Genomic DNA, 113,958 nt, shown 5'->3' with positions numbered 1-113,958 from the left:
ACCGGATCTGGTTGACCGCCGGATTCTCCTCCGTGGCCTGGATCAGCTCGTCGATGTCGGCGGTGCCGTAGTTGCTCACCCCGACCGCCCGGGTCAGGTTCTCGTCCCGGGCCGCGAGCAGCTCGCGCCAGACGGGGATGCTGTCGCCCGGCGCGGGCGGCGGCCAGTGGACCAGCCAGAGGTCGACGTGGTCGGTGCCGAGCGCGCGGAGGCTGGCCTCGATCGTCTCCCGCTCCCGGCCCACCCGGTCCGGCGGCAGCTTGGTGGTGATGAAGATGTCCTCCCGGCGCAGCCCGCTCTCCCGGACCGCCCGGCCCACCTCCTCCTCGTTGCCGTACATGGTGGCGGTGTCGATGTGCCGGTAACCGGCGTCGAGGGCGGCGAGCACCGCGTCGTACCCCGCCTGGCCGGTGGCCTGCCAGGTGCCGAAGCCGAGCAACGGCATCCGCACGTCGCCGGGGAGCAGGACGGTGGGCTGGTCGAGGCTGTCCATGACGGCTGTTCTACCCCCGATCCCGCCGGCCATGCCCACCGGGGCCCGCCCCGACGGGCGGCGGCGGGCGGCCGACGACGGGCGGCAACGGACGGCCAGGGCCACCGGGCCGCCCGGGGAACCGACGACGGCGCGGCGGCGGGCTGCGGGGCGGGCCGGCACGGCGGAGAATGCGGGGATGGCCGACCGCCTGGACGAGTACCGCCGCCGGCGGGACGCGAAGCGGACCCCGGAGCCGGTGCCCGAGCGGCCCCCGCGCCGGGGCGGCGGCGGGCGGCGGGCCCGGTTCGTGATCCAGCAGCACCACGCCCGCCGGCTGCACTGGGACCTGCGGCTGGAGCACGAGGGGGTGCTCGCCTCCTGGGCGGTGCCGCGCGGCCTGCCCCGGGAGCCGGGCCGCAACCACCTGGCCGTGCACACCGAGGACCACCCGATGGAGTACCTGGACTTCCACGGCGAGATCCCGGCCGGCGAGTACGGCGGCGGCAAGATGATCATCCACGACACCGGGACGTACCGGTGCGAGAAGTGGCGCGCCGACGAGGTGGTCGTGGTGCTCGACGGAAAGCGGACCGCCGGGCGGTACGTGCTGTTCGCCACCGGCGGCCGGGACTGGATGGTCCGCCGCACCGACCCGGCCCCGCCGGGCTGGACCAGCATGCCCGAGCTGGTCGCGCCGATGCGCCCGACCCGGGCCGCGCGGCTGCCCAGGGACGCCGCCGAGTGGGGGTACGAGCCGCGCTGGGACGGCGTGCGGGCGGTGGCGTACGTCTCCGGCGGCCGGCTGCGGCTGCTCGCCGGCTCCGGCGAGGACGTCACCGGGGCGTACCCGTGGCTGCGGGAGCTGGCCGAGGAGCTGGCGCCGGCGGAGGCGGTCCTGGACGGCGCGCTGGTCGACATCGACCGGCGCGGGCGGGTCCGCCCGGCCCGGCCGGCGGGCGGCAGGCGGTCCGACCCGGCCGGGCAGTACCTGCTGTTCGACCTGCTCTGGCTGGAGGGCGCGCCGAGCACCGACCTGCCGTACGCGCGGCGCCGGGAGCTGCTCGACGGCCTGGCTCTGGCCGGCGCGCACTGGCAGACCCCGCCGTGGTTCCCCGGCGTCGGCGCGGACGCCCTGCGGGCCGCCGGTGAGCAGGGGCTGCCCGGCGTGGTGGCGAAGCGGCTGGACTCGCCGTACGAACCGGGGCGGCGCAGCCGGCGCTGGCTGAGCATCGACGTGGACTGAGACCGCGAGCCGACACCGGGAGGCGGGACGGGTAGGCGGGACCGCGAGCCGGGGCCGAGCTGGAAGCCGAGACGCGAGGAGCATCGTGTACCTGACCCACCTTGAGTGCCCGCGCTGCGGGCGGGCGTACCCGGCGAGCGAGTTGCAGAACCTGTGCGAGTGCGGCTCGCCCCTGCTGGCCCGGTACGACCTCGCGGCGGTGGCCGACGCGGTCACCCCGGAACGGTTCACGCTGCGCCCGGCCGACCTGTGGCGCTACCGCGAGCTGCTCCCGGTGGCCGACCCCCGGCACGTCACCACGCTGGGCGAGGGCTGGACGCCCCTGCTGCGCGTCCCGTCGTACGGCGCCCGGATCGGCATCCCGGACCTGGTCGTCAAGGACGAGGGGCTGATCCCGACGGGGTCGTTCAAGGCGCGGGGGGCGGCGGTCGGGGTGAGCCGGGCCCGGGAGCTGGGCGTCACCCGGATCGCCATGCCGACCAACGGCAACGCGGGCGCGGCCTGGGCCACGTACGCCGCCCGGGCCGGGCTCGGCGCGACCATCGCCATGCCGCTGGACGCGCCGACCATCTGCCGGCGCGAGGTGCTGGCCGCCGGGGGCGACCTGCGCCTGGTCGACGGGCTGATCGGCGACGCCGGCCGGCACGTGGCCAAACTGGTGGCCGAGTCCGGCGGCGCGGTCTTCGACGCCGGCACGCTGCGCGAGCCCTACCGGCTGGAGGGCAAGAAGACCATGGGATACGAGATCGTCGAGCAGCTCGGCTGGCAGGTGCCCGACGTGATCGTCTACCCGACCGGCGGCGGGGTGGGGCTGATCGGCATCCACAAGGCGATGCACGAGCTGCGCGAGCTGGGCTGGATCGACGACAAGCTGCCCCGGCTGGTCGCGGTGCAGTCGACCGGCTGCGCGCCGATCGTCCGGGCCTTCGCCGCCGGGGCCGCCCGGGCCGAGCCGTGGGCGGACGCGCGCACCGTGGCGTTCGGCATCACCGTGCCGGCCCCGCTCGGCGACGAGCTGATCCTGGCCGCGCTGCGGTCCAGCGCCGGGACCGCGATCGCGGTCGACGACGCGGAAATCCTGGCCGACCTGCGGGACTTCGGCACCGACGAGGGACTGCTGCTGTGCCCGGAGGGGGCGGCCTGCCTGACCGCCGCCCGGCACCTGCGGGCCGGCGGGTGGATCCGGGCCGGCGAGCGGGTGGTGGTGCTCAACACCGGCGCCGGCCTGAAGTACCCGGAGACGGTGGACGTCTCGGCGGTGCCGGTGGTGGCCTGACCGACCCCAGGACGACGGACCGGCCCGTGCCGGCCCGGTCCGGCGCCGGGGGCTCAGGCCGTCGCAGGGTCGGTGAGCCGCCAGGCGGCGTTGATCAGCCCGATGTGCGACAGCGCCTGCGGGAAGTTGCCCTGCTGGGCCCCCGTGCGCGGGTCGATCTGCTCGGCGAACAGCCCCACGTCGTTGGCGTGCCCGAGGACCCGCTCGAACAGCCGCCGGGCCCGCTCCTGCTCGCCGGCCATCACCAGGCACTCCACCAGCCAGAACGAGCAGAGCAGGAAGCCGGCCGGGTCGCTGTTCCAGCGCCGCACCAGCCCGTCGTCGGTGCCCAGCTCGCGTTCGACCGTGGCGATGGTGGCGCGCATCCGCGGGTCGGACGCCTCCAGGAAGTGCACCACCGGCAGGAAGAGGGCCGAGGCGTCCAGCTCCGTCGAGCCGAAGGCCCCGGTGTACGCGCCGACCCGGTCGTTCCAGCCCTCGCGCAGCACGGTCGCGCGGATCTCGTCCCGGATCGCCGCCCAGCGGCGGGGATCGGCCCCGTCGCCGAGCTGCGGGGCCAGCATGACCGCCTGGTCCAGCGCCGCCCAGCAGAGCACCTTGGACGACAGGTAGTGCCGGTCGGTGTCCCGGGTCTCCCACATCCCCCGGTCGGGCAGCCGCCAGGTCGCGGCGACCTGCTCGGCGAGCCCCACCACCATCTCCCGCAGCTCTTCCGTGAACGTCTCGCCGAGCTGGTCGTGCAGCCGCCAGACCGCCGAGATGACCTCGCCCGGCACGTCGAGCTGGCGCTGCCGCCAGGCGTCGTTGCCGATCCGGACCGGCCGGCTGCCGGCGTACCCGCGCAGGTGGGCGCAGTCGTGCTCGGTGAGGTCCCGCTCCCCCTCCAGCCCGAACAGCACGGGCACCGGCGCGTCGCCGACCCGGCCGATCGAGCGGGCCGCCCAGTCGAAGAGCCGGGACGCCTCGGTCGGGCAGGCGGCCACCCAGAGGGCGCGCATGGTCATCGAGAAGTCGCGCAGCCAGGAGAAGCGGTAGTCGTAGTTGCGGTCGCCGCCGATCCGCTCCGGCAACGACGTGGTCAGGGCCGCGGCGACCGCGCCGCTGCGGGCGTACGTCAGGCCGGTGAGCACGGTCGCGCCGTGCCGCACCTGCGGGGCGTACCCGCCGTCGTAGCGGTGCGTGGCCCGGAACCCCTCCCAGGCCAGCACCGTCTCGGCGAGCGCGGCGACCGGGTCCAGCCGGGCCGGCCGGCCCCGGTAGACCGGCGCGTACGCCAGGTCGAAGCCGACGCGCTGGCCGGCGGCGACCTCGAACTCCTGCCGGACCCGGTCCCGGTCGGCGCGCAGGGCCGGTCCGGTGCCGCGCAGCGCCAGTGCGACCGGCCCGGCGGTGGCCAGCACGCCGCCGTCGTCCTGCTCGTGCAGGTACGGGGTGAGCAGGCCGTACTCGGGGCGCGGAACGAACTCCAGGCCCATCCGGACCCGGCCGGTGAGCCCCTCGACCACCCGCAGCAGCACGGCCGGGGAGTTCATCCCCATCTCGTGGCCGCGCACGCCGAGCTCGGCGGAGAGGGCGTCGGTGACCGCGACGCTGCCGGAGGGCGTGTGGTGGACCGTGCGCAGCACCAGCGTGTCCGGCCGGTACGCCCGCTCCACCCGGGCCGGCGCGAGCGGCGCAAGCCGCCAGTACCCGCCCCGCGGGTCCAGCAGCCGGGCGAAGACCGAGGCGCCGTCGAACCGGTCCGGGCACCACCAGTCCACCGAGCCGTCCCGGCTGACCAGCGCGCCGGAGCGGCAGTCGGAGAGGAACCCGTAGTCGGAGATCGGCGGCTGGTCCACCCGCCCCGGGTACCCGTGCCCGCCCGGATCAGGCCGGCGGGGGCGCCGCGCAGCCCCGCGCCGGCCGGGCCGGTCAGGAGGTCGGTGGCTCGTCCTCGCCGGCCGCCTCCGCCGCGTCGGCCTCCTCCTTGGTCCGGTGCACGGCCTGGTCGGCGTGCTCAGGGGGGCCGTAGACGGTGTAGAGGACCAGCGGATTGGGGCCGGTGTTGACGAAGTTGTGCTGCGTCCCGGCCGGCACGACCACCAGGTCGCCCTGGGCGACCTCCTTCTTCTCGCCGGCGACCCGGGCCTCGCCGGTGCCGCTGACGAAGGTCAGGATCTGGTCGGTGCCCTCGTGGACCTCCTCGCCGATCTCGCCACCCGGCGGAATGGTCATGATCACCAACTGGGTGTGCTCGCCGGTCCACAGCACCCGCCGGAAGTCCGGGCTCTTCTCGGCGACGGTCGCGATAGTGAAATGCTCCATGCCGGCCACATACCCGGTGACGGCCCCCGTCACGCCGGGAACGGCAGATGGTGGAAATCCCCACTGATCCGAGGTTTGGACCCGCCCGCACCGGGCATCGAGAGCATCGGCCGGCGCAACCGGGCCGGTCGAGCCAGGTCCCCGCCGACGTACCGCCGTACGGCTGCGGTGGTGGGAGACGGCCGGAGCGCGGCGACGTTACGATCCCCGGGTCGCGGCGGCGCCGTGCGCCCGTGTCCGGACTCCGCGACACCCGACCGGTCCCCGGGCGCCGCCACCGGGACGGGTCAGCCGTCGCGGTGCAGCCAGGCGAGCAGGTCCGGCGGGGCAAGGGCGGCGGTCCGGGCCTGGTACCGGGCCAGCGTCGCCGCGTCCAGCAGCTCCCGGCCCTGCCCGGAACGGCCGCGCCGGAAGAAGGCCGACCGGTCCCGCAACACGCCCGCCGGGTCGGGGACGAGTCGGTCGGCCCGCTGGCGCATCCGGTCGAAGGTGGCGGCCTCGACCAGTTCCGGCCAGCGCGGCGCGGGCACCTCGATGCCGAACCGGCCGGCCAGCGCACGCATCTGCCCGTCCAGGTCGGCCATCAGGTCGTCGTAGTGCACCAGGGTCACGTTGGGCCGGTGCCGGCGGGCCCAGGCGTCGCCGAGGTGCCACAGCACCCCCTGGAGGGAGTCCATCTCCTCGCGCGGGTCGACCTCCCGGTCCACCCAGCGCCCCAGCGCCTCCACCAGCGGGGTACGCGGGGCGGGTGGGCCCTGCGGCGCCGGTTGCCCGGTCAGCTCGGCCAGCCGCTCCCGGTCGAGGTTGCCGCTCTGGTGCCAGAGGGAGACCGCCATGTCCAGCGGGTGCCGGGCCACCACGACGTAGTGCGCCCGGTCGTCCAGCGGGATCCCGTCGAGCGGGGTGTGGGTCTTGACGAACCGGCGGTGCGGCTGGGCGGCGAGCCGGGCGTACACCTCGTCGCGGGGCTCCACCAGCCAGTCCAGCCAGGGCGACAGCTCCGGCAGCGGCGCCGGCAGGTCGGGCGTGCCGAACACCAGCAGGGCACAGATCATCTGCATCCAGGTGGTGCCGCTCTTGGACCGGGTGCTGATGACGATGTCGCCGTCGCGAAAGGGGAAACCGCGCCACCGGGCGCTGTCCTCGTCCGGCGAGCGGTAGCGGATGGGGGTGCCGGGCATCCGAGGATGGTAGCGATCGGCGCGTCCGCGCGCCGGCATTTGCCGGAGACCCTGTGACGGGCGCCGATGTGTCGCTACATTGAACTATGGTGCCCGCCCACCGGGGCCGGGCGGCGAAGCCGGTCTACCGCCCCGTCCTCACCGGTCGACGGGGCACGCTGGAGGCGCTCCGACACCTCGACGGTGCCACGGCCGCCCTGCTCGCCCCGGTGCTCGACGTGTCCACGATGGACCATTCCCTTCCGGACAGCCTCACCCGGCTGCCGCCGGGGCTGCTGCCAGCGGTCGACGTGTCCGCGCTGCCCGACGGGGTGGGCGGCGAGCTGGTCCGGTGGGGCGTACCGCTGGTGCCGGTGGCCGGGCTCGCGGAGAGCGACGCGCGACTGGCGGCGCACGGCGTGGCTGCCCGCGCGTACGCCGGGCGGCTGGTGGTGCGGCTGCGGGCCGGCCTCGACCGGTCGGGCCCGGACGCGACGACGGCCGCGGTGGAGCGGATCTGGCGGCTCGCCCGGCTGGTCCCGGAGCAGTGCGAACTCCTCGTCGACGCCGGGGACGTCTGCTGTCCGGCCGACGTCCGGTCGACGGAGCCGCGGGTCCGCCGGCTGGTGGACTGGGCGCGGCGGCACGCCTGGCAGACGGTGACCGTGGTGGCCGGCGGGGTGCCGCCGACGCTGTCCCGGCTCCCCACCGACGAGCCGGTCCGCCTGGACCGCTGGGACTGGCTGCTCTGGCGGCGGCTGGCCGACCTCGGCGTCGGGTACGGCGACTACGGGGTCGACTGCGCGGTGCCCGGGGCGGACGCCGCCGGGGACCGGCTGCCCACCGTCCGCTACACGACCGACGGCGCGTGGTGGGTGTACCGCTGGTCGCGCCGGGGCGGCCGGGGCGACGAGCGGGTGGCGGACCTGTGCCGGACGCTGGTGTCGGCGCAGCACTGGCCGGCGGACGGGGCGACCTTCTCCTGGGGCGACCACGAGATCCTGCGCCGGTCCCGGGGCATGGCCGGGGCCGGGTCCACGACGAACTGGGCGGCCTGGAGCACCTCGCACCACCTCGCGCGGGTGCTGTTCGACCTGGGCCGCTCCGACGGGGCGCGGCCGGCGGACGACTGGCGACCCGGGGCGCGACCCGGCGGGGAGGACCGCGCGTGGTCGGGCGGCGGGTGGCGCGGCGGGCCGGAGCGGGGCCGCCCCGCCCGACCGCGCCGGAACGGCGAGGCCGGACGGGCCGGCTGAGCCGCCGCAGCCACTCCTCCACGGCGAACGCCGACCGGCTACCCCCTGTCGGTGAAAGCCGACCGGCTACCCCTTGTCGGTGAAGCCGAACTGGACGATCCCCTCGTCGTCGACGCTGGCGTCGACCGAGGTGTCGCTGAGCAGCTCGGCGGCGTCGGAGTCGAGGAAGATCCGGGCCCCCTGGTTGTCCACCACCTGGTCGCCCTGCGCCGGCTCGGGCACCAGCTCGATGGTGAGCGAGCCGGCGTCGGCGTCTGCGGCGATGCGCAGGCCGCCGTCCTGGGCGACGTCCTCCTGCACGGTGAGGTCGCGGATCACGAGCACGGCGTTGTCGGTCATGGTCAGCATGGTCAACTCCTCGTGGGTGCTTTCGGATCGCGGTCGGCACAGACCGGACTCAGCCCGCGGACGAGCACGCGGGGGAGCTGGGCGACGAAAGGCCCGTCGCCGCACGAAACGGGGCAGGTCACCCGCCCCTCTCTGCCTACGGTGCCTCCTGACGGGGCATCCGTCAAATAGAACGACATCGACCGACCGGCGCATCCAAACCGCCTCCGAGCTGCCCAGATGTCGCCTAGGCTGACCCATCGACGACGCTAGGCGGTACGCGGCACGAGTTCATCGGCACCCTGCTGCTGGTCTTCTCCGGCGTGGCGCTGACCGTGCGCCGCGACCCGCGCCACCGGGCCGAGCCGGAGAAAACGACCGGTTCCACGCCCGGAGATGTCCGGCCGGCGAACCCCTGACCTCCCCCGATTCGGCAACAACCTTCGCCCGATGGGGTTTCCCGACAGAAACCTGCATGGCAGCATCAGCGCATGCGTCGTCGCCTCCTCCCCCGGGCACTCGCGCTGGCGGCGCTGGTCGCCGGCGCGGCCAGGGCCGGCGCCCCCACCGCCGAGGCACCCGCCCCCGCGGGGGCGGCGCGGCTGGCGCCGCCCGCCGCACCCGACCCGCCGCGGACCCCGGAGGGCCGGGAGTGCTCCCGGGTGAAGCCGATCACCTGTTGACCCGCCCGGGCCCCTTCCGGGTGCGGAGGAAGGGGCCCGGGCCACGGGGGCGTGGCGGCGAACCTGCCGCCACGCCCTCAGGCACCGGGACGGTCGGGCGGCCGGACCGTCACGGTGGGGTCGCCCCGCTCGATCAGCGCGTCGATCTCGGCGGACCGCAGGCCGCGCAGTGTGAGCACCCGCCGGCCCCAGCGGTGCAGCCGGCACGGGTGCGGGCTCGCGTCGTTGCGGCAGACCGTCCCGCCCGACCAGCGCCGGGGCGCGTGCACCACCACCGCCCGCACCGCGAACTGGGCATCTTCCCCCGTGACGTACGGCGGCAGCGGGATCTCCCGGAGCGTCTCCCCCGACTCCTCGGCGCCGAGGGGGATCGCGGGACGGACGGTACGGGTGGCGGTGCTGCTCATCGGTGAAGCCTCCACAGAGGATGGACGGACCGGGACAGCAGGAAACGTACGACCGCTGCGCGGCGGCGCGACGGACAAACTGTCCCCCGGGACCCCGGCCGGGCGGGCCGGCTGCCGGGCTGGGTGGGGCCGGGACCGCCTCAGGACCGACCGGGGTCAGCCGAGCTGGAAGCCGAGCGCCCGGGCCAGCACCAGCGCCTGCTCGGCGTCGATCAGCGCGTCGGCCCGCTCCACCACGGTCGGGTCGAGCGCGGACAGGTCGCTGCCGCGCAGGTCGGCGCGGGACAGGCGGGAGCCGTGCAGCTGGGCCCCGGACAGGTCGACGCCGGTGACCGTGGCTCCGGTCAGGTCGGCGCCGGTCAGGTCCACCTCGCGCATCCGCACGTCGGTCAGGCGCGCCCCGCGCAGGTCGGCCCCCGGCAGGGCCACGAACGACCAGTCCCCGCCGTCGACCCGCAGCGGACGCAGGTCGCACTCCTCGAAGCTGCTGCCGACCAGCTTGCAGCCGGTGAACTCGGCGTCGAAGAGGTTGCACCGTTTGAACACGCAGCGGGTGAAGGCCGAGTCGGTGTGCCGGGAGGCGTTGAACGCCACGTTGCCGAAGGTGCACCCGGTGAAGACGGCGCCCCGGCTGACCGCCTCGGTCAGGTCCACGTGGAAGAACTCGCAACGCACGAAGTGCCGGTCGACCAGTTCCTCGCCGTACCAGTCGTCGTGGCGGAAGGTGGCGTCCTCGGTCGGCTCCAGCACCTGGTCAGCCTAGTGGGCAAGCCGACGTCTTCCGCACTCCCCGTACCGGCTAGTAGGTTCGGCGGGTGAGCGTGGCACGCAGCACCGACCCCGACCGCCTCGGTTTCGATCCCGCCCGGCTGGCGCGGATCGACGAACACTTCGGCAGGTACGTCGACGACGGGCGACTCGCCGGTTGGCAGATCGTCGTGACCCGCCGGGGCGAGATCGCCCACTCCTCGACCTACGGCCTGCGCGACCGGGAGGCGGGCGCCCCGGTCGAGCCGGACACCCTCTGGCGCATCTACTCGATGACCAAGCCGATCACCTCCGTCGCGGCGATGATGCTGTGGGAGGAGGGCCGGTTCGAACTGACCGACCCGGTCAGCCGCTGGCTGCCGGAGTTCGCCGACGCCCGGGTCTACGACAAGGGCCCGGTGACCAGGCCGTACACGGTGCCGGCGGCCGAGCCGATCCGGATCTGGCACCTGCTCACCCACACCGCCGGGCTGACGTACGGCTTCGCCCAGGTCTCCGTGGTCGACGGCCTGTACCGGGCCGCCGGCTTCGACCTCACCGCGCCCGCCGGGGCCGACCTGACCGCCGCCACGCGGACGCTGGCCCGGCTGCCGCTGCTCTTCCAGCCGGGCACTAGCTGGAACTACGGGGTCTCCACCGACGTGCTCGGCCGGCTCGTCGAGGTGGTCTCCGGCCGGCGGCTGGACCACTTCCTCGCCGACCGGATCCTGCGCCCGCTCGGCATGACCGACACCCGCTGGTGGGTCGACGAGCCGGACGCCAAGCGGCTGGCCGCCCTGTACGCCCCGAACCCGGCGACCGGCCAGGCGTTCCGCGCCGACTCGATCGGCCGGGCCGCGCTGACCGAGCCGGCGTGGCTGTCCGGCGGCGGTGGGCTGGTCTCGACGGCCGCCGACTACCACCGGTTCACCCAGCTACTGCTGCGCGGCGGCGAGCTGGACGGCGTACGCCTGCTCGGGCCCCGGACGGTGCGCTTCATGACCCGCAACCACCTGCCCGGCGGCCGGGACCTGGCCTCGTTCGCCCCGTCCGGGTTCGCCGAGACGGTGCTGGAGGGCATCGGGTTCGGCCTCGGCTTCGCCGTGGTGCAGGACCCGGTTCCGGCCCGGGTGCCGAGCAGCGTCGGCGAGTACTACTGGGGCGGGATGGCCAGCACCGCGTTCTGGGTGGACCCGGTGGAGGAGGTCACCGCGCTGCTGTTCACCCAGCTCCTGCCGTCGAGCACCTACCCGCTGCGGTCGCAGCTGCGCCAGCTCGTCTACTCCGCCCTCGTCGACTGAGCCCGGTCGGGCCACCTGCGGCAGGCGGCCCGACCGGCCCGTCAGACCAGCCGCTGCGGGAGGGTGGACACCACCGTCGCGGTCCCGGTCGCGGACAACCCCGAGACGAGGTACGCCCGCGCTCGGCCGTCCGGCCGGACGGCCCACAGGTCCGGCACCCCGTCGGCGTTGACGTCGGCTGCCCAGAGGGTGCTTAGCGCGACGCCGGTGTTCCAGTTCGCGGCGACGTGGTACTGGGTGCGGCTCAGGGACCCGGTGCCGTCGCCGTTGTCGACCACGGTGACGCCGGTCCAGAGGTAGAGGGCACCGGTCGTGGCGTTGCGCAGGAAGATCGCCACCCCGGAGGACAGTTCGGTGCTGGCGATGCTCCAGTTCTGCCAGTCCGTCCCACCGGTCGGCGTGGTGTCGGGCAGTGCGACCTTGAACAGGTACCCGCCCGGCATCGGGATGGTGGGGTGGTAGATCAGCCGGTAGCCGTTGACGGCGTCGCCGGAGATGCCGATCAGGTCCGGGTACCCGTCGCCGGTGCCGACGGCGTCGTACGCGTTGGCGACCTGGAGAGGGCTGTTGCCGTACGCATCGACGAGCTGGGCCGAGTCGATGCTGAACTGGTTCCCGCTGAGGTTGGGGTTGAGCATGGTGCCGTCCCCGGCACCCCGGATGATGCCGGCCCCGCCGAGGTTGACGCCGCCCGGGTAGTAGACAAGGAAGTCCTGCTCGGTGCCGCCGGTGAAGCGGCCGGTGAGGACCTGGGCGCCGTCGAAGTCGGCCGGCGAATAGTTGCCGGTGACCCCGTTGCCCAGCAGGCCGATGTTGGTTGCCGGGGTGTGCACCCGGCCGGTGCCGACGCCGGTGCTCGCCGAGACGCGGCCCTTGGCGGACCAGACGCCGGAGCCGAGGCCGGCGGTGCCGCCGACGGTGACCAGGTCAGGAACGCCGTCGCCGTCGAGGTCCTTGTCCACCGGGCCGGTGGTGAGCGACGGGGCGGGGTCGCCGGCGGGATTGGCCTGGGCCGGCAGCGCCGGGGCGACCGCCGTCAGGGCGAGCACGGCGGGTGCCGTCAGGGCGAGCAGCCGACGGGCGGCGGGACGGAGAGCCATCTGTTCCCCCATGCGTGACGTGGACACTGGAGCGCTGACCATAGTCGATCTAGTGCCCCGTCATGCAGCCTTGAACGGGTAATCCGGGTGCCGGATCTTGGATTCGGTGGCGAATCCGGTGGTCAGTTCCGTGACGTGGCCGACCTCGACGAGAACAGCGCCACGATCGCCCACCGCAGCGCTTTACCGGATCCTTCTACTCACCGGCCACCGCCCCACACACACAGCCTTGCCTTCCGGTGCCTATGGAGCTGAGTCGAATACGACATCAGCCACACCCGCCGCCAGCCACGACCCGACGGGGCGGTGGGTAACCGCGAACGGTGGTGGCCCGACCGACGGTGATGACGTGAACGACTCAGCTCCATAGGCACCGCCGCCCACGTCATCGACCGCCGCCACCCACAGTTCCGCCTGGGTCACCGTTCCCCGCCGGCCGGGGACCGCACCCACGACCAGGCAATGGCCCCGCCCCGCGCCACCCTCCAGCCAGGCCACAGCATCGCGTACGCCCAGGTCAGATCAGACATGCCTCAATCGACTACGTAAAGACCCTGCCCCAGAACCGACGGATTACCCGATCAACGTTCAAAGACGCGGCACTAGGCAAGCTCGACCCCCGGTTTTACGGCGGCCGTCCGCCACCGGGATCGCGGGAACGGCACCGCCGGGGGCGCTCCGCTCCCTAGCCTGGGAACGGACGACGACGGCCGCGCCGACGGGTGCGGCGCGGGAGGCGGTCAGGCGATGAGCGACATCGTGGTGTTCGGGGCCGGCGGCACGGCGGGCTCGCGGATCACCGCCGAGGCGGTGAACCGGGGTCACCGGGTGACCGCGGCGGTGCGCCGGCCGGAGGCGACCAGCTACCTGCCGGCCGGGGTCAACCTGGTCACCGGCGACGCCACCTCGGCGCGCAGCGTACGCGGGCTGGCCCCGGGCGCGGACGCGTTCGTGGTGGCGGTCGGCGGCGGGGAGCGGGCGCTGTGGCGGGACGTGGCGGAGAACCTGATCACGGTGCTGCGGGACCTGCCGAACCCGCCCCGGGTGATCCACGTCGGCGGCGGGGCGACCCTGCGCACACCGAGGGGCGTCCCGTTCCTGGAGGAGCCGGACTTCCCCGAGGAGTACCGGGACTCCGCGCTGGGCCAGGCCGACGCCCTGGCCTGGTACCGGTCCTCGGCCGACGGGGTGACCTGGACGTACCTCTCCCCACCGCCGCTGGAGTTCCACCCCGGCGAGCGCACGGGCCACTACCGGACCGGCACGGACGAGCCGGTCACCGACGAGCGGGGCCGCGCGGTGCTGAGCTACGAGGACCTGGCCGTCGCCGTCGTGGACGAGATCGAGCACCCGCGCTTCGAGAACATGCGCTTCACCGCCGGGTACTGAGCCACCGGGTACCGAGCCGGCGGGTCAGTCGGCGAGGCGGGCCGGGAAGCCGCCGGTGGCGATGGGGCCCCAGCCGTCGACCGTGACCCGGATCAGCGACTTGCCCTGCCTGACCATCGCCGCGCGGTACTCGTCCCAGTCCGGGTGCTCGCCGGAGATGCTGCGGAAGTACTCCACCAGCGGCTCCAGCGCCTCGGGCAAGTCCAGCACCTCGGCCGTGCCGTCGACCTGCACCCAGGGGCCGTTCCAGTCGTCGGAGAGCACGCAGGCGCAGACGCGGGCGTCCCGCCGGATGTTCGCCACCTTCGCCCGCTCGGGGTAGGTGGAGATGACCAGGCGGCCCTCGGCGTCCACCCCGCCGGAGACCGGGGAGGACTGGGGCCGACCGTCGGACCGGGTGGTCATCAGCACGATCCGGTGCCGGGGACGGAGGAACTCGATCAGGGCGGCCCGGTCGACCCGGGTGTTGCTCGCGACGCTGCGTGCCATCACTCGTTTCTACCCGTACCCGCCGAGCGGGGCCGGGCGGTGGTCCGTCCCGTGGGCTGGGCCGGCACCCGGGGCCGTACGGTGGGTCGCCACGCCCGGCCGTTCGCGTAGATCACCCGGAAGCCCAGGTACGCCGCCAGGGGCGCCCAATGGGCGGAGCCCATCCGCAGCTCGGCGGCGTTGTGCCGGTGCCCGTTGGCGAGCACGTCGAGCAGCACGGTCTCGAACGCGGCCGACTCCACCCAGTCGACCTCGCGGGTGAAACCGCAGATCAACGCGGCGCCGGTGACGTCGAGGAAGTCGCGCAGCGCGGCGTCGGACGCCCGCAGCACCGAGCAGCTGCCGAAGTAGAGCCGCCGGCCGTCGCACCGGCCGGCGATCCGCTCGGCCACGTCGGCGAGGTCGACGGAGTCCCAGTCGGTGAGGCAGAGCCGGCTCGGCTCGCCGTGCATGGCGAAGAAGCCCACCCGGTAGTCGGCGTACTGCTTGAGCAGCCAGCGGTCGAGGAAGTAGAAGAGCTCGTCCCGGGTGGCCGCGTCCTTGTGGATGAACCGGAGCTTCCCGAGCCGTTCGAGCAGTTCGAGGGTCGGCAGGACCGATCCACGCTCGTTGAGGTCGCGGTGCCACTGCCCCTCGACACAGAACACGCCACCGCGCGCCACAGCCACCTCCCCCGACCCCGGTGACGTTACCGCCGGCCGTCCGCGCCCCGCCGGTCACCCTCCGTCGGATCCGAATCACGTTTCCGTCACGCCGCGCCCCGCGTACCGTTTCGGCCCTTCCATGCATCGTCGGCACGCAGTGGGGTGCCCGCAATTCGGCTCCTTCCTCAGCAGATCCTCCACCACGGGCCAAAGTGAGAACAATTCCGGTTATTTCCTGCCAGAAGGACGCCACGATGCGAGGGTGGAACGGACGGGACGTCCCGGTCGACGGACCCGGCTCACCCCATTCGCTCTCCTTACGGGAGGACTTCCGTGCGTGCCGAAACTCTGAAACGGGCCGTGGTCGCGTTCGCCCTGGCGTTGCCGGGCGTCGCGGTCGCCACGGTGGTGGCCGCCCCGGCGGCCCACGCCGACGGCTGCTACACCTGGAAACGCAACCTGTACCAGGGGCGCTCCGGCGACGACGTCCGCCAGCTCCAGATCCGGGTCGCCGGGTGGGCCGGCAACCGGGACATCGTGGAGAACGACGGCCGGTACGGCCCGAAGACCGCCGCCGCGGTCAAGCGCTTCCAGTCGGCGTACGGGCTGACGGCCGACGGGGTCGCCGGGCCGCAGACGTACACCAAGCTGTACGCGCTCCAGGACGACGACTGCACGCCGCGCCACTTCAGCTACAGCGAGCTGGACGACGGCTGCGGCCGGGGCGGCTGGAGCGGGGGCCCGCTGTCGGCGGCGAAGACCAAGGCCAACGCGCTGCGCACCATGTGGAAGCTGGAGGCGCTGCGGCGCGACCTGGGGGACAAGCCGGTGCGCGTCACCAGCGGCTTCCGCAGCAAGGAGTGCAACCAGCAGGTCGGTGGCGCGGCGGACAGCCAGCACCTCTACGGCACCGCCGCCGACCTCGTCCCCCGCGACTCGTCGTTGTGCGAGGCCGCCCGCGCGGCCCGCGACCACGGCTTCAGCGGCATCTACGGCCCCGGGTACCCGGACCACGACGACCACGTCCACGTGGACTCGCGTCGGGAGAACAACAGCGACCAGACGTCGAACACGACCGTCTGGTCCGCGCCGGACTGCGGGATCGGCGCCGGCAACGACTGACCGGGGCCCGCCAGGCGGGACACCGCCGGTCCGGCCGGAGTTCAATCCGGGTCTGACGAGTCTTGATCGACTCCGTGTCACGGATATCGCGGTGTCCCGGGTGGGTAAGGGGGCGTCGTCAATGACACGGGGTTGATCAAGCACTCGGCGAGGGCGCACGAGGGCCGGCGCGGGGGCAGTCAGACGAGGCCGGCGTCGTGGACCAGGATGGCGACCTGGACCCGGTTGTTCAGGTCGAGCTTGGCGAGCAGGCGGGAGACGTACGCCTTGACCGTCGCCACGCTCATGAACAGCTCGGCGGAGATCTCGGCGTTGGTACTGCCCTGACCGAGCGCGACCGCGACCTCCCGCTCCCGCTCGCTGAGCCCGGCCAGCAACCGCAGCGCCCGGTCCCGGCGGGGGTCGACGCCGGCCGGCCCGGACGCGGTGACGTGCCGGATCAGTTGCCGGGTGACCGTCGGGGAGAGGGTGGCCTCCCCACCGGCGACGCGGCGCACCGCCCGGACGATCTCGGCGGGCGGGGTGTCCTTGAGCAGGAACCCGGCCGCCCCGGCGCGCAGCGCCCGCAGCACCTGGTCGTCGGCGTCGAAGGTGGTCAGGACGAGGACCTCGGGCGGGCGGGGCAGGGCGCGCAGCGCCTCGGTGGCGGCGAGCCCGTCCACCCGGGGCATCCGGATGTCCATCAGCACCACGTCGGGCGAGCAGGCGGCGACGGCGGCCGGCACCTGGTCGCCGTCGGCGGCCTCGCCGACCACCCGCAGGTCCGGCACACCGCCGAAGATCATCGACAGGCCGGCCCGCACCAGGGCATCGTCGTCCACGATCAGCACCCGCACCGGCTCCCCCGCTGCGGCCCCGGCACCCGGCCCGTGCTCCTGCCCGGTCATGCCGGCCAGGGTAGCCAGGCGGTCAGCCGGAAGTCGCCGGACCCGTCCCGCCCGTGTTCCAGGCGCCCGCCGGCCAGGCTGACCCGCTCGGCGACGCCGACCAGACCGGTGCCGGTGCCGGGGATGACGGGCGCCGACCCGGCCCCCACCGGCCAGCGGTTGCGGACGTCGACGGTCAGCCCCTCGCCGGGCGCGCCGGACAGCCGGACGGTGACGGACGCGCCCGGCGCGTGCTTGCGGGCGTTGGTCAGCCCCTCCTGGACGATCCGGTACGCGCCGCGCCCGAGCGCGGTGGGCGCGGTCCCGGCCGCCTCGACGGTGTCGACCACCTCCACCCGCATCCCGGCGGCCCGGGACTCGGCGACCAGCTCCGGGACGTCGGCCAGGGTCGGCTGTGGCCGCTCCACCAGGGCCGGCTCCGGCGTCGACGCAGGACGGGCCGCCCCGGGGGACGCGGCTGCGGAGCGGACCACGGCGGAGCCCGGGCGGGCCGACCCGGCGGGCAGCGGACCGGGCGACGCCGGGCCGGGCGGGGGCGAGTCGTCGGCGCGGAGCACGCCGATCACCTCGCGCAGGTCCTGGAGGGCCGCGTGGGCGCTTCCCCGGATGACGCCGGCCGCCCGGGAGATCTCCTCCGGCGGGGCGTCCGGCCGGAATTCCAGCGCCCCGGCGTGCAGGCTGAGCAGCGAGATCCGGTGGGCCAGCACGTCGTGCATCTCCCGGGCGATCCGGGTGCGCTCCAACTGCCGGGCCTGCGCCACCCGCAGTTGCTGCTCCGCCTCGGCCCGCTCGGCCCGGTCGCGCAGGGACAGGACGAGCTGCCTGCGGGCCCGGACGAACATCCCCCAGGCCAGCACCGACCCGACGATGACGAACCCCCCGACCAGCTCGCCCCAGAAGCCCATTCCGGCGTCGGGGCGGATGGCGGCGTAGCAGACGGTGGTCAGCGTCTGCGCGCCGATCACCAGCGCGGCCTGCCGGAACGGCCGGTGCACCACGACCGTGAACATGATCACCAGCAGGGCGATCGCGGCGGTCACCGAGAACAGCCCGAGCGGCAGGGTGACCACCGCCAGGCCGAGCGGCCAGCGGCGGCGGAACCACAGCGCCCCGCAGGCCAGCACCCCGAGCACGGTGTCGGCGCCCTGCAACCACTCGTACGGCAGCGGCCCGGCCATCTGCGGGTCGGGCTGGGCGGCGTCCCAGGCGGCGACGACGGCCCAGCCGAGGGCGATCAGGAACCAGTGGGCGTCCACCAGCCAGTCGCGGGTGGTCCGCCGGGGCCGCGCCCCCGGCGACCCCGCGTCGGTCAGGGCGCCCGGCAGCAGCCAGGGGTAGTCCGATACGGCGGCGCTGGTCACCGTTCCATGCTAGGGAGGGTCGCGGCCCCGGCGACAGCTACCAAAGTCGACGCCGGTCCTGGCCGTAGGTCGACGGGGCTGTCGACCGCCGACCGCAGCGCCCGGCCGGGTGGCGCGGGCAGGCTCGACGCATGATCGAAGTCGAGCACCTGACGAAGCGGTACGGGGGACGCGCCGCCGTCGACGATGTCAGCTTCACCTGCGCGCCGGGCAGCGTCACCGGCTTCCTCGGCCCGAACGGCGCCGGCAAGTCCACCACGATGCGGATGATCTGCGGGCTGGCCCCGCCGACCGCGGGCAGCGCCACCGTCTGCGGGGTGCCGTACCGGCGGCTGGCGAATCCGGGCCGGGACGTCGGGGTGCTGCTGGACGCCTCCGCGCAGCACTCCGGGCGGACCGGACGGGAGGTGCTGGCGCTGGCCGCCGCGACCATGGGGGTGCCCCGCCGAGAGGTCGAGGTGAAGCTCGACCTGGTCGGGCTGGGGGTGGCCGCCGCGCGGCGCCGCGTCGGGGCGTACTCGTTGGGGATGCGGCAGCGGCTCGGCCTGGCGCACGCGCTGCTGGGCGATCCCCGGGTGCTGATCCTGGACGAGCCGGCCAACGGCCTGGACCCGGAGGGCATCTTCTGGATGCGCGGCCTGCTGCGCGACTTCGCCGACCGGGGCGGCACCGTGCTGCTCTCCTCCCACCTGCTCAGGGAGGTGGAGGCGGTGGCCGACCGACTGGTGGTGATCGGGGGTGGTCGGGTGGTCGCCGCCGGGGGCACGGACGAGTTGCTGGCCGACGCCGGAACGGTGGTCCGGGCCCGGGACGAGGCGGCCCTGCGGCGGGCGCTGGCCGTCGCGGGGCTCACGGCCACGGCCGGCCCGGCCGGCTCGCCCGGCGGCGGCCTGCTGGTCGCGGCCGAGCCCGGCGTGGTCGGGCAGGCCGCGGCGGACTCGGGAGTCGCCCTCACCGAGCTGCGCGCCGCCGGTGGCGGGGGCCTGGAGCAGCTCTTCCTCACCCTCACCGGAGGCACGTCGACGAAGGAGACCACGGCATGACCACCAGCACCGTCCCCACCGCACCCGCCGTCGTCCCGCCGCGGCATCCGGGGGTACGCGGACCGTCGCTGCTCCGGTTGACCGTCGTCGAGCTGCGCAAGCTCGCCGACACCCGGGCGGGCCGGTGGCTGCTGGTCGGCATCGGCCTGATCTCCGCGGCGATCGTCGTGGTGCAGCTCTGGGTGCTGGCCGACGACGAGCAGACGTTCACCGCCTTCTTCGTCCCGCAGCTCCTTCCCACCGGCCTGCTCCTGCCGGTGTTGGGCATCCTGTCGATCACCGGCGAGTGGTCCCAGCGCACCGCGCTGACCACGTACGCGCTGGTGCCCCGCCGGGAGCGGGTGATCGTCGCGAAGCTCGCCGCGGTGGTGTTGGCCGCGTTGGCGTCGGTGCTGGTCACCCTCGCCGTCGCCACGCTCGGCACGCTGGCCGCCCGGGCGACCGGCGGGTCGGGCGACTGGTCGTTCGAGGCCTCCCAGTTGCTGCACGCGGTGGTGCTCCAGGTGCTCGGCGTGCTGATGGGCGCGGCGTTCGGCCTGCTGCTGCTGAACACCCCGCTGGCCGTGGTCACCTACCTGCTGCTGCCGACGGTCTGGGCGGTGCTGGCCGGCATGATCGTCGCGCTGCGCGGCCCGGCCCGCTGGCTGGACACCAGCGTCACCATGGAGCCGCTGTTCGGCCCGGACGTGACGGCCGGCCAGTGGGGGCGGATGGCCGTGTCGGTGCTGGTCTGGGCGGTACTGCCGCTGGCGGCCGGGCTGGTCCGGACGCTGCGCCGGGAGGTGTCCTGACCGTGCGGGCCGGCGACGTGCCGACGCGGGTCGACGGCGGGGCCGGCGAGCTGGCGGTGATGTGGGGCGGCTTCCCGCTGCTCGGGGCCGGCGCCGGATGGCTGCTGACCGCCGTCGCCGGCCCGGTCGCGGGACTGCCGTGGGCGCCCGCGCAGGGCTGGTTCGAGCTGCTGGCCAGGCTGCCCGAGCCCCGGGCCACGATCGGGGCGCTGGCGCTCGGCGCGCTGGCCGGGCTGGTCGTGGCCGGGATCGGCACCCGGGAGCGGCTGCTGGTCGAGGTGTACGCGGACCGGGTCCGGCTGCGCCACGACGGACGGGAGCGGGAGGTGTCCCGCCGGGCCGTGCGGGTGGTGTTCGTCGACCGGCGGGACCTCGTCCTGCTCGGTGACGCGGAGGAGGAGTTGGCCCGGGAGCGCGGCGACCTGAGCGCCGGGCGGCTGGCCGCGGCCTTCCGGGCGCACGGTTGGCCGTGGGCAGACGCGGACCCGCACCGGGACGCGTACCGGCGGTGGGTGGACGGGCTGCCGGGGCTGCCGGTGGGTGCCGACGCCCTGCTGCGGGCGCGGCAGCGGGCGGTGGACCGGGGCCGGCGCGCCGAGGCCGACGACCTGCGGCGCGAGCTGGCCCGCCTCGGGGTGGTGGTGCGCGACGAGGAGAAGCGGCAGTACTGGCGGCCGACCCGCCGGGCGGACCCGGGGTGAGGCTACCGGCGCTCGGCGCTGGCCGAGCGGCGCTGGGGGCGGCCCACCGAGGCCAGCAGCTCGTCGAGCGCGTCGACCTCGGCCCAGCCGTTGACCGAGACCCGACCGGCGGCGTCGACGGTCACCTCGACCCGGTCCGGGGTGTGGGGCAGGTCGTCGAGCAGCCCCGGGAAGCGGTCGTCGAGCAGCACGAACTCCTGGTTGGTGGAGCCCACCCAGGGCCGGTCGGTGTCGACCAGGTCGGCCCGGAACGGGCCGGCGACCAGCAGGTCGGTCTCGGCCAGCAGGGCGGCCACGTCCTCGCGTCCGCTGTCGACGGCGCGGCGCAGGCCGTCGCGGGTGTAGCCGGTGAAGGTCATCACCGACCGGCCGGCCCGCCGGACCCCGGCGGCCACCTCGGCCAGCGCGCCGGCCTGGTCGAACGGCTCCCCGCCGAGCAGGGTCACCCCCTCGGTACCCGCGGCGAGGACCCGCTCGACCAGCTCGGCCGGCGCGACGAGTTCCCCGCCCCGGAAGCCCCAGAGCTGGGGGTTGAAGCAGCCCGGGCAGCGGATCGCGCAGCCCTGCACCCACAGCGCGGTCCGCTCGCCGGGCCCCTCGGCCCGGGTCGACGCGAGGAACCGGGCCAGCGCGACCCGGTCCGGACCGGTGGCGGAGCGCCGCACCGGGCCGGTCTCAGAAATCGAGTACGCGTCCACTGGGCGTCCCCGGTTGGGCGGGCGGGCCGGCGGGCGGCACGCAGATCAGCAGGTCGCGCAGGCGGGCGTACTCGTGCGGGGCCAGCTCGGCGGCGGCGGCGAACTCGGCGACGCTGCCGAACCCCCGGCGGGCCTCCCGGGCGGCGAGCACCCGCCCGGTACGGGCGGCGTCGAAGCCCGTCAGCGCGGCGAGCTGCTCCGCCCCGGCGGCGTTGACGTCCACCGGCGACGGCGCGGCGGCCGGCGCCCCCACCGCGACCGGATGGCTGGTGGGCGGGCCGAAGACCGGCGTGCCGAAGCCCAGCGGCGCGGCGGCCGGGTCGACCATGGGCAGCGGCGCAGCCGGCGCCGGGCCGGGCGGGACCGGGCCGGGCGAGACCGGAGTCGCGGCTGCGCCGGCGGCCCAGTACCCGCCCTGCTGCCCGACGACGGGCGGGCCGGAGACGGAGCGGCCGAACCCGCCGTCCACCGGCGGGCCGGGCGGCGGGGCGAGCATCCCCGGCGGGTACGCGGACCCGGCCCAGCCCGGCGCGGGCTGGGCATACCAGGGACGGTGGCCGGCCCGCCACTGCAACCAGGACACGTTGGCCACGAGGGCGTGCACGACGCAGGCGACCCAGGCCGCGAACCACACGCCGATGGACCAGTCGCTGGCGGCGCTCTCCTTGTCCGTGGCGCCGACCCCGATGAAGCCGCCCCAGCCGGCGAGCAGGTAGCCGATGCCGGAGATCCACCACGCCGGCCGACGGGCCCGGATGCCGACGTAGAGGAAGCCGAGCCCGCCGAGGCAGCTGAACCCGAGGATCGGCAACAGCACCCACCAGCTGTGCCGCAGCCGCCACCAGACGCTGACCCCGGGCGAGCGCACCGGCGGCGCGACCGCCCAGCCGGGCGGGCCGGGTGACGGCGGCCACCCCTTCGGGCCGGGCGGGGGCGGGTACCCGGGCGGGGTGGATGGCGGGTACGCCGCCGGGCCCGACGCGGGCGGCCAACCGTCAGGCGCGGTCGACATCGTGCTGCTCGTCGGCGACGACGGTGGCCACCCGGTCGCGGTCGGCCGTGTACGCGCTACGCACCGTCCGCGCGTCGAGCAGGTCCTCCAGCACGGCCACGTAGTCGAGGCAGCTCTCGCCGAGCAGGCCCTGGGTCTCGGCGCTGACCGAGCCGTCCGGGTTCACGGTGACGACGACGCGCCCGGTCACCGGTCGCGCTCCTGCACGGCGAAGACCAGTCGGACCGAGGCGTCCTCGGTGACCTGCTCCGACTCCAGGCGCAGCCCGGCGGCCGGAGCCTGGGCCCGCAGCCGCTCCAGCACCGCGCCCTGCACCTGCCGCCCGTACGCGGCGTCGACCGACCGGACGATCTCCACCGCCCGTTCCTCGTCGACCTCGCCGGTCAGGTGCGCGGTCCAGATGCCGTCCGGGCCGCGGCGGAAGCCGGCCCGTACCCCGGCCCAGTCGGCGGTGATCTCGTCGGTGGCGGCGGCCACCACCGCGCCGGTGTCCCGCAGCGCGGCGGCGAGCAGTGTCTCGTCGCGCATCCGGGTCTGGACCTGGCAGACCACCCGGCCCTCGCCGTCGCGGTCGGCGGTGGCGGCGTGCGCGGCGGCCACGGTGGCCACCGCAAGGGGTACGAGTATCAGCGAGATGCTCACCGGCGCTCTCCTGTCGTCGTGGTGGTGATGGCGGGGACGGGCATCAGAACTCCACCGCCCGGCCCCCGTGCCCGCCGCCCGGCAGCCCCGGGCCGCCCGCCGGACGGGGGTCGAGGTCCCAGTCCTCGGCGGCGGTCGCGGCGACCGCCCGGTGTTCCGCCCAGCTCCGCACGGCGGTGATCCGCTCGGCCTGGGTGACGCTCAACGGAACCATGTTGACCAGTGCGCGCAACAGGTCGTCGCGGCGCAGCGGCCGGCGCTCGGCGTACGCGTCGACGAGCCCGGCGACGACGGCCTGCTCGATCTCCGCGCCGGAGTAGCCGTCGCTGAGCCCGGCCAGCTCGGTCAGCAGTCCCGGGTCGACGGTCAGCTCCCCGGCCACGGCCGGGTGCCGCAGCCGGCGGGCGACGTGCAGGCTCCAGATCGAGGCGCGTTCGGCCCGGGTCGGCAGGTCGACGAAGAAGATCTCGTCGAAGCGTCCCTTGCGCAGCAGCTCCGGCGGCAGGGCGGCGAAGTCGTTGGCGGTGGCGATGACGAAGACCGGCCGGGTCTTCTCCTGCATCCAGGTCAGGAACGAGCCGAAGACCCGGGCGGAGGTGCCCGAGTCGCCGCCCGTGCCGCCGGCGAAGCCCTTCTCGATCTCGTCGAGCCAGAGCACGCAGGGCGCGGTCGCCTCGGCGACCCGGATCGCCTCGCGCATGTTCTGTTCGCTGGAGCCGACCAGCCCGGCGAAGACCTTGCCGATGTCCAACCGCAGCAGCGGCAGCCCCCAGGCGGCGGCGACCGCCTTCGCGGTCAGCGACTTGCCGCAGCCGGGGACGCCGGTGATCAGCACGCCACGCGGGGCGGGCAGCCCGTACGCGGCGGCCTCGGCGAGCCAGGCGCCGTCCCGCTTGGCCAGCCAGCGCTTGAGGTTCTCCAGCCCGCCGACGTCGGCGAGCGCCACCGGGTCGTCGAGGAACTCCAGCAGCCCGCTGCGCCGGACGACCTGCCGCTTCTCCTCGTGCACCAGCCGCAGGTCGCTGGCGTCGAGCACCCCGTCGTCCACCATGGCCCGGGCGAACGCGTTCTCCGCCTCGTGCAGGGTCAGCCCGAGGGCCGCCTTGGCGAGCCGTTCCCGGCCCCGCTCGTCCAGGTCGATGCGGATCCGGCCGGTCACCGTGTTGGCGGCGATGATCCCGTCCAGCACCGCGCGGACCTCCGGCTCGGTGGGCAGCGGGAAGTCGACGACCGTGACGTCCTTGGCCAGCTCGACCGGGAGGTCCGGCACCGGGGACAGCAGGACCAGGGTGCGCGGCACCGGGCCACTGCGGTAGGCCACGGCCAGCTCCCGCAGCCGGCGGACCACCCCCGGGTCGGCGGGCCGGTTGCCGGCGCCGAGCGCGGGGTGCAGGTCGGCGAGGACGACCAGGGCCGGCTCGTCGATCCGCCAGGCCGCGTCGAGGGCGGCGACCGGGTCGGTGGTGCCCTGCCGCCGGTTGCCGTCGGGCGACACCAGGCCACGGGTCGCCGACCAGGTCCAGACCCCGCGCGGGGTCCGGACCCGGGCGACGTCGTGGGCCACGGCGGCGATCTCGCCGAGCACCCGCTGCTCCTCGTACGAGCAGACCTGAAGCACCGGCACGCGGGCCTTGAGCAATTGGGACAGGGTGTCGCGGAAGGCCCCCACCATCGCCGATCCACCCCCGAAGCGTCGCTGAGCCGCGCAGACTCTAGCACCGGCCCGGCCGGCGGACGGGCCGGCGCCTGACCGGGCCGGAACCCGGAGTTCCTGTTCGGGCTGGTGCTGGCCGGCGGGGCGGTGGCCGTCGAGCCGGCGGCGACGGCCCTGCGCCCCTGGCCGGTGCTGTTTCGAACCCCGATCGGCGGATTCACCCCCGTAAAGTTCCCCGGTGCTCTCCCGGTGTCCACGCTACCGCCGTTAACATCGTTGACCATGAATACAAAGAGCATCACCCGCTCGCGATCCGGGCGGCTGATCACGGCGTTCGCACTGGCCGTGGCGCTGGTGACACCCGCCGTGGCGAGCACCTCCGCGTCGGCGGCGGCCTCGCTGACCGTGGCCCAGGCGCTGGCCGCCCAGGACGGCCGCACGGCCACCGTCACCGGGTACGTCATCGGCCAGCCGACCGCGACGTCCACGGTGATCACGTCCGGCTACACGGCGGACACGGCGATCGCCATCGCCGACACCGCCGCCGAGACCAGCACGAGCAGGATGCTCTACGTCCAGGTGACCGCCGCGTACCGGAGCAGCTTCGGGCTGCTGACCAACCCGGGCCTGCGGGGCAGGCAGGTCACCACGACCGGGGCGCTGACCGCGTACTTCAGCCACGGCGGGCTGAAGAGCCCGACCGCGATGAGCCTCGGCGGCGGCACCACCCCGAGCCCGACGCCGACCTCGTCGCCCGTCCCGACGCCCAGCCCGACCGGCGGCCCCGGCCCGTACGACCCGACCTACTACGCCAGCGCGGTCGGCAAGACCGGCACCGCGCTGCGCAACTCGCTGCACGCGATCATCAAGACGCAGACGAAGCTCAGCTACGACCAGGTGTGGGAGGCGTTGAAGGACACCGACCAGGACCCGGCGAACGCCAACAACGTGCTGCTGCTCTACACCGGCCGCTCACAGAGCAAGACCACCAACGGCGGCGGGGTCAACGACTGGAACCGGGAGCACGTCTGGGCCAAGTCGCACGGCGACTTCGGCACCGCCACCGGGCCCGGCACCGACGTGCACCACCTGCGCCCCGAGGACGTCTCGGTCAACTCGTCGCGCGGCAACAAGGACTTCGACAACGGCGGCAGCGCCGTGTCCGAGGCCCCCGGCTGCTACACCGACGCCGACTCGTTCGAGCCGCGCAACGCGGTCAAGGGCGACGTGGCCCGCATGATCATGTACATGGCCGTCCGGTACGAGGGCGACGACGGCTGGCCGAACCTGGAGATGAACAACTCCGTGTCCAACGGCAGCGCGCCGTACCTGGGCAAGCTGTCGGTGCTGCTCTCCTGGAACCAGCTCGACCCGCCGGACGCCTTCGAGAAGCGCCGCAACCAGGTCATCTACGACCGCTGGCAGGGCAACCGCAACCCGTTCGTCGACCACCCGGAGTGGGCCACCGCGATCTGGGGCTGACCGGCGCCGCCGGCGCGGGAGCACACCCGCGCCGGCGACCCGCCCACGCCACCGGCTCCGTCGCCCGGGTGACCAACTCCACCACGGTACGGCTGAGCCGCTGCTGGAACTCGTTGATCCGCACCTCCAGCGCCTGGACGAACTCGGTGACCAACGACAGCCGCTCCCGCCGGTCCCGCTCGTCGGGCGCGCCGGGCAGCACGGTGATCGAGTTCGCGTCCCGCGCCGCCACGTCGCGGACCAGTTCCAGCACCGCGATGGCGCCGACGAGCTGGCCGATCGCCGCCTCGTTGATCTCGCGCCTGATCCCCCCGGTCGGACTCTCACATTCCGGCGGATCGGGGTCGTTGGTAGCACCAGTGGACCAACCGGACGGCCCACATTCGGTGAACTCCGGACGACGACCGTCGCCCGGCGCGGATCACCCCCACGCGCGGTGACTAAGCGGCGGCGGGCGGGTACGTGGAGGCAATGGCGAACACGACTCCCGACATCTCACTCAATGACGGCAACACCATCCCGCAGCTCGGCTTCGGGGTGTTCCAGATCGAGCCGAAGGACACCGCCGAGGCGGTCGGCCGGGCCCTCAAGATCGGCTACCGGCACATCGACACCGCCGAGATGTACGGCAACGAGGCCGAAGTGGGCCAGGCGGTCCGCGCCTCCGGCCTCTCCCGCGGCGAGGTCTTCGTGACCAGCAAGCTGAACAACGGCTTCCACCGCCCCGACGACGCCCGCCGGGCGTTCGACTCCACGCTGGCGGCGCTGAGGATGGACTACCTCGACCTGTTCCTGATCCACTGGCCGCTGCCCACCCGCTACGACGGCGACTTCGTCTCCACCTGGAAGGTGCTGGAGGAGTTCCAGCGCGACGGCCGGGCCCGCTCCGTCGGGGTGTCGAACTTCCAGGTGCCGCACCTGGAGCGGCTCGCCGCCGAGGCGGACGTGGTGCCGGCGGTGAACCAGATCGAGGCGCACCCGTACTTCGCCAACGAGGAGGTGCGCGCGTACGGCAGGGCGCACAACATCCTCACCGAGGCGTGGTCGCCGATCGCGCAGGGCAAGGTGCTCGACGACCCGACCCTGATCGACATCGCCGGGCAGCTCGGGCGGACCGTGGCCCAGGTGGTGCTGCGCTGGCATGTGCAGCGCGGCGACATCGTCTTCCCCAAGTCGACCACCCCGAGCCGGATCGAGGAGAACTTCCGGATCTTCGACTTCGCGCTGGACGACGTGACGATGGACCGGATCGGCAGCCTGGACAGGGGCGAGGCCGGCCGGCAGGGCCCGAACCCCGACACCTTCGACTACGTCCCCGCCTGACCGGGCGGGCTCCGGCAGCGGCGCGTACGGCGTCCTGCCCCGGTAGCGGCACCGGACTGCGGCGTGGGAGCACCGCCGGCTGGAGCTGCGGCGCGGGCGGCCCGGAGGCGCGGACCGTCGGGGGGTGCCGGTACGGTCCCGGGCGTGACGGGACACGACTGGTCTGACGTACGACAGACGCTCGACCGGCTGGCCGCCGCGCCGGAGGCCGACGAGGTGTTCGGGGCAGGCGAGCACGGCTGGGAGTTGGAGCCGCCACTGACCCCGGCGGAGCTGGCCGAGTTGGAGGGCCAGTTCCGGGTGGAGCTGCCGGCGGAGTACCGGTCGTTCCTGCTCCAGGCCGGCCGGGGCGGCGCGGGCCCGGCGTACGGCCTGTTCCCGCCGCGCCGGGTCGACGGCCGGTGGGCATGGGAGGGCGACGGCGCGGACATGACGAGCCCGGACTCCCTGGTCCGGCCGTTCCCGCACACCGAGGCGTTCAACCAGGCGGACGAGCTGCCCGAGCATCCCGACGAGGACGACTTCGCCTCGGCGCAGGAGTACGACGCGGCCGAGGAGACCTGGTGGGAGCGGCACGACGCGATCATGTACAACGAGGCGCACTTCGCCGGCCTGCTGTACCTGTGCCACAAGGGTTGCGCCCTGCGGGACGCCCTGGTGGTCACCGGGCCGGCGCGGGGCACGATGTGGGCCGACGGCACCGCCGAGGAGAGCGGGCTGAGGCCGCTGCTCGCCGACGACGGCACGCCGCTGGGCTTCGCCGGGTGGTACCGCCGCTGGCTGGACCGGGCCACGGAGCGCGTCGCCGGGGCGGGCCGCCTCTGAACCCGGCGGCCGGTCGGCGGGCGGTCGCCCGCAGGCGGGCCGGCGCGCGGCGGTGGACCGGCCGCCGGTCAGCGGGCGTCGGTGACCACGTGGGAGCGCGAGTCCGCGACGCGGGTGCCGAGGCCACAGTGGTCACCCGTCCGGAGCGGGCACATCCGCTCCGGCGGGGCCGGCCGGTGGTGGGACTGGGTCACTTCTGGATCCAGAACCCGATGTCTCGGACCCCACCGAGGGCGGCGTCGCTGCTACCTTGCGCCGTACACGTCCCTCGCCGGATCATGCGACGATGGCCGGGGACCTGACGGGGGAGGACCTTTTGTACACATCTCTGCGCGCCCGCATCGCCGGCGCGACCGCGCTCGGTGTCGCGGCGGCGCTGGTACCGGTCACCGCCGCCTCCGCCGCCGGGCTGACCGTCCGGGTGTCGGTCGCCACCGACGGCACCGAAGCCGCCGGCGACTCGCACCAGCCGTCCATCAGCGGCGACGGCCGGTACGTCGCGTTCAGCTCGTCGGCCGACAACCTGGTGCCCGGCGACACCAACTACTCCAGGGACATCTTCCTGCACGACACGCTGACCGGCACCACGGAGCTGGTCAGCGCCGGGCCGGCCGGCGTGCCCGTGTCCGGGTCCTCGGAACTGGCCCGGATCAGTCGGGACGGCCGGTTCGTGGCCTTCAACTCCTCGGCCGCCCTGACCACCGATCCCGCCGACATCTTCAGCGGGCACGTGTTCGTCTGGGAGCGGGAGACGAAGAAGATCACCCGGATCTCCCAGGCCAGCTTCGGCTGGGACTCCCTCGACATCAGCGGCGACGGCCGGTACGTCACGTTCTCGGCGATCGCCAATGTGGTCCCGCAGGACACCAACATGAACACCGACGTGTACGTCCACGACCGCAGCACCGGCACCACCTCGCTGGTGTCCCGCACCCCGGCGGGCGTCGCGCCGTTCTCGGCCGACTCGATCAACCCGTCGATCAGCGACGACGGCCGCTGGATCAGCTACCAGTCCACCGCGAAGGACATCGTGGCGCAGCCGGTCGCCGAGGCGGGCAACGTCTTCCTGTACGACCGGCAGCTCGGCACGACCCGGCTGGTCTCCGCCCCGCAGGCCGGTGGCCCGGCGTCGGGCGGCTCCACCAGCGCCGAGGTCAGCGGCGACGGCAGGTACGTGTCGTTCACCTCGAACGCCACCAACCTCGTTCCCGGCGACGCCAACGACACCACCGACGTGTTCCTCTGGGAGGCGGCCAGCGGCGTCATCATCCCGGTGTCCGCGACGCCGGCCGGAGTGCCCGGCAACGGCACCGCTCTGTCTCCCCGGATCAACGCCGACGGCCGCTACGTCACCTTCTGGTCGAACGCGAAGAACCTCACCGGCTACGACACCCCGTGGCAGTTGCAGGTGTTCCGGTTCGACCGGCTGAGCCGGGCCAACATCCTCGTCGCGGTGCCCCGCCACGGCACCGACGGCGGCGGTGAGCACTCCGACATCTCGGCCGACGGCAGCTTCGTCGCGTACGACTCGCAGGGCACCGACCTGGTCTCCGGCGACACCAACGCCCGCTTCGACATCTTCCGCACGCAGCTCCTCCGCCCGGTCAAGCGCACCCGCTGAGCGGTCTCGCGCGGGAGCGGGGCCCCTGCGACGCGGCCGGGCAAGGCAGGGGCACCTGCCGACGCGGCCGGGCACGGCAGGGGCCCTGCTCACCGGCGGTCAGGGCTTGCGGGCGACCGCGCCGTAGATCGACGCCTCGGCCAGCGGCGGGCGTTCGGACTCGGGCACCTCGGCCCGCCACCGCGTCACCGGGACGATGCCCGGCTCGACCAGGTCCAGGCCGGCGAAGAACCGGGCGATCTCCGCCCGGGACCGGGGGACGGCGTCCTGTTCGATCCGGCCCGCCGCCAGCTCGACGTTCATCCGCGCGACGATCTCGGCGGGGATGAAGTCGACGGTGACGTGACTCAGCGCCAGGTAGCTGCCCGACGGCAGCGCCTCGACCAGCCGGGCCACCACGTCGTACGGCCGCTCGGCGTCGGTCAGGAAGTGCGCCACCGCGACCAGCACCAGCGCCACCGGCCGGGACAGGTCCAGCGTGCGGCGCAGCTCGTCGGCGGCCAGGATCCGGTCCGGGTCGCGCAGGTCGGCGTCGAGGTACGCCGTCGCGCCCGTGGGGGAACTGGTCAGCAACGCCCGGGCGTGGACCAGCACCATCGGGTCGTTGTCGACGTACAGGACCCGTGACTCGGGGGCCACGGCCTGGGCCACCTCGTGGGTGTTGTCGGCGCTCGGGATGCCGGTGCCGATGTCGAGGAACTGCCGGATCCCGGCCTCGGCGGCCAGGTACCGCACCGCCCGCTGGAGGAACGCCCGGTTCTCCCGGGCCAGGGTGCGGATCGCCGGGTACACGGCCGCTATCTGGTCACCGGATCGGCGGTCCACGGCGAAGTTGTCCTTACCGCCGAGCCAGTAGTTGTAGCGCCGGGCAGGGTGGGGCACGCTGGTGTCGAATCGGTCGGAGAGCCGAGCGGTGTGGTCGTCCTGAGGGGTTGCGGAACCCACGGGAATCCTCATCGTTCGTACGGCCAGGAAAGGCCCCGGTCAGCCGGAGGTTTCCCGATCGGCCGGCGCCCCCGCACAGCGTATGCGTCCGACCGCCGGGCCGCTGACCCGCCGGTCATCGCTGCGTGTCTCCCGCGGCGAGGGTGGGTGCGGTCAGCGCTCGCAGCCGTCGGGCAGGTGGATGTGGGCGGCGGGCACCCCGGCGGCGCGCAGCCGCAGCCGCGCGCCGGCCACCATCGCGGGCGGGCCGCAGGCGTAGACGTGCTGGCCGGGCCGGTGGTGCCGCAGGGCGACGGTGAGGGCGTCGCCCCGCTCGGCGGGCTCGGCGTGCGCGTCGTGGGAGAACGCGGGCACGACGGTCAGCCAGTCGTGGGCGACCTGGAGCTTGTCGAGGCTGACCGGGTCGTACAGGTCGGCGAAGGCACGGACGCCGCTGACCAGGGTCACCCGCCGGCCGGCCGGCGCGGCGGCGACCTGTTCGACCAGGGCGCGCAGCGGGGCGAGCCCGGTGCCGCCGGCGGCGAGAAGCAGGTCGGCGGACGAGTCGGGGGCGAGGGTGAGGCCGGCGCCCCGGGGCGGGCCGAGCCAGAGCCGCCCGCCGGGGCGTACCCGCTCGACGAGGACGCGGGAGACGGCACCGGCGGCGCGGACGTGCAGCTCGATGGTGCCGTCGGCGCGGGGCGCGTTGGCGGGCGAGTACCAGCGCCAGCGGCCGGGCAGACCGGGCACGCTGACCGGCACCGCCTGGCCGGGGCGGAACGGCAGCCGCCGCCAGGGACGTACGGTGAGGATGGCGACGCCCTCGGCAGGCCGGTCGTGGTCGAGCACCTCGACCGGCCACCAGGCATGGCCGTCGCCCACCCGTTCGGCGGCCTGCCGGACGGCGGTCAGCGCGCGGCGGGCGGCGCTGTCCCAGCCGGCGGCCAACGCTGACGTCCACCGTGGACGGGTATGCCGGGCGACGGTGGCGACCAGCGCGTCGCCGACCAGCGCCTGGTGGTGCGGGCCGAGGTGACAGTCGCGCCAGGCCCGACCGAGAACGGTCAGCAGCGCGGCCCGGCCGGCGCGGTCGTCGTCGCCGGTGGCGAGCCAGCCGAGGGCGGCGAGGAACAGGGGCGCGTCCCGCTCGGGCAGGAGGGTGGGCATCCGGTCGGCGAGCGTGCACCAGAAGTGGTCGGCGGCCCGGTCGATGCCGGCGACGGTGACCGCCCAGGTGGCGGCGAGGTCGACGCCCCTCACCGGCCGGCTCCGGTTGGATGTGCCTTCCCGGCGGCCCCGGTTGGGCGTGCCTCCCCGGCGAAGGCGGCGCGGGCGGCGGCGATCGCGGCCGGCGGCACGTCGAGAGCCCAGAGCACCCCGGCGAGGTAGTCGACCAGCCGCCGGTGCTGCTCTTCCCCCAGCCCGAGCCCCGGCCAGGCATCCGCCGCCGCGCGCCCGTCGAGCGCCGCGCCGAGGGTCGCCGCCAGGTGGTCGGCGAGCCGGCCCAGATCGACGCCGACCAGGTACGGCTCCAGCTCCGCGTCCGCCGCCACCAGCCGCAGCCACCGCCACACGGCCTCCCGCACGACCTCGTCCGAGTACGCCACGCTCACGCTCCCTGCTTTGGAAGGGCCCTCGTCGACGGGTTCGATAGAGGACGGGCCCGGTTGATGGGTGAAGTGGCACCGGGGCGGGCGGGGGCGGGGACACATCGGGGGAAGACGCATCCCCGGAGCCGGCACCCGCCCCGGGCCATGTGAAGCAGCCTGCCGGGCGTGGCCGGACGTGCCATGACGGCGATCAACTCACCGACATGTTCGGTGCGTATTCCCCTGACTACTCAGGAGCAGTGGCGCAAAGGTCCCTCACCGACGCGATGCCTGAGGAGGTCAGCAGCGGCACGATGCCAGCAAGGGCCCTCGCCGGTATGCGCGGTACGTATACCGGCCCTCCACGGAGCGGATTTGAATGGATAGGCTCGACGAGGCGCTACGGACGGAGCCACCCGCGAATGGCGAGGTTTCCCGTGACACACGCGAACTGCCCCAGGTGTGGCGGCCGGCTGGCCCGCGACAACGACAGTGGCCGGTGCACCCCGTGCCAGGCCGCCGAGCGCGACCGACTGAGCCGGCCACCGATTGTGCCGGCCAACTTCTGGGAACACGAGCCGGTACGGCGGGCGCTGGCGGAGCGGCACCTCGGGCGGGTGATCCGGGCATTCCGCTGCCACCCGTACCACGGGCGGAACCCACTGCCACAGAGCGCGGTCGCCGGCTGGCTGGGCATCACCCAGGCACAGCTCAGCCGGGTCGAGAACGGCTCTCCGATCGTCCACCTTGACCGCCTCACCCACTGGGCGCAGGTACTCCGCATCCCCGGCGAGCACCTGTGGTTCGCGCTTCCCGAGACGAACGGCAGGGTAAGTAGAGGTCTGCTGTCTGCGCCTGCTCAGGACCAGCCTTCCTCGGAGCCGCCCCACGGAGGCCGACGGGCGTTGCTGGCCGGTATCGCAGCCGTGGCTGCGGGGGCCGGGCTGATTGCGACGACGGGCGTCACCCAACCGCGTCGCATCGGCGCCAGGGATGTCGCTCGCCTCAACGCGGTTCTGGAGCTGTACCGGTCAGTGGACTACGAGAGCGGAGGCGGCCTGCTGTACCGGGAGGTGGCTCATTTCGCGGAGTCGGTGTACGGCATGCTCGACTGGTCGCACACGCAGGCGTTGACCTCCAGCCTCGTTGCGTCGGTGGCGGCAGCTCGGCAGTTGGCCGGTTGGACGGCTCTCGACGCGGGCAAGCACAGCGACGCCCACCGTCATTTCGTCGCAGCCGAACGAGCCGCACTCGCTGCGGACGATGCACCTCTGGCCGCGATGATCCGCTATTCCCAGGCCAAGCAGCTACAGCATCTCCGCCACAACCGGGACGCGCTCGCGACGTTGCAGCTTGCCCGCGCCCACGTCGGGGTGCAGGCCACACCAGCGGTCAAAGCTCTGCTCCTGGGCGCGGAGGCCGCGTCGCTCGCCGCGCTCGGTGCTCACCGGGAGGCGGTGACCACGCTCGGCAAGGCCAGCGACGAGTTCGACCGCATCGACGGTGGCCGCGAACCGGAGTGGATGAGTTTCTACGATCGTGGCGAGTTGCTCGCCCAGTACGGCCGCGTCTACCGAGACCTGGCGCGCCGGGACGAGACGCACGCCCCTGAGGCGGTGCGCTGGGTGGAAAGCGCCATTGCCGCATTCGGTCCGGCGAACGTTCGCAGCACGCTGCTCAACGAGGTCGGCCTGTGTAGCGCGCTGTTCCTCGCCGATCAGCCCGAGCAGGCGCTGACGGTCGGCACGCGCGTCCTGAACCAGGCCCGATCCATGAGTTCAAGGCGGGTGATCGACCGGGTCGGCAACCTGCGACGCGATCTGGCGCGGCATCGCAAGGTACCTGAGGTCGCTGAGTTCGAGCACAGCCTGAGCCTGGCGACGATCCACCCAACAGCAGGCTGAGCATGGCTGAAACAGGGCGGTTCACCGAGAAGGCAATGACAGCGGCCATGCACCAGGTTGCCGCCGGTCTGGGAGTGCCCACCAGGGATGCGCGACTGTTGCGCCTGACCAACAACGCTGTCTTCGCGCTGCCCAGCGCCGCGATCGTGATCCGTATCGCCCGCACCCACCAGCTCTATGAGCGGGTGAACAAGGTTGTCCGGCTGGCGCATTGGTTCGCTCACGTCGACGCGCCGGCCATCCGGCTGGCGGCGGATGTCGAGCAGCCAGTGCAGGTCGGCCGCCTGCTGGCCTCCGTCTGGAAGTACGTCCCGCCGACCTTGCCGGCACCGACAGCCGAAGACCTCGGTCGAGCCCTACGGGAGTTCCACATGCCTGGCGTTCCGCCGTTTCCTCTGCCCATGTGGGATCCAATTGGCGACGCGCGCCGGAGGCTGGACGATGCCGAAGGACTCGGCGATCACGCTCGCGACTTCCTGGTGGACTGGTGCAACCGCCTGGAACCTCGGCTGGCAGCGCTGCGCCGAGACACGGAGGGACAACTGATCCACGGGGACGCCCATGTCGGCAACCTGCTCCGCGAGCCGTCAGGCCGGGCTGTGCTGTGCGACTTCGATGCGACATGCGTAGGGCCTCGGCAGGTTGACCTGGTAGCAGTTGCTGTCGGCGAAGCCCGGTTCGGTGGGGTCGACTCCTATCAGTCGCTGGCGGACACCTATGGATACGACGTCACCACCGACCCGAGCTGGCCCCTGTTGCGGGAGGCCCGCGAGCTGAAGATGATCGTTGCGGCCGTTCCGCTGCTGGCGAGTTCCGCCAGCATCGTCCGGGAGTTCACCACCAGGCTTCGTTCCGTGATGGAGGGCAACCACCAGGCGCGCTGGACGCCGTTCGCCAACCTGATCTGCTGAGAAACAACCGTCATGGGCACGACCCCAGAGTCCAGCCAGTCTCGGACTTCGGGCTCAAGCTCCACACCACCCCAGGCCATAGCATCGATGCTATGGAACCCAAGGCATCCGACGCTTGAAGCTGACCTCGTGTGTCGCGGCGCCGAACTCAGCGACGAAAGTCCCCGGTCAGATCGGGCACATCGGGTCGGCCAGCCTGGCCAGCAGATGCTGGTGGGCCTGCCAGCCGTCGGGGAACTTGACCGGGACGTCGAGGTGCACCGGCTCGGACGACGGGTGGGCGTCCAGCAGCTCCGCGATCCCCGCCCGTGCCACCACGACGCACGCGTGCCGGTGCCGGGACGTGAGCACGCACAGCCGCCCCGACTCCAGGTGGAACGCCGTCGCGTCCCGCCGCCCGGACAGCGGGTGCAGCACGATCGTCACGTCGTACTCGCGGCCCTGGAGCCGGTTGGCGGTGTCCACCGTGATGCCCGCCCCGGCCGCGCCGAGGTGCGCGCGGATGGCCGCGACCTGGTCGCGGTGCGCGGCCCCGACGGCGATCCGGTCGGCGGTGACCGGTGCGCCGGCCGGCGCGTGCTCGGAGACGGCGACCGCTCCCCGCCGCAACACCCGCAGCGCGAGCGCGGCGCAGGCCGCGACCGCCTCGGCGTCGGTGCGCAGGGTGTGCCGTTCCGGCAACTCGTACAGTGCCCAGCCCGTCGCCGCCGCCAGCTCCACCGCCGCGTCGACGGCGTCCCCCGGCCCCGCCTCGGTCAACGCGAGCGCCCGGTCGTCGATGCCGGTGCCGGCACGGAACCCGGTGAACGGGTAGAACGCCGCCGCGACCACCGGCGCCGCCGACGCGGGCAGCCGCCAGGACACCGGCAGCCGGTGCACCGGCAGCTCCGGGTTGTGCCGCAGCAGCACCGCCACCGCGGACTGCATCGGATCCCAGGTCAGCCCCGTCCACCGCGCGGTCTCGACCGTCGAGAACGGGTCGAGCTGCCCGGGATCCCCCACGAACAGGGCCCGCTCGACCCTGCCGGCCACCCGCAACAGGGCGTCCGACCGCATCTGGTACGCCTCGTCCACGATCGCCCACGGCCAGGAGCCGTCGCTGACCATCGCCCACTTGGCGGCCGTACCGATGATGACGGCCGGCTCGCCGAGGTCGGCGACCTTCGCGGCGACCCGGACCGTGTCGTGGCCCTTCACCCGGTCGGTCGGCTTGTACTCGGTGGCCGAGAGCCGGCCGATCCGCAGCTCCGGGGCCTTGCGGGCGAGCCGGTCGACGAGGTCGTCGACCTGCTCGTTGGTCTGCGCGATGATGATCAACGGCTCACCGGCGGCGGCCAGCTCGGCGGCGGCCCGGACCACCAGGGTCGACTTGCCGGCCCCGGGCGGCGAGTCGACCACCACGCCCCGGTGGTCACCGGAGCGCAGGTCGGCCAGCACGGCCGTGATGACGCGCTCCGCCTCGACGGCGGGCGGCACCTCCAGCCCGAGCATCGATCTCCCCTCCCACCAGGTGCTGCGCACCCTACCCGCCGGCACCGACACGGCCGTACCCACGGCTCCGGTAGGGGCACGCGGCGTCCACAAGGGAGGAGGGCCGGCCCGGTGGAGACGGATCGTGCGGTAGGACGATTGCCAAAGGCAATCATTGCCAGTACGAACATGGATGTTATCCCGGTGGATTTCGACGGCGACCCCGTCAACCGGATTCACATCACCCAAAGGGGGGCCCATGGCACGCAGCCGCATCGCCGGTGCAGCAGCCATCACACTCGTTTTACCACTTATGGGCGTCCTTCCCGCGTCAGCCGCGACGGCCGCGCCCGAGCAGCCCGTGGCGAAGCAGGCTCAGCCCAGCGACACCCGGGAGCTCACCCGCAAGGACTTCACGCTGGACGGCCGCAAGGTCGAGACGCCGGCCCGGTACCAGCCGCGCACGCAGTCGCGTTCGAAGACCACGTCCGCCGCGGCGACGCCGCCGGTCGGTACGGTCCGGCAGTGGCTCGGCATGGACGACCTCCAGGGCCAGCTCTACCGCAAGGACTACACGCTGCGGGGCGTTGGCAACAACGTCGAGGTGTGGGTCGCCAACGACATCGCCTTCCCGGCCGGCGACTGCCGAACCCAGATCCCCTCGTCGACGCAGATCACCGACGAGCAGGTGGCGAGCTTCGTCCACGAGTTCGACACCAACATGTACCCGAAGGAGACGGCCGCGTTCAGCACGCCGCCGGACCGTGACGGCACCAACGCCCTGCTCGGACCGGACGCCAACGGCAACGGCGGCGACTACACCGGCGGCGGCAACAAGACGGTCACCCTGGTCGACAACGTCCGGGACGACAACTACTACGGGTTCCCGGCCAACCCGACCTACATCGCCGGCTTCTTCTCGGCCCAGTTCAACGAGCTGTTCGACCGCAACGTCATGACCGTCGACGCGTTCGACTGGGCCCACCGCACCGGCGCGAACCCGCCGAACGAGCCCACCAACGACCTGTGCACCAGCCGCCCGGCCCGTCCCTTCAGCTACGAGGGCACCTTCGCCCACGAGTGGCAGCACCTGGCGCACTACTACACCGACCCCTTCGAGGGGAACTGGATCAACGAGGGCCTGTCCGACTTCGCCCAGACGCTGACCGGCTACGTCGACACCACGACGACCGTCTTCGACCGGGGAGCCGACAGCCACCTCTACTGCTACCAGGGCTTCGGCACGGTGCAGACGCCGTACAACGTCAACCCACGGGACTGCGGCGGCCCGGAGAACTCGCTCACCCTCTGGGGCGAGAGCCCGAACCCGAACGCGGTGCTCGCCGACTACGGCAACGCGTACTCGTTCATGCAGTTCCTGTACGACCGGTACGGCACGGACATCATCTCCCGGCTGCACAACGACGGTGAGCGGCAGGGGCTGGCCAGCCTGGACGCGGCGCTGAAGGCCAAGGGCGTCAGCAAGATGTACCAGGTCATCCACGACTACCAGACGATGACGCTGGTCGACAAGATCGTCGGTGACTCGCAGCACGGGGTCATGCTCGGCGTACCGAAGAGCCGGGTGACCACGCCGAGCCTGCGCTCCACGGTCAACCTGGCCAACCCGGCCGCCAACGCCACCCCGGGGGCGGCGCCGAACGGGGCCGACTTCGTACCGTTGCAGAAGGCCGACGGGCAGCTCCTGCGCGGCCGTGACCTGCGTTCGCTGTCGTTCCAGGCCGCCAAGACGCTGCCGCCGCTGCCGCTGGCGTGGACCGTCGTGTCGAACGACCCAGACCGCTCCGGCAACCCGGTCCTGTGGTCCGGGAACGGCAACAACATCGACGCCGGGGCGGTCACGTCGGTCGCCGTGCCGACCGCCGACCCGACGCTGCGCTTCGCCGCCAAGTACGGCGCGGAGTTCGGCTTCGACTACGGTTACGTCACCGTCTCCACCGACGGCGGCGCGACCTACACCGCCATCCCGGGTGACAAGACGGTCGACGGGCCGTTCGGTCCGGCGCTCAACGGGACGACCGACGGGTTCGAGGCGCACTCGTTCGACCTGTCCGCGTACGCCGGCAAGACGATCCTGCTCGGCTTCCGCTACGTCAGCGACGGCGGCGTCAACGAGGGCGGTCTGCTGCTCGACGACATCACCGTCGGCGGCACGGCGGTCAGCGACGGCAGCAGCCTCACCCCGTTCGACTCGCCGACGGAGATCAAGCCGATCACCGTCAACAACTGGAACCTGCGCCTGATCGGCATCGACGAGCAGCACTCGATCGCCGCGCAGTTCGAGTTCGACGGCCGGTCGGGCCTGACGCTGAACCGGGCGCAGCTCGCCCTGCTCAGCCCGTTCCCGAAGGTCGTCGCCGTGGTCGCCTACGACGAGCCGACCGAGCAGGTCAACCAGTACGCGCCGTACACGCTGACGGTCAACGGAGTGGTCCAGCCGGGCGGCACCGCCTGACCTGACCCAGCACAACCCCCGGGCACCTGTCGCCGATCTGGTGGCAGGTGCCCGGGCACCCCTATCGGGGACCACCATCACAGCGCCCGCTCGAACCTTCCGGCGTCCGACCGCATGGTGAACCTGGCTGGTCAATAGAGGTACCAGCCGCCACACCGATTCGCTACCGCTCAGGTGTCAGCTTCACGGAAACCCGGTGGGCAAACCGGGTGACCCGGCATCCGGCCAGGCCGGCGAGAATGTCGTCGATGTCCAGTCTCGGCCGCCCACCCCTTCCGGTGGCCTCCGCTTGCTGCATGATGACCTCCGCAATCCGATCCGGGGCGGCGTCCAGCAGGGCGCAGAGGAAATCGTCGGGGTGCAGCGCTTCGATGGCATACGGCGCGAGCGCGTGGTCGGGAAAATCGCGGAGGTTGGCGGTGACGATCGCCTCCGGGAAGTGCTCACGCATGACCTCGATCCGACGTTCGGCTTTTGCGCCGCGAACCGAAGTCGGCAGGTTCCGACGCACCTCGTTGAGGATCGCCTCGGACCAGACCGGGCGATACAGATCCTGCTCGGCGCAACGGAGCAGGGTGTCGGCGAGGACACTGGGCACGAGAACGCACGCATCCAGCACGGCTACGATCATCGGCGGTCGTCACGCCCCGGCTGATCGTCCGACGGCTCGCGCCCACGCCGCATCGCCTCGTCGTAGACGCCCATGTCGATCGCGTCCCCGGTGAGCTCGTCCAGCGCCTCGCGCCGGGCCTTCGATCGCTGCTCCCTGTAGGCCAGCACGTCGTGCAGGGCAACCCGGCGACTGGAGTTGGGGCGGGTGTAGGGCAACAGGCCGTCGTTCATCAGCTTGACCACGGTCGGCCTCGTCACTCCGAGGATCGCGGCAGCCTCTCCGGTAGAGAGCTCGACGTTTTCCTGCATCACCCGCACCGGTCGCCCGCGGCCCAGGATCGAGACAACCTCAGCCAGCGCCTCGCCCACCACAGCCGGCACGTCCACCGGCTCCGACCCATCGATGATCAGCTGCAATCGCCGCCCTCGAAGGAATCGCCGGGCAAAACGCCTGAGTTCCTCGCCGTTGGGCTCCACGCCGCCTGCCGGCACCACGGTCACAACATCACCCTCCGGACGCCTCGAACCCACCCCACCATACCCGCCAAGACGAAAAAAACGATAGCGAGTAGGGAACCGGGCAGGTCAGGCGCTTCCGTCTCCTGCCAGCGGACCTCGCACCGCCCCAGCCAGCCAGCGATGTCGGCCGCCGACGCCGCGTTGCCCGGCCGGTCGAGGCGCCTACCTGTACGCGGGGCCGATGGCGTACCGGGAGCACACCGGGGACCGGCCGATGCGGATCGTCTGGGAGCTGACTCACCCGCTGCCGGCTGACGTCCACTCCGCCGCCCGGACGATCGCCGCCTGATCGTTCTTCCGCACCCCGGTCGAAACGGTTCGGGGAGGGGGGTTGCACTATCCGATAAGACGGACATTCATATTTTCCCATCTCCACAGCGTGTGTTAACCCTGGGCGATGACGACTTCACCGACAGTGGCATCGGCGGCCGGCAGGCCGGGGCCGTCTGAACAGCCCATCCTCGGCGTCGAGCCGGGCACGCCGCTCGACCTGCTGCTGGTCAACGCGCCGCTGCGCGACTACACGCTCCGTCCCCGGGTCAACGACTTCACGCTGCCGGTGCTCGGCATGGGCTACCTCGCCACCTACGCCACGGTGCAGGGCTTCAGCGTGGGCGTGCTCGACGGGGAGTCCCTCGGCCTCGGCATCGACCGGATCCAGAGCCTCGTCAACGAGGCCGCGCCCCGCTGGGTGGGATTCAACCTGCTGGCACCGACGTACGAGCTGAGCGCCCGGATCGCCGCCGGCCTCGACCCCGCGATCCAGGTCATGGTCGGTGGTCACCAGGCGAAGGCGATGCCGGAGGCGGTCATCGCGGACTCGCGGTTCGCCCGCCTGGAGGCGCTGATCGTCGGCGAGGCCGAGACCCGGGTCGCCGAGCTGCTGAACGACCACCGCCAGCGGGTGCGGCTTCCGGGCGTGCTGTGGCGGGACCCGATCCTGGGTACGCCGGTCACGGGCGGCGAGGCGGGGACAGGCTGGCACCTGGCGCCGGACATCAACTCGCTGCCGTTCGTCGACCGGCGGTTCTTCGCCGACGACCCGTACCGGCCGGACGAGGGGCCGTGGGAGGCGGCGATGGTGGGCGCCCGCGGCTCCCCGTACGACTGTTCGTTCTGCGGCGCGGCCGTCAGCGCCAACCCGGACGTCACCGTCCGCACCCGGGAGCCGGACAACATCATCGCCGAGATGGACGAACTCAACATCCAGTACGGCGTGCGGGCGTTCCGGTTCGTCGACGACTTCTTCCTCGGCCACGAGCGGTTCATCCGGCGCTGCATGGCCGCCTTCACCTCAGCCGACGTCGGCAGCCGGTACGCCTGGGACGCCACCGGCCGGATCAACATCCTCGCCCGCACCGACGACGCCCTGCTGGAGACGATCGCCGCGAACGGCTGCCGGGAGGTCGCCCTCGGCATCGAGTCCGGCAGCGAGCGGGTTCTCGGCCACATCGGGAAACGGATCAGGCCCGAGCTGACCCGGGACGTGGTCCGCCGGCTCACCCGCTGGGGCATCAACGTCAAGGGGTACTTCATCCTCGGCCTGCCCACCGAGACGCGCGCCGAGCTGGAGGAGACCGTCCGGTACGTACACGAGCTGTGGGATCTGACCGAGAACGCGCCCGGCTCCTTCCGGGCGAGCGTCTTCGAGTTCCGGCCCTACCCCGGCACGCCGGAGTGGCACCGGTTGCTGGCGACGGGCCGGTACGCCCCGGCGCGACTGCTGGACCACAGCGCCGTGGACCTCCAGTTCGGGGAGGTCGGGTTACCGCACGTGCGGCGCCGGCTGGTGGAGCTGGCCCGGGCCCAGCACGAGCGACTGTTCGGCCGGTGACCGCCAAGTGCGTCGGCTCGGCGGAGACGGAACTGTCGCAGCCCGGCCCTCGCCTCGCCTCGCCACGACACAAAGGACGCCGGCTCCGGCCGTCGGAACGGCCGGAGCCGGGCTGGACGCAGGAAACGGGCGGTCAGCGGACCGGGTCGTGGGTGCCCCGGGGCACGGCGGGCTTGCAGCGGCGCAACCGCTCGGCGGCCATCCGCCCGCCCACGGCCAGCCCGTACCGCTCGACGGCGGTCAGCCCGTACGCGCTGCACGTCGGGGTGTAGCGGCACTGGCCCGGCCAGCGGTGCGACAGCCAGCGCCGGTAGCCGAGGATGGCGGCCCGGCCGGCCCGGTCGACGACCGGCGCCCGGGTGGCCCCGGCGGCCACCGAGCCGAGGGTGAGCATGAACGAGAAGAGCCCGAAGTCGCAGCAGTCCGGACCGTCGCAGTCGCAGTCGGAGCAGGAGTTGTCGCCGCGCCGCTTCTTCTTACGGTGGTGGTCCCGCTTCAGATTGATCACGCCGCTGATGATGCGACACCCGCGCCACCCCCGCACCCCGCCGGCCCGGGACGGCGGGCTCAGGTCCAGACGGTGCGGCGCAGGCCGTCGTGGGTGGCGCACGCGTCGGCACGACCGCCGGTGAGGCTGAACGCGCCGTCGCGGCACTGCACCAGGTAACCCTTCCCGGCCCAGAAGTCCTGCCCGCAGTCGAAGTAGTCGCACACCCGCACGTCCGGCTTGCGGATGCGGGAGCCGCCGCAGTAGTCGTACCCGAACGGGTTGGCCGGGGCGCCGCAGAGCCCGTCGCGTTCCGGGGTGGGTGACCCGGTGCCGCGCCGGGGCTGTTCGAGGGCCGCCCGGCCGACGGCAGCGGCGCGGGAGGTCGGGCGCGCCGTCGGCGCCCGGGTCGGGGTCGGGGTGGGGGTGAGGGCGGCGGTCGCGGCGGCGGCGACATCCGAGCCGGGCCGCACCGGGGGGTCGGAGTCCAGGAGCACCGCGGGCACCAGCAGCACCGCGGCGGCGGCCACCGCGACGGTACGCCGGCCGCCCGGCAGCCGGGCGGTGAGCCGCGCCTGGCCGGGGGTGGCGATGGCCGGGCGGAACGGCCGGGTCTGGTCGTGCTCGGCGATCAGCTCGTCGAGCTGGGCGAGCACGGCCCCCCGCTGCTCGATGGCGTCGGCGAAGGCCAGGGTGAGGGTGAACCGGAACTCGGCGGCGGCCTCGGCGGGCAGCAGCAGCCCGGAGGTGCGCCGCCGGTCCAGGACCTGGATCAGCGTCACCGGCGCCGCCGGGTCGTGGGCCAGCCCGGTCATCCTCCCGTACGCCCAGTCGCGCCGGCCGCGCCCGCCGAGCAGGACCAGCCGGCGGTCGGTGACCACGGCGATCCCGGCGTCGGTGACCTTGACCCCGTCGGGGCGCCGCTGGTGCAGCGACGGCTGGTCCGGATCGACGCCGAGGTCGGGAGCGGGCAACACGGCGGTGTGCCGCAGCTCGACCAGTTGCGCGGCGGGCAGCGCCCAGTGGACCCGCTCGCCGGGGGCGAGTGCGAGGGGCAGGCCGGCGCCCGCCGTCGCGCGCCGGCCGAAGTCGACCGCCGCCGCGCGCAGCCGCCGCAGCTCCTCCGCGCGCCGCCGCCACGCCTGCTCGGCGTCGCGGTACGTCCGCCGTCGTCGTTCGTTCTGCCGGTACGCCCAGCGGTACCGCCACGTGGAACCCGTCGAATCAGTCTTCGCCACGCCGACTCCTTCGCCGCGCGAGCCACCAGCCGGGGTGTCATCCGGATCAACGGTGCCGACCGGCGGGACGGCCCCGTAGAAGCGGGCGAATCACCTGATCGGTGGACAAGAACCGACAAGAAGCGGATGACACCGCACCGATTCACGTTCCGCCGGTGGTGCTCGGCGGTGCCGTGTGGATCGGTGGGCCGCTGGGTAGATGGCAGCCCAGCCGGGTCGCGACGCCGCGCCGGCAGCACCGACGCGAGGGGGGACCCGTGACCGGCCCGGATCAGCGCCCGCCTGTCGGGGCCGGTTGTCGGGCCGGTTGTCGGGCCGGTAGTCGGGCCGAGTGTCGGGCCGGTAGTCGGGCCGAGTGTCGGTGTCGCGGAGACCGGGTCGCGGTCGCGGTCGGCGGGGACCGGGCCGGATCCCGGTCCCCGCCCCGATCCGGGATCCGCCCCGATCCTGTCCCCACCATTGCCCCACCGGTGCCCTTTGGAGCTGATGTTCCAAACGCATCACCGGGATCGGCCATCGGCGCGGTTCCACCCCTCCCACCAACACCCCGGCCGTGATGTCACAGACGACTCAGCTCCAAAGGGCCCGCGAAGGTGTGCCTGCCCCGGCCGGCCCAGCCCCGCCGGCACGACGCTCGCCGGTCAGGCCCGGTGCTGGCCAGGCCCGGTGCTGGCCAGGCCCGGTGCTGGCCAGGGCGGGTGACGGATCAGGCCCGGGTGATCGCGTTGGCGTGGATCGCCTCGCTTACGTAGGTGGCCATCCCGGGACGGATGTTTCTCGAAGTATGCGGTGAACCGCTCGTCGGCCATGTTCCTCGGCGTGCGTGTCGGGTCGAAGTCACCGAAGACCTCGAACCGCTACTGCGGGGTCAGTCTGAGGTTCATCCTTCTCGCCTCCATCGCGAGCTCGATCGCCGCGACCATGTCCTGGAGCTTTCCGATCCGCACGGTGAGCAGGTCGCGCTGCCGGCGCAGGTGCGCCGCCGGGTCGGGCGTGCGGGTCGTCGAGGATCTGCCGCAGCGTGCGGGTCAACCCTGACTCTGCGGCACCGGGGTAAAGGCGGCGCGCAGGTCGGCGAGGTTGGTGGGGCGGCCGTACCGCCAGCCCTGGCCGTGGACGCAGCCGATCGCGGTGACCGCCGCGTGCTGCCCGTCGGTCTCCACCCCCTCGGCGACCACGGTCAGGTCGAACGCCCCGGCCAACCGGGTCACCATCTCCACCGTCGCATAAGCGCGGGCGTCCTCGCCGAGCCGGGCCACGAACGACCGGTCGATCTTCAGCTCCGTGGCCGGGATGTGGTGCAGGTAGCTCAACGACGAGTAGCCGGTGCCGAAGTCGTCGATCGCGATCCGGATGCCCAGCTCGCGGAGCTGGCGCAGCCGGTCCAGCACCGTGTCGCTGCCGTCGATCAGCGCCGACTCGGTCAGCTCCAGGGTCAGCGCGCGGGGTGCCAGGCCGGCACCGGCGGTGGCCGCGGTGACGGTGGCGATCAGGTCCGGCCGGCGCAGGTGCGCGGCGGCGATGTTCACCGCGACGGTCGCCTCGGGGGCGCGGTCCCGCCAGGTGGCGGCGGCCCGGCACGCCTCGTGGATCACCCACCGGTCGATCGGCAGGATCAGCCCGGTCTCCTCGGCCAGCGGCAGGAACCGCGCCGGGGTGAGCAGCCCCAGCCGGGGGTGCCGCCAGCGCACCAGCGCCTCGGCGCTGCGCACCTCGCCGGTGGCCAGGTCGACGATCGGCTGGTACTCCAGGTGCAGTTGCTCCTCGTCGACGGCGCGGCGCAGGTCGGCGATCAGCTCGGCCCGACTCACCGTCGCCTCCCGCAGGGCAGGGGTGCAGGTGCGGTACGCGGACTTGCCGCCCGCCTTGGCGGCGTACATGGCGATGTCGGCGTCGCGGAGCAGGTCGGTGTGGGAGGCGTGCTGCGGGCCGTACTCGGCGATGCCGATGCTGGCCGAGGGGTGCACGCCCGCCTCCTCCTCCCCGGCGGAGGGTTGCAGGGCGGCGAGCAGCCGCTCGGCCACCCGCTCCGGCCGGACCTGCCGGTCGCCGTCGAGGAGGACGGCGAACTCGTCGCCGCCGAGGCGGGCGATGCTCCCGTCGTCGGCCACGGCCCGCGCCATCCGGCCGGCGATACTGGTCAGCAAGCTGTCACCGGCGCTGTGCCCGAACCGGTCGTTGACCTGCTTGAAGCCGTCCAGGTCCAGCAGCAGCACGGCGACCGGGGCCTCGTCGCGCAGTGCCCGGCGCAGCCGGCGGGTGAACATCAGCCGGTTCGGCAGGCCGGTGAGCTGGTCGATGTAGGCGAGCCGGCGCAGCCGGGCGACCAGCCGGAGGTTCTCGTTGGCGGCCAGCCCCTGCCGCAGCGCCAGGACGCCGAGCAACGCCATCATGCCGACGAAGACCAGGTGCGGGGTCTGCCCGGTGGGCCGCCGGGCCAGCATCACCGCCACGACCGCCCCACCCACCGGCAGGTACGGCAGGGCGACCCGCCACCAGGGCGGCAGCGGCGACTCGGTGGGCTCCTCGGCGTCGTCGGAGGCCGGGGGCAGCGGGTACCGGCTGGCAGCACCGATCAACAGATAGCTCAGCGGCCAGCAGACGTCGATCGGGTGGCCGGGGGCGTAGCCGCCGTGCGCGACGAGCGAGACGTACGCGGCGTCGGCGACCGCCCGGGTGGCGAGGCTGGCCCCGATCAGGGTCAGCGGGCGCCACATCGGCCGGGCCGGGCCGGCCACCGCGACCAGGATGGTCAACTGCATCAGGTCGAGCATCGGGTAGAGCAGCCCGAAGGTGCGCAGCGGGTCGGCGAGGTCGGCGGCGGCGATGTCGCGGAACACCACCACCCAGCCGATCGGGATGAGGGCTAGCCCGACGATGACGCCGTCCAGCACCGTCCGGGCCCGCCCGACGGCGCTGCGCGGGGCGGCGAAGGAGCAGAGCAGCGCGGCGGTGCCGGTGACGATGCCGAGGGTGAACAGCGACCCGATCAGCGGGGTGTGCGGCAGGCCGTCCCCGCCGAGCCGCTGCACCGTCCACACTGTCCGGCCGAGCGCGGCGAGGCCCATGGTGGCCGCGAGCAGCGCCCAGAACCGGCGCAGCGGCGCGGGGTGCCGGCGGGCCGCGGCGACGCACGCGTACCCGGCCCAGCCCGCCACGGCGACCGCGCCGAGGTCGCTGACCAGGGCCGTGCCGGGCAGGCGGGCGACCAGCCAGACCGCCTCGGTGAGCAGGACGATCGCGGCCACGACGAGTCCGGCCCGACCGGGCCGGTGCACCCCGGCGGGGGTCGTGCGGGGGTGAGGCGCGTCGTGGGGCAGCACAGTGGTCGCTCCGGCTTCCTCTCCTTCGCGCACCTCGACGGTGAGGACCGGTCGTTGACGGCGAACGACGAAAGAGTAGCCAGCCGCCGGGCGGGCCGCCAGGGCCGTCCGGGCCGTCCGGCGGCGGTCCGGGGTGGAGGTGGTCAGGCCCACTCCTCCGAAGGGTCGCCGTCGGAGCCGGGACCGACCGGAGCGTGGCCAGCCGGAACGGGATCCGCCGGGGCGGGGGCGGCGGCCGGGGGGCCGCCGTGGGTCCACGGGGTCTCCTCGGGAGCCGGGAACGCGCCCGCCGGCAGGAACGCGTCCGACAGGGTGGTGAGGCAGAGCCGCTCCCCCACCTCCGGCACGGTTCCCGGCGGGGCCGTGAGCCCTCGGCCCATCCCGCCGGAGAGCTCCAGCACCACCTCGGTCTTGCCGTCGGCCGCCGGGGTCAGGAAGACCACCTTCGCCTTCTGGCCCGGCCGGGCCGGCGAGTACAGCGTCGCGCCCACCGGCACCGCCACCGGCTCGGTGGTGACCACCTGGATGCGGGGCCGCAGCACCGGCCGTTTCCCGGTGTCGTCCACCCGCCTCGGGTCGGCCAACGTCACGTCCCCGACGAACGCCTCCCCGGTCAGCCGGTGCTCGGCCATCACCAGCGGGTCGTCGTAGGCGCGCTGGACCGCGTAGGAGGTGCCGGCCCGCTCCAGCCGGTGCAGGCGTACGGCTGCGGCCACCGCCCCGTCCCGGCGCGGCTGCGGCCCGCCGCCGGCGTCGACGTGCTCGGCGTGCGCGGTGAAGGCGTCCCGGTCGCCGGCCCAGCGCCCCTCGACCCGAGCGCCGGGCGGCAGCGCGGCGAGCAGCCCCACGCCGCGCCACATCAGCTCCCAGGTGGGCGTGAGCTGGCCGCGCAGGACCCGCTCCAGCTCCGCGTACGCGGACCGCCGGGCGGCCTCGTCGTCGGCCGCGTCGGCGTACGCGGCGACGGCCGGGGCGAGCACCCGGTTGTCGAACTCCGGGTCGGTGGCCGGGCCGGCGGGTGGGCAGCACGCCGGGTCCTCGGCCCGCGCCGCCGCCCGCGCGCCGTCCAGCCCCGGCGGCGGGTCGAGCCAGCCGAGCACCGCCGGCAGGTGCAGGTCCTCCACCGCGCTCTGCCCGGTCGCCCAGTGCAGGGTCAGCGCTTCGGTCATCGCCAGCAGCGCCGACGAGCCGGGGTGCTCGGCCCGCTCGGCGAAGAAGGTCAGCCAGCGCCCGAGCAGCGGCACCGCTGGGTGCACCGGGTACTCGCCGTCGGGCCGGCGGAACCGGGTGGAGCGGCCGAACAGCCGCAGGAACGTCACCCCGGCCGGGTTCGGCACCAGCAGTTGCGGCGCGTCGACGTACCGGTGCCGGACGTCCCTGCCCCGGTCCACCGCGACGGCCTCGGACACTCCCCGGAAGGAGTCCAGGTAGGGCAGCACGATCCCGGCCAGCTCGGCGGCGAACGCGAAGCGCTGGTCCCGGTTGCGGGGCTGCGGCACGATCAGCAGCCGGGCATCGTCCGGGGCGGCGCCGACCAGCGCCGCGAGGGGTGCGTTGGCCTCGCCGGCCATGGCCAGCGACACCAGCACCAGCGGCCGGGGCGACAGGTGCAGGTGCCGGACGGTGGCCACCGGCTGTGCCACCCCGGCGGCGAGCGCCTGGGCCTTCGCGAGCGCGCGCAGCGTACTCATGCGGTCTGCCCGGCCAGGGCGTCGGCGCGCAGCCGGGCCGCGGCCCGCAGCAGCGCGGCGGCCTCCGCCTGTTCCGGCTCGCCGGCGTGCTCCCCGGCGGCCAGCGCGAGCGCCTCCGCCACGGTCGCCACCCCGCCGAGCGCCTCGCGGACCGGCCGGCCCAGCGTCGCCGTCTCGGCGCGGGTGGCGTGCCGGCAGAAGTACGCCAGCTCGCACGCGGCCAGGCACTCCGGCGCGTAGCGGGCCGGCACCGACAGCAGGGACCGGCGCAGGTCGGCCGGGTCGGCCGCGGGCTCGGCGGTGAAGCCGGCCGGCACCTCGGCCAGCAGGTCGTCGATCCGGGCCATCCGGTCGAGCTGCCGGCGCAGCACCAGCAACTGCTTGCGCACGTCGACGAGACTGGCCACCGGCTGGTTGGCGAAGTCGCGCGGGCAGACCAGCAGCACGTCCGAGGAGACCCGCTCCGGGTCGTGCCCCTCGGCGGCGAGCAGCTCGCGCAGGGCCAGCACGTAGACGGCGGACTGGATCGCGGCGGCGGCCACCTTGCCCGGGTCGGCCTGACCGTCGATCACCGGGAACGACTTGACCTCGACCACGTGGAACCGGCCGGCGAGCCGGGCGGCGACCAGGTCCGGCTCCAGGTGCACCCGCTGGCCGGCGACGTCCAGGCCGAGCAGCGGGTGGTCGAACAGGGCGGCCGGGTCGTCGCCCACGCCGGTCGGCGCGGCGGCGGCCAGCGCGGCCCGGGACCGCGCGGACCGGTCAGGTTGGCCGGGTTGGCCGGGTTGGCCGGGCCGGTCGTCGGCGCCGAGGTCGGTCCAGGTCGCCGGGCCGCCCGGGTCGACGCCGAGCCGCTCGGCGACCAGCCGCAGCAGCTCGGCCCCGCCGTCGGCCTTGACCTGTGCCTCGAACGCGTTGCCCCGGGTGATCGCGAACCGGGACTGGCCGAACCGGGCCGGGAAGCCGACCCGCTCGGCCAGCTTCGGCTTGTCCACCCCCGCGCTGTCCAGCACGGCCCGGCGGGCGCAGCCGGGGTTGCCGGTCAGGGCGGCGATCGTTCGGGCGTTGTGCCGGCGCGGTGGGACGTCGCCCCGGATCTCGGCCAGTCGCTGCGCGGTGCTCGTCACGACACGCCACGATAGGCCCTCTCCGCCGGTTCGGCGCGGGCCGCGCCGCGCCGCACCAGCACGGCGACCGTGGCGGTGGCGGCCAGCGCCGCCCCGGCCATCACCCAGAGCACGGTACGCAGGCCGCCGGTGAAGCCCGGGTCGGCGAGCCGACCGGCGGTGGTGCTGGCCAGCACCGCGCCGACCACCGCGATGGCGACCGTCTCGCTGGCCAGCCGGGCGGTGTTGATCATCCCGGCGCCGGTCGCCGCCCGGTCGGGCGCGACGCTGCCGATCGCGATGGCGTCGAGCAACCCGATGGAGAGCCCGCCGCCCACCCCCATCGTCAGCAGCGGCCCGGCCAGCGTCGCGGCGCTGCTGTCCGGGGCGAGCACCGTGGCCCAGGCGGCGCCGAACGCCACCACGGCCACCGATGCCACGATCACCGCCGGGGCCGGCACCACCCGGGTCAACGCGCCGCCGAGCAGCGGCAGCACCAGGGTCGGCGCGGTGAGCAGGATCAGCGTCCCGCCGGCCGCGCCCGGGCTCAGCCCGACCACAGTGGTCAGGTACGACGGTAGGTAGACCAGCAGCGGCACCATGACCGACACGATGGTGGCCGCCGCCAGGCAGATGCCGACGAACCGGGGGCTGGCCAGCAGGGCCAGGTCGAACATGGGCTCGGCGCGGCGGCGCTCCACCCGGGTGAAGAGGGCCAGCAGGGCCACCGCCGCCACGAAGGCGGCCACGATCACCGGGGCGGACCAGCCGAACTCCGGCCCCTGCACGAAGCCGAAGATGAGCAGCAGCAGCGCGGCGGTGAACGACACGGTGCCCGGCCAGTCGACCCGGCCGGCGCGCGGCGGCCGGGACTCCGGCAGCAGCGGGACCAGGGCGAGCACCGCGCAGGTGGCCAGCGCCGGGAAGGCGAACACCGCCCGCCAGCCGAACGCCTCGATCAGCAGCCCGGCGATCGACGGGCCGAACGCGAGGCCGACGCCGAGGGCCGTGCCGAACAGGCTGAACGCGCGGGCCCGCGCCGGGCCCTGGAACGTGTCCGCGAGCAGGGCGGAGGCGCTGGTCGCGGCGGCGGCGGCCCCGATGCCGGCGAGCGCCCGGACGGCGTCGAGCAGCACGATGTTCCCGGCCGCCGCGCCGGCCAGCCCGGTGACGGCGAAGATCACCAGGCCGGTGGCGTAGACCCGGCGGCGGCCGAAGAGGTCGGCGAGCGCGCCGGTGGCGAGCATGAAGCTGGCGAAGGTGGCGTTGTAGCCGTTGACCACCCACTGCACCCCGGCCAGCCCGGCGTCGAGGTCGCGGCCGATCTCCGGCAGCGCGACCGAGGCACCGGTCAGCGAGATGGGCAACGACACGGTGGACAGCAGCACGGCTACCAGCACGACGGCCGGATGGTTGCGCACGATTCTCCCCGTTCGTCGCGGCCGTCCCAGCGTAGTGCCGCCGGTGTCGGGGCGGGCCCCCCGCCCGCCGGGGCGCGGTGACGGGGGGCCCGGCCGGTCAGGCGACCGGGGTGGGCTCCGGGAGCCAGATCGGCTGCCAGTCGGACATCTCGTGGTACCGGACCAGCTCGCCGAAGCCGGAGACCGTCCCGCTCCACGCCGCGTACGGCGGGTTCTGCTCGTCGAAGCCGCTCTGCACGAAGGTGAGCTTGGTCTTCCCCTGGGACTCGGCCAGCTCCCAGGTGGTGACGCCGGTCGGGCCCCAGTCGACCGACATCCGCCGGCCCGGGTCCAGGTCGACCACCTTCGCCGCGTACCCGGTCTCGAAGCCGCCCATGGCGTACCGGCCGCCGACCCAGGGCTCGATGCCGATCGGGTACCCGAACCAGGCGCTGGCCTGCGCCGAGTCGGTCAGCGACTCGTACACCTTCGACAGCGGGGCGGCGATGAGCAGTTCGCCGCGCAGGTCGGCGGAGGTGAAGTCGGTGCGCGGCAGCAGCGCGCGGCCCTCCAGCCGGGCCGCCAGGTTCGCGATCGCCAGCGACCAGTACGTCTGGAGCACGCCCCGGATCGAGCTGCCACTCATCGCCTCGGCGAAGTCGAAGTGGCTCTGCCGCAGGGTGAGGATCGTCGACTCCCCCTCCGGCTCCAGCGCGATCTCGGTGGTGGTCTCCACCCCGTCGAGCAGCCAGGCGAAGCGCAGTACACGCTCGTCGACGTGCAGTAGCCGCTGGTGCGGGGCATCGCCCTCCGGCGTGTACCGCCCCCAGAACGCGTACCGGTCAGGCAGTTCCACCTCGGCGTGCTCGGCCAGCCAGACGCGCAGCTCGGCCGGGTCGGTGAGGGCGCGGTGGACGGCCGCCACGGGCGCGGCGAGCCGGGCGCGCAGGATCATCGGTTCAGTCACGGTCTTCTCCCTTGGGATAGCAGGCCACGGCGAGCTTGAAGGCGTCCCCCTCGGCGCCCCCGTAGCGGGTGAACAGGTCTTGCAGGGTGGTGCGCAGGTCGGCGAGGAATTCCTGCCGGCGCTCGGCCGGCACCCGGATCTCCCCGGCGACCCCGATCGAGGGCAGCTCGGGGGCGGCCCGGTCCAGGGCGGCCACGTCCGCCTGGACCTCCTCCATGAGGTCGAGCAGGTGGCCGAGGCTCAGCTCGTCGCGGGCCCGACGCAGCCCGCCGATCCGGCCGACGAGCCGGGGCGAGAGCCAGTAGGACCGGGCGACGGCCTGGTAGATGCCCTCGCTGATGCCGCGCACCCTGCGCTCGGCCACCTGCTCGGCCAGGCCGGCCGCGACGAGCTGCTTGACGTGGTAGTAGACCCGCTGCGGGGTCTGCCCCAGCCGGTTGGCGACCTCGGTGCAGGTGCCCGGGTCGGCGAGCTGCCGCAGCACCTCGACCCGCTGCGGCTTGAGCAGGGTCTCGGCCTGCGACATCTCTTCGAGGTACAGGACGTCTCTCATAGCAAAATCAGTTTGTACGTACAAAATCTGTTTGTCAATGGGTTCGACGAAAGGGGCGGCCGAGGACGGTCGCCCCTTTCGATCGTGCGGTGGGTCAGGCGGTCCAGTCCGGGCGCAGCGGGTAGCCGTTCACCCCGGCCGGGCCGTTGCGGGTGGCGAGGACCTGGTGAAGCTGGATCTCGTTGCGCTCGAACGCCAGCCGCGACCCGGCCATGTACAGGCCCCACACCCGGGCGGTGCCCTCACCGACCTCGGCCACGCACTCGTCCCAGTTCGCCACCAGGTTGCGGCACCACCCCGCCAGGGTCAGCGCGTAGTGCTGGCGCAGGTTCTCCTCGTGGTGCACCTCCAGCCCGGCGTCGTGGATCTCGCCGATCAGCCGGCCCGGGCCGGCCAGCTCGCCGTCGGGAAAGACGTACCGGTCGATGAACGCGCCGGAGCGGTGCGGGGCCCGGTTGTCGGCGCGGGTGATGCAGTGGTTGAGCAGCCGGCCCCCGGGCCGCAGCCGGTCCCGCAGGGCGCCGAAGTAGACCGGGTAGTTGCGCACTCCGATGTGCTCGGTCAGGCCGATCGAGGAGACCGCGTCGAACTGCTCGCGCGGCGCGTCCCGGTAGTCCAGGTGCCGCACCTCGGCGAGGTCGGTCAGCCCCTCCCGCTCGATCGCCGCCTGCGCCCACTGCGCCTGCGCCCTCGACAGGGTCACCCCCAGCGCCTTGACCCCGTACTCGCGGGCCGCGTGCCGGACCATGCCGCCCCAGCCGCAGCCCACGTCGAGCAGCCGCATCCCCGGCTTGAGCGCGAGCTTCCCGGCGACCAGGTCGTACTTGGCGGCCTGGGCCTGCTCCAGCGTGTCGTCGGGGTCGCGGAACACCGCGCAGGTGTACGTCATCGAGGGGCCGAGCACCTTCTCGTAGAAGGCGTTCGAGACGTCGTAGTGGTGCGAGATGGCGGTGCTGTCCCGGGACCGGGAGTGGCGCAGCCCGTTCACCACCCGCTTCCAGCGCGGCGCGGCCTCCTGGGGCGGGGGCGGCGGCGGCATCAGCCGCTCCCAGCCCAGCCCGCGCACCAGGGCCAGCCCGTCGGCCAGCGCTGGCGGGCGGATCCGCAGCTCGTCCTTGAGCACCCGCAGCGCCTCGTACGGGTCGCCCAGGTGAACCCCGCTCAGCGCCAGGTCGCCGCTGACGTAGGCCCGCGCCATGCCCAGGTCGCCCGGGGCGGTCAGCAGGTACGACAGCCCCCGCTGCGAGCGGATGGAGAGGGTGATCCCGGCGTCGGCCGGGCCGACGGCGCTGCCGTCGTACCCGGTGATCCGCACCGGAAGGGGGCCGGCCGTGACGGCGCGGATCACGTCGGCCACGGTCGGGGCCGGGCGCAGGCCGCCCGTCGGCGGGGTGGACGGGACGCTCGCCGCCCCCTGTTCTCGATCGGTCAGGCTCATCTTCGTGCTACCGCCTTCTCGTAAAGTCCGGTGAGCCGGTGGTCCGGGTCGTAACGGTCCTTCACCGCGCGCCAGGTGTCGCCGCCGTAGAGCCGGTCGAACGCCTCGCGGTCGTAGTACGCGTCCGAGTAGAGCGACTTGTGGCCGCCCGCGTCGGACACCGCGCGCTCGATCAGCCGGTTGACGTCGCCGTCGGCGGCGCCCCCGGAGATCGGCACGGTTCCCCAGAAGCCGATGTTGACGTAGTTCTGGCCGGGATGCAGCGGATATAGCGGCCAGGCCCGGGCCGATCCGGGGCCGGCCGGATCGCGCAGCCGCAGCGGGCAGAGCCAGACCGGGGACATCCGCACCTCGCGGGCGAACCAGCGCAGGAAGTCGGCGGTGCCCTCCAGCGGGATCTCCACGTCCTGCACCACCCGCTCCCGGGCGGGCTGGCCGCGCAGCCGGTCGATGCGCGCGGCGACCTGGTGCCGGTGCTCCAGCCGGACGAGGCGGTGGTAGACGTCGCTGCGCCGCCAGCGGGCCGGCCAGACCCGCCGGACGACCGGGTGCTGCACCCCGAACGCCGCCGAGCACCAGAACCAGTCGGTGTCCCAGCGCCAGAGGTAGTCGTAGGTGCTCAGCCAGTCGCGGGTGAGCCGGCGCAGCGAGCGGTAGTAGATGTCCTGGCCGGTGTAGTCGCTGACCCGCGGCGCGTCGTCGGTGAAGGCCGCCAGCACCAGGTACGCCTCGCCGGGGCTGAACATCACCCCGTCCATCGCGTCCACCGGCTCCCCGGCCCAGGACCGGGTGGCGGTGATCTCGCCGACGGCCTCGGTCAGCGCGGTCAGGTCGGTGAAGCGAACGTTGCGCAGGGCCACGTACCGGCGCACGGGCGCGAGTTCGATGCGCAGCCGGGTGGCGTAGCCGAGGCTGCCCAGCGAGTTGGGGAAGGCGGCGAAGAGGTCGGCGTGTTCCCCGTCGGGACGGGCGGCGACGATCTCGCCCGCGCCGGTGAGCACGTCCATCTCCAGGACGGACTCGTGCGGCAGGCCGTGCCGGAACGAGGTGGACTCGATGCCGAGGCCGGTCACCGCGCCGCCCAGGGTGATGGTCCGCAACTGCGGCACCACCAGCGGCATCAGCCCGTGCGCCAGGGTGGCGTCGACCAGCCGCTCGTAGGTGCACATGCCCTGCACGTCGGCGGTACGCGCCTCGGGGTCGACCCCGATCACCCCGCCGAGGCCGCTGACGTCCAGCCCGGGGGCGCTCGGCGCCGACCTCGGGCGGAACAGGTTCGAGGTGCGTTTGGCCAGTCGAACGGTCTCACCGGCGGGCACCGCGGCGTACGACCGCCGCAGCAGATCCACCGCTCCGCCGTGGTCAACTCCATGATCCACACGGACAGCGCACATGAGATCACTGTACGCGCGACGGGCTCGATCCGGTGGGACGTCCACGGTGGCCTTTCCCACGTCACGCGGCATACGGTGGAGGCATGCCGCGAGCCGTCTGGAACGACCTGGTGATCGCCGAGAGCGACGACACGGTGGTGGTCGAGGGCAACCACTACTTCCCGCGCACCGCCCTGCGCGACGACCTGGTCCGGGAGTCGTCGACGCACACCTTCTGCCCCTGGAAGGGCACCGCCTCCTACTACACACTGGAGCACGACGGGCGGACCAGCGCCGACGCGGTCTGGTACTACCCGGAGCCGAAGCCGGATGCCGAGATGGTGCGCGACCGGGTGGCGTTCTGGAAGGACGTCACGGTCCTCGACTAGCGGTCAACCCCGGTAGCTCCAGGCCGGTGGCCGGGTCGCCGGCGCCCCGGCCACGGGCGGCGGCCCGGCGGCTCCCCGCCGCCGCAGCAGCAGGGAGAGCCCGGCGGCGGCGATCGACAGCGCCCGTGGCGGCGGCGCTACGCGCCGCCCACGCCCGGGGTGCCCGGATCATGTCGATCTGCACGGGCGCGTTCCTGCTCGCCGCCGCCGGGCTGCTGGACGGGCTGCGGGCCACCACCCACTGGGCGTACGCGGACCAGTTCCGCCGGCTGCACCCGGGGGTCGAGCTGGACCCGGAGGTGCTGTTCATCGACTGCGGCGACGTGCTGACCTCGGCCGGGGTCGCCGCCGGGATCGACCTGTGCCTGCACGTCGTACGCACCGACCACGGCAGCGAGGTGGCCAACCGGGCGGCCCGGCGGTGCGTGGTGCCGCCGTGGCGCGACGGCGGGCAGGCCCAGTACATCGAGCGGCCGGTGCCCCGGAACCCGGACACGGGAACCGCCGCCACCCGGGAGTGGGCCCGGCAGCGGCTGGACGAGCCGGTGGCCCTGCGCGAGCTGGCCGCGCACGCCCGGATGAGCGTGCGCACCTTCACCCGGCACTTCCGCTCGGAGACCGGGCTCAGCCCGGCCCGGTGGCTCCTCCAGCAGCGCACCGACCACGCCCGGCTGTTGCTGGAGACGACCGACCTGAGCGTCGAGGCGGTGGCCCGCCGGTCCGGCTTCGGCACCGCCGCCGCCCTCCGCCAGCGCCTGCACGAACGCGTCGGCGTCTCCCCGTCGGCGTACCGCCGCGCCTTCCGGCCGCGCGTCTAGCCCCCCGCCGCTTGCGGGCGGCGTCGCGGTCGTCAGCCGCGGTGGGCGTGCAGCTCCGGGCGCAGGGCGCGGAGCTGGGCGAGGTGCTTGGGCAGGTGCACCCGGGTGTGCAGGTCGAGGGTCCGGCTCCAGGGCAGCGTCTCGTCGACCCGCAGGTCGATGTCCTCGTGCAGGCGGGTATCGACCGGCGTCTGCGCCGCGGCCGGGCCCAGCCGGTCCACCAGCGCGCAGAGCTTCTGGCTGGTGGCCCGGAGCAGGGTGGCCAGCCCGGCCAGCCCACCGTACTCGGCGACCAGCGCGTCGAGCTGCGGCCGGTGCACGGTCTCCAGGTCGTAGTACGCGAACGGTGACCCGGCCAGCACCGCCTCGGTGGCCTCGCCCAGCAGCTCGTCGTTGGCGGCCAGATGCGCCACGATCTGCTCGGCGCTCAGCTCCCTGCCGCCCGGCGGCTCGAACCCGCCCGCGTCCACCTCGGTGAGCACCTCGTCGTACGCCCGCCGCAACCCCGTGCTGTCCACGACCCCCAGTCAACCCCGGTGCCGGGCGGGCGCCGGCGGGCTACCGTCCCCGGTTCACCCGGACGGGACCGGCTGCCGCGGTGCTCTTGCGGGTCCTTTGGAACTGAGTCGTTCACGACATCGGCCCCGTGCCCCGCCCGCCGATCCGTCCCGGCCCGCGCATACGGACCGGGGTGCCGGGCGCACGTGCCGTGACGCGGCACCGGACGCGTGTGCCGTGACCGCGACACCGGACACGCGGGACGAGGCACGACACCCGGGCACGCGAGACAAGGCGCGACACCGGACACCCGAGACAAGGCGCGACACCGGGCGCACGGGACGGGGGAAGGACCGGGCTGGTGCGGCAGGGCCGTGAGTCGTCTGCGACATCAGCTCCAAAGGACCCGCGAGGTCACCTGCGCCGCCCGCTGGTGCTGATCGCCGGCGGGGCCTGGTCCCTCGGCACCCTGGTAGGGCGACCGCCGGGCGCGGGGTGGCCCTGTCGGATGGCCCCTGCCGGGTGGTCCTGCCGGGTGGCCCTGTCGGGTGGTCCTGCCGGGTGGTCCTGCCGGGTGGTCCTGCCGGGTGGTCCTGCTGCCCCGGGGGTCGGCGTCAGCGGCGACCCCGGCGGGCGCGGAGGTAGTCGCTGACCACGTACTCGCCGAGGTCGTCGAGGTCCGGGGTGAACATCCGGCCCCGGGAGCGGCGGGCCACCGCGTCGACGAAGCGGCACAGGCCCGGGTCGTCGCCGAGCATGAACAGGTTGAGCGTGGCCCCAGCCCGGGTCAGCCGGTCCACCTCGCGGATCGTCGCCTCGATCGTCGCCGGCAGCGGCGGCCAGTTGAAGTACGCCACGCCGTCGTCGGGGTCGAGGTGGGCGGTCGGCTCGCCGTCGGTGACCACCATGACCACCGGCTCCGCGCCCGGATGGCGGCGCAGGTGCCGGCCGGCCAGCCGCAGCGCGTGCTGGAGGTTGGTGCCCTGCTGGAGGTCCGGCTCCACCGCCGCCAGCTCCTCCCGGGTGAGCGGCGCGGCCTCCCGGCCGAAGCCGACGATCTGCAACGCGTCCTGCGGGAACCGGGTCGCCATTAGGTGGGACAGCGCCAGCGCCGTCTGCTTCATCGGCCCCCACCGCCCCTGCGAGATCATCGAGTACGACAGGTCCACGCAGAGCGCCACCGCCGCCGACGCCCGGCGCTCGGTCTCCACCACCTCGAAGTCCGCGGGCGCGAGCTGCACGGGCACGGCCGGGCCGGCCCGGCGGACCGCCCGGGTCAGGGTGCGCACCACGTCGAGCGGTTGCTCGTCGCCGTACTCCCATGGCCGCGACGCCCCGCTGACCTCGCCGGCCGCGCCCGCCGAGCGCAGGTCGTGCTGGCCGCGCGGCCCGGCCGTCAGGTCCGCGAAGACCCGGCGCAGGGCGGTGCCCGCGAGCCGGCGCAGCGCCTTCGGGCTCAGCGTCAGCCCGTCGGAGTCCCGGGTCACCCAGCCCTGCCGGCGCAGCTCCCGCTCCAGCTCCCGCAGCCGGCGCACGCCGTCGGCGGCGTCCCGGCCCAGGGTCCGGGACACCGCGTCGACGTCCACGTCGTCCAGGGTGGCCCCGGGCTGGTCCTGGTCGAGGGCGTCCAGCAGCTCGTCCAGCTCGGCGATCTCGCCGAGCGCGTCGGCCGCCTCGCCGTACCCGAGCGGCTGCTCGCCGCGGACCCGCTCGCCCCGGTTCCAGTTCAGGTCGGGGCGCAGCGCCCGCAGGTTCGCGTCCAGCGCCGCCAGCTCGCCGGCCAGCCGGCCGCCGAGGGACTGGCGCATCAGGCCGGCCAGTTCCTCGCGCTGCCGGTCCGACAGGGACCGCATCAGCCGTTCGCCCACCGCCGCGCGCCGGGCCAGCACGTCGACCAGCTCGTCGACGTCCTTCGGCCGCTCCGGGAAGAACTCGCCGTGCCGCCGCATGAACTCGGCGAACGCGTCGGTGGTGTCCTCCGACCGGGCGTGCCGGGCCAGCAGGTCGTTCAGGTCGCGCATCATCTCGGCGAGCTGCCGCTGGGCGGCCGGGTCGGCGGCGGCCCGCGTCGCGTCCCGCAGCCCGACGAAGCGCTGCTCCAGCACGTCGCCGCGCAGCCCGTCGAGGATCTGCTGGTACGCCTGCCGGGCCTCGGCACTGGCCCACTCGTACCCGGACAACTCCTGCACGGCGCGGGCGGTGGATCGGGGCAGGTTGTCCAGCACCGCCTCGGCGAACCGCGCCGCCTCGTCGGTGCGCCCGCGCAGCTCGTCCCGCTCGGCGGCGAGGGCCTGGTCGAGCAGCGCCCGGGCCCGGGTCACCGCGCCGTCCAGGTCGCCCCGGCGCAGCGCCTCCCGGCGCAGCCGCCGGGCCCGGGCGGCCAGGTCGTCCAGGCCGTTTCGGCCGTGGAGGCCGCGCCGCAGCAGGTCGCGCAGTGCCTCGCGCAGGCTGCCGCCGGCCAGCACCTCCGCGCCGACCGCGTCCACGGCCGCCCGCACGTCGTACGGCGGGGCGAGCGGGTCGGGCCCGCCGCGCCACTGCCCGTACCGGAACCGGTTGCCGGCCACGGTCAGCCCCGGCTGCCGTAGACGGTGCGCCCGCTGTCGGTGACGTCCTTGCCGAGCCGGCGGGCCAGGTGCAGCCCCTCCAGGACGAACTCGATGCCGGCCGCCGCCTGCTCCGGAGTCGGCGCGTCGCCCATCCCGAGCCGGTCGAGGGCCTTGGCCAGCCCCGGCACGGTGCCGACCTGACGCAGCAGCTCGGCCGAGGAGACCAGCTCGCCAGTCTCGACCACCCGGCCGTCGTCCACCAGCGCGGTGAAGCCGGACAGGTCCAACCCGGCCAGCCGGGCCCGGAACGTGTCGTCGGTGGCGGTACACAGCAGATGTTCCAGGACCTCGATCTCCCGCCCCTCCTCGCCGCTCTCGAACTCGACCTTGCCGCGCAGCGTCGAGGTCACCGACACGGCGTCGCCGATCCGGGCCACCGGTGCCTCGGACGCCTGGTCGGAGCCGGCGGCGAGCAGACCGGAGCGGCGCAGCGCGGCGGCGGCCACCGTCTCGGCGGCGGCGATGGCGAACCGGGCGGAGACGCCGGAGCGCTGGTCGACCGACGGCGACTCGCGGACTGCGCGGGCGAACCGGGCGAGCACCTCCAGCACGTGCTCCGGCACCTCGCCGACCGGGTCGGCCTCCTGCCGGATCAGCGCCAACTCCAGTTCCAGCTCCAGCGGGTAGTGGGTGTGGACCTCGGCGCCGAACCGGTCCCGGAGCGGGGTGATGATCCGGCCCCGGTTGGTGTAGTCCTCCGGGTTGGCGCTGGCCACCAGGAACAGGTCCAGCGGCAGCCGTAGCTGGTAGCCCCGGATCTGGATGTCCCGCTCCTCCAACACGTTGAGCAGCGCCACCTGGATCCGTTCGGCGAGGTCGGGCAGCTCGTTGATGGCGAAGATGCCTCGGTTGGTGCGGGGCACCAGCCCGAAGTGGATCGTCTCCGGGTCGCCGAGGGTGCGGCCCTGGGCGATTCGGATCGGGTCCACGTCGCCGATCAGGTCGCCGACGCTGGTGTCCGGGGTGGCGAGCTTCTCGCCGTAGCGCAGCGAGCGGTGCAGCCAGGCGACCGGCAGGTCGTCGCCGGCGGACTCGGCCAGGGCGCGGGAGGCGGGGGTGAGCGGGCGCATCGGGTGCTCGTTGAGCACCGAGCCGGCGATGACGGGGGTCCACTCGTCGAGCAACGCCGCCAGCGAGCGGATCAGCCGGGTCTTGCCCTGGCCGCGTTCGCCGAGCAGCACCATGTCGTGGCCGGCGAGCAGCGCCCGCTCGACCTCGGGCAGTACCGTGTCGTCGTACCCGACGATTCCGGGGAAGCGGTCCCCGCCGGTGCGCATCCGGGCGAGGAGGTTGTCTCGGAGTTCCTGCTTGACCGTGCGGTGTCGGTGCCCGGCGGCCCGCAGCTCGCCCAGGGTCGCGGGCAGGTCGGCGGGCGGGACCGGGAGAACCTGGTTGGGCTCAGTCACCCGACCAAGGCTAGCGCGGCACGGCCCGCCGATCCGCCCCGTCGCCCGGACGGGGCAGCCCACCGGCGGCGGGTGCGTTCAGCGGTGGTCGTCGACGTACCCGTGCGGGTCCTTGTCGGCGAAGCGCAGGTTGCGGCCGTTGGGGTGCTGGCCGTAGAAGGTCAGCCAGCGGGCGCCCAACTCGGCGCGCAGCTCGACGCCGGCGTGCCGGCGGAAGTCCGGCAGCGCCCCGTCCTCCTCCTCGGCGAGGTGCTCGCTGTTCTCCCGGCGGGCCGTCCACACCGCCGCCCACCACTCGTCCGAGCCGACCGGGTGCCGCCGCGACTCGGCGACCGCGTCGCGGATCTTGTTGTGGTCGCCGATGGCGTCGACGGTCTCGTCCTCGCCGTCGTCGCCGTGCCGGACCAGGTGCGGGTAGAGGATCGCCTCCTCGGCCTCGGCGTGGATGTCCAGGTGCAGGGCGAGCGCGTCCCAGATCGCCAGCAGTTCCGCGGGGTCCCGGGTGTCGTCGAGCCGGGCGAAGCCGCGTCGGAAGGCGGCATGGTCGTCGAGGATCAGCGCGGTGACGTCGTCCACGGCCGGCTCACCGCCCCGCCCGGGCGCGGATCAGCTTCGGCACCGCCGCGAGGCCGGTGACCGGGCGGAAGGCGCGGGCGGCGGCGGCCAGCGCCGCGTACTCGTCGTCGGTTAGGTCGATCTCGGCGGCGGCGGCGTTGCGCTCCACCTGTTCCACGCTCGACGCTCCGGGGATGGCCACCACGTTGGGGTGGCGCAGCAGGTGGGCGAGGGCGATCTGGCTGGGCGTGGCGTCGTGCGCGTCGGCCACCTCGCGCAGCGCGCCGATCAGCGCGGCGCCGCGCTCCAGGTTCTCCGGCAGGAAGTACGGGTTGGCCCGGCGCACCGCCCCGCCCGGCGGGTTCCGCGCGTCGTAGCGGCCGGACAGGAAGCCCTGGGCGAGCGGGCTGTACGCGATGACGATCCGGCCGGCCTGCTCCGCGTACGGCAGGAGGTCCTCCTCGGGCCCACGGTCGACCATGCTGTAGCGGACCTGGTTGCTGAGCACCCGCCGGCCGAGCGCGGCCTCGGCGAACCGCCAGCGGCGCAGGCTGTAGTTGCTCACCCCGACCTCGGCGACCAGGCCGACGTCCTGCAACGCCCGCATGCCCCGCATGGTGGTGGTGTCGGCGACCACCGGATTGGCCTGGTGCACCTGGTACAGGTCGATGGCGCGCACGCCGAGCCGGGCCGCCGAGGCGACCGCCCGCTGCTGCACCACCGGGGCGAGCGGCAGCACCGGGAAGAGTTTGCTGGCCACCACGACCCTGTCCCGGTCGGCGCCGAGGGCCGCGCCGAGGATCCGCTCGCTGCGGCCGAAGCCGTACACCTCGGCGGTGTCGAACAGGGTGACCCCGAGGTCCAGCGCCCACCGGACGATGTCGGCGGCCCGGCGCTCGTAGTCGGGCCCGTAGCCCCACTCCTTCGAGCCGAACTGCCAGGTGCCGAGGCCGATCTTGGAAATGGGCTTGGGAGTGCCGAGCTGCACGAAGCGCATCCCCCGAAACTACGCGAAAGGAGGGGCACCTTATCAGCACATTCCACACAGAGCGCCACCCTTCCTCGCCGCCGGCCAGGAGGTTTGCGCCGACGACCCTCGTGCGGGCGCGAGCCTCCCGGGCACAAGGCGGCGATAGGGTCGGTGGCGTGACCTACCTTGCCGCCGACGAGCGCTACCAGTCCATGCCCTACCGGCGCGCCGGGCGCAGCGGGCTGCGGCTGCCCGCCGTCTCGCTCGGGCTGTGGCACAACTTCGGCCCGGACCGACCGTTCGAGCGGCAGCGGGACATCGTCCGCCGCGCCTTCGACCTCGGGGTCACCCACTTCGACCTGGCCAACAACTACGGCCCGCCGCCGGGCGCCGCCGAGGAGAACTTCGGCCGGCTGCTCGCCACCGACCTCAGGGCGTACCGGGACGAGTTGGTCGTCTCCAGCAAGGCCGGATACCTGATGTGGCCCGGCCCGTACGGCGAGTGGGGCTCCCGCAAGTACCTGGTCTCCTCGCTGGACCAGTCGCTGCGCCGCCTCGGGCTGGAGTACGTCGACGTCTTCTACTCGCACCGGTTCGACCCGGACACCCCGCTGGAGGAGACGATGGGCGCGCTCGACGCGATCGTCCGCTCCGGCAAGGCGCTCTACGTGGGCGTCTCCAACTACGACTCGGAGCAGACCGAGCGGGCCGCCGCGATCCTGCGCGAGCTGGGCACGCCGCTGCTGATCAACCAGCCGTCGTACTCGATGCTCAATCGCTGGACGGAGGACGACGGCCTGCTGGACAGGCTGGAGCGGGTCGGCGCGGGCTGCATCGCGTACAGCCCGCTCGCCCAGGGCCTGCTCACCGACCGCTACCTGGGCGGCATCCCCGCCGACTCCCGGGTGCGCACCAGCGTCTTCCTCAACGAGAGCGACCTCGACGAGAAGAAGATGACCACCGTCCGGGCGCTCGGCGCGATCGCCGAGCGGCGCGGCCAGTCGCTGGCCCAGCTCGCGCTCGCCTGGGCGCTGCGCGACCCGCGAATGACCAGCCTGATCATCGGCGCGAGCAGCGTCCCCCAGTTGGAGGCGAACGTGGCGGCGCTGGACAACCTCGACTTCACCACCGAGGAACTGGCCGAGATCGACGGCCACCTCGACTGAGCCGCACCACATGACCTCGTCAGTGGATGTCCACGATGGCAACCCGCGAAAGACCGCCTTCAGTACGGCGAGGTCGTAACCCTCCTCCGGCACCGGGTTCCACTCGGGCGGCGCTGACCGGGTAGTCCCCGGTCGTAAGCCCCGGCCCTGAAGCGATGTAGTGAAGAGGTTCGACCGCCACCGGTGTCACCTCCCGCACGCCTCGTGACGTTTCCCCACCGGAGGTGGACGGATGGAGAGCTTCGACGAGGTGATCGGTGCCCGGTTGCCGGCCCTGCTGCGGTACGCGGCGGTGCTGGCCGGGGATCGGGACCTGGCTCAGGACGTGGTGCAGGACGCGCTGATCCGCGCGCACGCCCGCTGGGGCCGGATCAGCCGGATGGACCGGCCCGACCTCTACCTACGCCGGATGGTGCTCACCGAGTACCTGTCCTGGCACCGACGCAAGGCCCGACGCGCAGCCCTGTTCGAGGCCCGGCGGGCCCCGGTCGAACACGGCCCCGACCACGCCGTCGGACACGCCGAACGCGACGGCCTGTGGGCCCGGCTCGCCGCACTGCCGGAACGGCAACGGGCGGTGCTGGTGCTGCGCTACTACGAGGACCTCTCCGACCCGGAGATCGCCGAGGTCCTCCAGTGCGCCGTCGGATCGGTACGGGTCTACCGGGCCCGCGCGTTCGCCGCCCTCAGATTGGAACTCGAACTGGAGGAGAGCCGATGAGTACTCGACTGAACCGAGCGTTGGCCGAGGGGGAGCGCCACTCTCCAGACCCCACGGAGGTCCTGGCCGGTATCCGGGCCGGGGTGCGGCGGAGCCGCCGCCGTCGGCGGTTCGCGGTGGCGGGAGCGGCCAGCGCGGCCGTACTGGTGCTGGCCGGCGGCGGGTTCCTGGTCCAACGGCTTCCGATCCCGCCGGTCGGGGCGACGCCGGCGACCGACCGGGTCGACGCCGCCGCAGCCGCCGGGCCCGTCCAGCCGCAGCCGTGCCGGCTGAGCTTCGGCTGGCTGCCGACGAATCTGGCCGCGCCGATGCGGACGTGCGGCCCGGGTGACCAGAGGGTGCTCTACCCGATGGACGGCGGCCCCTACCTGCGGGTCGACGTGGACTACTCCGGATGGCAGCCTCCGCTGTCCAGGAATGGCTGGGAGCCGGTGGTCGTCAATGGCCGCACCGGCAGGATGGCGGTCCAGAACACCCGCGCCCTCGTGCTGTTCCCGCTTCCCTCTGGCCGCTGGGTCGACTTCGAGTACGGCGTCGGGCAGCCCGGCGGTCCGCGTACGGAGAAGCTGGGCGAGACGGCGAAGCGGATCGCCGAGGGCATCGGCGAGACCGTGGCCGGGACGGTGCGCGTCCCGTTCGCGCCGACCTACCTGCCGCGAGGGCAGCGCTTCGTGGCGGCCCTCGGCGGCACCGCGTCCGGCCTCATCTACCGGGAGGGCTCCGGCCGGGTGCTCGACCGGAAGCCGGCCCAGGGAGCAACCGAGGACGGGATCCCCACCGACCGGCCCACGATCGACTACGGCGTCGGGTACTCGATCCGTTGGGACCCGGCAGGGTCGGAGCCGACGGGGAGAGAACTGGGCGAGCGCGCGGACCGGGATGTGCAGGGCCTGCCGACGTACCTGGTGAACCGGGGCAGGACGGTGATCGTCGACGGCTTCCACGGCGGCCGGTTGTCCGTGTTCTTGCACGAGCCCGAGTGGATTCGTCCGACCGCACCCTCGGCACCGCCGACGGGTGAGTTGCTCCGGATCGCCGAGGGCATCCGCTGGACGGGATGAGCCAGCCCGTTACACACCGATGAGGGGCGAACACCCTTCGACCGGCGCCCGCCGGGGCATGCCCCGGGCCGGTCGGAGGGCGGTCCCGGGGCGGCGCGAAGACCATCGGTGCCGGGCGCCGATATACGGGGCCAGACGCGCATAATTCGGTCGCTGGGTTCGCATTCGCCCGCTATGGCCCGCCGCATGAGGCTGGAGCGGATAACTCCGGAGAACCACAAGGTGGCTCTCGCGCTGTCCGTACGTCCGGATCAAGAAGAAATGGTCGCACCGGTGGTCAAGTCGTTGGCCGAGGCATACGTGTTTCCCGAACGCGCCTGGCCGAGGCTGATCTATGACGGCGACCGGCTGGTCGGCTTTCTGATGGCCGATCGGTTCGCCGTCGAGGCCGTGTGCGCGGAGGCAATTTCCTGCTCGAGGGACTCGGCGTCTTGCTCGTCGCACAGGAGAGTGGCATGGAGGAGAGGACCCATTCCATAATCATCAGGTTCATAGGAATTCGCCCAGCGACGGCCGACCTCAGCAAGGATGCTGAAGAGAACTGCTCTCCCGTCGACGTTTTCCCGCAGGATGCAGGGAGCGTTCTCGATAATGATCAAATAGCGGCGGGCCGGAAGCCAATGTAGGTCACTGAGGCACTCCGAGAGGGCGGGCCAGTTCCACCCGAAGTAGCTCGGAAACCGCAGCGCGTCAGAGAACTGCTCGAACACCCCGTCCACGTCCACCATTGCAGCCCCGTCCAGGCGGGCCACAGCAACCACACCGGATGGCGGAACAACGTCCTCCAAGGAAAGCAGGGCGTTGCTGGGAAGCACTTGGACAGGGCGCTCGGAATTTCTCCACATAGCCGACATCACCCTTCCCGGGCGTCCGTTCCTGCCGAGCGGCGCAGGTCGTCGGTCAGCTCGGCCGCCACCCGCTCCGGCTCGGCCAGACAACGCCATGCCGGTACTCGACGGACGGGGGTGAGGTCGGCGGTGATGTCGAGACGCGCGAGCACCTTACGCAGTCCTCGGCCGTCGGAGGAGCCGGTCGGATCGTCGACGACGACGGCCAGTTCGACATCCGCGTGGCGCGCAAAGAGGCCGATGGTCCGCCCGGCCACGGGGACGTCACGCCGCACGGCGAGGCCGGCTTCCCTGAGGGCACGATGCAATCGGTCGGTAGCCACCATCGCGGCATCCGGCACCCCGCCGGCGAGATCGCGGCCGAGGGCCAGCGCGGTGAGCAGTCCACGTTGCCCCGACCACCACGAACGGTCGCCGACCACGACGAGTTGGGACCGGGCCCGGGTGATGGCGACGTTCCACAGGTTGGTCTGGTGCACGAGCCAGCCTCGGGTGCGGTCCGGGATGCCGTGCGCCCCGACCGGCGAGACGACCATGATGTCTCGTTCGCTGCCCTGGAACTTGTGGATGGTCGCGCAGAGCAGGTTGTCGGTGAGGCCGGCGTCGCGCAGGGCCGTGGCCAGGCGACGCTGGTGCGCGGCGAGCGGCGTGACCACCCCGATCGAGGCATCCGGGTACGTCGTTCGCAGGTGCGCCACCTCGGTGACGACCTGATCGATCTCCGCCTGGTTACACCCGGAACCGGTCGCCCCGGGGCTGAACCTCCCGGGGACGTCGCGCCAGCGCACCGCCTGATCGGCCGGAGCGGCCAGCCGGGCCGGGTCGGTCAGCACCGTGAGCCGTCCCTGGTAGACCTCCCGGTTCGGCACCTCGACGATGTCCGGGTGGCACCGGTAGTGCTCGTCGAGGAGGTGCGTCGCGCCCGCCGCGGCGGCGAACGCGTCGTACGCGGAGTGGCCCGTGTAGGTGAGCCGACGGGTGGTCAGCCAGCCGGTGCTCACCTCGGCCCGGGCCCGCTCGGTGACGTCGTCAGCCTCGGGCAGGTCCACGACGGGCGCGAGCTGACGTGGATCGCCGATGATCAGTGCCCGCTTGGCGCGATAGAGCATCGGCAGGATCGCGGGAATGGTGCACTGCGCCGCCTCGTCGATCACCACAAGGTCGTACAACGCGGGGCTTCTGCGCAACCGCCGGGCGGAGAGCGCGGTCACCGCCCAGCCCGGTAGCACCCGCAGCATCTCGGGGAAGTAGGCCCAGCTGTCCGACTGCGGCTTGGCCATCTCATCGGCCCGATCCTGCAGGAGGCGCGCTCCCGCAGCCACCCGGCGGGCGATCTGCGCCCGCAGTAGCTTGATGCTGAGCGCGGGCCGTTCGGTGCCGATCAGGTCGACCAGTTGCCGCCAGGAAGCGTCGCCGTCGGGCAGCTCAGCGAGACGCTGCCGCCGTTCCCGCCAGCGCAGCTCGATCACCGCCCGCTCGGCGAGGGCCTCGACAGCGTCCCGGTCGACGACCCGGTACGCCCGAAGCCGCCACCGGTACCACCATCCGAACCACCTGCTGGCGAGCGCTCGATCGGTCAGGTGGACGAGCTGCGCCAGAGCCCTATCGTCCTCCGGCAGGGTGGCCGACCCGGCAGCCGGGTCAGAGTCCCGCTCGACGGCCAGGTCAGCGAGGTCGCGTTCGAGCAGACGCCGCTCGTCCAGCGTCCCCCGGAGTTCGGCGGCCTTGTCGGCCAGCAGTCGCAGCTCGTGCAGCGGGGTACGGTCGTCCGGCGTGCTGCGGTGCTCCGCCGGCGGATAGGCCGCGAGGATGTCGGCAAGGTGCTTCGGTTCCTGCAGACGGTGTTCCTTGTTGCCGGTACGCACCAGCAGGCCCGGACCGATCAGGTCGGTGACCCGGCCGAGCACCGAGTCGACGGCCTGATTGCTGGTGGAACCGATCAGCACGCTCTGGCCGGCGGCGGTGGCGGTGGCCAGCAGGGCGGTGACCAGTTGACTCTTGCCGGTGCCCGGCGGCCCCTGGGCGACGGTCAACGGCTGCGACATCGCCGCCTGGATGATCTCTTCCTGCGCCTCGTTCGCCGCGTTCAACGCCACGGTCACGACCGGCGTCGAGGGCACCTCGTCCGGGCGGAGCGCCAGCGCGCCCAGGGCGGTCCGCTCGATGAGCCTCGGATTCTTGATCATGCCCCGCAGGTCGTCGACGAGCTGCCGCTGCGGCGACTCGGCAGCGTCGACGGTGTAGAGGATGGCCGCGTTCTGCACCCCGTTCATCGGCCCTGGCCGGATGGTGCCGACGAGCATCGCCGGGTCCAGCTCGACCACCGGGTTCAGCCCGAACGTCTTCGTGAGCACATCGACGGTGGCGACCAGGGCAGCGGGGTCACCCGGTACGAAGACCTGCTCGACGCGTTGCCGCAGTTCGTCGGCTTCCACCTCGGAGAGCTGAAGCAGGTCGACGAGGGCTGAACTGGGACGGGGCGGCAGGGAGGCGTGCAGGACGTCGTCCGCGCCGACGGTGACGTCGCAGACCAGCAGTGGGGCGAGCCGTGGAGGTCTGCCCCGGCCGGGCCGGATGGCGACGACCGGATAGCCGTACTGCACCTCCCTGCCGTCGGCGCGGGCCCGCGCGGCGAGTCCGGCAGCCCCACCGCTCAGCCGGACGGGCGTGTCCGAGGTGAGGACGGCCTCGGACCCAGGCGGAGCCGCGACGTACGTGCCGGTTGCCTGGGGATCGATGAAGGACTGCAACACGGTCGACCGCCGCATGCAGTTGACGTAGTAGGTCACCAGGCGGCGCCACTGGTCCGCGTCGAACGGCGCCTCGTCCCCCGGGCTCGCCGTGGCGGCTACGACCTGCCTCGCGGCGGCGGCGGAACCGGGCACGGTCGCCAGCCGGATCGGCTCGGTGACGCCCTCACTCGACTCGACCGGAGTGTGCTGGCGGCGCCGGGCCATCTCGGTCAGGGCGTACCGGGAGAGGTCGTTGGTGGTGATCCAGCCGTCGTCCGCCGTCCCCTCGGCCGCGCCCCGCAGGCCGGTCAGGAGCACCTCGGTGAAGACCGACGGCCGGTCCGGTCCCTGCGCCTTCGACGCCTTCAGGTGGGTGCTGGAGGTCAGGATGAAGGTGCCACGCTCACGCTTGGCCCGCCGTGGCTCCTCGCGCACTCCGCCACGGAACCGGTGCCGGGCCGTGAACGCGCCGGAGAAGCAGCAGTCCAGGAGGACCACCTTCTGACTGGCCTTGGTGTGGTTGAGCAGATGACGCAGGGTGCCGTCGGTGTCGAACGCGGTCGTGTGCAACTGCCCGCAGACCGTGTCGGTCGCGGCCAGGAACAGCGACTGCCCGTCGCCATGCAGCACGCCGTGGCCGGAGTAGTAGAGCAGCGCCAGGTCGCCGTTACGCCGCGCGCCGTAGAACTCCTCGACGACCTGACGCAGGTGCGCGGCCGGCAGGTCCAGTTCGGCGCGTACGGTGTCGAACTCGCCGGCCCCGTCCAGCATGGCCTTGAGCTGTGCCACGTCCTGTCGTACCGAAGGAAGGGGCGCAAGCTCGCGGTCGACGTGGCAGGCGGCCGTGCCGAGCAGCAGGGCGTGCCGACCCATCAGTGGCGGGACCGTTCGATCGCGGCCCGCACCGTCCTGATCAGCTCGTCGGTCTGGCCGTGGGTGGGCCGGTCGATGGTCAGCTCGATGTCACCGACCCGCAGGTGCACCCGGCGGCCGGTGTGGCGTTGCAGGAAGGCCAGGACCACGTCGACCAGGGCCTGCACGTAGCCGGGGTCGACGCCCGCCAGTACGGTCACCACGCCGAGCGCCAGCTCGCCGACGCCCTTGGCAGCCGGGTCGGTGGTGGGCCGCTCGACGCGCTCCACCTCGCCGACATCGCGGAGGTCGTCCGCCAGCTCGTCGGTCAGCTCGCCGAGGACGAATTCGTCGTCGTCGGTGAGCGGCGTGAAGTCGATCCGGATGCGGACGTGAGACACCCAACCTCCTCGGCGTGCGGTGCTGACGAGGCTACGGAGGCGGCGATGCGTGCGGTTATGCCTGTCGGCTTTCCGATCGACGATCCGAAGGACGTCGATCGAGTGGGTTCGAGCCGGCTGACCCTGCCCTATCTGCTCGGCCTCGCCGCGCTCGCCGGCCTGGTGGGCCGATTCGTCGATGGATGCGGGCCGGTTCGAGTGTGACGCAGATCACGAGAACAACGCGCCAGGGCACTCGGCACTCCCCGCGCTCCTCGTTGGAGCTGCGTCTTTGACCCGGCTGACATTGCGATGCAGGGCCCCACGACGCACCCTGGTAGCCCCCTTAGCGTGTCGGCCTTTGTCGAGCCGAAACGGCTTCTGGGGGCGATTGATGTTGGCAAGAGGCGGCTCGTTCAGCGGTCCGGCTTTCAATACCGTGACCGCATGCCCGCGTTGATTCTGCCGACCGTCCGCCTGCACGCCGCGTTCCTGGAATGCCGCGACGACTGGGGCCCCGGCCTCCACGAGGACGGATTCGGCCTCGGTTCTCACGACGTGTACTCCCGCGAAGGCTTCGCCGCTTGGGTGCACGAGCGGATCCGACTGACCCATCCGGCCGGCGACCCCTGCCCGGACGAGAAGCACGGCTCACCCCGGTGGATCGTCGAGAACGGCCACGTACTCGGGGGGATCGCCCTCCGGCACAAGTTCGACGACGAGATTGGCCAGATCGGCTACGGCGTCCGGCCGTCCGCGCGCCGTCGAGGACTGGCGAGTTGGGCACTCGGCGAGATACTCAAGGAGGCTCGCGTCGTCCTGGGCCTGGACCGCGTCCTGATCCCTTGTCTGGCCGACAACATCGCGTCGGCCCGGACGATCGAACGCAACGGCGGCGTCCTCGAGGGCATCCGCGACACCGAGCACGGTCCGGTGAGGCGCTACTGGATCTTCCTGGATCGGTGATGGGTCACGCGTTGCGAACGGCAACCCCGCCGGAGCCAGACCTGGGAACTACTCGTGCCAGGCCAGGATCGCCCGGGAGGTACGGACCGTGTTGGATCTGAAGCCCTACCGGGACGCGCTCGCGCTGCCGGGGTTGCGGCCCCTGCTGCTGGTCGCGATCCTGGCCCGGGTGCCCGTGGCGGCCACCGCCGTGGTGATGACGCTGCACGTACTCGATCTGGGCCACGGCTATTTCGCCGCCGGGCTGGTCGGGGCCGCGATGACGGCCGGTTCGGCGCTCGGCGCACCACTGCTCGGCCGGCTGGCCGACGGGCGTGGCCTGCGGCCGATGCTGCTGCTGACCACGGCGGTCTCGGCGCTGTTCTGGGGGACGGCGCCGGTCCTGCCGTACCCGGTGCTCCTAGGCGCCGCGTTCGTCGGCGGGCTGCTCACCCTCCCGGTCTTCTCCGTGGTCCGGCAGTCGATCGCCGCGCTGGTCCCGCCGCCCCAGCGCCGTCAGGCGTACGCGCTGGACTCGATGTCGGTCGAACTCAGCTTCATGATCGGGCCGGCGGGAGCGGTGGCCCTGGCCACCAGTGCCTCGCCCACCCTGACCATGTACGCCGTCGGCGGCGGCATCGTGCTTGCCGGACTCACCCTGCTGGTACTCAACCCGCCGACCCGGGCCCGGGACGAGGAGACGACGCCGGCGCAGCCGCTGCCCCGCCGGCAGTGGCTGACCCCACGGTTGATCGGGCTGCTCGCCGGTGGCGCGGCCAGCACGCTGGTAATCGCCGGCTCCGATGTGGCGGTGGTGGCGGCGCTGCGTGACGCCGGTCAGGTCGACTGGACCGGTGTGGTGCTGGCGCTCTGGGCCTCGTACTCGTTGGTCGGCGGCTTCACCTACGGTGCGCTGTCCCGCCCGGTGCCGTCGCTGGCCCTTACCGCGATGCTGGGTCTGGTCATCGTTCCGGTCGGCCTGGGCAGCGGCGAGTGGTGGCTGCTGGCCCTGGTGCTGCTGCCGTCCGGGGCGCTCACCGCGCCGACCGTAGCCGCCACCGCCGACGCGGTGAGCCGGCTGGTGCCGGCGAGCGTGCGGGGTGAGGCGATGGGCCTGCACGCCTCGGCGATGGTGGTGGGGCTGGCGCTCGGCGCCCCGCTGGCCGGGGCGGTGATCGATGCCTCCGCACCGGCCTGGGGCTTCGCCGCGACGGGCCTGCTCGGCGCGCTGATCGCGCTGGCAGTGCTGCCGACCGAGCTGCGTCACCGGCGGTCCGACGCCCCAGCCACCGCCGCCGCCATCACCCCCACCGCAGCTACCACGCCCGATTCCGCCCCCCGTGGCCGCAGTCCCCGGCGGGCTGGATTCCGCCGCAGGGCTCGCGGCCCGATCCATCGTGGCCGCCCACGCCAGCCGGGTGGCAGTTTCTGGAACCCGGAGTGAGCCGGGCCGCTAGCTGGCCGACTCGGCCTTGAGACCAGCAACAAAACTGGCCCACGAGTTGCCGTCGAAGGCGAGCGTCGGGCCGCTGCGGTCCTTGGTGTCGCGGACGCCCACCGCGCCGCCGACGAACCGCACCTCGACACAGGCCGCGTTGTTGGAGCTGCGGGAGGACTTGAACCAGCCACGATCGGGGGTGTGGCGAGGGGCCATCACGTCATCTCCTTGGCGATCCGCCGGATCAGCACCAGCGACTCCGCCGAGCTTAACGCCCGTTCCCGCGCCTCGGCGAAGGTCATCGTGTAGTCCGCCACCCGGCTGGACTGGTCGATGATGTCGCTGGAGGTGAGCACCTCCTGCCAGACGAGCTCGGGCAGCCGGGGCGACGGAAACGACAGGATCTGAAACGGGCCACCGAGCGCGGGATGCGCCCCGGCGGCGAACGGCATCACCCGAATCTCGATCTGCTCGGGGCGCTCGGTCAGCAGCCGGTCGAGGTGGTCGAGCTGGGCGCGCATCACCTCCGGGCCGCCCACCTGCTGCCGCAGCGCGCCCTCGGCGATCACGGTGGTCAGGCGCAGCGGGTGGTCGCCGTCCAGCCGCCGCTGCCGCGCCATCCGAGCTGCGACGCGCCGGTCCATCTCCGTCAGCCGGACGTAGGTGTTGCCGCCCCGGATGACCGCGCGGGCGTACTCCTCGGTCTGCAACAGCCCGTGCAGCAGTTCGTTGTCGTAGCTGCGGATGTGCTCAGCACCCGCCTCGTAGCCGAGGAAGCGGAGGAAGTCGGCGGGGAAGAGCTGCGAGTATTGGTGCCACCAGGCCCGCTGCATGGCACCGACCCGCAGCTCCTCCAACTCGGTGGCGTCGGACGGATCGAGCTCGTAGATCTTGACAAGCTGGGCCAGCCGGTCGGTAGGCACCTTGACCCGGCCGGCCTCCACCCCGGAGATGTACGCCTGCGTGATGCCGGTGGCGCGGCCCGCCGCGACCGCCGTCATCCCCACTTCCTCGCGGCGCTCACGCAGCCGCATCCCGAGCTCCCACGCCTGCACGGTCGGCGACGCGGGCGGAGGCGTCGACTTACGACGCGTTCTTGGGGGGTTCGATGCCATCTCAACTCCAGTCGTTCTTTGCCGATGCCATGTAGGCGACCATAGTCGACGGACACGCCGGATACCAAACTCTTGATATAAGCAAGCATGTCGGTGATGCTGCTTCGGGAAGTCCTTCCAAACAGCAGGAGGCAACATGCTCAACGAGGTCAGGTGGATCTCCCGGGAGCCGGAGGTGCGGCACGCGTTTTCGCTCTCCCGGATCGTCGACGCCGGCACCGTGGACGAGTGGTACGACCTACTCGGCGTCCTCCGGGTGCCGGTCGACCGGCGGGCACCGACCAAGCTGCGCGACCAGCTACGGCCCTGGGCGCTGGCCACCCTGGCGGCCGGCGGGTACGGCTTCGGCCGCTACTACGCGAGCTACTCCACGCTGGACGAGGACGACGAGCCGGACAAGGCCATCGCCGACGAGGACATCAACTGGTCCGGCAGCACCGTCCTGATCCCCGTCGAACAGCCGACCGGCATGTGACCGCTCCCGCGTCCGGCAACGTTCTGGCACTGACGGGCCGGCCGCACGACGAACCGCCGGCGGGGAGCCCACGCACGCGAGGTTCATCGCCGTGAGCGAACGAGTCCTACACCCAGGCATCCCCACCGGCCGGGTCGGGCCCGCTCACTTGAAGGCGGCGTGGCCGGTCAGCACCTGTCCGATGATCAGCTGATGCACCTCGGAGGTGCCCTCGTAGGTGAGCACGGATTCGAGGTTGGCCGAGTGCCGGATGACCGGGTAGTCGAGGGTGATCCCGGCCGCGCCGAGGATCGACCGGCACTCGCGGGCGATGGCGATGGCCTCCCGCACGCTGTTGAGCTTGCCCAGGCTGATCTGCCGGTGGTCGAGCGTGCCGGCGTCCTTCATCGCGCCGATCTGCAACGCCAGCAGCATCCCCTTGCCCAGCTCCAGCCCCATGTCGGCGAACTTGAGCTGGGTGGCCTGGTACGCGGCGAGCGGCTTGTCGAAGATCAGGCGACTGCGGGCGTACGCGATCGTCGTCTCCAGGCAGTCGTGGGCCGCGCCCAGCGCCCCGAAGACGATGCCGAAGCGGGCCTCGTTGAGACACGACAGCGGCCCGGACAGGCCGGCGGCCTCCGGCAGCATCGCGTCGGCGGGCAGCCGCACGTCGTCGAGGACGAGTTCCGAGGTCACCGAGGCGCGTAGGGAGAGCTTGCGGGTGATCTCCGAAGCGGTGAAGCCGGGAGTGCCGGCGGGGACGAGGAAGCCTCGGACGCCCTCGTCGGTGTGGGCCCACACCACGGCGACATCCGCGATCGAGCCGTTGGTGATCCACATTTTGGTGCCGTTGAGCACCCAGTCCTCCCCGTCGCGGCGGGCCCTGGTCCGCATGCCGGCCGGGTCGGAGCCGAAGTCCGGTTCGGTCAGGCCGAAGCAGCCGATCGCCTCACCGGCGGCCATCCGGGGCAGCCACTGCTGCTTCTGCTCCTCGGAGCCGAAGCGCCAGATGGCGTACATGGCGAGCGATCCCTGCACCGAGACCAGGGAGCGCAGCCCCGAGTCGCCCGCCTCCAACTCGAAGCAGGCCATCCCGTACGCGACGGCGGAGGTCCCGGCGCAGCCGTAGCCCTCTAGGTGCATGCCGAGCACGCCGAGTTCGCCGAGTTCGCGGGCCAGGTCTCGGACGGGCAGGCTGCCGTCCTCGTACCAGGTGGCGACCTCCGGGCGGATCCGCCGGTCGACGAAGCCACGTACGGCGGCCTGGAGGGCCCGGGTGTCGTCGTCGATCAGCGCGTCGACGCCGAAGTACGCGAGCGTGGGCGCGGGGCAGACAGGGTCACGATTCGTTTCCTCCCGGGGCTTCTTCCAGGTGCGCCATCACGCTACGCGCAACGGCGACGACCAGCGCGTCCAGCGCGGGCAATCGGTCACCCGATGCGACCGGCCCGACCCAGCAGGTACCGCTGTTCGACCTGGTTCTGTGTCAGGGCAGCCGCCTCGCGGTACCGGGCCGCCGCGCCGGTCGCGTCGCCGGTCAGCTCCAGCAGGTGGGCGCGGACGGCACGTTCCCGTTGCCGGGTCAGCGGTTCCTCGTCCAGGTGGTAGCTCCGGTTGAGGTCGTCGAGCAGCGCCAACCCGCGGGCCGGCCCGTACGCGTGGGCGACCGCGACCACCCGGCTCAGCCGTACCGGCGCGGTCGGGCTGAGTTGTTCCAGTCCGAGGTACAGCGCCGCGATCTGTGGCCAGTCCGTCCGGTCCGGTGACGCTGCCGCGGCGTGCACGGCCGCGATCGCCGCCTGCAGCTGGTACGTGCCGACCTCGCGCCGCCGCCAGACGCTGTCGATCAGCCCGGTGCCCTCACGGATCAGCTCGGTATTCCACTGTGTCCGGTCCTGCTCGTCCAGCGGCACCAGCTCCTCGCCCCGCGTACGGGCAGCCCGCCGCGACTCGGTGAGCAGCATCAGCGCGAGCAGCCCGGTCACCTCGGCGTCGTCCGGCAGGGAGTCGCGGAGCATGCGGGTCAGCCGGATCGCCTCGCGGGTCAGGTCGACGCGGGCGAGCGCGTCGCCGGTGGAGGCCGTGTAGCCCTCGTTGAAGATCAGGTACAGCACCTGCATGACGGCGTTCATCCGGCTGTCCCGGTCGGCGTCGGTCGGCGGTGTGAACCGGGCGCCGGCGCGGGCCAACTGCTGCTTGGCGCGGCTGATCCGGACACCCATGGTGTTCTCGGCCGTCCCGTAGGCATGCGCGATCTCCGCAGTCGTCAGGCCGCCGACCGCGCGCAGGGTGAGCACCACCTGGGAGATGGCGCTCAGCGCGGGATGGCAGCACAACAGCAGGAGCGTGAGACTGTCGTCGGTCTCCAGCGGCGGGCGCGCCCGCCGGGCCGGATCCTGCATCGCCAGCTCGGTCATGCCGACGTGCTGCTCGCGGCGGCGTCTGGCCTGGTCGGTGCGGAGCAGGTCGACCATCCGCCGGTAACCGATCCGGATCAGCCAGCTTCGCGGGTGCTCCGGCACACCGTCGGTCGGCCACGCCCGGCTCGCGACGAGCAACGCCTCCTGCACCGCGTCCTCGGCGATGTCGAAATGGCCGAAGCGCCGCACCAACGCGCCGAGCACCTGCGGTGCCTCGGCGCGCAGCAGGTGCTCGACCGCCGATATCACGCGAATTCGGCCGCTCGACGGCCCGCGACGCCGCGGAGGCCATTCATGTTGCGAAGTCCTCGCCCATGATCGGCCGGATCTCCATCGGTTCGCCCAGCACCTCGACCATCCGCGAGACGATCTCGACGGCGCGCTCCTGGCTGGCCACATCGATCACCGCGAAACTGGCCAGGACCTCCTTGAGCTCGACGAACGGGCCGTCGGTCGCCACCGGCCCGGTCGGGGTCCTGCGGACCGTGGTGCTGACGGCCGGGTGCCCGAGACCCTCGCTGCTGACAAACTCACCGGTTTCGATCAGCTCCTGTTCGAACCGCTGGTACACGGCGAACGCGGCCAGCGCCTCCTCGGACGGCGTGGCGGCGGTCGCGGCGTTCCACGCGGCGGTCGGCGTGTAGCTGAGTAGCAGATACTTCACAGTCGTCCTCGTGTTCGCGGGCCTCGGATCACGCTACGCCGGTCAGGCCGAACGGCGCAGGGAGAGGGCGACGACCGTCGTCCAGGTGAAGGCGACCAAACCGTTCACGGCGATCTGGATGCTCATGTGGCTCTGCGACATGGGCAGCAGCAGGATGAGCGCGGTGATTGCGTTGAGCACGGCCCGCAGCGCTGCGCGACGACGGGCGTGGCGGACGGTCAATACGACGGCGGCGACGGCCAGCGCGGTGAAGGCCGTGGCGGCTGCGGCCGAATGCGCGATGCTGTGCCAGGTCATCTCGCCGGCCGGCCCGTCCGCGGTACCGACCGGGAAGCCGTGCTCCGGATCCATGGTGAACACGCCGGCCGCGACGAGCCCGGCACCGAAGATCCCGACGAGGATCGGGAGCACGCGCCGACCGGTCCCCTCAGTGAGGGTCCCTCGGATACCCACGGCGAGCGCCAGGCCGCCCAGACCGGCGAGGACGAACGTGGTGATCTGGATCCAGCCGAGGCTTCCGGTGGCGAGCTGGCTGATCGGGTGTCGCGTGATGTCGTAGCCCTCACGGGTCAGCATCTGTGTCACGGCCGAGGCGAAGAAGACCGGCCCGGCGAGGGCGCCGGCGAGGAGTAGGTGCCCGGACGAGCGGCGGACGGCGGCGACGGTGGTCATGACTTCCTCCTTGGTGGGTGTTCGCCGCTACCTCGTGGCCGCACCGGGCACTTTGACGCGCAGAGGATGTGACGTGGGCCATAGCAGGTAGCCGTCACGGGATGTCAAAGCCGGGGTGCGGCCTCCGAGGTACCGGCAAGCACCCACCGAGGAGGACACGATGTCTGAGAACATTCAGCCCAGCGCCGAACTGGCCGCCCTGGACCGTCTGGTCGGCACCTGGACGGTGACCGGCGGCGCCGAGGGAACCGTGCGGTACGAGTGGATGACCGGCGGCTTCTTCCTGCTCCAGCACGTGGAGCTGACCCAGTTCGGCCAGCCGGTCACCGGCCTGGAGGTCATCGGCCACCTGCACCCGTTCGGCGAGCCGATCGGCGCGGACGTGGTGTCGCGGTTCTACGACGCGGCCGGCAACACCCTCGACTACGTCTACGAACTCGTCGGCGACAAGCTCATTATCTGGGGCGGCGCGAAGGGCAGCCCGGCCTACTACGAGGGCACGTTCAGCGCCGACGACACCACGGTCACCGGCGAGTGGGTCTACCCAGGCGGGGGCGGATACGCGTCCACGATGACCCGGAGCTGAGCTCGGCAGCCACCGACCCTGAGCGGTCGGAGGAGGTGCCCCTCGCACGTCGGGGAGTCGCCACCTCCGGCCGTCTCGTCGAAACCGAAAGCGTGGCCGAGCCGCCCGAGGACGGCTCGGCCACGCCGAGCAGGTTCAGCGCTGATCCGGTTGCGATAGTGCGAGTCGAAGTTGGCCCGGCACGGTGTCCCCCGGGGCACAAGAGCCGCCCGGATACACAAACGCATCTGATCTTGTGGCCACATCGGTGGCCACAAGATCAAGATTTATCGGCCAGTGCCGACATATTTCCACCGTCCCACCCGTGGTGGGAACTGGTGGAGCCGAGGGGACTCGAACCCCTGACCCCCACACTGCCAGTGTGGTGCGCTACCAGCTGCGCCACGGCCCCTTACCTTCGCTCCCGGTTGCCCGGGCACGGAGAGAACTATACACACGCCGGCCGTCATGGTCATCTCGCGGGCCCCACTCGCGGGTCAGTTCAGCGCGACGTCCGGCGGGAAGTGGGCGACCGCCGCCATCATCCCGCCCTGCCGGCGCAGCACCATCGGCCACAGGTCGTCCGGGCGGTCGACGAAGGCGTCCCCGGGCAGCGCGTCGAGGACGAACCAGGAGCCGTCCTCGATCTCCTGCTCCAGTTGGCCCGCCCCCCAGCCGGAGTAGCCGGCGAAGACCCGGATGCTGCCGATGCTCTCCCGCATCCGCTCCGGGTCGGCGGAGAGGTCGATCGTGCCGACGGCGCCGGAGACCTGGTGGAAGCCGCGCAGCCGCTTGACCGGGTTGCGCATCCGGGCCAGGCAGATCGCCGAGTCGGGCTGCACCGGCCCGCCCTCGAACAGCACCGCCGGGTCCCGGGCCAGGGCGCTCCAGTCGCCGAGGACGTCGGCGACCGGGACCTCGGTGGCCCGGTTGAGCACCACGCCCAGCGCCCCGCCCGGCTCGTGCGCGACGAGCAGCACCACCGTCCGGTCGAAGTTCGGGTCCTTGAGCGTCGGGGTCGCGACCAGCAGCCGTCCGGTCATCGACTCCATCGCACGCCCGCCGATCGCCTGGTCTTCTCCCTGCATGTCGGACATCCGTCAGCCACGCGCCGGGGGACGGGGGGCGTCGCCCCGGAGACAGGCACCGCGCCCGGCCCGGACGGCACCGACGCCGGGGCCGACCGGGGAACTGGCCGGCCACACCCGATCGGCACGGGACTCCGCGCTCATCCGTGCTGTCAACGCCATGCCTGGCACCATAGCTTGCGGTCGGGGCGGTGGCTAAGGTCTGACCGGTGGGTGATCGACTGGGACCGGAGGGGGCGACGATGGGGTCGACGGCGGACATCGCGGTGATCGGCGGCTCGGGGCTCTACGCCCTCCTGGAGGGCGCCACCGAGCACCGGGTCGAGACGCCGTACGGGGAGCCGTCGGACGCGGTGACGGTCGCCGAGGTGGGCGGCCGGCGGGTGGCGTTCCTGCCCCGCCACGGGCGCGACCACCGGCACCCGCCGCACCTGATCCCGTACCGGGCGAACCTGTGGGCGCTGCGGTCGCTCGGGGTACGCCAGGTGCTCGCCCCGTGCGCGGTCGGCGGGCTGCGCCCCGAGCTGGGACCGGGCAGCTTCGTGGTGCCGGACCAACTCGTCGACCGCACCAACGGCCGGGTCCAGACGTACTACGACCGGGGCGCGGTGCACGTCACCTTCGCCGACCCGTACTGCCCGGTGGGCCGCCGGACGCTGCTCGACGCGGCGGCCGGTCGGGGGGTGTCGGCGGTCGACGGCGGCACGATGGTGGTGGTGGAGGGGCCCCGGTTCTCCACCCGGGCGGAGTCGCGCTGGTTCACCGCGATCGGCGGGGCGGTGGTCAACATGACCGGTCACCCGGAGGCGGTGCTGGCCCGGGAACTGGCCCTCTGTTACACCCCGATCGCCCTGGTCACCGACCTGGACGCGGGGGTGGAGGGCGGCGAGTCGGTGACCCAGGAGGAGGTCTTCCGGGTCTTCGGCGAGAACACCGACCGGCTGCGCGGGGTGCTGCTGGACGCGGTCGCCGCCCTGCCGGCCGCACGGGACTGCCCGTGCGGGCGGGCGCTGGACGGGATCAAGCTGCCCTTCGCGCTCCCCTGACGCGGGCCGACGTGACGGCGATCACTGCGGACTGGGGCGAATCGCCCGATAGGTGAGCCTGTTCCGGATAGATTCGGCAGGTCGGGGCCCGATCGCCGCGTCGTCTCCGGCGAGGAGGCAGCCCGCCGACACGGAGGCCCATCGATGGCAACGGTCCGCGAGACGACGTACGACCTGCTCCGGGCGCTGGGCCTGACCACCGTCTTCGGCAACCCCGGCTCCACCGAGGAGCCGTTCCTGCAGGACTTCCCCGCCGACTTCCGCTACGTGCACGCCCTGCACGAGGCGTCCGCGGTCGGGATGGCCGACGGGTACGCCCAGGCCACCGGCCGCCCCGCGCACGTCAACCTGCACACCGCCCCGGGCACCGGCAACGGCATGGGCAACCTGGTCACCGCCTGGCACAACAAGACGCCGCTGATCGTCACCGCCGGCCAGCAGACCCGGGAGATGCTGCTGATCGAGCCCCGGCTGACCAGCCCCCGGGCGGCCGAGCTGACCCAGCCGTACGTCAAGTGGAGCTACGAGCCGTCCCGCGCGCAGGACATCCCGGCGGCGTTCATGCGGGCGTACGCCACGGCGGTGCAGCCGCCGGCCGGGCCGGTCTTCCTCTCCCTGCCGCTGGACGACTGGCAGCAGCCGGCGTCCGGGGCGCCCGAGGTGCGCAGCGTGGCCAGCCGGTACGCCCCGGACCCGTCCCGGCTGCGGGAGTTCGCCGCCACGGTGGCCGCCAGCCGCTCCCCGGTGCTCGTCCTCGGCGGGGCGGTCGACCGGGCCGGCGCGTGGCCGGCGGCGGTCGCGTTGGCCGAGCGGCTGGCCGTCCCGGTCTGGTCCGCGCCGGCCCCGGAACGGGCCGCGTTCCCCGAGGACCACCCGTACTACCGGGGCGTGCTGCCGTACGCGATCGGGCCGCTGGCCGAGGCGCTGCGCGGGCACGACACGGTGCTGGTGGTCGGCGCGCCGGTGTTCCGGTACTACCCGCACGTGCCCGGGGACTACCTGCCCGCCGGCACCCGGCTGCTGCACGTCACCGACGACCCGGCGGAGACCGCCCGCGCCCCGGTCGGGGACAGCCTGCTCGGCGATCCGGGCCTGGCGCTGGCCGCCCTGGTCGACCTGATCCCGGCGGCCGAGCGCCCGCCCCCGCCGCCCCGGCCCGCCCCGCCGCCGCCCGACCCGGGCCCGCCGCTGAGCCCGGACGGCCTCTTCGCCGCCCTGGCCCGGCACTGGCCACCCGACGGGGTGCTGGTGCAGGAGTCACCGTCCAACCTGGCCGCGCTGCGCCGCCGGCTGCCGGTCACCCGCCCCGCGTCGTACTTCACCATGGCCAGCGGCGGCCTCGGTTTCGGGCTGCCCGCGGCCGTCGGGATCGCGCTGGCCGAGCGGGACACCGGGCGGGACCGCCCGGTGGTCGCCGTGATCGGGGACGGCTCGTTCCACTACTCGGTGCAGGCCCTGTGGACGGCCGCACGGCTGCGCCTGCCGCTCACCGTCGTGGTCCCGGTCAACCAGCAGTACGCGATCCTCAAGTCGTTCGCCGAACTGAAGCACACCCCCGGGGTGCCCGGCCTCGACCTGCCGGGCCTGGACATCGGCGCGGTGGCCCGGGGCTACGGCTGCGCCGCCACCGTGGTCGAGGAGCCCGAGCGGTTGGGCGACGCGCTGCGCGCGGCGTTCGCCGCGGACCGGCCCACCGTGCTGCCCGTGCCGATCAGCACCACCGTGCCGCGGCTGCTCTGAGCACCGGGCCGGCTCAGGGGCGGACGACCAGCGGTGCGCCGGTGGCCACGTCGAGCACCGGGCGGTCGCCGAGCGGCGCCTTCAGCGTGGCGGTGACCGGCTTGACCAGAAGCTGGTCCGTGCAGATGCCGGTGGCCGGGGTGACGCCGCCGCCGACCACCACCACGTCGTCGCGTTCCTGCACCAGCGGGGTGGCGCCGGTGTCGCACGCGCCGACGCCGATCCGCCAGGTCAGCCGGGCCCCGTCGACGGCCTGGAGGCTCTCCGCGCCGACCACGCCCTCGGGCGCCGGGCGGATGGGCGCGACGCCCCGGGGCACGGCGGTGACCGCGCCGGGATCGACGGCGAGCCGGGCCACCAGGGCCCTCAGCTCCGCCACGGTGAACACCCAGGCGGGAACGTGGGCCTTGCCCCGGCTGGTGTGCACCGGCGCGGTGCCGAGCCGCACGGCGGTGACGGTCAGCGGCAGGCAGGCGGTCGACGGCACGTTGCTGACCGGGCCGTCCGGCCCCGGCTCGACGGTCGGGCGCAGATCGAGGGTCGGACCGTCCGGGCCGGGCTCGATGACGGGGCCGGACGTGGACTCGGGCTTGGGCCGGAAGCCCGGGCGCTTCTCGGGCGTCGGCTGCCGCGGCCGTCCCTCGCACGGCGGCGGGTCGCCCTGGTCGAGCTGCCGGTACGCCGTCGCGGCGCTGACCAGCGGCACGCTCAGCGTCGCGTCGGGGAAGCGGATGGCGGTATTGCCCGGCTCGTCGGTCGGCACCGCGATCTGCTCCCGGTACCAGCCGTTGCGGAACGCCTGCTCGGTCTCGGGGGTGAAGTCGGGATCGCCGAGCAGCACGGTCGGCTCCTGGAGCAGCACGTACCCGGCCGTCCAGGCGGTCCCGGGCCGCCACGCCTCGGCCACCTCGACGGCCCGCTGGTGGAACGGCTCCCACCGGTCGTCGGCGCCGCCGGCGCCCGGCTCCGATCCGGCCGGGGCGCACCCGGCCGCGATGACGATCAGGGGCAGGCCCACCAGGGCGAGAACGCGACGCATGCCCGTTCGACGCGCCCGCGCCGGCCCCGGTTCCCCCGGCCCCGGTTCCCGGCCTCCGCACCGGTCCCGCCGGCCGCAGCGGCCTCATGATCCTCTGTCGGGACCGGCGGACGACCCGCCGCGTCCGCCCGCCGTTTCCAGCAGACGCCCCCAGGGGGCCGGACACGACTGTGCGCCCCGGTCCGGTGGACCGGGGCGCACAGGTGAGGTGGTGGAGGTGCCGGGAATCGAACCCGGGTCCTTCGCCGGTTTGTCAGGGCTTCTCCGAGCGCAGCTCGCTATGCCTCTACTCGGCCCCACCGCTCACGCGAGCGAGTTGGTGTGACGGGCCCAGTCGCTGATTGATCTCGCCGCACGGACCCCGCGACCGGGTCCGATTGGCCAGCCCTCTAACTGATGCCGGCTGACTGGGACGAAGGCGTTCCCAGGCCGACAGACTTAGCTACTCGCCTCAGGCGGCGAGAGCGAAGTCAGCGCGATTGTTCTTGGCGCTTATTGGTTTCCGACGACCGATTCTCGAGACGACGTCGGCTTCCTCGGCTCGCTTCCCCTGTCGCTGCGTACGAAGTCGAAACCAGTCACCCCCTCGACGGGCCGCCCCTGTCGGCGGCACCACACAAGCGTAACGCCTTCCGCAACCGGTTTCATCCCGAGGCCCGCTCCGGCGTGCCGGAGGGGACGAACGGGACGAATCAGTCGTCCATCCCCTTGCCGCGCCGGCCCACGACCCGGGCGATCTCCCGGTCCGCGTCCCGCTTGGCGAGGTCCTGCCGCTTGTCGTACGACTTCTTGCCCTTGGCCAGGGCGATCTCCACCTTGGCCCAGCCGTCGGAGAAGTAGACCTGCAACGGGACCATGGTCAGGCCGCCCTCGCGGGTCTTGCCGATCAGCCGGTCGATCTCCAGCCGCTTGAGCAGCAGCTTGCGGGTGCGCCGGGGCTCGTGGTTGGTCCAGGTGCCCTGGGTGTACTCCGGGATGTGCATGCTGTGCAGGTACAGCTCGCCGTCGCGCTCCTGGGCGAACGCGTCGACCAGCGACGCCCGCCCGGCCCGCAGCGACTTGACCTCGGTGCCGGTCAGCGCCATGCCCGCCTCGTACGTGTCGAGGATGGCGTAGTCGTGGCGCGCCTTCTTGTTGGAGGCGACGACCTTGCGCCCCTTTTCCCGTGGCATCGGCGCCACCTCCCCTCGTGTGGCTCCCGGCCGGGCCGGAAGCGGAGATCATGCTACCCGAACGACAAGCGCCCTCCGGCGCGGATTATTCCGCGCCGGAGGGCGCCGCCGCGTCGGACGGCCCCGGGGGTGACTAGACCCGCAGGTAGAACCGGAGGGTCACCCAGGCGGTGACGGCGCTGACCAGACCGCCCACGCCGGCCATGATCGGGAACATCACCAGGATGTCGCCCCAGGTGACCGGGGAGAGCAGCCCCTGGAGGTCGCTGAGCGCGCCGTCGAACAGCAGGTACTTGGCCGCGACCAGGGCGACCAGGCCGAGGAGCGAGCCGATCAGCCCGGCGACCACGGCCTCCAGCACGAACGGCGCCTGGATGAACCAGTTGGACGCGCCGACCAGCTTCATGACCGCGACCTCACGCCGCTTGCTGTACGCCGCGACCTGGATCGTGTTCGCGACCAGCAGCAACGCGGCGATGGCCATCACCGCCGCAGCCGCCAGGGCGATGTTCTGGACCGAGGTGAGGATCTTGAAGATCTTGTCCAGGAGTTGGCTCTGGTCGACGATCTCGTCGACGCCCTCGGTGTCCTTGTACTGGTTGTAGATCTCCCGATACTGCTCGGGGTTGACCAGCTTGAGCCGGAACGACTCGGGCAGGCTGTCCGCCTTGACCGCGCTCAGCAGGTCGGGCGCGTCCTGGAACATCTCCTGGAAGCGCTTGTACGCCTCGTCCTTGTTGACGAAGACGACCTCCTTGACCAACGGGTCGCTCTTCAGCTTGGCGTGCAGGTCGGCGCGCTGCTGCTCGTTGGCCTCCTTGCTCAGGAAGATCGAGACCTCGATGTTCTTGTAGTAGAGGTCCTTCATGTCGTTCACCTGGCGGTACATCAGTCCGCTGGCACCGAGCATGGTCAACGACACGGCCATCGTGATGATCATCGCGATGGTCATGGTCACGTTGCGCCACAGTCCGACCAGTACCTCGGACAGGACGTATTTCACGCGCATCGGGATTTCCTCCGGGTCTCCGGCGTGAGGTGGTCGTCGTCAGGCTGCACAGGGGTGGAGCGCCGGCTCACCCGTAGACGCCACGGGCCTGGTCGCGTACGATGCGACCGCTCTCGATCTCGATGACCCGACGCCGCATCTGGTTCACGATGTTGGAGTCGTGGGTGACCATCACGACGGTCGTGCCGGTGCGGTTGATCCGGTCCAGCAGGCGCATGATCTCGATCGACGTGTCCGGGTCCAGGTTTCCGGTCGGCTCGTCCGCGAGCAGGATCAGCGGGCGGTTCACGAACGCCCGGGCGACGGCGACCCGCTGCTGCTCACCACCGGAGAGCTCGTGCGGGTAGCGGTGCTCCTTGCCACCGAGCCCGACCAGCTCCAGCACCTCGGGAACGACCCGGCGGGCGACCGCCTTGGTCTTGCCGATCACCTCGAGGGCGAAGGCCACGTTCTCGTACGCGGTGCGGTTCGGCAGCAGCCGGAAGTCCTGGAAGACGCAGCCGATCGAACGCCGGAAGTGCGGTCGCTTCCAGGAGCGCATCGAGGTGACGTCCTTGCTGTTGACGACGACCCGCCCCTTGTTGGGGGTCACCTCGTGCAGCAGCAGCTTGATGATGGTGGACTTGCCGGAGCCTGATGGACCGATGAAGAAGACGAACTCGCCCTTCTCGATCGAGACGGACACGTTGTCGAGCGAAGGCCGGGACGCCTTCGGGTACGTCTTCGTCACTTGCTCAAGCTGAATCACGGGTGGTGAGTCTACGCGGTGTAACCGATGAACCAAGCCCCGCGCCCCGCCGATGCGAGGCGCGTCATCGAAACATCCGGTTAAGGGTAGATCGACGACGCGCTCCGCCCGCGAGCGATCACGCTGCGTCGCCGGCAAGCTGGCGCTGCTTGCGCCAACGGATACCGGCTTCGATGAAGCTGTCCAACTCGCCGTCGAAGACCGCGCTCGGATTGCCGGTCTCCTGCTCGGTTCGGAGATCCTTCACCATCTGATACGGGTGCAGGACGTACGAGCGCATCTGGTCGCCCCACGAGCCGGCGGCGTCGGTCTTCAGGCCCTCCAGCTTGGCCTGCTCCTCCTGCCGCTTGCGCTCCAGCAGCCGGGACTGGAGCACCCGCAGCGCGGACGCCTTGTTCTGGAGCTGGGACTTCTCGTTCTGGCAGGTGACCACGATGCCGGTGGGGATGTGGGTGATCCGCACCGCCGAGTCGGTGGTGTTGACGCTCTGCCCGCCCGGGCCGGAGGACCGGTAGACGTCGATCCGCATCTCGTTCTCGGGGATGTCGATGTGGTCGGTCTGCTCGGTCACCGGCAGCACCTCGACGCCGGCGAAGCTGGTCTGCCGGCGGCCCTGGTTGTCGAAGGGGCTGATCCGCACGAGGCGGTGGGTGCCGGACTCGACGCTGAGGGTGCCGTAGGCGTACGGGACCTTGACCGCGAAGGTCGCGGACTTCAGGCCCGCCTCCTCGGCGTACGAGGTCTCGTAGACCTCGGTGGGGTAGCCGTGCCGCTCGGCCCAGCGCAGGTACATCCGCAGCAGCATCTCGGCGAAGTCGGCCGCGTCCACGCCGCCGGCCCCGGCCCGGATCGCCACCAGCGCCTCCCGCGAGTCGTACTCGCCGGAGAGCAGGGTGCGGACCTCCATGTCCTGGATGGCCTTGGTGAGCCCGCCGATCTCGGTCTCCACCTCGGCGAGCACCCCGGAGTCGTCCTCGGCCTCGGCCAACTCCAGCAGCACGCGGGCGTCGTCGAGCCGGGAGCGCAGGCTGCCCAGCTTGCTGATCTCGCCGTTGACGTACGAGAGCTGGGAGGTCACCTGCTGCGCCTTGGCCTGGTCGTCCCACAGGTCCGGCGCGGAGGCCTGCTCCTCGAGCCGGGCCTTGTCCTCGTGCAGCCGGTCGAGGTTGAGCACGGCCTCGATGTTGCGCAGGGTGGCGTCGAGTTCCTTGAGCTGTTCGGCGTAATCGGCAGCGGTCACGACAGACAAGCCTACTGCGAGCGCGGGAGGTCGGCTTGCGAGCCCCGCGGTGACGGGCGAAAAGTGTCCGCCCGACCGGGCGGCGTGGGCCTGTCGGCCCCGCTGGTCACGGGCGAGCGCCGTCCCGGGGGACGACCCGGCTGCGGCCCGGTGGCGGGGTGGCGGGCCGACGGGCGGGGTCAGCCGACGGGGGCGGACTTCAGCCAGGACAGGGCGGCCTTGTGGTAGGCGACGGCGAACTCCAGCGCGCTGGCGTCGTACGAGTCGCCCTCCTTCTTGGCGTTCTTCACCTGCTCCCGCACCCGGGCCAGGGCCTCGCTGTGGTATTCGTTGGCGGAGGCCTGGAGGTTGCGCAGTTGGGTGGCCGAGTGCAGGCCGCCGAAGGCGATCCGCAGGGCGATCGGGTTGCGGATCGTGTCCCGCCCCGGTTCCTCGGCCAGCCAGCGGGAGAACGTCCGCTTTCCGGACGCGGTGATCGCGTACGGCTGGCTGGATCGCGGCCCGGGCTTGCCCAGCCGCACCAGACCGCGCTCGGCCAGCACCGGAAGCTCGCGGTAGACCTGGCTGCGGGTCATCGACCAGTACGGGGCGAGCTTGCGCTCGGCGGCGGCCATCAACTGGCCGCCTGTCATGGGACCCTCGTGGAGCAGCCCGAGGAGGGCCGCCGCAGTAGGGTTCACTCCGGAATCCGCCATGCCCATTACGCTGCCACTTTGCCGACCCGGCGTCCAGGATTTGCCAGTTTCGCCACCCGGGAGGGTTTCCTATGTGCACTGTCGGCCGGCGACAGTCCGTTGAGGGTCGGTCACGGTGCGCACGGCGAGGGCCCCCGCGACGCGCCGGGAGCCCTCGCGGGGTGCGTCAGCCCATGTGGGGGTAGGTGTGGTCGGTCGGTGGGACGAAGGTCTCCTTGATCGTCCGGGGGGACGTCCAGCGGACCAGGTTGTGCCAGGAGCCGGCCTTGTCGTTGGTGCCGCTGGCCCGGGCGCCGCCGAACGGCTGCTGCCCGACCACCGCTCCGGTCGGCTTGTCGTTGATGTAGAAGTTGCCGGCCGCGTACCGCATCCGCTCGGCCACCGCGTCGACCACCCGGCGGTCGGTGGCGAAGATCGACCCGGTCAGCGCGTACGGGGCGATCGACTCGGCCTGGGCGACGACCTCGTCGAAGCGGGCGTCGTCGAAGACGTGCACGCCGAGGATCGGGCCGAAGTACTCGGTGGTGAACGTCTCATGTGCGGCGTCGGCGCACTCGAACAGGGTCGGCCGGACGAACCACCCGACCGAGTCGTCGGCGGTGCCGCCGGCCAGCACGGTGCAGGAGTCGTCGCCGGAGATCAGCTCCAGGGCGGCGGTGTGCCGGTCGAACGCCCGGGCGTCGATCACCGCGCCGCCGAAGTTGGTGAAGTCGGTGACGTCGCCGTAGGTCAGCGAGTCGGCGGTGGCGGCCAGCCGGTCGCGCAGCCCGGCCTCCCAGAGCGACCGCGGCACGTACGCCCGGGACGCGGCCGAGCACTTCTGGCCCTGGTACTCGTACGCGCCGCGGATCAGCGCGGTGTGCAGCGCGTCCACGTCGGCGCTGGCGTGCGCGACCACGAAGTCCTTGCCGCCGGTCTCGCCGACCAGCCGGGGGTAGCCCCGGTAGCGGTGGATGTTGTCGCCGACGGTCCGCCACAGTTGCTGGAAGACCTTGGTCGAGCCGGTGAAGTGGATGCCGGCCAGGTCCGGGTCAGCCAGCACCACGTCGGAGACCTCCTCGCCCCGCCCGGTGACCATGTTGATCACGCCGGGCGGCAGGCCGGCCGCCTCGAACAGCCGCATGGTGAAGTGCGCGGCGAACTGCTGGGTCGGGCCCGGCTTCCAGACCACCGTGTTGCCGAGCAGCGCCGGGGCCGAGGGCAGGTTGCCGGCGATCGCGGTGAAGTTGAACGGGGTGACCGCGTAGACGAAGCCCTCCAGGGGGCGGTGGTCGAAGCGGTTCCACACCCCCGGGGAGGAGAGCGGCTGCTCCGCCAGCAGGCCCCGGGCGAAGTGCACGTTGAACCGGAGGAAGTCGATCAGCTCACAGGCCGCGTCGATCTCGGCCTGGACGGCGGTCTTCGACTGGCCGAGCATGGTGGCGGCGTTGAGGGTGTCCCGCCACGGGCCGGAGAGCAGCTCGGCGGCGCGCAGGAAGATCGCCGCGCGCTCCTCGAACGGCAGCGCCCGCCACATCGGAGCGGCGTCCTTGGCGGCCCTGACGGCGGCGCGCGCGTCGTCGTGGGTGGCGTGGCCGGTGACGCCCAGCACGTGCGCGTGCCGGTGCGGCTGCACCACGTCGATCGGCTCGCCGCCGGCCATCCGCTGCTCGCCGGCGATGGTCATCGGCAGGTCGAGGCGCTCGCCGGCCAGCTCGGCCAGGCGTCGTTGGAGCCGCTCCCGGTCGGTGCTGCCCGGCTCGTAGGCGCGGACCGGCTCGTTACGCGGCTCGGGTACGGAGAACACGGCGTCCATCGGGGCTCCTGGCGATCTCGGCAGCGGTGGCGAAATCGGACCCGCGGACACCGGCCGGGCGGCCGGACGCCGTACGCCGCGGGCTGCACCGGTCGCGGCGGCGGGACCTGCGCCGATTCTCCCATGCGGCATCCCCGGTTCCGCCCCACCCCGGCGCCACCCGTCCGACCTGGCGCGCTTCGCGCTCCGCGCCCCGCCCTGCGAATCACCGCCCGATCCGCCCCATGCCCGGCGAATCCCTGGCCCAACCCCCGCCACCCCTACGATTCCTCACCCGCCCCCGCCCGGGGTACGGGGCCGGCGGGTGGGGGCGACGGACGGGCGGGCGGCCGGCGGCCGGGTGGCGCGTACCCTGGATGGCCGGTGACCAGGCCCACCCACGCGCCGGCAGAGTCGGCCGGGTCCGGGCGTCCGTCGAAGGGGAGACGATGAGCAACCAGCCCGGCAGCTCCACCGCCGCGGAGCCGGACCAGCCGGTGCAGGGCGCACCGGCCGGAGCCGACGAGCCAGGCGACGACGGCGCCGCCGACCCGGCCTCGCCCGTCGAGCCGGCACCGGCCGACGGGGGTACGCCCCCGGCGCGCGCCCCGGGGGCGGTCGTGCTGGCGCTGCTGGCCGTGGGCTGGCTGGCGGCGATGCTCTGGTCCACCCGGGCGGCGATCACCTCCGCCGAGGCGGGGCTCACCGCGATCAGCCTCTCCGCGTTCGCGCTGCCCGGGGTCATCTCGGCCGCGCTGGTGGCCGGCGCGTCGGTCGCCCTGGCGGTGACGAACCTGCTGGCCCGGCGGGGTTCCGAGCGGGTCACCCCGCGCTTCGCCGTCGCGGTCGGCACCGGCCTGCTGGTCGGGCTCGCGGCGGCGGTGGTGATCAACCTGACCTACTTCGACAACGCGACCACCAACGTCATCGCCGGCACCACCGCCGCTGCGGCGATCATCGGCGGCGCCGTTGCCGGTGCCGGCAACGCCCGGGTGTCCGGCGCGATCGTCGCCGCCGCGCTCGGCGCGCTGGTCTTCGTCGTGGCGTTCAGCCGGGCCCGGGACCCGCTGTTCGACCTCTTCGGCGCGGGCGACACCCAGGAGTCGATGTTCGGCGCCGCGAAGTGGGTGTCCCGGTCGGAGTCCCTGCTCGCCGGCCTGCTGGCGGGACTGCTCGCCTTCGGGTACCTCACCTGGGCCCGGCGGCGCGCCGAGCGGCGCGACCCGGCCTCGCCGGCCCCCCGCTGGCCCGGCTACCTGCTCGCCGGGGCCGGTCCCGGCCTGCTCCTGCTGCTCGCCGAGGTCATCATCCGGGTCGGCGGGCGCTCCCTGCTCGACCTGGCCAGCGCGCTGAGCGAGGCGGACGCGGTCGCCCAGACCTCGCTGGGCACCTCCCGGATCGACAACGGGATCTGGGTGCTCTTCGTCGGCGCGCTCACCGCGCTGATCGCCTTCGGCCGGACGCTGGGCCCCGCGCCAGGCGACGACGCCGCCGGGGCGGCGGCCGACGACGAGGCGGCGAAGGCGGCGGCCGGCCGCTGACCGGGTGCGGTGGCACGGGGCACGAGGGGGGCAGCCTCAGGACGCGGCGCGCAGCAGCTGGTCCAACTCGCTGACGTCGTACCACTCCAGCTCGTGGTCCTCGGCGCCGTCGACGGTGAACTGGGCGTCCGGGTCGCCGGCCAGCGCCTCGGCGGCCACGGACGCGGCGGCGGCCACGTCGTCGCGCGCGTCGTCGCCGTCGACGTGCAGCGCGGCGACCGCCGTCACCGGCACCGGCCGGACCAGCCGGACGGCGCTGGAGCCGAGCACGTCGTCGGTGCGCCGCAGTGCCGAGGCGGGGACGTCGACGGAGACCACCACGCGCCGGCGGGGCGCGGCCGGGTCGTCCCGGAGCAGCGGCAGCGCGTCCTGGGCGGCCCGGGTGAACGCGACGTACTCCAGTTCCTCCTCGTCGCCCTCGGCGTACCACTCGCGCAGGGCGGGGGTCACCGCGTGGGCGTCGGTCTCGGGCAGCCCCTGCTCGGGGAGGCGGGCCAGCATCGGCACGATCGCCGGCACGTACACCCGGACAAGCTCCTCGGTCACCGGTCGTCTCCCCCGCTCCGCCTCCCGACCGGCACGCGCCGGCCCCGGGCGCCGATCATGCCGTACGCCGTGACCGTCATACACCCCGCACCCGCGTTTGCGGAAGGTTGCCGCGCGGGTCCGGGTCGACGGCGCTGTCGGCAGGAGATGGCAAACTGAGGCAAACGACGCCAACCCCGGGAGTTTCCGTGGAGCCGAGGTTCCTGCTGCTCTCCGACGTGGCCGCCGAGCTCAACGTGTCGGACTCGCAGGTCTACCACATGGTGCGCGGCGGTGAGCTGCCCGCGATCAAGATCGGCGGACGGGGGCAGTGGCGGGTCGAGCGCGCCCGCCTGGAGGAGTACATCCAGCGCAAGTACGCCGAGACCGCCGAGTGGGTCCGGGACAACCCGCTGACCGATCGCGACACCGAGTAGCGTCCACCGCACCGAGCGGCATTGACCCTGGACGTCGTCTGCCCGAGAATCGAAGCTGTCGGAGGCAAACGAAGGTAAACGCAAGCATCGGGGGTTGCGATGATTGAATCCCGTCGTCCCGGTCCCGTCCGCCCGCCGGTCCGGGTGCGGCCGGCACCCCCGCTCGACCCGCCGTTCACCGAGGAGCCGGCCGAGGGCTGGCCCCGCCCGGTCGCCGCCCAACTGGCCCTCGACCTGTTCGAGGCGCACCGCCGCGCCCCGGCCCGCCCCGGCGGGCGCCCGCACGACCCCCGCCCCACCCCTGGCGGTCCCGGGCGGGCCACTCCGTCGGCCCCGCCACCCGCCGCGCTGGTCACGGCCACGCCGGAGGCCACCCGGGCCGCCCAGCGCTTCGTCACCACCTGCCTGGAGATCCTCAACGGGTACCGGCCGCTCGGGCAGATCCGCCCGATGAGCGAGCCGGCCTGCTCGGCGGCCGTGGTGCACGAGCTGACCAGGGCGGCGGCGCGCACCGGCCCGGTCCGTCGCCGCGCCACCCGCCCGACCGTACGGCTGCGCCGGCTGCGGGTCTGCGAACCCCGTCCCGCTGCCGTGGAGGCCGCCGCCGTCCTGGGCAGCGCCGCCGGGCGCACCTGGGCGATGGCGCTACGCCTGGAACACCGGCGCGGTCGCTGGCTCTGCACCGCGCTCCAACTCGTCTGACCGCCCGAGACCCGCTGCGCCCAGGGGCCCGGAGCAGCTCGTCCCGGCCGGCGGACGGCAAGGGGCCCCGGCCGTCGCCGGGGCCCCTTGCGTGCTCGCTGCTGGGACGGGTGCCGCCGTCGGCGGCATCCGGACAGGTCAGTTGCCGCCGTTGGCGGCGCCGTGGCAGCGCTTGTACTTGCGGCCGGAGCCGCACGGGCAGGGCGCGTTACGCGACGGACCGCCGGCCTCTCCCCGGGCCGGGACCGTGTCCCGGGCGGAGCCGGCCGCCACGGCCTGCCCGCTCCCGCCGAAGGCGGCCGGGCGGCGCTGGGCCTCGGGGGCCGGCGGGGCCGCCGGCCGGGCCGCCCGCTCGGAACGGGCCGCGCGGACCGGCGGGGCCTGCTCCTCGGGCCGCTCCACGGCGACCGCCCCGGCACCGGCCTCACCGTCGATGGTCGGCGCGGAGTACTGCAGGCCCTGCTGCTGGGGGGCGCGGCCCAGGCCCTTGGCCCGGATCTCCACCGGCTTCTCCAGCAGCTGCACCTCCTCGGCCTCAGCCTCGGCCTCGGCCTGCTGAACCTGGACCTCCAGGTTGTAGAGGAAACCGACCGTCTCCTCCTTGATGCCCTCCATCATGGTGGCGAACATGTCGAAGCCCTCGCGCTGGTATTCCACCACCGGGTCGCGCTGGGCGTACGCCCGCAGGCTGATGCCCTCCTGGAGGTAGTCCATCTCGTAGAGGTGCTCGCGCCACTTGCGGTCGATGACCTGGAGCAGCACCATCCGCTCCAGCTCGCGGGTGCCATCCTCGCCGAGCTGCTCCTCACGCCGGTCGTAGGCGGCGTTCGCGTCCTCCTTGAGGCGGGCGAGCAGGAAGTCCTGGTCGAAGCCGGCCCGGGAGCCGATCTCCTCCTCCAGCTCGTCCAGGGTCACGCCGACCGGGTAGAGCTGCTTGAGGTTGGACCAGAGCTGTTCGAGGTCCCAGTCCTCGGCGTAGCCGTCGCTGGTGGCGCCGACCACGTAGGCGCCGACCACGTCGTCGATCATGTTGCGGACCTGGTCGGAGAGGTCCTCGCCGTTGAGCACCCGAAGCCGCTCGGCGTAGATGACCTGGCGCTGCTTGTTGAGCACCTCGTCGTACTTCAGGACGTTCTTGCGGATCTCGGCGTTCTGGCCCTCGATCTGGGCCTGGGCGCTCTTGATCTGGCGGGTGACCATCTTCGACTCGATGGGCACGTCCTCCGGGATGTTGAAGCGGTCCATCACCGCCTCGACGGCGCCGGCCCGGAACCGCTTCATCAGCTCGTCCTGTAGGGACAGGTAGAAGCGGGACTCGCCCGGGTCACCCTGCCGGCCGGCCCGACCGCGCAGCTGGTTGTCGATCCGCCGGGACTCGTGCCGCTCGGTGCCCAGCACGTAGAGCCCGCCGGCGCCGGCGACCTCCTCCGCCTCGGCCTCGCAGGCCTGCTTCCACTTGGGCAGGACCTCCTCCATGGCCTTGGCGTACTCCTCCTCGTTCTCCGCCGGGTCGAGGCCGCGCTGGCGCAGCTCGTTGGCGGCGAGGAACTCGGCGTTGCCGCCGAGCAGGATGTCGGTGCCCCGGCCGGCCATGTTGGTGGCCACGGTGACCGCGCCCTTGCGCCCGGCCTGGGCGACGATCTCCGCCTCCTTGGCGTGGAACTTGGCGTTCAGCACGGAGTGCGGGATGCCCCGGCGGCGCAGCAGCTGGGAGATGATCTCGGAGTTCTCCACCGAGACGGTGCCGACCAGCACCGGCTGACCGGCCTGGTGCCGCTCGGCGATGTCCTCGATGACCGCGTTGAACTTGGCCTTCTCGGTCTTGTAGATGACGTCGGCCCGGTCCTGCCGGACCATCGGCCGGTGGGTCGGGATGGTCACCACGCCGACCTTGTAGACCTTGTTGAACTCGCCCGCCTCGGTCTGGGCGGTGCCGGTCATGCCGGAGAGCTTCTCGTAGAGGCGGAAGTAGTTCTGGAGGGTGATGGTGGCCAGGGTCTGGTTCTCCTGCTTGATCTCCACCCCCTCCTTGGCCTCGATCGCCTGGTGCATGCCCTCGTTGTAACGGCGCCCGTGCAGGATGCGGCCGGTGAACTCGTCGACGATCAGGACCTCGCCGTCGCTGACGATGTAGTCCTTGTCGCGCTTGTACAGCTCCTTGGCCTTGATGGCGTTGTTCAGGTAGCCGACGAGGGGGGTGTTCACCGACTCGTAGAGGTTGTCGATGCCGAGCCGGTCCTCCACCTTCGCCACGCCGCGCTCGGTCACCGCGATGGTGCGCTTGGCGTAGTCGACCTCGTAGTCGCCCTCGCCGTCCTTGCCGGGCTGGAGCCGGGCCACCACGCCGGAGAACTCGCCGTACCAGCGGGCCGAGTGCTCGGCCGGGCCGGAGATGATCAGCGGCGTCCGGGCCTCGTCGATCAGGATCGAGTCGACCTCGTCGACCACGGCGAAGTTGTGCCCGCGCTGGACCAGCTCGTCCTTCGACCAGGCCATGTTGTCGCGCAGGTAGTCGAAGCCGAACTCGTTGTTGGTGCCGTAGGTGATGTCGCACTCGTACGCGGCGCGGTGCTCGCTGGCCGGCCGGTTGGGCAGGACCACGCCGACGGTGAGGCCGAGGAACTCGTGCACCTGGCCCATCCAGGCGGCGTCACGCTGGGCCAGGTAGTCGTTCACCGTGACCACGTGCACGCCCTTGCCGGACAGCGCGTTGAGGTAGACCGCCATGACCGAGGTCAGCGTCTTGCCCTCACCGGTCTTCATCTCGGCGATGTTGCCGAAGTGCAGCGCCGCGCCACCCATCACCTGGACGTCGTACGGCCGCTGGCCGAGCACCCGGGCTGCCGCCTCGCGCACCGTGGCGAACGCCTCCGGCAGCAGGTCGTCGAGGGTCTCCCCGTCGGCGAGCCGCTCCCGGTACTGGTCGGTGAGGCCCCGCAGCTCGTCGTCGGTGAGGTTGACGTAGTCGTCCTCGATCGAGTTGACGGCGGCGGCGATGGCCTTCAGCCGGCGCACCATGCGTCCCTCGCCCGCGCGGAGGACCTTTTCCAGAATCGACACGGATCAACGCTCCCCTAGACAGTCTCGACCCATCGTAGGCGCTCCGTCGGCCCGATGGTCACTGGTGGCGGCGGTCCGATCGGCCGAACCCGACATAACGCTCGGACCGCGGGCCGGCGGCGGGATATCCGGTTACGCCCAGCGCGAACGATCCGGCACGATGGATCGGGTGGAACCCGTGGAACTCACCGAGGACGGTCTGCTGTTGCGGCCCTGGCGGGCGACCGACGCGGACGCCGTGCACCGGGCCTGCCAGGATCCGGACATCCAGCGCTGGACCACCGTACCGCGCCCGTACCTGCCCGAACATGCCCGCGGGTTCGTCACCGAACTCAGCGCGGCGGCCTGGCGCGACGGCACGGGCGCCCCGTTCGCCGTCTGCGACGCCGGCACCGGGGAACTGTTGGCCTCCTGCGGCCTGGTGTCGCTGCACCAGGCGACCGACACCGGTGAGATCGGCTACTGGGTGGCCCCCTGGGCCCGGGGCCGGGGCGTCGCCGCCCGGGCCACCCGGGCGGTCGCCCGGTGGGCGTTCGACGCGCCCGGACTGCGCCGGCTGATCTGGCAGGCCGAGATCGGCAACCACGCGTCCCGGCTGGCCGCGCTGCGCGCCGGCTTCCGGATCGAGGGCGAGCTGCGGCTGGCCCACCCGTCGCCCGACGGCCGGCGGGAGGGCTGGATCGGCTCCCTGCTCCCCGGCGAGCTGCCCGCGCCGGGCGCCCCCGGCCCGGCCGGCCCGCAGACCCTGGACGCCCGCCGGGCCGCCGTCTTCGGCCGGGCGCAGCCCACCCTGTTCGCCACCGTCGGGGCCGAGGAACTGCGGCTGCGGCCGATCGAGGAACGCGACCTGGACGCGGTCGCCGAGACCTGCCGGGACCCGCACACGGTCGAGTGGACCACCGTGCCGGCCCCGTACGACCGGGCGCACGCCGAGAGGTTCAAGCACGACACGGCCGACACGGCCTGGGCGCGCGGCACCGGCGCGTACTTCACCGTCGCCGACGGCGACGACCGGTACGCCGGCTCGATCGACCTGCGGATCCTCGTCGGCGACCCGGCGGCGGGCGCGGTCGGCTTCATGACCGCGCCGCACGCCCGGGGCCGGGGGTACATGCCGGCCGCGACCGCCGCCCTGGCCGCCTGGGGCTTCACCACCCTCGGCCTGGCCCGGGTCGAGTGGCGGGCGCTGGTCGGCAACACCGCCTCCCGCCGGGTGGCCGAGAAGGCCGGCTTCACCGTCGAGGGCGTGGCCCGGGCGGCGCTGACCGTCCGCGACGGCACCCGGGGCGACGCCTGGGTCGGCTCGCTGCTCCCCGGGGACCTGGCGTGACGGCGCTGCCCGACACCGTCGAGGCCGAGCGGGTCCGGCTGCGGCCATTCCGCGCGGACGACGTCGCGGACACGGCGGCGGCCTGCGCCGACCCGCTGACCCAGCGGTTCATCTCCGGCCTGCCCGGCCCGTACACCGAGGCGGACGCCCGGTGGTGGGTCGCCGAGGGCGCCCCGGCGACCCGGGCCACCGGCGGGGCCGCGTACGCGGTCGCGGACCCGGCGACCGACCGGCTGCTCGGCGGCATCGGCCTGAGCAACCCGGTCGCGCTGCGGGGACAGGCGGAAATCGGCTACTGGGTCGCGCCGTGGGCGCGCGGGCACGGGGTGGCCACCGCCGCGACCAGGGCGCTGGCCGCGGCGGCGTTCGCGCACGGCACCACCCGGCTGGAACTGCTCACCCACCCGGAGAACACGGCCAGCCAGCGGGTCGCGCTCGCCGCCGGCTTCCGGCACGAGGGGGTACGCCGCGCGGCACACCCCACCCGTGGCGGCGGCCGGCACGACCTGGTCTGCTGGGTGCGGCTGGCCGACGACCCGCCCGGCCCCGTGGCCCGGACCCTGCCCGACCTGCCCGACGGCCGGCTCACCGACGGCGTGGTGGCCCTGCGCCCGGTCGGCGGGGACGACGTGGCGGGGATGTACCGGCTGCACCGCCGGCCCGAGGTGGTCGCCAACCGGGTGCCGCCGGAGCCGCCGTCGCTCGCCGAGATCGAACGGCGCTGCCGGCTCGCGGAGAGCCGCTGGCTGGCCGGGGTCTCCGCCGACCTGGTCATCCTGGACGCGGCGACCGGCGAACTGGTCGGCGGATGCGCCCTGTACTACGACGAGCCGATGACCGGGCAGGCCATGATCGGCTACAGCATGCTGCCGGCCGGACGGGGCCGGGGCCTGGCCACCCGGGCGGCGCGCCTCGTCGCCGGCTGGGCGTTCGACGAGGTCGGGATCTCGCGGATCTGGGCGGGCACCCGCCCGGAGAACGTGGCCTCGCAGCGGGTGCTGGAGAAGGTCGGCTTCTCCCGCGAGGGCCTGATGCGCGGCCGGCTGCCCGGCCCGGACGGCACCCGGGTCGACTCGGTCGTCTACGCCCTGCTCGCCGCCGAGCTTCCCCGCTGACCCGTGCGGGCCAGCGGGGAACGGCCGGGCGGGGTCAGGTGTCGAGGGAGATGATGCCGTAGTCGTAGGCGTGCCTGCGGTAGACGACGCTGGGGCGGCCGGACTCCTTGTCGTGGAACAGGTAGAAGTCGTGCCCGACCAGTTCCATCTGGAACAGCGCGTCGTCGACCGTCATCGGCTCGGCGGGGTGGACCTTCGCCCGGGCGATGTGCCAGGGCTGGTCCTCGTGCTCCTCCTCGACCCGCTCGGCGACGGCGGTGGCCGACCGTGCGCCGTCGAGGGCCGCGACCGGGGCCCCGAGGTCGGCGACCGGCAGGTCGGCCGTGGCCGCCGCGACGGAGATCGGCGCGTGCCGGCCCCGGTGCACCCGGCGGCGGTCCGCCGCCCGGCGTAGCCGGGTGTCCAGCTTGGCGATCGCGGTGTCGAGCGCGCTGTAGAAATCGTTCGTGCAGGCCTCGGCCCTAATCACCGGACCACGGGAAACGCACGTTATCTCGACACGCTGGCAATGATCGGACTGGCGCGGATTGCGCTCGTGGAACAACTCGACGTCCACACGAATCAGTTTGTGGTCGTAGCGTTCGATCTTCGCGAGCTTTTCGGCTACGTGCACCCGGTAATGATCGGGAACCTCGACGTTGCGGCCCTTGACCACGATGTCCACGTGACCTCCCTTGTTCGGACGGCCTTCGATTCGGAAATCCCCGGCCGGCTCGCCCCCTGGGCAGTCCGTACGGCGTCGGCCGGGTCAGTGCGGCTCCGCCTCCTCTCACCGCCGGGGGCGGGTGGGAATGCCTTCCTACCCCCGACACGAAAACGCTAACCCCTGTTCGTCCGCCAGTCACCCCCCGCCGCGGAAAGGCTCAGAATTTTCACAGGACGGACACTGTCGGGTGAATCACAAACACGAAACGTTATCGGCGACGCCGTTTCTGGGTCGCGGCGAGCACCGCGGCGGCCTGCGGTGCCAGGCCGGCGGCGCGCAGCCCCCGGGCTGCGGCGGCCAGGGTGACCCCGGTGGTGACGATGTCGTCGAGCAGCACGACCACCGGCGCCGGCGCGCCGGCGCGGGGCCGGGGCACGGCCGTCCCGGCGCGGGGCCGAAACGCCGACTCCGCCGCCCGGGCGCGACCGGCGCGGTCCAGGGTGGCCGAGTCCGGCCGGGGCAGCGCCCGCAGCGGCCGGACCACCCGCACCGGCCACCCGGCCCGGCGCAGCCGGACGGCCGCGTGCCGGGCCAGCCGGCCCAGGTGGTCGCCGTACCGGGCGCGGGCCGCCGCCGCCGTGTCCGGCACCGGGGCCAGCAGCACCGGCCGCGGCCCGCCCACCGCGTCGGCCACCACCTCAGCGAGCAGGCCGCCCAGCGGCCGGGCCAGCCCGTGCCGGCCACGCTCCTTGTACGCCAGCAGCGCCTCCCGCAACGGCCCGGCGTACGGGCCGAGGGCGACGCAGGGCGGCAGGCCGGCCGGGGCGGGGGTGGGGCGTACGGGGCGGGGGCCCAGTTCCTCCAGCGCCGCCTGGCAGCGGGGGCAGAACCCGCGCCGGACGGCCGCCGGGCGGTCCCGGCAGCCGGCGCACTCCACCGGCAGCACCAGGTCGGTGAGGTCCGCCCAGAGCCCGCCGAGCACGCCGCCCACCGCGCCCACTCAGTAGAGGAAGAACGGGGCGGTCGGGTTGCCGGCCCGCACCCCGGCCGGCGGCGGGGTCACCTCCAGCACCTGGTCCCGCTTGATGGTGTCGAACGGGTTGTTCCGGTACGCCACCCCGTTCGCCTCGTACATCAGGTTCCCGCTGGAGAACGGCACCACCGGGTTCAGCGGGTACGTCGACAGGTGGGTCACCCGGGCACCGACGTCGTTGCGCAGCGCCGTTTCCAGGGCACCGTCCACGCTGATCTGGTAGACCGCCGGCCGTCCCACCGACCCGGCCAGGTCCAAGCTGTTCTCCGTCGCCCAGTCGACCGCGGAGAGATCGGTCAGCGAGGTGACCAGCCGGCGGGCCGGGCCCACGGAGACCACACCGCCGTTCAGGTTGACCGCCGCGACGTACAGGCCGCCTCCGACGATCGCCGCGATCCGGTGCCCGTCCAGCGAGGCGGCCACCGCCGTCACCCCGCCCTCGACGGTCAGCGGCACCACCCGCAACTGGGCGTTCCCGTCGAACCGGTAGAGCCGGCCGTCGGCCACCACCAGCCCCTGCGGGCGTTCCGGGTCGAGCGAACGCAGCCAGACCGGCCGCCCCATGGAGGCGTACGACTGGGGGCTGCGCTGGAAGATGCTCACCGGCACCGCACCGGCCCCGACCGTGAGCCGCTGCCGCTGGTCCGCCCCGGTCGTCACCAGGGCCGCCAGCACCGCGTCGCCGGAGCGGCTGAACCCGGCCGACACGACGCCCTTGTTGTACGCCGCCGCGACCGGCACCTGGCCGCTCGCCTCACCGGCGAGGGCGAGCGGGTGGACCGCCCCGTCGTAGACGCAGAACCGCTGCGGGTCGTCGGTGATCGGGTACGCCGGATTCGCCCGGCGGTGCGCGGCGAGGTCGGGCACCTTCTTCCGGGACTGGTTGTGGATCTTCAGCTCCAGTTGGCCGTCCAACTCCGGCAGCGACCAGGCGAGCTGGTCGATGAGCTGCTCGATCCGCTTGTCGTCCGCGTCGACGGGCATGTCGAGGTTGACCTCCCACTGCCCGTCCGACTCGGTCGCGTTGTTGATCAGGCGGGTGCCGTCCGGCAGCCGGCTCGTCCCCGACCCCAGCCACTCCGACGGCCCGGCCGTCAGCCACTTCACCACCTCGGTGACCCGCCGCTCGTCGGGCACGGCCAAGGGCAGGTAGCGCTGGTCGGGCACCAGCCGGGTGCGGTCGGTGTTCCAGAAGTAGACGGTGTGGGTCTGGTAGTACTGCCGCAGCGCGTCGTCGCTGAGCAGCAGCACGTTCGGCGGGGGGTCCTTGACGAACCAGCCGGCGTCCGGCTTGTCCTCCTGGGCGGCGCTCAGCTTGAACCGGTACTCGGTGTCGGTGGCCACCGGCGGCACCAGCGTGCCGTCGGCGCGTAGCAGGCCGATCTGCTGCACCCGGAGGGTGACCTTGATGCCGTCGGTGGTCTCGGTGATCACCGGCGTCTCGCGCAGTCGCACCACGGTGAGAGCCACCTCGCTGGGCTGCTTCTCCTGGATCCGGCTGCGCCCGTCCGGGGCGACGAACTGCTTGACCCGGTAGTAGGCCCGGTCCGCCTCACCGGCGGCGGCGGAGAGGAAGTTCGTGACGAAGGCACTGCGGTCGGTGCCGCTGGCCGTGGGGCCCGGCGGCTCGTCCCGGCGGTAACTCGACGAGCCGGACCGGGCGGCGGTCACCTGCCCGTCGACCCTGACCTCGGACTCCTCGGGGATGCCGCAGCCGGCGATCCCGGCGAGCAGGAGCAGCCCCGCGAGGAACGCGGCGAGCCCCCGGCGCGGCGTCACGACCCCACCTCCGCGCGGTCGCCGGTCGCCGGGGCTGGACCGACCGCCAGCGCGCCCCCGGTGCCGGGGCCGATGGCGAGCAGCCCGCCGTCCCGGGGGCCGCCGAACGGCAGGGCCGCGTCGCCGGGGACCAGCCGCAGCGGGGACGTGGTCAGCCGGTCGCCGGCCCGGGCCGGCAGGGTGAGCCGGAACTGGGCGCCCTGGCCCGGCGCGCCCCACGCCTCCAGCCAGCCGCCGTGCAGCCGGGCGTCCTCCAGGCTGATCGACAGGCCGAGACCGGTGCCCCCGGTCTGTCGGGCCCGGGACGGGTCGGCCCGCCAGAACCGGTTGAAGACCAGCTTCTCCTCGCCCGGTTTGAGCCCCACACCGTGGTCCCGCACGGTGATCGCGACCGCCGTCTGGTCGTGCCCGAGCGTGATCAGGACGGGCTTGGCCTCGCCGTGCTCGACGGCGTTGCCGACCAGGTTGCGCAGCACCCGCTCGACCCGGCGCGGGTCCACCTCGGCGATCACCGGGGCTTCGGGCACGTCCAGCTCGATGGCCACCCCGACCCGCTCGGCCAGCCCGGCCAGCCGGTCGGCGACCCGGTGCACCACCGGCACCAGGTCGGTCGGCTCGGCGTCCAGCATGGCGAACCCGGCGTCGAAGCGGCTGATCTCCAGCAGGTCGGTGAGCAGCTCCTCGAACCGGTCCAGCTCGGCCTGGAGCAGCTCGGCGCTGCGGGCCACCGCCGGGTCGAACTCGTCCCGCTCGGCGAAGATCAGGTCGGCGGCCATCCGGACCGTGGTCAGCGGGGTGCGCAGCTCGTGGGAGACGTCGGAGGTGAAGCGGCGCTGCAACCGGGACATCTCCTCCAGCCGGAGGATCTGCCGTTGCAGGTTGGTGGCCATCTGGTTGAACGACGCGGCCAGCAGGGCCAGGTCGTCCTCCCCGTTGACCACCATCCGCTGGTCGAGCAGGCCGGCGGAGAGCCGCTGGGCCGTCCGGGCGGCCACCCGCACCGGCGTCACCACCAGCCGGGTGACCAGGGCGGCGAGCAGGCCGAGCAGGAGCACCAGCGCCGCCCCGGTGGCCACCACGGTGGCCCGGGCGTCCGCCGCCGTGGCGGCCTGGCGGGTCAGCGGCACCAGGTAGTACAACTCCACCTGGCCGAAGCGGGTCGGCACCGGCGAGCCGTACACCAGGTACTTCGTGGGGCCGGCGGCCAGCCGGCCGGTGCGGATCTGGCTGGCGATGTTGCCCCCGGCGACCGTGGCCCGCAGCTCCCGGCTGATCAGCGGGCCGACCTCCACGTCCGGGGAGAAGCGCGGCTCGATGATGCCGGTGTACTCGTCGGCGATGATCCCGACCACCACCCCGCTGGTCTGCTGCGGGTCCCCGCCGGCCAGGTAGTTGACCGTGCCGTCGATGGTGTCCTGGAGCTGGGCCTCCTGCGCCTGGCTGTAGAGGCTGAACTGCTTCGCCGCGTAGTCGCTGCCGCTGTTGAGCCGGAGCCGGACGTCGGTCTCGGCGTTCTCCACCAGGATGTTGGTGATCTTGTCGGCGATCAGGTACGCGAACCCGCCGACGAGCAGGCTGGAGGTGACCAGCGTGATGGTCACCACCCGGACCTGCAACGAGCGGCGCCAGGTGTGGTGCATGCCGCCCGCCAGCCGGGCCACCCGCCCGGCCAGCACGCGCCACAGCTCCCGCCCGGCGCGTGGCCGGCGGGTGACCGTGGGTGAGGGACCGGGCGTCGGGGAGGTGGTCACAGTGCGACCAAGGCTATCCGGTGCCGGCCTTGTAGCCCACGCCCCGGACGGTGAGGATGATTTCCGGTCGCTCCGGGTCCGGCTCGATCTTGGCCCGTAGCCGCTGCACGTGCACGTTGACCAGCCGGGTGTCGGCGGCGTGCCGGTATCCCCAGACCTGCTCCAGCAGCACCTCCCGGGTGAACACCTGACGCGGCTTGCGGGCGAGCGCGACCAGCAGGTCGAACTCCAGCGGCGTCAGCTTCACCTCCTCGCCGTTGCGGCTGACGGTGTGCGCCGGCACGTCGATGCTGATCTGGTTGCCGGGCGGCCCGATGGTCAGCATCTCCGGCGCCACGTCCTCACCCCGGCGCAGCCGGGCCCGCATCCGGGCCACCAGTTCCTTGGGCTTGAACGGCTTCACCACGTAGTCGTCGGCGCCGGACTCCAGCCCGAGCACCACGTCGACGGTGTCGCTCTTGGCCGTGAGCATCACGATCGGCACGCCGGACTCGCCGCGGATCGCCCGGGCCACGTCGATACCGCTCATTCCGGGCAGCATCAGGTCGAGCAGGACGATATCGGGCCGGTTCTCCCGGAACGCGGCCAGCGCCCGTTCCCCGTCGGCGACGAACGAGGGCAGGAAGCCCTCGCTGCGCAGGACGATGCCGAGCATCTCGGCGAGCGCGGGGTCGTCGTCGACCACCAGTACCCGGGCTCTCATGGGATTTATACTTCCATCCCCCTTCGTCTCGGTGGGACCGGCGTCACCTTGACAGCGGCGGCGGGTCGCCGGGATCGGCGTCACCCGGCACGGTACTGCCGGTTGGCCGTCCACCGCACGTCCAGCGCGCGGGCTCGTGTCACCATGACCGGTGCCGGTGCCGCCGAGCCCCGGCCATCGCCAGCCGTCCCCGGGGAGTACACGTGCCAGACGTCGGCCCGACCGCCGTGCTCCCGCGCCGGCCGCTGACCGTCGGGGAGCTGCTCGACTCCGCCGTCCTGCTGCTGCGCCGGCACGCCCGGGTGCTGATCCCGGCCGCGCTCGTCCTCGCCGCCGCCGAGCAGTTCCTGCTGCACCCGCTGCGGGTCGCCGCCGGGGCCCGGCCACCCGGCTTCGCGTTCCAGCTCGGACACCTCGTCCCGTCCTGGGGGCTGCTGGCGGTGGGAGCGGCCACCGAGGCGGTGATCGTCCTGCTGCTCGGCAACCCGGCCGCCCGGGCCGCCGGGGCGGCGCTGCTGGGCCGTACCGCCGGCCCTGGCGAGCTGCTCCGGCCCGCCGGCGCCCGACCGTGGGCGACCGCGCTGCTGGCCGCCGGGGTCGGCGCGGTCGTGCTCGTGGCGGCCCTGCTCGGGCCGGGCTGGGTGGTCGCCTGGGCGCTGCTGGGTTCGGTCGCGTCGGCGCTGGTCGTGGACCGGGTCGCCGCCGCCCGGGCACCGCTGCGCGCGGCCGTCCTCGCGCTGCGCGCCGGCTGCCGGGCCGCCGCCGTCCGCCTCCTCGGCTACCTGGCCTGGTGGATCGTCCGGGTCGGGCTGGGCCTGGGCGTCTTCTACGGGCTACGCGAGCTGGGCCTCGTGGACCTCACCGACCCGGCCTGGGCGGTGCCGGTGTCCGGCGCGATCTGGGCCGGCGTGAACGGCGTCGCCTACCCGGCGCTGGCCTGCCTCGACGCGGTCCTGCACCTGGAGGGCCGGATCCGCACCGAGGGGCTGGACATCCGGCTCTCCCGGGCCCCGGCGGGCCACGGCGAGCCGGCGCTGCTGGCGGCCGACCGGTGAGCCTGAGCCGGTGGTGGACCGAGACCACGGCCGCGCTGGGCGACCACCTGCCGCTGCCGCTGGCCGCGCTGCTCCTGCTGCTGACCGCCGGGCTGGCCGCGCTCGGCTGGTACCACCACCCGGCCTGGGTGCCCCACCGGCTGCCCCGACTCCGGCTCCGGCTGCCCCGGCGCCGCCGGTCCCGGCCACCCCGGGTCCGCCGGCGCCGGGGCACCGGCCCGGCCACCGCCGGAGCGCCGGTGCCCGCACCGGACGCCGCCCCGGCGGACGCCGGTCCGCTGGCCGACCGGCTGGCGGCGCAGGGCCGCTACGCCGAGGCGGTCCGGGAGCGGCTACGCGGCATGCTCGGCGAACTGGTGGCCCGGCGGGTGGTGGAGCAGCGCCCGGGGATGACGGTCGCGGAGCTGACCGCAGCCGCCACGGCGCGCCGGCCCCCGGTCGGCCCGCCGCTCGCCGCCGCGGCCGGGATCTTCTCCGACCTCTGGTACGCCCAGCGCCCGGCCGCCGCCGAGCACGACCACCGGATGCGGGAGTTGGCCGCGGACCTGCACCTTGTCCTGACGGCTCCGGCCCCGCAGGGCGGTGAGCGGGCATGACCGCCGCGCCGTACCACACCGGGCCCGCCGACGCGGCGCCCGCCCCACCGGCATCCGCCGCCGCACCGCGCCGCTGGCACCGGCTGGCGATCCCGCTGGGACTGGCCGCGCTGCTGATCACGATCACCGTGCTCACCCATGCCGTGGACCAGCCCGACCCCACCGAGCCGGGCTTCCTCTCCCCGGTCGCCACCGACGCGGACGGCGGCAGCCGGCTCGCCGCCGCGCTGCGCGACCGGGGCGTCGTCGTGCAGCGGGAGACCGACCCGCTGCGGGCGGTGCTGGCCACCGCCGGGCGGGCGACGCTCTTCGTGCCCGCGCCGGGGCTGCTGCATCCGGACACCCTCGGCGCGCTGCGCGACCTGCCCGGCCGGATCCGGCTCGTGCTGGTCGACCCGCCCCGGCAGGTGCTGGAGGCCACCGGCCTGCCCCTGGTCCCCGCCGGCCGGCGGTGGGCCACCCGGGCGGTCGGCCCCGACGCCGACGGGCGGCCCTGCGCGCTGCCCGAGGTGGCCCGCGCCGGGGTCGCCGCCGCCGAGCGGCAGCGCTACGCCGTCCCGCCCGACCGGTCCGGGGCGACCGTGGACCGCTGCTACGCCGCCGGGCTGGCCCGGGTGCCCTGGGCGACCGAGACCGTGGTGATCGGGGCCAGCGACCCGTTCCGCAACGACCGGATCGGCGAACGGGGCAACCGGGAGCTGGCCACCGGCCTGCTCGGCACGACCGGCCGGGTGGTCTGGCTCGACCTGGACGGCCCCGCCCCGCCGCCACCGGACCCCGGCGGCACCGACGGGCCGAGCCGGCCGGCCAATCCCGAGGGCCCCGGCGGCGGGACCGGCGACGACGAACCGGGCACGCCCGGCGAGGACCGGGGCGACGAGGGCGCCGCCGCCGACGGCCCGTCCCCGCCCAACCCGCTCTGGGCGGCCTTCCCCGCCTGGTTCTGGGCCCTGCTGGCACAGCTCGCCCTGGCCGCGCTGCTGCTGGTGCTCTGGCGGGCCCGCCGGCTCGGCCCCCCGGTGTCCGAGCCGCTGCCGGTGGCCGTCCGCTCGGCCGAGACGGTGCTCGGCCGGGCCCGGCTCTACCAACGGGCCCGCGCCCGGGGCCCGGCCGCCGACACGCTGCGCGCCGCCGCACTGGCCCGGCTGCTGCCCCGGCTCAACCTGCCCGCCGACCCGCCCGCCGACGCGGTGGCCGCCGCCGTCGCCGCGCGGGCCGGCGGCACCGCCGCACAGGTCCACGACCTGCTGTACGGCGACGAGCCGAGCAGCGACCGCGAGCTGCTGGACCTGGCCCGCTCGCTGGACCGGCTGACCCGAACCGTCGCGGGAACGCCCGACCCGGCCCCGGCGGACGCCGGACCGCACAGGCACCCGCCGGCGCACGCCGGTGGACGCCCACCGGGCCCGGCCGACGCCGGCCCACCGGCCGACCCGCCCGGCCCCGACCGGCCGGCGGCCGTCCCCCGACCCCGCCCCGCCCCGCCGAAGGAGGACCCCCGGTGACCCGACCCGCCGGAACCACCGAGCCGCCGACCGCCGGCCCGGACGACGCCCGCGCCGCCCTGCACCGGCTGCGCGCCGAGGTGGCCAAGGCCGTCGTCGGGCAGGACGGGGTGGTCACCGGCCTGGTGCTCGCCCTGCTCTGCCGGGGGCACGTGCTGCTGGAGGGGGTGCCGGGGGTGGCCAAGACGCTGCTGGTCCGGACCGTCGCCGCCGCCCTCGACCTGACCAGCAAGCGGGTGCAGTTCACCCCGGACCTGATGCCCGGCGACGTCACCGGGTCGCTGATCTTCGACCCGCGCACCGCCGCGTTCACCTTCCGCGAGGGCCCGGTCTTCACCAACCTGCTGCTCGCCGACGAGATCAACCGGACCCCGCCGAAGACCCAGTCCGCCCTGCTGGAGGTGATGGAGGAGCGGCAGGTCTCGGTGGAGGGCGAGCGGCGGGCGCTGCCCGACCCGTTCATCGTGGCCGCCACCCAGAACCCCGTCGAGCACGAGGGCACCTACCCGCTGCCGGAGGCGCAGCTCGACCGGTTCCTGCTCAAGCTCACCGTGCCGCTGCCCAGCCGGGACGAGGAGTTGGGGGTGCTCCGCGCCCACCACGCCGGGTTCGACCCGCGCGACCTGGCCGCCGCCGGCGTACGTCCGGTGGCCACCGCCGACGACCTGGCCGCCGCCCGGGCGGCGGTCGGCCGGGTGCACGTGGCCGACCCGGTGCTCGGCTACGTCGTGGACCTGTGCCGGGGCACCCGGGCTGTGCCGGCGCTGGAGCTGGGCGCCTCCCCCCGGGGCGCGACCGCCCTGCTCGGCACCGCGAAGGCGTGGGCCTGGCTGGCCGGTCGGGACCACGTCACGCCCGACGACGTGAAGGCCGTCGCCCGCCCCACCCTGCGGCACCGGCTGCGGCTGCGCCCGGAGGTGGAGTTGGAGGGGGTCGGGGTGGACGCGGTGCTGGACACGGTGCTGGCCACCGTGCCGACGCCCCGATGACCTGGCGGGCGGCGGCGCTGCTGGCGGCGGGCGCGGTCACCCTGCCGCTGTGGCCGGCGCCGTTCGTCGGGGTGGCGCTGATGACCGTGGCCGTGCTGGCGCTGGCCGCCGTCGACTGGGCGCTGGCCGCGCCGCCGGCCGGGGTCGCGGCCGACCGGGGCGGGGACCGACGGGTCCGGCTCGGCGGCACCGCGACCGTCACCCTGCGGCTGGCCAACGCCTCGGCCCGTACGCTGCGCGCCCGGGTCCGGGACGAGTGGGTGCCGTCGGCCGGAGCGCGGCCGGACGTGCCGCCGGGGCGGGTGGTCCGGGTGGCCCCGGGGACGAGCGTCGACCTGCCGACCCGGCTCACCCCGTCGCGGCGCGGGGACCGGCCGGCGGTCGCGCTGACCGTCCGCTCGTACGGGCCGCTGCGGCTGGCGTTCCGGCAGCGCGCCGGGCACCCCGCCACCCCGGCGTGGACGCTGCGGGTGCTGCCCCGCTTCGACTCCCGCCGGCACCTGCCGGAGAAGCTGGCCCGGCTCCGGGTGATCGACGGCACCCAGGTGACCCGGGGCCGGGGCGAGGGCACCGAGTTCGACGCGCTGCGCGAGTACGTCGTCGGCGACGACGTCCGCTCGATCGACTGGCGGGCCAGCGCCCGCCGCTCCGACGTGCTGGTGCGCACCTGGCGCCCGGAGCGGGACCGGCGGCTGGTCTGCGTCCTCGACACCGGGCGGACCTCGGCGGCGCGGATCGGCGACGAGCCCCGGCTGGACACCTTCCTCGACGCCGCGCTGCTGCTCACCGCGCTGGCCGCTCGCGCCGGCGACCGGGTGGACCTGATCGCGGCCGACGCCGTGGTCCGGGCCGCGGTGACCGGCGCGGGCCGGCCGGCGCTGCTGGCCCGGCTGGTGGACGCGGTCGCCCCGCTCCAGCCGGCGCTGGTGGAGACCGACTTCGCGCTGATCGCCGGCGAGGTGCTGCGCCGGGAGCGGAGGCGCAGCCTGGTGGTGCTGTTCACCGCGCTGGAGGCCGGGGCGCTGGGCGAGGGGCTGCTGCCGGTGCTGCCCCGGCTGGCCGCCCGGCACCGGGTGATCGTCGCCGCGACCCACGACCCCGTGCTCACGGCGCTCACCGCCGCCGTGCCGGGCCGGCCCGCCGACGCGTACGCCGCCGCGGCGGCCTGGCGCGCCCTGGCCGAACGGGACCGCCTGCGCGCCGTCCTGAGCCGGCACGGCGTCACGGTGCTGGACGCCCCGGCGGACCGGCTGGCCCCCGCGGTGGCCGACGCCTACCTCCGCCTCAAGTCCCTCGGCCGGCTCTGAGCCCGGGGGCGTCGACCGTGGACCCGGCGGTACCCGGCCGGACCCGGCTCCCGCCGGCCGCGCGCCGGCCGAGCAGGACGACGTACGCCAGGAAGGCGAGCCAGACCGTCGCGCCGGCGCCGACGCGGAGCGCGGCCGGCAGCGGGGCGGGGGTGACGAACGCCTCCAGGCCGGCGGAGACCGCGAACACGCCGACCAGGCCCAGTGCGACCAGGACGGCGGAACGGCCGGCCTCGGCCACCGCCCGGCCCCGAGTCAGCCGGGGCGGCGGCGCGATCCACGCCCACGCGGTGCGCAGGCCGACCCCGGCGGCCACGAAGACCCCGGTGAGCTCCAGCAGACCGTGCGGGGTGATCAGGCCGAAGAACACGTCGGCCCGGCCGTAGGAGACCATCACCCCACCGACCACCCCGAGGTTGAGCGCGTTCTGCCAGAGCAGCCAGAGCACCGGCACGACCAGCACCCCGGCGGCGAGGCACTGGGCGGCCAGCCAGGCGTTGTGCGTCCACAGGTGGAAGGCGAAGGTCGGCGCGGAGAACTCGGTGTAGTAGCCGGCGAACCCGGAACGGACCAACTCGGCGGCGGCCTCCTCGCCGACGAACGCGGCGGCGGTGTCCGGGTGCCCGGCGACGTACCAGATGAGGAAGCCGCTGAGCAGGCTGAAGGCGGTCGCCACCGCGCACCACCACGGCCAGGCCCGGTAGACCGCCCCGGGGAAGCCGACCAGCAGGAACCGCCCGACGGCGGCCCACGACGGACGGGGCCGGCCGGTGATCCGGCCCCGGGCCCGCAGGACGAGCTGGGACAGCTCGGCGACGAGCCCCGGTTCGGGCGAGCGGCTGCGCAGCACCGACAGGTGGGTGGCGGCCCGCTGGTAGAGCGCCACCAGTTCGTCGGCCTCGGCGGCGGAGAGCCGCCGCCGGCCGGACAGCTCCGCCAGCCGCCGCCACTCGCCCCGGTGCTCGCCCACGTACGCGTCGAGATCCACAGGCCCTCCCCCGTCCGGCGACCATAGTGTTCACTGTGCTGGTGAGCGCGCAACCACCGGCACCGGTCGCCGCCGGCCCAGCGGTCGCCGGCCCAGCGGTCACCGGCCCGTCCGGCGCCGACGCCGACCTGGTCAGCGGCGAGGCCGTAGCGCTGGACGTCCGGGCCGCCCGGATCGGCTCCCGGGTGCTGGCGCTGCTGCTCGACCTGGTGGCGCAGGCCGGGATCGCGGTGTTCCTGGTGGTCTGCCTGTCGGCGGCGGTCGCCGCGCTTCCCGCCGGGCTCGCGGACGCCGCGCTGAGCGGCGCGTTGCAGACCGTCGGGGCGGTCCTGGTGCTGGTCGGCTACCCGACGCTGTGGGAGCGGTTCGCCGGCGGCCGTACGCCCGGCAAGCTGGTCGTCGGGCTGCGGGTGGTCCGGGCCGACGGCGGGCCGGTGGGGCTGCGGCAGTCGCTGACCCGGGCGCTGGTCGGGGTGGCCGTGGAGTGGCCCGGCCTGGTGCTGCCCCTGCTGAGCTGGGTGGCGAGCGTGGCGGTGATGCTCACCGACCGACGCGGCCGGCGGCTCGGCGACCTGGTGGCCGGCACGATGGTGGTGCACACCCGAGTCGCCGCAGCCTGGCGGCCCGCCCCGTTGCTGGCCCCGGCGCTGGCCGGCTGGGCGTACGCGCTGGACCTCACCCGGCTCGACGACGACCTCGCGCTGGCCGTCCGGCAGTACGTCACCCGGGAGCACCGGTTCGCCGAGCCGGCCCGGTCCCGGCTGGCCGGGGCGCTCTGGACGGAGGTGGCCGCCGTGACGACCCCGCCGCCGCCGGCCGGCGTACCGGTGGGGATGTGCCTGGCCACGGTGCTGGCCGAGCGGCACCGCCGGGCGACCCACCGGCTGCACCGGGCCCGGGCCCGCGCCGCGACACTGTGGCCGGAGCTGGCCCCGGCACCGGCCGGGGGTGGGCTGCGCGCGGCCGTCCCGGTCACCGGGCCCGGCGACTGACCCGCCGGTACGCGGCCCGCGCGGTCCGGTGGGCCCGACGCCGCGCCGACGCCGGCCGGTCGCCGTCGCCGGTGCCGGCCGGGCGGCTCAGCCGAAGAGCGTGCGGCCCCAGTGGTCGCCGCCGTCGCGTACCCCGGGCGGGCAGGCGAAGATGCCGCTGGAGACGTGCCGCAGGTACTCGTTCATCGCGTCGTTGCGGGCCAACCGGGTCTGGATCGGCACGAACTGCCTGCGCGGGTCCCGCTGGTAGGCGATGAAGAACAGCCCGGCGTCGAGCCGGCCCAGTCCGTCCGAGCCGTCCACGAAGTTGTAGCCCCGGCGCAGCAGGCGCGCGCCGTCGTGCTGGCTCGGGTGGGCGAGCCGGACGTGCGCGGTCTCGGCGATCAGCGGCTGGCCGTCGTCGCCCTTCGCGGCGAGGTCGGGCTCGTCGAACTCGTCGCCCCTGCCCAGCGGCGCGCCGCTGCCCTTGGTGCGGCCGACGATCTGCTCCTGCTCGACCAGGGAGCTGCGGTCCCAGGTCTCGACCAGCATCCGGATCTTGCGGGTGACCAGGTACGACCCGCCGGTCATCCAGTCCGGCCCGTCGCCCGGCTGGGCCCAGAGCTGCTCGCGCAGCAGCCCGGCGTCCTCGGCCTTGAGGTTGGCGGTGCCGTCCTTGAAGCCGAACAGGTTGCGCGGGGTGGCCTGCCCCCGGGAGGTCGACGAGGTGCGCCCGAAGCCGAGCTGCGACCACCGGACGCTCACCACGCCCATCCCGATCCGGGCCAGGTTCCGGATGGCGTGCACCGCCACCTGGGGGTCGTTGGCGCAGGCCTGGACGCAGAGGTCCCCGCCGGACAGCTCCGGCCGGAGCGCGTCGCCGGCGAAGTGCGGCAGGTCGGCCAGCGCGGCGGGCCGCCGGTCGGCGATGCCGAACCGGTCCCGGCCCTGGGCGTCGCGGAACAGCGTCGGGCCGAAGCCGATGGTGAGGGTGAGCTGCGACGGGGGCAGCCCGAGGGCCTCGCCGGTGTCGTCCGGCGGGGCCTCGGGGACGCCGCCGACCGCGCCGATCACCCCGGCGTCCTTCCCGGTGGTCATCCGGGCGGCGGCGGCCGTCCACTCCTGGAGCAGCGCGACGAGCCGGTCCCGGTCCTTGGTGACGACGTCGAACGCGACGAAGTGCAGCCGGTCCTGGGCCGGGGTGGTGATGCCCGCCTGGTGCTCGCCGTGGAACGGCACCGCGCCGGCCGCCGCGCCCTGGTCGGCGGCGGCCTGCTCGCCCCCGCCCCGGACCAACGCGCCGGCCCCGGCGGCGACG

103 protein-coding genes, 1 tRNA gene, 1 other RNA gene and 4 pseudogenes (2 of these 109 only partly in view) are annotated in these 113,958 nt (G+C 73.6%); 42 read left to right on the top strand and 67 right to left on the bottom strand.

Going from position 1 to position 113,958, the window contains the following annotated elements:
• Positions 1-493 carry the 5' portion of an aldo/keto reductase gene (locus tag C5N14_RS05165; RefSeq protein ID WP_117665988.1) on the bottom strand. 293 nt of this gene lie to the left of the window's left edge, so 493 of the gene's 786 nt are visible here — the first part of the coding sequence; it begins with the start codon at positions 491-493; its stop codon lies off the left edge, out of view.
• A 178-nt stretch (positions 494-671) separates the two neighbouring features.
• Here C5N14_RS05165 and C5N14_RS05160 point away from each other — a divergent pair, with 178 nt between their 5' ends.
• Together C5N14_RS05160 and C5N14_RS05155 are read left to right on the top strand one after the other, a co-directional pair.
• Positions 672-1,718, top strand: coding sequence for a DNA polymerase ligase N-terminal domain-containing protein (locus C5N14_RS05160; RefSeq protein WP_117666909.1), 1,047 nt, complete (start codon positions 672-674; stop codon positions 1,716-1,718).
• 85 nt (positions 1,719-1,803) lie between these two features.
• A complete protein-coding gene (locus tag C5N14_RS05155; protein ID WP_117665986.1) occupies positions 1,804-2,994 on the top strand; it encodes a threonine synthase in 1,191 nt (396 codons plus the stop codon).
• 53 nt (positions 2,995-3,047) lie between these two features.
• On the opposite strand, the gene C5N14_RS05150 is transcribed toward C5N14_RS05155, so the two are convergent.
• The 3 genes from C5N14_RS05150 to C5N14_RS05140 all read right to left on the bottom strand — a co-directional run bounded on the left by C5N14_RS05150 (position 3,048) and on the right by C5N14_RS05140 (position 6,479).
• The gene (locus tag C5N14_RS05150; RefSeq protein ID WP_117665984.1) at positions 3,048-4,832 is read right to left on the bottom strand and encodes a glycoside hydrolase family 15 protein; all 1,785 of its coding nucleotides are present in this window, start codon (positions 4,830-4,832) and stop codon (positions 3,048-3,050) included.
• 73 nt (positions 4,833-4,905) lie between these two features.
• Positions 4,906-5,298, bottom strand: a complete 393-nt coding sequence (locus tag C5N14_RS05145; RefSeq protein WP_117666907.1) for a cupin domain-containing protein — start codon at positions 5,296-5,298, stop codon at positions 4,906-4,908.
• Positions 5,299-5,585: 287 nt separating this feature from the next.
• The gene (locus C5N14_RS05140; protein WP_117665982.1) at positions 5,586-6,479 is read right to left on the bottom strand and encodes a sulfotransferase domain-containing protein; all 894 of its coding nucleotides are present in this window, start codon (positions 6,477-6,479) and stop codon (positions 5,586-5,588) included.
• Between the two features lie 86 nt (positions 6,480-6,565).
• Between C5N14_RS05140 and C5N14_RS05135 the strand changes: the two genes are divergently transcribed.
• The gene (locus C5N14_RS05135; protein WP_117665980.1) at positions 6,566-7,714 is read left to right on the top strand and encodes a beta family protein; all 1,149 of its coding nucleotides are present in this window, start codon (positions 6,566-6,568) and stop codon (positions 7,712-7,714) included.
• A gap of 66 nt (positions 7,715-7,780) precedes the next feature.
• Here C5N14_RS05135 and C5N14_RS05130 read toward each other — a convergent pair whose 3' ends face one another.
• A complete protein-coding gene (locus C5N14_RS05130; protein WP_117665978.1) occupies positions 7,781-8,062 on the bottom strand; it encodes an adhesin in 282 nt (93 codons plus the stop codon).
• A gap of 470 nt (positions 8,063-8,532) precedes the next feature.
• On the opposite strand from C5N14_RS05130, the gene C5N14_RS05125 reads away from it, so the two are divergent.
• Complete coding sequence (locus C5N14_RS05125; protein WP_117665976.1) at positions 8,533-8,724, top strand: hypothetical protein; 192 nt, start codon at positions 8,533-8,535, stop codon at positions 8,722-8,724.
• A gap of 77 nt (positions 8,725-8,801) precedes the next feature.
• On the opposite strand, the gene C5N14_RS05120 is transcribed toward C5N14_RS05125, so the two are convergent.
• Both C5N14_RS05120 and C5N14_RS05115 read right to left on the bottom strand, forming a co-directional pair.
• Positions 8,802-9,131 carry a hypothetical protein gene (locus tag C5N14_RS05120; RefSeq protein ID WP_207892616.1) on the bottom strand — a complete coding sequence of 110 codons (330 nt, stop codon included), beginning with the start codon at positions 9,129-9,131 and terminating at the stop codon, positions 8,802-8,804.
• Between the two features lie 156 nt (positions 9,132-9,287).
• Entirely contained in the window at positions 9,288-9,881 is a 594-nt protein-coding gene (locus tag C5N14_RS05115) for a pentapeptide repeat-containing protein (protein WP_117665975.1), read from the bottom strand.
• Between the two features lie 65 nt (positions 9,882-9,946).
• On the opposite strand from C5N14_RS05115, the gene C5N14_RS05110 reads away from it, so the two are divergent.
• On the top strand, positions 9,947-11,179 hold the full coding sequence (locus C5N14_RS05110) for a serine hydrolase (RefSeq protein WP_117665973.1): 1,233 nt from the start codon (positions 9,947-9,949) through the stop codon (positions 11,177-11,179).
• Positions 11,180-11,220: 41 nt separating this feature from the next.
• Here C5N14_RS05110 and C5N14_RS05105 read toward each other — a convergent pair whose 3' ends face one another.
• Positions 11,221-12,279 carry a hypothetical protein gene (locus C5N14_RS05105; RefSeq protein ID WP_128763518.1) on the bottom strand — a complete coding sequence of 353 codons (1,059 nt, stop codon included), beginning with the start codon at positions 12,277-12,279 and terminating at the stop codon, positions 11,221-11,223.
• 747 nt (positions 12,280-13,026) lie between these two features.
• Here C5N14_RS05105 and C5N14_RS05100 point away from each other — a divergent pair.
• Positions 13,027-13,668 (top strand): NAD(P)-dependent oxidoreductase, encoded by a 642-nt coding sequence (locus C5N14_RS05100; protein WP_117665968.1) that lies wholly within the window; start codon positions 13,027-13,029, stop codon positions 13,666-13,668.
• A 24-nt stretch (positions 13,669-13,692) separates the two neighbouring features.
• Here C5N14_RS05100 and C5N14_RS05095 read toward each other — a convergent pair whose 3' ends face one another.
• Positions 13,693-14,157, bottom strand: a complete 465-nt coding sequence (locus C5N14_RS05095; protein WP_117665966.1) for a PPOX class F420-dependent oxidoreductase — start codon at positions 14,155-14,157, stop codon at positions 13,693-13,695.
• The gene (locus C5N14_RS05090; protein ID WP_117665964.1) at positions 14,157-14,819 is read right to left on the bottom strand and encodes a DUF6642 family protein; all 663 of its coding nucleotides are present in this window, start codon (positions 14,817-14,819) and stop codon (positions 14,157-14,159) included. Before C5N14_RS05090 ends, C5N14_RS05095 begins: the two co-directional genes overlap by 1 nt.
• Before the next feature lie 315 nt (positions 14,820-15,134).
• Between C5N14_RS05090 and C5N14_RS05085 the strand changes: the two genes are divergently transcribed.
• The gene (locus C5N14_RS05085) at positions 15,135-15,923 is read left to right on the top strand and encodes a D-Ala-D-Ala carboxypeptidase family metallohydrolase (RefSeq protein ID WP_117665962.1); all 789 of its coding nucleotides are present in this window, start codon (positions 15,135-15,137) and stop codon (positions 15,921-15,923) included.
• Between the two features lie 179 nt (positions 15,924-16,102).
• Here the strand turns inward: C5N14_RS05085 and C5N14_RS05080 are convergent, their stop codons facing one another.
• Together C5N14_RS05080 and C5N14_RS34095 are read right to left on the bottom strand one after the other, a co-directional pair.
• A complete protein-coding gene (locus tag C5N14_RS05080) occupies positions 16,103-16,828 on the bottom strand; it encodes a response regulator (RefSeq protein WP_371685806.1) in 726 nt (241 codons plus the stop codon).
• 524 nt (positions 16,829-17,352) lie between these two features.
• Positions 17,353-17,928 (bottom strand): annotated as a pseudogene (locus C5N14_RS34095) (sensor histidine kinase); the annotation flags it as partial.
• Positions 17,929-18,302: 374 nt separating this feature from the next.
• Between C5N14_RS34095 and C5N14_RS05070 the strand changes: the two are divergent.
• Genes C5N14_RS05070 through C5N14_RS05060 form a run of 3 tightly spaced genes read left to right on the top strand, consistent with a single transcriptional unit; the run spans position 18,303 to position 20,706 of the window.
• A complete protein-coding gene (locus C5N14_RS05070; protein ID WP_117665956.1) occupies positions 18,303-19,214 on the top strand; it encodes an ABC transporter ATP-binding protein in 912 nt (303 codons plus the stop codon).
• Positions 19,211-20,005: an ABC transporter permease gene (locus tag C5N14_RS05065; protein WP_117665954.1), complete on the top strand. Its 795-nt coding sequence runs from the start codon at positions 19,211-19,213 to the stop codon at positions 20,003-20,005. Before C5N14_RS05070 ends, C5N14_RS05065 begins: the two co-directional genes overlap by 4 nt.
• 2 nt (positions 20,006-20,007) lie before the next feature.
• Positions 20,008-20,706, top strand: a complete 699-nt coding sequence (locus C5N14_RS05060; RefSeq protein WP_243639197.1) for a hypothetical protein — start codon at positions 20,008-20,010, stop codon at positions 20,704-20,706.
• Between the two features lie 2 nt (positions 20,707-20,708).
• On the opposite strand, the gene C5N14_RS05055 is transcribed toward C5N14_RS05060, so the two are convergent.
• The 5 genes from C5N14_RS05055 to C5N14_RS05035 are packed head-to-tail and all read right to left on the bottom strand — an operon-like array spanning position 20,709 to position 24,730.
• Positions 20,709-21,404, bottom strand: coding sequence for a 4Fe-4S single cluster domain-containing protein (locus C5N14_RS05055; protein WP_243639196.1), 696 nt, complete (start codon positions 21,402-21,404; stop codon positions 20,709-20,711).
• Positions 21,382-22,416, bottom strand: a complete 1,035-nt coding sequence (locus C5N14_RS05050; RefSeq protein ID WP_128763517.1) for a helix-hairpin-helix domain-containing protein — start codon at positions 22,414-22,416, stop codon at positions 21,382-21,384. The genes C5N14_RS05055 and C5N14_RS05050 overlap by 23 nt, the downstream gene beginning before the upstream one ends.
• Positions 22,400-22,606, bottom strand: a complete 207-nt coding sequence (locus C5N14_RS05045; protein ID WP_117665950.1) for a DUF2997 domain-containing protein — start codon at positions 22,604-22,606, stop codon at positions 22,400-22,402. Before C5N14_RS05045 ends, C5N14_RS05050 begins: the two co-directional genes overlap by 17 nt.
• The gene (locus C5N14_RS05040; RefSeq protein ID WP_117665948.1) at positions 22,603-23,058 is read right to left on the bottom strand and encodes a hypothetical protein; all 456 of its coding nucleotides are present in this window, start codon (positions 23,056-23,058) and stop codon (positions 22,603-22,605) included. Before C5N14_RS05040 ends, C5N14_RS05045 begins: the two co-directional genes overlap by 4 nt.
• 43 nt (positions 23,059-23,101) lie before the next feature.
• Complete coding sequence (locus C5N14_RS05035) at positions 23,102-24,730, bottom strand: AAA family ATPase (protein ID WP_117665946.1); 1,629 nt, start codon at positions 24,728-24,730, stop codon at positions 23,102-23,104.
• A 264-nt stretch (positions 24,731-24,994) separates the two neighbouring features.
• Here C5N14_RS05035 and C5N14_RS05030 point away from each other — a divergent pair, with 264 nt between their 5' ends.
• From C5N14_RS05030 to C5N14_RS05010, 4 genes are all read left to right on the top strand, one after another.
• A complete protein-coding gene (locus C5N14_RS05030; protein WP_117665944.1) occupies positions 24,995-26,194 on the top strand; it encodes an endonuclease in 1,200 nt (399 codons plus the stop codon).
• A gap of 471 nt (positions 26,195-26,665) precedes the next feature.
• Positions 26,666-27,517 carry an aldo/keto reductase gene (locus tag C5N14_RS05020; protein ID WP_117665940.1) on the top strand — a complete coding sequence of 284 codons (852 nt, stop codon included), beginning with the start codon at positions 26,666-26,668 and terminating at the stop codon, positions 27,515-27,517.
• Between the two features lie 144 nt (positions 27,518-27,661).
• Positions 27,662-28,342: an SMI1/KNR4 family protein gene (locus tag C5N14_RS05015; RefSeq protein ID WP_117665938.1), complete on the top strand. Its 681-nt coding sequence runs from the start codon at positions 27,662-27,664 to the stop codon at positions 28,340-28,342.
• A 286-nt stretch (positions 28,343-28,628) separates the two neighbouring features.
• Positions 28,629-29,963: a PD40 domain-containing protein gene (locus C5N14_RS05010; protein ID WP_117665936.1), complete on the top strand. Its 1,335-nt coding sequence runs from the start codon at positions 28,629-28,631 to the stop codon at positions 29,961-29,963.
• A gap of 99 nt (positions 29,964-30,062) precedes the next feature.
• On the opposite strand, the gene C5N14_RS05005 is transcribed toward C5N14_RS05010, so the two are convergent.
• The 3 genes from C5N14_RS05005 to C5N14_RS04995 all read right to left on the bottom strand — a co-directional run bounded on the left by C5N14_RS05005 (position 30,063) and on the right by C5N14_RS04995 (position 32,494).
• Positions 30,063-30,920 (bottom strand): SAM-dependent methyltransferase, encoded by an 858-nt coding sequence (locus C5N14_RS05005; RefSeq protein ID WP_117665934.1) that lies wholly within the window; start codon positions 30,918-30,920, stop codon positions 30,063-30,065.
• A 141-nt stretch (positions 30,921-31,061) separates the two neighbouring features.
• Entirely contained in the window at positions 31,062-32,147 is a 1,086-nt protein-coding gene (locus tag C5N14_RS05000) for an FAD-binding oxidoreductase (RefSeq protein ID WP_243639192.1), read from the bottom strand.
• Positions 32,144-32,494 carry a hypothetical protein gene (locus C5N14_RS04995; RefSeq protein WP_243639190.1) on the bottom strand — a complete coding sequence of 117 codons (351 nt, stop codon included), beginning with the start codon at positions 32,492-32,494 and terminating at the stop codon, positions 32,144-32,146. The genes C5N14_RS05000 and C5N14_RS04995 overlap by 4 nt, the downstream gene beginning before the upstream one ends.
• A 419-nt stretch (positions 32,495-32,913) precedes the next feature.
• Here C5N14_RS04995 and C5N14_RS04990 point away from each other — a divergent pair, with 419 nt between their 5' ends.
• On the top strand, positions 32,914-34,380 hold the full coding sequence (locus tag C5N14_RS04990; protein ID WP_117666897.1) for a helix-turn-helix domain-containing protein: 1,467 nt from the start codon (positions 32,914-32,916) through the stop codon (positions 34,378-34,380).
• A gap of 2 nt (positions 34,381-34,382) precedes the next feature.
• Positions 34,383-35,291: an aminoglycoside phosphotransferase family protein gene (locus tag C5N14_RS04985; RefSeq protein WP_243639189.1), complete on the top strand. Its 909-nt coding sequence runs from the start codon at positions 34,383-34,385 to the stop codon at positions 35,289-35,291.
• Positions 35,292-35,459: 168 nt separating this feature from the next.
• Here the strand turns inward: C5N14_RS04985 and C5N14_RS04980 are convergent, their stop codons facing one another.
• Entirely contained in the window at positions 35,460-36,782 is a 1,323-nt protein-coding gene (locus tag C5N14_RS04980) for an AAA family ATPase (protein WP_117665930.1), read from the bottom strand.
• A gap of 340 nt (positions 36,783-37,122) precedes the next feature.
• On the opposite strand from C5N14_RS04980, the gene C5N14_RS04975 reads away from it, so the two are divergent.
• Positions 37,123-39,237 carry a choice-of-anchor J domain-containing protein gene (locus tag C5N14_RS04975; RefSeq protein WP_243639187.1) on the top strand — a complete coding sequence of 705 codons (2,115 nt, stop codon included), beginning with the start codon at positions 37,123-37,125 and terminating at the stop codon, positions 39,235-39,237.
• 163 nt (positions 39,238-39,400) lie between these two features.
• On the opposite strand, the gene C5N14_RS04970 is transcribed toward C5N14_RS04975, so the two are convergent.
• Both C5N14_RS04970 and C5N14_RS04965 read right to left on the bottom strand, forming a co-directional pair.
• Complete coding sequence (locus tag C5N14_RS04970; RefSeq protein WP_117665926.1) at positions 39,401-39,868, bottom strand: PIN domain-containing protein; 468 nt, start codon at positions 39,866-39,868, stop codon at positions 39,401-39,403.
• Positions 39,865-40,350, bottom strand: coding sequence for a helix-turn-helix domain-containing protein (locus tag C5N14_RS04965; RefSeq protein WP_117665924.1), 486 nt, complete (start codon positions 40,348-40,350; stop codon positions 39,865-39,867). Before C5N14_RS04965 ends, C5N14_RS04970 begins: the two co-directional genes overlap by 4 nt.
• 415 nt (positions 40,351-40,765) lie before the next feature.
• Between C5N14_RS04965 and C5N14_RS04960 the strand changes: the two genes are divergently transcribed.
• Complete coding sequence (locus C5N14_RS04960; protein WP_117665922.1) at positions 40,766-42,202, top strand: B12-binding domain-containing radical SAM protein; 1,437 nt, start codon at positions 40,766-40,768, stop codon at positions 42,200-42,202.
• A 133-nt stretch (positions 42,203-42,335) separates the two neighbouring features.
• On the opposite strand, the gene yidD is transcribed toward C5N14_RS04960, so the two are convergent.
• The 11 genes and pseudogenes from yidD to C5N14_RS04905 form a co-directional block, all read right to left on the bottom strand.
• Entirely contained in the window at positions 42,336-42,710 is a 375-nt protein-coding gene (gene yidD / locus C5N14_RS04955; protein WP_243639185.1) for a membrane protein insertion efficiency factor YidD, read from the bottom strand.
• A 59-nt stretch (positions 42,711-42,769) separates the two neighbouring features.
• On the bottom strand, positions 42,770-43,927 hold the full coding sequence (locus C5N14_RS04950) for a hypothetical protein (RefSeq protein WP_117665919.1): 1,158 nt from the start codon (positions 43,925-43,927) through the stop codon (positions 42,770-42,772).
• Positions 43,928-44,633: 706 nt separating this feature from the next.
• Positions 44,634-44,938, bottom strand: a pseudogene (locus tag C5N14_RS34090) (TipAS antibiotic-recognition domain-containing protein); the annotation flags it as partial.
• A gap of 17 nt (positions 44,939-44,955) precedes the next feature.
• Entirely contained in the window at positions 44,956-47,175 is a 2,220-nt protein-coding gene (locus tag C5N14_RS04940; protein ID WP_243639183.1) for a bifunctional diguanylate cyclase/phosphodiesterase, read from the bottom strand.
• 218 nt (positions 47,176-47,393) lie between these two features.
• Positions 47,394-48,941, bottom strand: coding sequence for a hypothetical protein (locus tag C5N14_RS04935; RefSeq protein WP_243639181.1), 1,548 nt, complete (start codon positions 48,939-48,941; stop codon positions 47,394-47,396).
• Positions 48,938-50,068 (bottom strand): hypothetical protein, encoded by a 1,131-nt coding sequence (locus C5N14_RS04930; protein WP_117665915.1) that lies wholly within the window; start codon positions 50,066-50,068, stop codon positions 48,938-48,940. Before C5N14_RS04930 ends, C5N14_RS04935 begins: the two co-directional genes overlap by 4 nt.
• Positions 50,065-51,468, bottom strand: a complete 1,404-nt coding sequence (locus tag C5N14_RS04925; protein WP_117665913.1) for an MFS transporter — start codon at positions 51,466-51,468, stop codon at positions 50,065-50,067. The genes C5N14_RS04930 and C5N14_RS04925 overlap by 4 nt, the downstream gene beginning before the upstream one ends.
• A 97-nt stretch (positions 51,469-51,565) precedes the next feature.
• Positions 51,566-52,414 carry an SRPBCC domain-containing protein gene (locus C5N14_RS04920; protein WP_117665911.1) on the bottom strand — a complete coding sequence of 283 codons (849 nt, stop codon included), beginning with the start codon at positions 52,412-52,414 and terminating at the stop codon, positions 51,566-51,568.
• Positions 52,407-52,967, bottom strand: coding sequence for a helix-turn-helix domain-containing protein (locus C5N14_RS04915; protein WP_117665909.1), 561 nt, complete (start codon positions 52,965-52,967; stop codon positions 52,407-52,409). The genes C5N14_RS04920 and C5N14_RS04915 overlap by 8 nt, the downstream gene beginning before the upstream one ends.
• 94 nt (positions 52,968-53,061) lie before the next feature.
• On the bottom strand, positions 53,062-54,405 hold the full coding sequence (locus C5N14_RS04910; protein ID WP_117665907.1) for a class I SAM-dependent methyltransferase: 1,344 nt from the start codon (positions 54,403-54,405) through the stop codon (positions 53,062-53,064).
• Positions 54,402-55,799 (bottom strand): FAD-binding oxidoreductase, encoded by a 1,398-nt coding sequence (locus C5N14_RS04905; RefSeq protein ID WP_117665905.1) that lies wholly within the window; start codon positions 55,797-55,799, stop codon positions 54,402-54,404. Before C5N14_RS04905 ends, C5N14_RS04910 begins: the two co-directional genes overlap by 4 nt.
• Positions 55,800-55,882: 83 nt before the next feature.
• On the opposite strand from C5N14_RS04905, the gene C5N14_RS04900 reads away from it, so the two are divergent.
• Complete coding sequence (locus C5N14_RS04900) at positions 55,883-56,167, top strand: DUF427 domain-containing protein (RefSeq protein ID WP_117665904.1); 285 nt, start codon at positions 55,883-55,885, stop codon at positions 56,165-56,167.
• Between the two features lie 122 nt (positions 56,168-56,289).
• Positions 56,290-56,985: pseudogene (locus tag C5N14_RS04895) on the top strand (GlxA family transcriptional regulator); the annotation flags it as partial.
• Positions 56,986-57,017: 32 nt separating this feature from the next.
• Here the strand turns inward: C5N14_RS04895 and C5N14_RS04890 are convergent.
• From C5N14_RS04890 to C5N14_RS04870, 5 genes are all read right to left on the bottom strand, one after another.
• Positions 57,018-57,503 (bottom strand): hypothetical protein, encoded by a 486-nt coding sequence (locus C5N14_RS04890; protein WP_117665902.1) that lies wholly within the window; start codon positions 57,501-57,503, stop codon positions 57,018-57,020.
• A gap of 594 nt (positions 57,504-58,097) precedes the next feature.
• Positions 58,098-60,050, bottom strand: a complete 1,953-nt coding sequence (locus C5N14_RS04885; protein ID WP_117665900.1) for a VWA domain-containing protein — start codon at positions 60,048-60,050, stop codon at positions 58,098-58,100.
• Positions 60,051-60,052: 2 nt separating this feature from the next.
• A complete protein-coding gene (locus C5N14_RS04880; RefSeq protein WP_117665898.1) occupies positions 60,053-61,498 on the bottom strand; it encodes a magnesium chelatase in 1,446 nt (481 codons plus the stop codon).
• A gap of 78 nt (positions 61,499-61,576) precedes the next feature.
• On the bottom strand, positions 61,577-62,074 hold the full coding sequence (locus C5N14_RS04875) for a hemerythrin domain-containing protein (protein WP_117665896.1): 498 nt from the start codon (positions 62,072-62,074) through the stop codon (positions 61,577-61,579).
• Between the two features lie 7 nt (positions 62,075-62,081).
• Positions 62,082-63,050, bottom strand: coding sequence for an aldo/keto reductase (locus C5N14_RS04870; RefSeq protein ID WP_117665894.1), 969 nt, complete (start codon positions 63,048-63,050; stop codon positions 62,082-62,084).
• A gap of 149 nt (positions 63,051-63,199) precedes the next feature.
• Here C5N14_RS04870 and mgrA point away from each other — a divergent pair, with 149 nt between their 5' ends.
• The 4 genes and pseudogenes from mgrA to C5N14_RS34085 form a co-directional block, all read left to right on the top strand.
• Entirely contained in the window at positions 63,200-64,189 is a 990-nt protein-coding gene (mgrA, locus tag C5N14_RS04865; protein WP_117665891.1) for an L-glyceraldehyde 3-phosphate reductase, read from the top strand.
• 232 nt (positions 64,190-64,421) lie between these two features.
• Positions 64,422-64,910, top strand: coding sequence for a SigE family RNA polymerase sigma factor (locus tag C5N14_RS04860; protein WP_117665889.1), 489 nt, complete (start codon positions 64,422-64,424; stop codon positions 64,908-64,910).
• On the top strand, positions 64,907-65,971 hold the full coding sequence (locus tag C5N14_RS04855) for a hypothetical protein (RefSeq protein WP_128763516.1): 1,065 nt from the start codon (positions 64,907-64,909) through the stop codon (positions 65,969-65,971). The genes C5N14_RS04860 and C5N14_RS04855 overlap by 4 nt, the downstream gene beginning before the upstream one ends.
• Before the next feature lie 186 nt (positions 65,972-66,157).
• Positions 66,158-66,340, top strand: a pseudogene (locus tag C5N14_RS34085) (GNAT family N-acetyltransferase); the annotation flags it as partial.
• Here C5N14_RS34085 and C5N14_RS04845 read toward each other — a convergent pair.
• The 3 genes from C5N14_RS04845 to C5N14_RS04835 are packed head-to-tail and all read right to left on the bottom strand — an operon-like array spanning position 66,304 to position 70,804.
• Positions 66,304-66,816 carry a barstar family protein gene (locus C5N14_RS04845; protein WP_117666891.1) on the bottom strand — a complete coding sequence of 171 codons (513 nt, stop codon included), beginning with the start codon at positions 66,814-66,816 and terminating at the stop codon, positions 66,304-66,306. The pseudogene C5N14_RS34085 and the gene C5N14_RS04845 sit on opposite strands and share 37 nt — an antisense overlap.
• A gap of 8 nt (positions 66,817-66,824) precedes the next feature.
• Complete coding sequence (locus C5N14_RS04840) at positions 66,825-70,424, bottom strand: AAA domain-containing protein (RefSeq protein ID WP_117665885.1); 3,600 nt, start codon at positions 70,422-70,424, stop codon at positions 66,825-66,827.
• The gene (locus C5N14_RS04835) at positions 70,424-70,804 is read right to left on the bottom strand and encodes a hypothetical protein (RefSeq protein WP_117665883.1); all 381 of its coding nucleotides are present in this window, start codon (positions 70,802-70,804) and stop codon (positions 70,424-70,426) included. The genes C5N14_RS04840 and C5N14_RS04835 overlap by 1 nt, the downstream gene beginning before the upstream one ends.
• Positions 70,805-70,849: 45 nt before the next feature.
• Here C5N14_RS04835 and C5N14_RS31995 point away from each other — a divergent pair, with 45 nt between their 5' ends.
• The 3 genes from C5N14_RS31995 to C5N14_RS04825 all read left to right on the top strand — a co-directional run bounded on the left by C5N14_RS31995 (position 70,850) and on the right by C5N14_RS04825 (position 73,172).
• Positions 70,850-71,008, top strand: a complete 159-nt coding sequence (locus C5N14_RS31995; RefSeq protein ID WP_165878035.1) for a hypothetical protein — start codon at positions 70,850-70,852, stop codon at positions 71,006-71,008.
• A gap of 222 nt (positions 71,009-71,230) precedes the next feature.
• Complete coding sequence (locus C5N14_RS04830; protein ID WP_117665881.1) at positions 71,231-71,749, top strand: GNAT family N-acetyltransferase; 519 nt, start codon at positions 71,231-71,233, stop codon at positions 71,747-71,749.
• Between the two features lie 67 nt (positions 71,750-71,816).
• Positions 71,817-73,172 carry an MFS transporter gene (locus tag C5N14_RS04825; protein ID WP_243639257.1) on the top strand — a complete coding sequence of 452 codons (1,356 nt, stop codon included), beginning with the start codon at positions 71,817-71,819 and terminating at the stop codon, positions 73,170-73,172.
• Between the two features lie 9 nt (positions 73,173-73,181).
• On the opposite strand, the gene C5N14_RS04820 is transcribed toward C5N14_RS04825, so the two are convergent.
• Together C5N14_RS04820 and C5N14_RS04815 are read right to left on the bottom strand one after the other, a co-directional pair.
• Positions 73,182-73,382 carry a DUF397 domain-containing protein gene (locus C5N14_RS04820; protein WP_117666889.1) on the bottom strand — a complete coding sequence of 67 codons (201 nt, stop codon included), beginning with the start codon at positions 73,380-73,382 and terminating at the stop codon, positions 73,182-73,184.
• A complete protein-coding gene (locus tag C5N14_RS04815) occupies positions 73,382-74,200 on the bottom strand; it encodes a helix-turn-helix transcriptional regulator (protein ID WP_207892615.1) in 819 nt (272 codons plus the stop codon). Before C5N14_RS04815 ends, C5N14_RS04820 begins: the two co-directional genes overlap by 1 nt.
• A 217-nt stretch (positions 74,201-74,417) precedes the next feature.
• Here C5N14_RS04815 and C5N14_RS04810 point away from each other — a divergent pair, with 217 nt between their 5' ends.
• Positions 74,418-74,756, top strand: a complete 339-nt coding sequence (locus C5N14_RS04810) for a hypothetical protein (RefSeq protein ID WP_117665877.1) — start codon at positions 74,418-74,420, stop codon at positions 74,754-74,756.
• A gap of 144 nt (positions 74,757-74,900) precedes the next feature.
• Here the strand turns inward: C5N14_RS04810 and C5N14_RS04805 are convergent, their stop codons facing one another.
• From C5N14_RS04805 to C5N14_RS04790, 4 genes are all read right to left on the bottom strand, one after another.
• Positions 74,901-76,028, bottom strand: a complete 1,128-nt coding sequence (locus tag C5N14_RS04805) for an acyl-CoA dehydrogenase family protein (RefSeq protein WP_117665875.1) — start codon at positions 76,026-76,028, stop codon at positions 74,901-74,903.
• Between the two features lie 137 nt (positions 76,029-76,165).
• Complete coding sequence (locus tag C5N14_RS04800) at positions 76,166-77,404, bottom strand: RNA polymerase sigma factor (protein ID WP_243639177.1); 1,239 nt, start codon at positions 77,402-77,404, stop codon at positions 76,166-76,168.
• A 43-nt stretch (positions 77,405-77,447) separates the two neighbouring features.
• Entirely contained in the window at positions 77,448-77,819 is a 372-nt protein-coding gene (locus C5N14_RS04795; RefSeq protein ID WP_117665871.1) for a YciI family protein, read from the bottom strand.
• 42 nt (positions 77,820-77,861) lie between these two features.
• Positions 77,862-78,491, bottom strand: coding sequence for a DUF998 domain-containing protein (locus C5N14_RS04790; RefSeq protein WP_117665869.1), 630 nt, complete (start codon positions 78,489-78,491; stop codon positions 77,862-77,864).
• A 160-nt stretch (positions 78,492-78,651) separates the two neighbouring features.
• Here C5N14_RS04790 and C5N14_RS04785 point away from each other — a divergent pair, with 160 nt between their 5' ends.
• The gene (locus tag C5N14_RS04785; RefSeq protein ID WP_117665867.1) at positions 78,652-79,077 is read left to right on the top strand and encodes a hypothetical protein; all 426 of its coding nucleotides are present in this window, start codon (positions 78,652-78,654) and stop codon (positions 79,075-79,077) included.
• 315 nt (positions 79,078-79,392) lie between these two features.
• Here the strand turns inward: C5N14_RS04785 and C5N14_RS04780 are convergent.
• Positions 79,393-79,468: transfer RNA gene (locus C5N14_RS04780), tRNA-Ala, on the bottom strand.
• 85 nt (positions 79,469-79,553) lie between these two features.
• On the bottom strand, positions 79,554-80,144 hold the full coding sequence (locus tag C5N14_RS04775) for a YqgE/AlgH family protein (protein ID WP_117666887.1): 591 nt from the start codon (positions 80,142-80,144) through the stop codon (positions 79,554-79,556).
• Positions 80,145-80,386: 242 nt separating this feature from the next.
• Here C5N14_RS04775 and C5N14_RS04770 point away from each other — a divergent pair, with 242 nt between their 5' ends.
• Positions 80,387-81,190, top strand: coding sequence for an S-methyl-5'-thioadenosine phosphorylase (locus C5N14_RS04770; RefSeq protein ID WP_117665865.1), 804 nt, complete (start codon positions 80,387-80,389; stop codon positions 81,188-81,190).
• Between the two features lie 144 nt (positions 81,191-81,334).
• Positions 81,335-82,930, top strand: coding sequence for a benzoylformate decarboxylase (gene mdlC / locus C5N14_RS04765; protein ID WP_117665863.1), 1,596 nt, complete (start codon positions 81,335-81,337; stop codon positions 82,928-82,930).
• Positions 82,931-82,943: 13 nt separating this feature from the next.
• Here the strand turns inward: mdlC and C5N14_RS04760 are convergent, their stop codons facing one another.
• The 8 genes from C5N14_RS04760 to pruA all read right to left on the bottom strand — a co-directional run bounded on the left by C5N14_RS04760 (position 82,944) and on the right by pruA (position 90,628).
• Positions 82,944-83,969, bottom strand: a complete 1,026-nt coding sequence (locus C5N14_RS04760) for a hypothetical protein (protein WP_117665861.1) — start codon at positions 83,967-83,969, stop codon at positions 82,944-82,946.
• A 209-nt stretch (positions 83,970-84,178) separates the two neighbouring features.
• Positions 84,179-84,555: a transfer-messenger RNA gene (gene ssrA / locus C5N14_RS04755) on the bottom strand.
• A gap of 106 nt (positions 84,556-84,661) precedes the next feature.
• A complete protein-coding gene (gene smpB / locus C5N14_RS04750; protein WP_117666885.1) occupies positions 84,662-85,141 on the bottom strand; it encodes an SsrA-binding protein SmpB in 480 nt (159 codons plus the stop codon).
• Positions 85,142-85,274: 133 nt separating this feature from the next.
• Positions 85,275-86,150 carry a permease-like cell division protein FtsX gene (gene ftsX / locus C5N14_RS04745; protein ID WP_117665859.1) on the bottom strand — a complete coding sequence of 292 codons (876 nt, stop codon included), beginning with the start codon at positions 86,148-86,150 and terminating at the stop codon, positions 85,275-85,277.
• Positions 86,151-86,217: 67 nt separating this feature from the next.
• Positions 86,218-86,898, bottom strand: a complete 681-nt coding sequence (ftsE, locus tag C5N14_RS04740) for a cell division ATP-binding protein FtsE (RefSeq protein ID WP_117665857.1) — start codon at positions 86,896-86,898, stop codon at positions 86,218-86,220.
• A 118-nt stretch (positions 86,899-87,016) separates the two neighbouring features.
• Positions 87,017-88,138 carry a peptide chain release factor 2 gene (gene prfB, locus C5N14_RS04735; protein WP_117665855.1) on the bottom strand — a complete coding sequence of 374 codons (1,122 nt, stop codon included), beginning with the start codon at positions 88,136-88,138 and terminating at the stop codon, positions 87,017-87,019.
• Between the two features lie 179 nt (positions 88,139-88,317).
• Entirely contained in the window at positions 88,318-88,833 is a 516-nt protein-coding gene (locus tag C5N14_RS04730; protein ID WP_117666883.1) for a PadR family transcriptional regulator, read from the bottom strand.
• A gap of 166 nt (positions 88,834-88,999) precedes the next feature.
• Positions 89,000-90,628, bottom strand: a complete 1,629-nt coding sequence (pruA, locus tag C5N14_RS04725) for an L-glutamate gamma-semialdehyde dehydrogenase (RefSeq protein WP_117665853.1) — start codon at positions 90,626-90,628, stop codon at positions 89,000-89,002.
• A gap of 428 nt (positions 90,629-91,056) precedes the next feature.
• Between pruA and C5N14_RS04720 the strand changes: the two genes are divergently transcribed.
• Positions 91,057-92,148, top strand: a complete 1,092-nt coding sequence (locus C5N14_RS04720; RefSeq protein ID WP_117665851.1) for a hypothetical protein — start codon at positions 91,057-91,059, stop codon at positions 92,146-92,148.
• A 36-nt stretch (positions 92,149-92,184) separates the two neighbouring features.
• Here the strand turns inward: C5N14_RS04720 and C5N14_RS04715 are convergent, their stop codons facing one another.
• Complete coding sequence (locus C5N14_RS04715) at positions 92,185-92,694, bottom strand: hypothetical protein (protein ID WP_117665849.1); 510 nt, start codon at positions 92,692-92,694, stop codon at positions 92,185-92,187.
• Between the two features lie 188 nt (positions 92,695-92,882).
• Between C5N14_RS04715 and C5N14_RS04710 the strand changes: the two genes are divergently transcribed.
• The gene (locus C5N14_RS04710; protein WP_117665847.1) at positions 92,883-93,110 is read left to right on the top strand and encodes a helix-turn-helix domain-containing protein; all 228 of its coding nucleotides are present in this window, start codon (positions 92,883-92,885) and stop codon (positions 93,108-93,110) included.
• 99 nt (positions 93,111-93,209) lie between these two features.
• Positions 93,210-93,812: an Rv3235 family protein gene (locus tag C5N14_RS04705; protein WP_117665845.1), complete on the top strand. Its 603-nt coding sequence runs from the start codon at positions 93,210-93,212 to the stop codon at positions 93,810-93,812.
• 138 nt (positions 93,813-93,950) lie between these two features.
• Here the strand turns inward: C5N14_RS04705 and secA are convergent, their stop codons facing one another.
• Positions 93,951-96,872, bottom strand: coding sequence for a preprotein translocase subunit SecA (gene secA / locus C5N14_RS04700; RefSeq protein WP_117665843.1), 2,922 nt, complete (start codon positions 96,870-96,872; stop codon positions 93,951-93,953).
• A 160-nt stretch (positions 96,873-97,032) separates the two neighbouring features.
• Here secA and C5N14_RS04695 point away from each other — a divergent pair, with 160 nt between their 5' ends.
• Complete coding sequence (locus C5N14_RS04695) at positions 97,033-98,202, top strand: GNAT family N-acetyltransferase (protein WP_243639170.1); 1,170 nt, start codon at positions 97,033-97,035, stop codon at positions 98,200-98,202.
• Positions 98,199-99,317 carry a GNAT family N-acetyltransferase gene (locus C5N14_RS04690; RefSeq protein ID WP_243639169.1) on the top strand — a complete coding sequence of 373 codons (1,119 nt, stop codon included), beginning with the start codon at positions 98,199-98,201 and terminating at the stop codon, positions 99,315-99,317. Before C5N14_RS04695 ends, C5N14_RS04690 begins: the two co-directional genes overlap by 4 nt.
• 34 nt (positions 99,318-99,351) lie before the next feature.
• On the opposite strand, the gene hpf is transcribed toward C5N14_RS04690, so the two are convergent.
• The 5 genes from hpf to mtrA form a co-directional block, all read right to left on the bottom strand.
• The gene (gene hpf, locus C5N14_RS04685) at positions 99,352-99,981 is read right to left on the bottom strand and encodes a ribosome hibernation-promoting factor, HPF/YfiA family (RefSeq protein WP_117665841.1); all 630 of its coding nucleotides are present in this window, start codon (positions 99,979-99,981) and stop codon (positions 99,352-99,354) included.
• 250 nt (positions 99,982-100,231) lie between these two features.
• Positions 100,232-100,909 carry a ComF family protein gene (locus C5N14_RS04680; protein ID WP_207892630.1) on the bottom strand — a complete coding sequence of 226 codons (678 nt, stop codon included), beginning with the start codon at positions 100,907-100,909 and terminating at the stop codon, positions 100,232-100,234.
• A gap of 54 nt (positions 100,910-100,963) precedes the next feature.
• Positions 100,964-102,775 (bottom strand): LpqB family beta-propeller domain-containing protein, encoded by a 1,812-nt coding sequence (locus C5N14_RS04675; RefSeq protein WP_117665839.1) that lies wholly within the window; start codon positions 102,773-102,775, stop codon positions 100,964-100,966.
• Positions 102,772-104,526 (bottom strand): MtrAB system histidine kinase MtrB, encoded by a 1,755-nt coding sequence (mtrB, locus tag C5N14_RS04670; protein ID WP_117665837.1) that lies wholly within the window; start codon positions 104,524-104,526, stop codon positions 102,772-102,774. The genes C5N14_RS04675 and mtrB overlap by 4 nt, the downstream gene beginning before the upstream one ends.
• 13 nt (positions 104,527-104,539) lie before the next feature.
• Positions 104,540-105,229, bottom strand: a complete 690-nt coding sequence (gene mtrA / locus C5N14_RS04665; RefSeq protein ID WP_117665835.1) for an MtrAB system response regulator MtrA — start codon at positions 105,227-105,229, stop codon at positions 104,540-104,542.
• A gap of 203 nt (positions 105,230-105,432) precedes the next feature.
• Between mtrA and C5N14_RS04660 the strand changes: the two genes are divergently transcribed.
• Genes C5N14_RS04660 through C5N14_RS04640 form a run of 5 tightly spaced genes read left to right on the top strand, consistent with a single transcriptional unit; the run spans position 105,433 to position 110,681 of the window.
• Positions 105,433-106,284 (top strand): hypothetical protein, encoded by an 852-nt coding sequence (locus C5N14_RS04660; RefSeq protein WP_117665833.1) that lies wholly within the window; start codon positions 105,433-105,435, stop codon positions 106,282-106,284.
• Positions 106,281-106,880, top strand: coding sequence for a DUF4129 domain-containing protein (locus C5N14_RS04655; RefSeq protein WP_243639167.1), 600 nt, complete (start codon positions 106,281-106,283; stop codon positions 106,878-106,880). The genes C5N14_RS04660 and C5N14_RS04655 overlap by 4 nt, the downstream gene beginning before the upstream one ends.
• On the top strand, positions 106,877-108,385 hold the full coding sequence (locus C5N14_RS04650; RefSeq protein WP_243639165.1) for a DUF4350 domain-containing protein: 1,509 nt from the start codon (positions 106,877-106,879) through the stop codon (positions 108,383-108,385). The genes C5N14_RS04655 and C5N14_RS04650 overlap by 4 nt, the downstream gene beginning before the upstream one ends.
• Positions 108,382-109,374: a MoxR family ATPase gene (locus C5N14_RS04645; protein ID WP_117665831.1), complete on the top strand. Its 993-nt coding sequence runs from the start codon at positions 108,382-108,384 to the stop codon at positions 109,372-109,374. Before C5N14_RS04650 ends, C5N14_RS04645 begins: the two co-directional genes overlap by 4 nt.
• A complete protein-coding gene (locus tag C5N14_RS04640; protein WP_117665829.1) occupies positions 109,371-110,681 on the top strand; it encodes a DUF58 domain-containing protein in 1,311 nt (436 codons plus the stop codon). The genes C5N14_RS04645 and C5N14_RS04640 overlap by 4 nt, the downstream gene beginning before the upstream one ends.
• Here C5N14_RS04640 and C5N14_RS04635 read toward each other — a convergent pair.
• On the bottom strand, positions 110,659-111,669 hold the full coding sequence (locus C5N14_RS04635) for a stage II sporulation protein M (protein WP_117665827.1): 1,011 nt from the start codon (positions 111,667-111,669) through the stop codon (positions 110,659-110,661). The genes C5N14_RS04640 and C5N14_RS04635 overlap by 23 nt on opposite strands.
• Positions 111,670-111,710: 41 nt before the next feature.
• Here C5N14_RS04635 and C5N14_RS04630 point away from each other — a divergent pair, with 41 nt between their 5' ends.
• Positions 111,711-112,661 carry an RDD family protein gene (locus C5N14_RS04630; protein ID WP_243639162.1) on the top strand — a complete coding sequence of 317 codons (951 nt, stop codon included), beginning with the start codon at positions 111,711-111,713 and terminating at the stop codon, positions 112,659-112,661.
• Positions 112,662-112,748: 87 nt separating this feature from the next.
• Here C5N14_RS04630 and efeB read toward each other — a convergent pair whose 3' ends face one another.
• A protein-coding gene (gene efeB / locus C5N14_RS04625; RefSeq protein WP_117665822.1) for an iron uptake transporter deferrochelatase/peroxidase subunit crosses the window boundary here: on the bottom strand, positions 112,749-113,958 show its 3' portion. Its footprint extends 71 nt past the window's final position; the window shows 1,210 of its 1,281 coding nt (coding positions 72-1,281); its start codon lies off the right edge, out of view; it ends in the stop codon at positions 112,749-112,751.

Origin of the sequence: Micromonospora sp. MW-13, assembly GCF_003434305.1 — a bacterium.
In the GTDB taxonomy this organism is placed as follows: Bacteria; Actinomycetota; Actinomycetes; order Mycobacteriales; family Micromonosporaceae; genus Micromonospora.
This window is presented reverse-complemented; position numbering and strand designations above follow the sequence as displayed.

Excerpts from the sequence above, each read along its gene's own strand:
- C5N14_RS05160 (WP_117666909.1), top strand. The coding sequence starts at position 672 with ATGGCCGACCGCCTGGACGAGTACCGCCGCCGGCGGGACGCGAAGCGG.
- C5N14_RS05145 (WP_117666907.1), bottom strand. The coding sequence starts at position 5,298 with ATGGAGCATTTCACTATCGCGACCGTCGCCGAGAAGAGCCCGGACTTC.
- C5N14_RS05140 (WP_117665982.1), bottom strand. The coding sequence starts at position 6,479 with ATGCCCGGCACCCCCATCCGCTACCGCTCGCCGGACGAGGACAGCGCC.
- C5N14_RS05135 (WP_117665980.1), top strand. The coding sequence starts at position 6,566 with ATGGTGCCCGCCCACCGGGGCCGGGCGGCGAAGCCGGTCTACCGCCCC.
- C5N14_RS05130 (WP_117665978.1), bottom strand. The coding sequence starts at position 8,062 with ATGCTGACCATGACCGACAACGCCGTGCTCGTGATCCGCGACCTCACC.
- C5N14_RS05125 (WP_117665976.1), top strand. The coding sequence starts at position 8,533 with ATGCGTCGTCGCCTCCTCCCCCGGGCACTCGCGCTGGCGGCGCTGGTC.
- C5N14_RS05120 (WP_207892616.1), bottom strand. The coding sequence starts at position 9,131 with ATGAGCAGCACCGCCACCCGTACCGTCCGTCCCGCGATCCCCCTCGGC.
- C5N14_RS05105 (WP_128763518.1), bottom strand. The coding sequence starts at position 12,279 with ATGGCTCTCCGTCCCGCCGCCCGTCGGCTGCTCGCCCTGACGGCACCC.
- C5N14_RS05100 (WP_117665968.1), top strand. The coding sequence starts at position 13,027 with ATGAGCGACATCGTGGTGTTCGGGGCCGGCGGCACGGCGGGCTCGCGG.
- C5N14_RS05095 (WP_117665966.1), bottom strand. The coding sequence starts at position 14,157 with ATGGCACGCAGCGTCGCGAGCAACACCCGGGTCGACCGGGCCGCCCTG.
- C5N14_RS05070 (WP_117665956.1), top strand. The coding sequence starts at position 18,303 with ATGATCGAAGTCGAGCACCTGACGAAGCGGTACGGGGGACGCGCCGCC.
- C5N14_RS05065 (WP_117665954.1), top strand. The coding sequence starts at position 19,211 with ATGACCACCAGCACCGTCCCCACCGCACCCGCCGTCGTCCCGCCGCGG.
- C5N14_RS05050 (WP_128763517.1), bottom strand. The coding sequence starts at position 22,416 with ATGTCGACCGCGCCTGACGGTTGGCCGCCCGCGTCGGGCCCGGCGGCG.
- C5N14_RS05035 (WP_117665946.1), bottom strand. The coding sequence starts at position 24,730 with ATGGTGGGGGCCTTCCGCGACACCCTGTCCCAATTGCTCAAGGCCCGC.
- C5N14_RS05030 (WP_117665944.1), top strand. The coding sequence starts at position 24,995 with ATGAATACAAAGAGCATCACCCGCTCGCGATCCGGGCGGCTGATCACG.
- C5N14_RS05020 (WP_117665940.1), top strand. The coding sequence starts at position 26,666 with ATGGCGAACACGACTCCCGACATCTCACTCAATGACGGCAACACCATC.
- C5N14_RS05010 (WP_117665936.1), top strand. The coding sequence starts at position 28,629 with ATGGCCGGGGACCTGACGGGGGAGGACCTTTTGTACACATCTCTGCGC.
- C5N14_RS05005 (WP_117665934.1), bottom strand. The coding sequence starts at position 30,920 with ATGAGGATTCCCGTGGGTTCCGCAACCCCTCAGGACGACCACACCGCT.
- C5N14_RS04985 (WP_243639189.1), top strand. The coding sequence starts at position 34,383 with ATGGCTGAAACAGGGCGGTTCACCGAGAAGGCAATGACAGCGGCCATG.
- C5N14_RS04980 (WP_117665930.1), bottom strand. The coding sequence starts at position 36,782 with ATGCTCGGGCTGGAGGTGCCGCCCGCCGTCGAGGCGGAGCGCGTCATC.
- C5N14_RS04970 (WP_117665926.1), bottom strand. The coding sequence starts at position 39,868 with ATGATCGTAGCCGTGCTGGATGCGTGCGTTCTCGTGCCCAGTGTCCTC.
- C5N14_RS04960 (WP_117665922.1), top strand. The coding sequence starts at position 40,766 with ATGACGACTTCACCGACAGTGGCATCGGCGGCCGGCAGGCCGGGGCCG.
- C5N14_RS04935 (WP_243639181.1), bottom strand. The coding sequence starts at position 48,941 with ATGAGTACGCTGCGCGCGCTCGCGAAGGCCCAGGCGCTCGCCGCCGGG.
- C5N14_RS04915 (WP_117665909.1), bottom strand. The coding sequence starts at position 52,967 with ATGAGAGACGTCCTGTACCTCGAAGAGATGTCGCAGGCCGAGACCCTG.
- C5N14_RS04910 (WP_117665907.1), bottom strand. The coding sequence starts at position 54,405 with ATGAGCCTGACCGATCGAGAACAGGGGGCGGCGAGCGTCCCGTCCACC.
- C5N14_RS04905 (WP_117665905.1), bottom strand. The coding sequence starts at position 55,799 with ATGTGCGCTGTCCGTGTGGATCATGGAGTTGACCACGGCGGAGCGGTG.
- C5N14_RS04900 (WP_117665904.1), top strand. The coding sequence starts at position 55,883 with ATGCCGCGAGCCGTCTGGAACGACCTGGTGATCGCCGAGAGCGACGAC.
- C5N14_RS04870 (WP_117665894.1), bottom strand. The coding sequence starts at position 63,050 with ATGCGCTTCGTGCAGCTCGGCACTCCCAAGCCCATTTCCAAGATCGGC.
- C5N14_RS04860 (WP_117665889.1), top strand. The coding sequence starts at position 64,422 with ATGGAGAGCTTCGACGAGGTGATCGGTGCCCGGTTGCCGGCCCTGCTG.
- C5N14_RS04855 (WP_128763516.1), top strand. The coding sequence starts at position 64,907 with ATGAGTACTCGACTGAACCGAGCGTTGGCCGAGGGGGAGCGCCACTCT.
- C5N14_RS04845 (WP_117666891.1), bottom strand. The coding sequence starts at position 66,816 with ATGTGGAGAAATTCCGAGCGCCCTGTCCAAGTGCTTCCCAGCAACGCC.
- C5N14_RS04840 (WP_117665885.1), bottom strand. The coding sequence starts at position 70,424 with ATGGGTCGGCACGCCCTGCTGCTCGGCACGGCCGCCTGCCACGTCGAC.
- C5N14_RS31995 (WP_165878035.1), top strand. The coding sequence starts at position 70,850 with ATGCGTGCGGTTATGCCTGTCGGCTTTCCGATCGACGATCCGAAGGAC.
- C5N14_RS04830 (WP_117665881.1), top strand. The coding sequence starts at position 71,231 with ATGCCCGCGTTGATTCTGCCGACCGTCCGCCTGCACGCCGCGTTCCTG.
- C5N14_RS04820 (WP_117666889.1), bottom strand. The coding sequence starts at position 73,382 with ATGGCCCCTCGCCACACCCCCGATCGTGGCTGGTTCAAGTCCTCCCGC.
- C5N14_RS04815 (WP_207892615.1), bottom strand. The coding sequence starts at position 74,200 with ATGCGGCTGCGTGAGCGCCGCGAGGAAGTGGGGATGACGGCGGTCGCG.
- C5N14_RS04810 (WP_117665877.1), top strand. The coding sequence starts at position 74,418 with ATGCTCAACGAGGTCAGGTGGATCTCCCGGGAGCCGGAGGTGCGGCAC.
- C5N14_RS04790 (WP_117665869.1), bottom strand. The coding sequence starts at position 78,491 with ATGACCACCGTCGCCGCCGTCCGCCGCTCGTCCGGGCACCTACTCCTC.
- C5N14_RS04785 (WP_117665867.1), top strand. The coding sequence starts at position 78,652 with ATGTCTGAGAACATTCAGCCCAGCGCCGAACTGGCCGCCCTGGACCGT.
- C5N14_RS04775 (WP_117666887.1), bottom strand. The coding sequence starts at position 80,144 with ATGCAGGGAGAAGACCAGGCGATCGGCGGGCGTGCGATGGAGTCGATG.
- C5N14_RS04770 (WP_117665865.1), top strand. The coding sequence starts at position 80,387 with ATGGGGTCGACGGCGGACATCGCGGTGATCGGCGGCTCGGGGCTCTAC.
- mdlC (WP_117665863.1), top strand. The coding sequence starts at position 81,335 with ATGGCAACGGTCCGCGAGACGACGTACGACCTGCTCCGGGCGCTGGGC.
- C5N14_RS04760 (WP_117665861.1), bottom strand. The coding sequence starts at position 83,969 with ATGCGTCGCGTTCTCGCCCTGGTGGGCCTGCCCCTGATCGTCATCGCG.
- smpB (WP_117666885.1), bottom strand. The coding sequence starts at position 85,141 with ATGCCACGGGAAAAGGGGCGCAAGGTCGTCGCCTCCAACAAGAAGGCG.
- ftsX (WP_117665859.1), bottom strand. The coding sequence starts at position 86,150 with ATGCGCGTGAAATACGTCCTGTCCGAGGTACTGGTCGGACTGTGGCGC.
- C5N14_RS04730 (WP_117666883.1), bottom strand. The coding sequence starts at position 88,833 with ATGGCGGATTCCGGAGTGAACCCTACTGCGGCGGCCCTCCTCGGGCTG.
- pruA (WP_117665853.1), bottom strand. The coding sequence starts at position 90,628 with ATGGACGCCGTGTTCTCCGTACCCGAGCCGCGTAACGAGCCGGTCCGC.
- C5N14_RS04720 (WP_117665851.1), top strand. The coding sequence starts at position 91,057 with ATGAGCAACCAGCCCGGCAGCTCCACCGCCGCGGAGCCGGACCAGCCG.
- C5N14_RS04705 (WP_117665845.1), top strand. The coding sequence starts at position 93,210 with ATGATTGAATCCCGTCGTCCCGGTCCCGTCCGCCCGCCGGTCCGGGTG.
- C5N14_RS04695 (WP_243639170.1), top strand. The coding sequence starts at position 97,033 with ATGGATCGGGTGGAACCCGTGGAACTCACCGAGGACGGTCTGCTGTTG.
- mtrA (WP_117665835.1), bottom strand. The coding sequence starts at position 105,229 with ATGAGAGCCCGGGTACTGGTGGTCGACGACGACCCCGCGCTCGCCGAG.
- C5N14_RS04650 (WP_243639165.1), top strand. The coding sequence starts at position 106,877 with ATGACCGCCGCGCCGTACCACACCGGGCCCGCCGACGCGGCGCCCGCC.
- C5N14_RS04640 (WP_117665829.1), top strand. The coding sequence starts at position 109,371 with ATGACCTGGCGGGCGGCGGCGCTGCTGGCGGCGGGCGCGGTCACCCTG.